The sequence below is a fragment of the Pseudomonas sp. UBA7500 genome, from assembly GCF_002478435.1.
Taxonomy (GTDB): Bacteria; Pseudomonadota; Gammaproteobacteria; order Pseudomonadales; family Pseudomonadaceae; genus Aquipseudomonas; species Aquipseudomonas palmensis.
Genome location: NZ_DLNW01000028.1, coordinates 223,179 through 309,804 on the forward strand (window position 1 = coordinate 223,179; position 86,626 = coordinate 309,804).

Below are 86,626 nucleotides of genomic sequence, written 5' to 3' on the forward strand. Positions count from 1 at the left end.
GCTCAGGTAACTGAACAGCGCCACTTCGATGAGCGAAGCCACCAGCCCCACCACCAGCAGTGCGGCAAAGCTGGGCCACACCTGGCGCAGGTAGTAGAAATAGAACGGCAGGACCTTGCCCGGCGGCGATGCGGTCGGTGCTTCTCGAAAGATATCGATCAGCTTTTCGAAATAGCGATACAACCTCAAAACTCTAACTCCTGTCTGACTCGACCGGGCCGGTCGTGGTTCACGTCCCTGTGAACACGGGCTCAGTCAATGCGTTTGGCGGACTTGATCAGCACGGGATCGACCGGTACATCGGCCATGCCGTTCTTGCGCGTGGTCGGCGAGTTGACGATCTGGTCGACAACGTCCATACCCTTGACCACCTTGGCGAACACGGCGTAGCCGGCATCGCGGCCCGGATCGAGGAAGGCGTTGTCGGCCACGTTGATGAAGAACTGGCTGGTGGCCGAGTTCGGGTTGGATGTGCGGGCCATCGACAGGGTGCCGCGGGTGTTGTGCAGGCCGTTGCTGGCCTCGTTGCGGATCGGGTCCTTGGTCGACTTCTGTTGCATCTGCGCGGTGAAGCCGCCGCCCTGGACCATGAAGCCCGGGATCACGCGGTGGAAGATGGTGTTGGTGTAGAAGCCGCTGTCGACATACTCGAGGAAGTTCTTGGTCGAGATGGGCGCCTTGACCGGGTCCAGTTCCACTTCGATCTGGCCGAAGCTGGTGTCGAGCAGTACGTGCGGGGCTTTTTCGGCAGCCATCAGGCTGGTGGCGAAGACGACCGAGCAGGCGCCAAGCAGAAGTTTTTTCAGCATGAACTCAATGATCCTTGAGAAGTGGTTGAAGCCGTTGCCAGAAACTGCAGCAGGGTCTGGTTGAACAGCCGGGGTTGATCCAGCGGTGTAGCGTGCCGTGAATCTTCGATGACCGCCAGTCGTGCTTGAGGAATAAGCGCGACGTAGCGCTGCTTGAGCTGTATCGGGGTGTAATCGTGGTCGGCGCTGATGACCAGCGTAGGACAGCGGATCTGGCCCAGGCGTTCCTGTACCCCCCAGCCGACGATGGCATCGAAGCTGGCCAGGTACGCACGCTTGTCGTTGCGCGCCCAGCGCTCGGCCATCTTGCGTCGCAACTCGGCCTGCTCCGGCTTGGGAAACAGGCGTGCGGCCAGGCCTTTGCCGATGGTCTCCAGGCTTAGCAGGCGGGCCAGGCTCCAGCGCTTGAACCATTGCCAGTAATCGTCGCGGCTGCGCAGCTTGACCTCGGGTGCGCTGTTGACGATGCACAGGCTGCGCAACCGGTGGGGATGGTCGACGGCAAACTGGAAGCCGATCATGCCGCCCATCGACAGGCCAGCCAGGTGCACCGGGCCGGTGTTCAGGTGCTCCAGCAGGGCCAGCAGGTCGGCGCTGAAGCCGGCGATGCTGTAGCGCTCGCGAGGCTTGTCGGAGCGCCCGTGGCCGCGCACATCGAGCAGGATCACGCGGTACTGACGGGCCAGCTCCGGTACCTGGTATTCCCAGTCCTGGCAGCTCGAGCCCAGGCCGTGCAGCAGTACCAGGGGCTCGCCCTGGCCATATTCCTCGTAATGCAGGGTGCAACCTTCATGTTCGAAATAGGCCATGGGCGTTACCTGTCAGGCTTGGGCGGGGGCGGCGAAGGGCGCGTCCAGCGGCGCAGTGTCGAAGTTGCGCAGCAACTCGATGAGGATCTGCGTGGCCGGGCCCAGGGGTTTGTCCTTGTTCGAGTAAAGGTAGAACAGCGGGTGACGGCTGCCACCCTGGTCCAGCGGCAGTGGCTTGAGCACGCCTTCGCGCAGTTCGCGCTCGATCAGGTGGCGTGGCAGCCAGGCAAAGCCCAGGCCGCTGCTGACGAAGGTGGCGGCGGTGGCCAGGCTGCCGACCGTCCAGCGCTGTTCGGCGCCCAGCCAGCCCACATCCCGCGGTTGTGCCCGGCCAGAGTCGCGGATCACCACCTGCAACTGGCTCTCCAGGTCCTGGAAACTGAGCTCGCGGCCCAGGCGGTGCAGGCTGTGCTCGGGGTGTGCAACGGCCACGAACTCCACCGCGCTCAATTCGGTGCCCAGGTAGCCGGGGATGCTGAAGCCGCTGATGGCAAGGTCCGCCACCCCTTCATGCAGCACTTCCTCGACCCCTGACAGCACCTCCTCGCGCAGGCGCACCCGGCAGCCGCGACTTTGCGGCATGAACGCACTCAGGGCACGTACCAGTCGGGCATTGGGGTAGGCGGCATCGACCACCAGGCGCACCTCGGCTTCCCAACCCTGCTCCATGTGATGGGCGAGGTCTTCGAGTTGGCTGGCCTGCTTGACCAACTGGCGCGAGCGGCGCAGCAGCACGCTGCCGGCATCGGTGAGCACCGCCTTGCGCCCGTCGATGCGCAGCAACGGCACGCCGAGCTGGTCCTGCATGCGGGCCACGGTATAGCTCACCGACGATTGGGAGCGGTGCAGGGCTTCGGCGGCCTGGGCAAAGCCGCCGTGGTCGACCACCGCCTGCAGAGTCCGCCACTGATCCAGGGTAACGCGCGGCGCTTTCATCTTCGGCTCCTGTTGTCCTAAGCTGGCGCACTTTCATGGAGAGCGCCGTTATGAAGAAAATCTGTGTTGCACTGCTGGCCCTGCTGCCGCTGACGGCCCTGGCCTACCCCATCGACGTGACCAAGAACACCGACGGGGTGAAGCTTGACTACACCACCTACGACACCGACCGTGACATCGGCTCGATCAGCCTGAACAACTACGGCGATGTGGCAGCGACGTGCAAGGTCACCTTCCGCAACGGCCCGGAGGCCCCCAGGGTACGGCGCATACAGGTACCGGCGAAAAAGAGCGTCGACGTGACGGCCAAATTCAACCGCGAAATCCTCAAGCTGCGCATTGCGCTGGACTGCAAACCGCAATAAAACAGGTTAACTGATAGATTTAACCCAGTTTTTACGCTTTTTTATCGATAGGTCAATCTCTAATCTTGCCTCCATCGACTTAGCGAACTTGCCGATGGAGGCAACCCATGTCCCGCGTACTGATCATCGAAAGCAGCGCCCGCCTGCAGGACTCCGTGTCTCGTCAGCTGACCCGTGATTTCATCAGCCAGTGGCAGGCGGCCAAGCCGGCCGACCAGATCAGCGTGCGCGACCTGGCATTGAACCCGGTACCCCACCTGGACAGCCATCTGCTGGGTGGCTGGATGAAGCCCGAAGCCCAGCGCAGCGCCGAAGAAGTGCAGGCACTGGCACGTTCCAACGAACTGACCGACGAAGTGCTGGCCGCCGATGTACTGGTGCTGGCGGCGCCGATGTACAACTTCACCATCCCCAGTACGCTGAAGGCCTGGCTCGACCATGTGCTGCGTGCCGGCGTCACCTTCAAATACACCCCCACCGGCCCGCAGGGCTTGCTGACCGGCAAGCGCGCCTATGTGCTGACGGCCCGCGGCGGTATCCACGCCGGGGCCGGTAGCGACCATCAGGAGCCCTACCTGCGCCAGGTGATGGCCTTCATCGGCATTCACGAGGTGACGTTCATTCACGCCGAGGGCCTGAACATGGGCGGCGACTTCCACGAAAAAGGCCTGAACCAGGCCAAGGCGCTGCTGGCTGCGGTAGCTTGAGCCGTACCGATTTTCCCCCCGCCTGACACCTTTGCTCCTTTGGGTGTACCTGCCCGGTCAGACACTGGTTTGACCGGGCTTTTTTGTGGGTGGTTATAAAACTTGTCATTGCCAGGTTGATTGTTTATAGAGAACTGACAGTTTTGTCAGGTGCGCGCTTGAATGCCTATCTGTTTATATACAGGTGACGGACAGACTTTCCGCAGTGAAAGTTTGTAACTTGCCTCGCGGATATAAGGATGCGTACCTATGCCTGCTAAAATTGAGTCCAAGCTATATGCTTGGGATGCCCCGACGATCGACTGTTCGATTGAACATCCCGAATACCCCCAAGACCCGTCGAGAAGGTATTTCCTGATAAGGGGGATCTACAACTGCGGCAGCAATACGGATTTTTTGTCAGTCAGGACGCTCATATCAGCCGGTATGTACGCCGGTGACAGGGTCAGGGTAAGAATTGTCGAACCTTCCGGTATCATCTTCGATTTGCCCGTGCAAGTCATCAAAAACCCGCCGCAAGCGCTGTACTCTTCTTGTCCAAAAGCGCTGATGTACAGCAGTTCCGGTCAAACGGCACAGGTAAATTTCGCGCTGAGCAGGAATGGCGGAGCATGGGTGGTTTCGCAGAGTCGTTACTATACGGTGCAAGTCCAAAGTTTCGATCCATTGGACCGGCCAAAACTTGACCGCGGTTCTCGCGTGGCCACGGTTACATATCCCAAATGGCACCGTTCACACAAGGTTCGTCTAAGAGGTTTCACCATGACAGGGCATGAGGACCTGGGGTGGAAATCCATGGAGGGTGGTAAAGCCCAGTTTGAAATTCCACTGAGCTGGTTTCAGCAGAACAGAGGCCAGCCAGTGTGGCTCAATTATGCGCTTGAAGCGGTTACGGGCTCGGACTGGCAATTTTCCAGGCTGCTTTATATCCCGAGCCTGGAGGTGCCCCCGGCATCTGAGGAGGCGCCTGAGGTCCCTGCGAAAGTGCCGGTGAAAAAACCTGCGAAGGCGTCAGAAGCACCTGCGAAAGTGCCTGGCAAACCTGCGAAACGCCCGCCAAGCAAGGCGTGACCCGCAAGCAAGGGTTCAAAGCCGGCGCGAGCGCAGGGAGGCACCATGTTGAACACGTTCACACTGTTGCTGTTGATCAGCCTGATGACAGCCTGCGCCAGCCGGGCGCCGGTGCAGCCTGCCAGTGACGAGTTTGCGCAGGCAAGCTCGGTGCCGCCAACGGTCCAGGCCGCTGCATTGCAGTCCCGTGCAGGTACGGCGGCTGTTTCCGGAGCCACGGTTGCACGCCACCTGCAGGAACGTTACCGCGACACCCGGCAGAACTGTGACGCCTCCAGCGCGCCGGCCTTTCTGTGCAGCGGCATCCTCATGCGCGCTACGCAGAACAGCCCGGCGTTTCATTCGTGGAACCCGAACCCTACCGCCTCGGGCGTGTCGTTCTCCTACCTGCGTGCCGACTCTGCGTTCAGTCGGTTGGCCTATGGGTACACTAACGGCTTCATCTTCGTGCCTATCTTGTACGCCAACAATCAATACAAGCCGCGTGTGTTGTGCTCGTTTCCTGTGGACGCCGATTCCAACAGGCGAGAATCGCAGGGGTGCGGGCAGAATGTCGGTTATCCCACGGTGAGTCGCGAGTGCAGGGCGCAGGGCATCGGTACAGCCGAACAATGGCTGGCGCATTACAACGCCAACCGGATCAATGCACGCCAGTGCGGCTTCAATGTTCGCGATGAACTCAACAAAGAAGGCGCCATCGCGTTCTATCAGAGCCTGCGTGCCAGAAACCTGCCCGGCGCCAACCTTGGTGGCATCCAGAACGAAGTGCGCATGGCCCTGTGGCCGCAGAACATCGGTCGGCAATTGCCGATGGAAGCCTTCTTCTATATTGGCGGGAGCGCGAGCGGAAGGGCGGGGGCGCAGGCGGATCAGCGGGACTTCTTCAGCCAGACGGGCATCCTGGTGCCGATCATCGCGGTGACCTTGCCCTCTGGCGCCACCCCCGCACGCTTCCAGTTCATCACGGCCGATCAGACCCGTTGAGCCTGCTGGCACCTTGAGTGCAGGCCTTTCAAAAGCGGTTGCCGGCCCGTTGGTCAACCGCTAAGGTCGCCGCCTGCATATCAGGGGGCATACATGGGCTACTTATTGATCGTCGCGCTGATCCAGGCGTTTTCCTTCAGCCTGATCGGCGAATACCTGGCCGGGCATGTCGACAGCTACTTCGCGGTGCTGGCGCGGGTACTGCTGGCCGGCCTGGTGTTTTTGCCGTTGACCCGCTGGCGCAAGGTCGAGCCGCGCTTCATGCGGGCCATGCTGCTGATCGGCGCGTTGCAGTTCGGCATCACCTATGTGTGCCTGTATTTGAGCTTTCGTGTGCTGAGCGTGCCCGAAGTGCTGCTGTTCACCATTCTTACACCCTTGCACGTGACCCTGATCGAGGATGCCCTGAACCGGCGCTTCAACCCGTGGGCACTGGTGGCCGCACTGGTGGCGGTGGGGGGCGCAGCGGTGATTCGCTTCGACCGCATCAGCCCGGACTTCTTCATGGGCTTTGTGCTGCTGCAACTGGCCAACTTCACCTATGCCGCCGGTCAGGTGCTGTACAAGCACCTGGTTGCCCGTTACCCCAGTGACCTGCCGCACTACCGACGCTTCGGCTACTTCTACCTGGGCGCCCTGCTGGTGGTGCTGCCGGCCTTCCTGCTGTTCGGCAACGCGCAGCATCTGCCCAGCACCGACGTGCAGTGGCTGGTGCTGCTGTTTCTGGGATTGTGCCCGACGGCGCTGGGGCTGTACTGGTGGAACAAGGGCGCCTGCCTGGTTTCAGGCGGCACCCTGGCGGTGATGAACAACCTGCATGTGCCGGTCGGGCTGATGCTCAACCTGCTGATCTGGAACCAGCACGAGCCGCTGGGCCGGCTGTTCATCGGTGGTGCGGTGATACTGGCCTCGCTATGGCTCAGCCGACTCGGTGCTCAACGCCCGCTGCTCGCGAACGGCACCGGCCGGTAGCAGCCCGGCGCGCAGGTCGCTGCCGCTGGGTTGCTGGTACAGGCCCAGACCGAACTCGGGCATCACGGCCAGCAGGTAGTCGAAGATATCGCCCTGGATACGTTCATAATCGGCCCAGGCGGTGGTGCGGGTGAAGCAGTAGATTTCCAGGGGCACGCCCTGGGCGGTGGTCTGCATCTGACGCACCATGCAGGTCATGTTCGGCTGGATGTCCGGGTGGCTTTTCAGGTACGCCAGGGCATAGGCGCGGAAGGTGCCGATGTTGGTCATGCGCCGGCGGTTGGCCGACAGCGCTGCCACAGGGCCCTGGGCTTCGTTCCAGGCCTGCAGTTCGCTGCGCTTGCGGGTCATGTAGTCGGTGAGCAGGCGCACCTTGCCCAGGCGTTGCTCTTCTTCATCGGTCAGAAAGCGCACGCCGCCAGCATCGATGAACAGGCTGCGCTTGATGCGCCGACCGCCGGCCTGCTGCATGCCACGCCAGTTCTTGAACGATTCGGACATCAAGCGCCAGGTGGGGATCGAGACAATGGTCTTGTCGAAGTTCTGCACCTTGACCGTGTGCAGGGTGATGTCCACCACGTCGCCGTCGGCGCCCACCTGGGGCATCTCGATCCAGTCGCCGACGCGCAGCATGTCGTTGCTGGTCAGTTGCACGCTGGCCACGAACGACAGCAGGGTGTCCTTGTACACCAGCAGGATCACCGCCGACATCGCACCCAGGCCCGACAGCAGCAACAACGGCGAGCGGTCGATCAGGGTGGCGACGATGATGATCGCGCCGAACACGAACAGCACCATCTTGGCCAGTTGCACATAGCCCTTGATCGAACGGGTACGCGCATGTTCGGTGCGGGCATAGATATCGAGCAGGGCATCGAGCAGTGCACTGATGGCCAGCACCAGGAACAGGATGGTGAACGCCAGCGCCACGTTGCCCAGAAAATGCTGGCTGGTGGCACTGAGCTCCGGCACCAGCTTGAGGCCGAACTGCACCACCAGCGAGGGCACCATCTGCGCCAGGCGCTGGAATACCTTGTTGTGCAGAAGGTCGTTGAGCCAGTGCAGGGCCGGCTGGCGGCTCAGCAGCCGGACGGCGTGCAGGATCATGAAGCGTGCCACACGCCCCAGTACCAGGGCGGCCAGCAGCAGTACCGCCAGGCCCAGGCCGGCGTGCAGCAGCGGGTGCTGATCGAGGGTGCCCCACAGATCCAGGGCGTTTTGCCAGAACAATTGAATATCCATGCCTTAGTAAAGGTGTCCGCAAAAAGAGTGGAAGTGCAATTAGAACGCGGAAAGTCGTGACAATGCCAAAAGAAATTCGGCGTGAGCGCCGGAAAACGTTACCCTATATGGCTGAATTTCTGCACTTGCCCGAGGTACACCCGTGTTTTCCCAATTCGCCCTGCACGAACGCCTGCTCAAAGCCGTGGCCGCACTGAACTTTGTCGAGCCCACGCCTGTGCAGGCGGCGGCCATCCCCCTGGCGCTGCAAGGGCGTGACCTGCGGGTGACGGCGAAAACCGGTAGCGGCAAGACCGCCGCCTTCATGCTGCCCGTGCTCAACCGCCTGGTGGACCTGAAGCAGAGCCGTGTCGAGATCCGTGCCCTGGTGCTGCTGCCGACCCGCGAGCTGGCCCAGCAGACCCTCAAGGAAATCGAGCGTTTCGCCCAGTTCACCTACATCAAGGCCGGCATGATCACCGGTGGTGAAGACTTCAAGGAACAGGCCGCCATGCTGCGCAAGGTGCCGGACATCCTGGTCGGCACCCCGGGGCGCATGCTCGAGCACCTCAATGCCGGCAACCTGCACCTTGAACATGTGCAGGCGGTGGTGCTGGACGAAGCCGACCGCATGCTCGACATGGGCTTTTCCGAAGACGTCGAGCGTCTGTGCAACGAGTGCGCGAACCGCGAGCAGACCCTGCTGTTCTCGGCTACCACTGGCGGTGCCGGCCTGCGCGACATGATCGGCAAGGTACTCAAAGACCCCGAGCACCTGATGCTCAACACCGTCAGCCAGCTCAACGACGGCACCCGCCAGCAGATCATCACCGCCGACCACAACCAGCACAAAGAACAGATCGTGCAGTGGCTGCTGGCCAACGAGACCTACCAGAAGGCAATCATCTTCACCAATACCCGGGTGATGGCCGACCGTATCTACGGGCACCTGGTGGCCAAGGACATCAAGGCATTCGTGCTGCACGGCGACAAGGACCAGAAGGACCGCAAGCTGGCCATCGAGCGCCTCAAGCAGGGCGGCGCCAAGGTGCTGGTGGCGACCGACGTCGCGGCCCGTGGCCTGGACGTGGACGGCCTGGACCTGGTGATCAACTTCGACATGCCGCGCAGCGGCGACGAATATGTACACCGTATCGGTCGTACCGGGCGCGCCGGCAACGAAGGCCTGGCAGTGTCGCTGATCTGCCATGGTGACTGGAACCTGATGTCGAGCATCGAGCGCTACCTCAAGCAGAGCTTCGAGCGCCGCACCATCAAGGAAGTCAAAGGCACCTATACCGGGCCGAAGAAGGTCAAGGCGTCGGGCAAGGCCGCCGGGGTCAAGAAGAAAAAGACCGACAAGAAGACCGACAAGAAGGTGGTGGCCAAACGCAAGCCGACCGCCAAGCCCAAGCCCAATGCTCCCTCCCTGGTGAGCCAGGACGGCATGGCACCGCTGAAGAAGCGCAAGCCGGCACCGGCTGCCGAGTAAGGTTGCAGGGCCTATTCGCCGGCAAGGCCGGCTCCTACAGGAGCTGTCTTGCCAGCGAACGCGTCATCCTCGATTCAGACTTTCTTCTCTGCCGCCTTCAGTTCCTGCATGCGCTTGTCGATCAGCTGGCATTTGTCCGGCAGGTCCTTGCTCTCGGTTCCCAGCTTCATCCCCTGCAATTCTTCATTGATCTCCTTGGCCTTCTGCGGGTTCTGCTCCGTCAGTTTGCTGACCTCCTTGGCCAGCTCCTCGCGCTTCTGCGTGGCCTCTTCCAGCGTGCAGGCCCAGGTGGGCACGGCAAATAGAAGGGCAGCGGCAGCGGTGATGCTCATCAGCGTTTTCATGGTCGGACCTCGTGTTCCATTACGGGCGAAGGTGTTCGGTGGAGGGCTGTGCCGGCCGGAAAGTTCAGTCGAACCGCTGCCGCGCGCGCCTGTCACACCCTTACATCCCCTTGCTGGAGGTTGGACCGATGAGCACTACCTATGACTGGGACCTGATGGAGCGCCTGCTGCACGAAGTGCAGAACGGCGCCGGCCACAGCTTTACCCCGCGCCCGTATGCCGAGCAGCATGCTGCCGGCCTGGCTGCCAAAGGCGATGCAGTGCCGGAGCTTGATCATCTGAAGACCAAGGCCTGCGAATACGAGAAGCTGCTGTTCGAGCGCGGCTTTATCGAGACGCGCCCTGAAGAGGAAGGGGGCAATGGCGAGAACTTCGTCCTTACCCAACGAGGCTCGCGCCTGCTCAGCCTTATCGACAGCGCAATCCCGGGCAATGATCATCCGCGCCAGGTGTTGAACGAGCAGGCTGATGCACTGGATGAGGCGACCTTCGACGAAGTGGCGTCAAAGGCACAAATCGCCTGATCGGGCTGGTAATCGCTGGCAGCAGGCCCTGATAATCGGCGCTGGATCCACTATTGCCGAGAGCCTGCCATGCCGTGCCGCGATAATGGGGGTCGCCCTTGAGCGCCCTTCGTAAGAATACCGACACCTTCGCTCTGCAAGTCATGCTGGGCCTGTGCCTGATCTGGGGCATCCAGCAGGTCATGATCAAGTGGGCCGCGCCGGACATCGCACCGGTGATGCAGGCCGCCGCGCGCTCGGGCATCTCGGCACTGATGGTCGCGTTGCTGATGTGCTGGCGGGGTGGCTGGGAACAGCTGGGCACCACCTGGAAGGGCGGTCTGCTGGCCGGTTCGCTGTTCGGCCTGGAGTTTCTGCTGATAGCCGAAGGGCTGCAACTGACGTCCGCGGCGCACATGTCGGTGTTCCTCTACACCGCGCCGGTGTTCACTGCGCTGGGGCTGCACTTCATGCTGCCCAGCGAGCGCCTTCGCCCGCTGCAGTGGCTCGGCATCCTGCTGGCGTTCGCCGGTATTGCCGTGGCCTTTGCCGGCGGACTGTCGCTGGACAACCTCGATGGGCGCATGCTGCTGGGCGATGCGATGGGCGTGATGGCCGGCATGGCCTGGGGCGCGACCACCGTCGTGGTGCGGGCTTCGCGCCTGTCGGAGGCACCGGCTACCCTGACCCTGTTCTACCAACTGATGGTCGGCTTCGTCGGCCTGCTGCTGATCGCGGTGCTGACCGGGCAGGTCGGCCATGTGACGCTGACCGCCACATCGATCAGCAGTGTGCTGTTCCAGGCGGTGGTGGTGTCGTTCTTCAGCTACCTGACCTGGTTCTGGCTGCTGCGTCGGTACCTGGCGTCCAACCTGGCGGTGTTCTCGTTCATCACCCCGTTGTTCGGGGTGACGTTCGGCGTGTTGCTGCTGGGCGAGCCGTTGAGCCTGAACTTCATCCTGGGCGCCGTCTGCGTGTTGCTGGGCATTACCCTGGTCAGTGCCGAGCAGTGGGTACGCAGGCGTCTGCGGCGCCTGCTCGGCCAGTAGCCGGGCGCAACAGCAGGGCCCCGGCGATGATCAGGCCGCTGGCGGCCACTACCAGCGCCGGTTGCAGGCTGGCGCTGAACTGATTGCTCAACGCCGCCAGCAGCGGGCCGCTGAGCTGGCCGAGGGCGAAGCAGGTGGTCAGCAGGCCGGCATTGCGGTGGGTGGCGTGGGGGGCCAGTTCGCGCGAGCGCTGCATCACCAACTGCATGCAGGCCAGAAACGGCGTGCCGCACAGCAGTACACCCAGCGCCAGGCCGGCGCCGCTGCCCAGCAGGCAGGCCAGTACCCCGGCGGCCTGCAGCCACAACGTTGCCATCAGCCAGCGCGCCGTGCTGCCGTGGTGCGGGCGGCGCAGGCTGACCAGCACCACACCCATGGCGGCAGCCAGGCCGAAGGCCGGCCAGAACAGGTCGGCCAGCCACTGGCCGTGAAAACGTGCGCTGGCCATCTGTGACATGAAAGTGGCCGGAATGATGTATCCCACCCCGTACAGTGCATAGATCAGCCCCAGCCGCCCGATGCCGGGTGTCGCACCCTGCGCGGTGGCCTTGTGCGCGGGCACTGGTTGCGGGTGTGGTAGCGCGGGCTGGATCACCAGCAGCATCAGCAGCGCCACGGTGGCGTAGATCAGCCACAGCGGTGCCGAACCCAGGCCCTGCAGATTGGCGCCCAGTGCCAGCATCCCCGTGAGCAGGATACCCATGCCAGGGCCGGCGAACACCAGTGCGCCAAGGCGCGGTTGCCGGCTTTGAGCGGCCAGGTGCTGAGTCATGCCGGTGAGCGTCACCACCACCCACGCACTGGCGATGCCGGTGCCCAGGCGCAGCGCCATATGCGGCCAGAACCCGTGGGCCCAGAACGAGGCCAGGGTCACCAGCACACACAGCCACAACCCGGCCAGCAGGCGCCTGCGCACCTGGGCGGGGCGGTGCGCGAACATCGCGTCGAGGGCGCCGAGCAGGTAGCCCAGGTAATTGGCGGCAGCTACCAGCCCGGCGGCGGTCAGGCTGATCTGGCCTTCGCTGATCAGGTGCGGCAGTTGCGGGGTGAGGGCGAATCGGCCGATGCCCATGGCCATCATCAGGGCAACGAAGCTGGCCAGCAGGCGCATTGTCGAGGACATGGTGGGGTTCCTGTGCGATGAGCGTTGACCGTCAGGCTACTGCGGGTTGACTTTCATAAAAATTGAATAATGATGAGGAACTTGTTCTGCTTTGGAGAATTGCCGTGGAGCTGAGTCAACTGCGCATCTTTCAGGCGGTCGCCGAAGAGGGGTCGATCACCCGCGCGGCCGAGCGCCTGCACCGCGTGCCCTCCAACCTGTCCACGCGCCTGCGCCAGCTGGAAGAGCAACTGGGTGTGGAGCTGTTTCGGCGCGAGCGCCAGCGCCTGCAGCTGTCGCCGGCTGGCAAGGTGCTGCTGGACTACAGCGCACGCATGCTGGCGTTGCATGACGAAGCCTTTGCGGCGGTTCAGGGGGGCGAGCCGGCGGGGAATTTCGTGCTGGGCAGCATGTACAGTTCAGCGGCCATTCATCTGCCTGAGCTGCTGGCGCGCTATCACCGAGCTTACCCGGCGGTGAACCTGCAGGTGCAGACCGCCCCCAGCGGCGAATTGCTCGAAGGGCTGCTCAGCGGGCGTCTCGACGCGGCGCTGGTGGATGGACCGCTGGCCCTGGCCGGGCTCGACGGGGTGCCCTTGTGCGAGGAGACCCTGGTGCTGCTCACCGAGGCCGACCACCCGCCGGTGCACAGTGCCCGGGACGTGGCTGGGCGTGCGGTGTTCACGTTTCGCCAGGGATGCTCGTACCGCATGCGGCTGGAGGCCTGGTACGCCCATGATCGTGCGGCGATGGGGCGGGTGATGGAAATCGAATCGTATCCCAGCATGCTTGCCTGCGTGATCGCCGGGGCGGGTGTGGCGTTGATGGCGACCTCGATGCTTGAAAGCCTGCCGGGCCGTGAACGGGTCACGGTGCACCCGTTGCAGTCGCCGTTCGACCAGACCACCACCTGGCTGATGTGGCGCAAGGGCATGTGCGGGGCCAACCTGAGTGCCTGGATAGCGGTGCAGGAAGCGGTGAAGGGGCAGGTGAGCGATGATGCCGAGGTGGCCCTGCGTGCCTGACTGAAATCAATAGAGAAGTTTTTACCCGGGCGTGATGCTGCACATGGGGCTATGATGAGTTTGTAGCGCCGCCGCCGTACTTCGCGCGCAGATGACCCGTGAGGGGGAGTTATGAGAAACGATCTGTTCAACTGGCTCCACGACCTGGCTGTGGCATTGGGGCTTGTCCCGCCACCCATGCAGCCTGTACCGATCCCTACCGATGAGGAGCAACGCAAACGCCAACCTCGGCGCTAGCGTGCTGCTGAAACCGACGCATTGCGCAATGCGTCGGTATTCTTTTGCGATTTTTCAGCCGTCCCCATTCCCACAAAATCCCTGAAAAGCTTTGGCTTTGGCTTTTGATCTTGATCTTCCCGTCCCCCAGGAGGCCGAATGGAACCTGCGCGTAGTGGCGTGGAGGGCCATGGATGGCCCGTAAAGCGCCGATGGGCAGGGATGCCCGTTCGGCGTGGCCCCACGGAGCGTGGGTGGAATGAGGGGACCCGTAGCGAAGCGTAGGGCCGGATGATGGACGGGAGCGGTTTTGCTTACTTTTTCCAAGAAAAAAGTAAGCCGCTGTAAGAGCGGAAGGGGCCCTTGCTGGCTGCATCCATGCTGGATAAGCCTGCGCTTTCCGATGTTACAGAGCCTATTGCTGACCCAGGCGCGTTGCTGCCTTCGCGGGGCAAGGCCCGCTCCTACAGGTCGTCCATGACCCTCCGCCCCGCTACCCGGGCGGGGCGTCCTATGCCAGATTCACCGCGCCCATCGGCCGACGCGACATCAAACTCACCACCACAAAACTCACCAACCCGATCGCCAGGCTGTAGTAGATCGGCGTATTGGCATCCATCCCATCCTTGAACATGAACACCAGCGCCGTCACGAACCCCAGCCCCATGCTGGTGATTGCCCCGGCCGTGGTTGCACGCTTCCAGTAGATCGCCCCGATCAGCGGCACCAGCATGCCGCCCACCAGCAGGTTGTACGCCAGGGTCAATGCACTGATCACATCCACTACCACCAGCGCGATCCCCAGCACCGCAATACCCGTAAGCAAGGTAAACAACCGGTTGATGCCAAGGCTCGACTGCTTGCCGCCACGCAGCTTGGGCAGCAGGTCTTCGGTCAGCACCGTGGAGGCAGCCAGCAAGCCGGCACTGGCGGTGGACATCATTGCCGCCAGGGCCGCGGCAATCACCAGCCCACGGATGCCGTCGGGCAACGCTGACTTCACGATCGCCGCAAACGCATTGTTGGCATTGCCCAGGTCAGGCAGCAGCACATGCGCACACATGCCGATCAGGGCACACACCAGGCCGTAGATCACGCAGTACACACCGGCCGTGGTACCGGCCCGCTGGGCGACTTTTTCGTCACGGGCAGTGAACACGCGCTGCCAGATGTCCTGGCCGATCAGGATGCCGAAGAAGTAGATCAGGAAGTAGGTGATGATGGTGTCCCAACCAATGGTGGTCAGGTTGAAGCTGGCAGCCGGCAGCTTGGCCACCAGTTCGTCCCAGCCGCCCACCCGGTACAGGCAGATCGGCAGCAGGATGAACATCAGGCCCACGGTCTTGATCACGAACTGCACAATGTCGGTCAGGGTCAGCGACCACATGCCGCCAATGGTCGAGTAGACCACCACCACGCCACCACCGAGCAGGATGGCGCCCCAGAACGGCAGGTCGAACAGCACCTGCAGCACGGTGCCGATGGCCAGGGTAGAGGTCACGGCGATCATCAGGGCGTAGGCCAGCATGATCACGGCGCTGGCCTGGCGGGCCATGGGGTTGTAGCGCTTTTCCAGCACCTGGGTCACGGTGAAGATGCGCAGGCGCAGCAGCGGCTTGGCCAGGAACAGGTTCAGGGCAATGATGCCCAGGCCCAGCGCGGCGCACAGCCAGAAGCCGGAAATGCCGTGCACATAGCCCAGCTTCACGGTGCCGACGGTAGAGGCGCCGCCCAGCACGGTGGCGGCCATGGTGCCCATATACAGGCTTGGGCCCAGGTTGCGCCCGGCCACCAGGTAGTCTTCGTGGGTCTTCGCGCGGCGCATGCCGAACCAGCCCAGTACCAGCATGCCGGCGGCGTATATCAGTACAACGAATATGTCCAAGGCCATGGGGTGTCTCCGATTATCTTTATTATGGTGAGATCGATCGCCGGTGGCGTGCGCCAGGCGTCATTCATCCGCAAGCGGGCCGCGTGTACGGCCCGCCGAAAGGCTCCATCCGGGGGTGAAACTCCAGGCCGATGGCCGTTAGCGATGCGCTACGCCAGGCAGAACACACAGCATTTCGTACAACAGGTTGGCGCCGAGCAACGAGGTGTTGCCGGTGGTGTCGTAGGGCGGCGAGACCTCCACCAGATCGCAACCGATCAGGTCCAGCCCCTGGCAGCCACGGATGATCTCCATCGCCTGGATGGTGGTCAGGCCACCGATTTCCGGGGTGCCGGTGCCCGGTGCCCAGGCCGGATCGATGCCGTCGATGTCGAAGCTCAGGTAAACCGGACCACCACCGACCTTTTCACGCACTTCGGCCATCAGTGGCTCCAGCGACTTGTGCCAGCACTCCTCGGCCTGCACCACGCGAAAGCCCTGCTTGCGGCTCCAGTTGAAGTCTTCGGCGGTGTAGCCCTGGGCGCGCAGGCCGATCTGCACCACGCGGTCGCAGTCCAGCAGGCCTTCTTCGACGGCGCGACGGAAGGTGGTGCCGTGGGCGATCTTCTCGCCGAACATGTGATCGTTGACATCGGCATGGGCATCGATGTGCACCAGCCCGACCTTGCCGTGCTTCTTGTGGATCGCGCGCAGGATCGGCAGGGTGATGGTGTGGTCGCCGCCCAGGGTCATGGGGATCACGTCGTGCTCGAGGATCTCGTCGTAGGCCTCTTCGATGATGCGCACCGCGTCCAGCAGGTTGAAGGTGTTGATTGCCACGTCGCCGATGTCGGCGACCGACAGCGAGTCGAACGGGGCGGCGCCGGTGGCCATGTTGTACGGGCGGATCATCACGGATTCGGCACGGATCTGGCGCGGGCCGAAGCGGGTGCCGGAACGCAGCGAGGTGCCGATGTCCAGCGGGATGCCGATGAAGGCAGCGTCCAGGCCGGCGGCGCTGGGCAGGTGGGGAAGACGCAGCATGGTGGCGATGCCGCCGAAACGCGGCATTTCGTTGCCGCCCAGTGGTTGGTGAAGAATCTTGTCCACGGTCGGGCCTCACGGTTTGGATTGTTCTAGTTGTTGGAACCTGTCCGGCCACCCTGCGAACAGGTGCAGCAATGCGCGAGGACAGGTGCATTGGCGCAGAGTCTGCAAAAGGTAGTGCGCCAAGAGAATCGCTACAGGCAAATACTTACTTCAGGTTTTCATGAACTAATGGCGATCAGCGGGTAGACTGGCGCGTATTCGTTGCCCTGTTGGAGCCCTTGCCATGGCCTCGGCCCTGCCTGATCTGAAATTGCTGCGCATCTTCGTCAGCGTGGTACGCCACCAGGGCTTCGCCAATGCCCAGCGCGAGCTGAACCTGTCCACGTCCGCCATCAGTACCTACATGAGCCAGCTGGAGTCGGCGCTGGGTATCGTGCTGTGCCACCGTGGGCGCGGCGGCTTCAGCCTCACCAGCAAGGGCGAACTGTTCCATCAGGAGACCCTGCGCCTGCTGGCCGAAATGGACGGTTTCGAGCAGTACGCGGCGGCGCTCAAGGGCGAGCTGCGCGGCACCCTGAACCTGGGGGTGATCGACTCCACGGTCGGCGATCGCGCATTGCCGCTGGCCGACGCCATCGGTGCCTATAGCCTCGAACACCCGGCCGTGCACCTGCACCTGTCGGTGTCCAGCCCCTACGAACTGCAACTGGGGGTGCAGGACAACCGCCTGGACCTGGCCATCGGCGCTTTCTCCACGCGCATGAGCGGGCTGGTGTATCAGCCGTTGTACCGCGAGCAGCATTGGCTGTACTGCAGCAACCGGCATTCGCTGTTCACCGAGCGGCGCATTCCCGAACAGGTGATCACCCAGCAGCGCATGGTCGGTCGCGGCTACTGGAGCCAGGCCGAACTGGCCCGCCACGGCTTCAAGCACAGCGCCGCCACGGTCGAGAGCATGGAGGCACAGCTGATCCTGGTACTGTCGGGGGCCTACATCGGCTACCTGCCTGAACACTATGCCCAGGCCTGGGTGGACAAGGGCGACCTGCGGGTGCTGTCGCCGGCGACCTTCGGCTATCAGGCGCCGTTCTCGCTGATCATTCGCCGGGGCCGCAGCCGCGAACCCTTGATCCAGACCTTTCGCGACCGCCTCAAGGCGCAGCTCACGCCAGCCTGATCGGATGCGCATGAAAATCTTTTGCGCAAATAGAAGAAAAATCCTTCAGACAAGCCCTACAAGCCCGTAAATGCTCTGCTAAACCTGTTCTTGCTTGTTGAAAATTCCCAACATCTTCCAAGCAGGGATCGCCGAGATGCGTACGAATCTGCCCGTCACTGAGCATGAAAGAACCTTCCCGAGCGATCAGCGCCTGATATCCACCACCGACCTCAACAGCCGCATCACCTACTGCAACGACGCCTTCGTCAGCATCAGCGGTTTTACCTACGACGAACTGGTGGGCCAGCCCCATAACCTTGTACGCCACCCGGACATGCCGCCCGCGGTGTTCGGGCACATGTGGGACACCCTCAAGCAAGGCAAGCCCTGGATGGGGGTGGTCAAGAACCGCGCGAAGAACGGCGATTTCTACTGGGTCAGTGCTTACGTGACGGCCATCTACGAGGATGGCCGTATCAGTGGCTACGAGTCGGTGCGCTCGGTGCCCACCCCGGACCAGATCCGTCGAGCCACGGCGTTGTATGCACGCTTGCGCCAGGGCCGGGGCGCCATGTCCTGGGCCGCGCGTGCAGCGGTGCAACTGGAGCTGGGCTGGCCGCTGGTAGGGGCGGCGCTGCTGTCGGCCGCCGGCTACCTGTGGCTGCCCCAGTACGCGGCGCTGGGCGTGTTGATGGCCAGCCTGCTCAGTGCCTGGTACCTGATCGAGGCCCATCACGACCGGATGATCCGGCGTACCCTGGCCGAGCACCCCAGGGCCTTCACCAGCCCGCTGGTAGCGCTGACCTACAGTGACAACCGGGGCCTGCAGGGGCAGTTGGACCTGGCGATCATCAGCGAGGAAGCGCGCCTGCAGACCGCGCTCACGCGGCTGGTGGACGCCGGCGTCGGGGTCAAGGCACGGGCCACGCAATCGAGCGACCTGTCCGGGGCCCAGGCGCAGATGCTCGACCGCCAGCGCTGCGAGACCGACCAGTCGGCGGCCGCCATTGCGCAGATGGCGGCGACCATCCAGCAGGTCACCCACAACGTGCAGGACACCGCCACGGCGGCGTCCGATGCCGACCAGTTGGCCCGCCAGGGCAGCGACCTGGCACAACGAAGCCTGCAGGCAATGGGCAGCATGGCCGATGCGGTGACCGAGATCGGCCAGGCGGTGAACGAACTGGCCGGGCAAACCCAGTCCATCGGCAGCGTGGTGGATGTGATCACCTCGATCGCCGAGCAGACCAACCTGCTGGCGCTCAATGCCGCCATCGAGGCGGCGCGGGCCGGCGAGCAGGGCCGCGGTTTTGCCGTGGTGGCCGACGAGGTGCGGTCGCTGGCGCAGCGCACGCGGGTCTCGACCGAGGAAATCCACCAGATCATCGCCAGCCTGCGTGCCGGGGCCGAGCGGGCGGTGAGCAGTGCCAGCCGCGGCGAGCAGATCTCGCGTGACAGCGTGCACAGTGTCGAGGCCGTGCAGACCGCGCTGGTGGGCATCAGCCAGGCGGTCAGCCGCATCACCGGCATGAGCCAGCAGATGGCCACGGCGTCGGAACAGCAGAGCCATGTGGCCGAAGACATCAACCAGCAGATCACGCGCATCGCCCAGCTGTGCGACCACAGCGCCGGGCAGGCCAAGCAGGGCGCCGAGATCAGCCAGGACCTGCAGCGCATGGCCGACTACCTGTACAGCCTGGCCGAACGCTTCAATCGCTGAATCCGCGCGTTTGACCCAGGGCGGTGCGGTATTTCGCGGGCCTGCTGTGGCACACTTCGCGCCCCAGGAGAACCCGATGTCCAGAATTCACTGCGAGCGCTGCCTGCGCCCACAAACCCATTGCCTTTGCGCGTTGATCCCCCGCCTGGATAGCCGCACCCGTGTACTGCTGCTGCAGCATCCCAGCGAAGTGAACCATGCCTTGAACACCGCCAGGCTGGCGGCGCTTGGCCTGCGCAATGCCGAGTTGCGGGTGGGCGAGGTGTTCGAGGATCTCGAGCAGTGGCTGACGCAGCCGGGGTATCGCACCGGCCTGTTGTTCCCGGGTGAGGGCGCGCAGGCGCTGCAGGCTTATGCTGGCGATGAGCGACCGTGGTTGCTGGTGGTGCCCGACGGCACCTGGCGCAAGGCGCGCAAGTTGCTGCATGTGAACCCTTTGCTGGCAACGTTGCCACGGGTCACGCTGGGGGCGTTGCAGCCGTCGCGCTACCGGTTGCGCAAGGCACCCGGGGAGGGCGCCTTGTCGACCATCGAGGCAGTGACGCAGGCGTTGAACGTGCTGGAGGCGCCGGCGCTGTTCGATGCGCTGCTGCGGCCGTTCGATGCCCTGATCGAGGGGCAGATTGCGGCGATGGGGCAACAGACCTACGAGCGCAACCACCTGCGTTGATGGGCGCTAGCGCTCGCGCAACGCCTCGGTGCGTGCCTTGAGCACCGGCTTGAGCAGGTAATCCAGCACGCTCTTGTGCCCGGTGATGATGTCCACCGTGGCGGTCATGCCCGGGATGATCAGCAACGGTTTGTTGTCCCCGCCCAGGTGGTTCTTGTCGGTGCGCACCTGGATCAGGTAAAACGCGTTGCCCTTGTCGTCCGTCACCGTGTCGGCGCCGATCAGCTCCAGCTTGGCCTTCAGGCCACCATAGATCGTGTAGTCGTACGCACTGAACTTGACCATCGCGGTCTGCCCGGGGTGTAGAAAGGCCACATCCTGTGGGCGCACCTTGGCCTCGATCAGCAGGTTGTCTTCCAGCGGCACGATCTCCAGCAGGTCGCTGCCCGGCTGCACCACACCGCCAATGGTGTTGACCTTGAGCAGCTTGATGATGCCGTGCACCGGCGACACCACGGTGGTGCGGGTGACGCGGTCGTCGATGGCGATGCTGGTGGCGGTGATCTTCGAAAGCTCGGTGCGCTTGTCGTTGAGTTCCTTGGCCGCCTCCGAGCGAAAGCCTGCCTCGGATTCCTCGATCTTGCTGCGGATCTCCGCCGCCGCCGCTTCGGCCCGCGGAATCGCCAGGCTGGTGGCGTTCAGCGAGCCGCGAGCCTCCACCGCGCTACGCTTGAGGCGCAGGATCTCCACCGGCGAAATCGCGCCGGTGCCCACCAGCGGCGTGGACATGTTCAGCTCTTGCTGCAGCAATGCCAGGCCCGAGCGGTACTGCTCCAGTTTGGAGCGAAACTCGGCCAGCTCCTGGGTTTTCTGCCGCAGTTGCTCGTTGAGCGTCTGTTTCTCGCTGGTGAGGCGGCGCTGGCGCGACTGGTACAGCGACAGTTCGTCCTCGGCCACCTGCGGGGCCTTGCTGCGTACCACCTCCGAAAGCTGGAAGGGGCGACCCTCGGCCTCGGCGGACAGGCGCTCGACCTGCGCGGTCAGGGCATAGCGGTCGGCTTCGCTTTCGCCCTTGTTCGACAGAAAGCGCGTGTCGTCCAGGCGCAGCAGGGTGTCGCCCTTGTTTACCATCTGCCCCTCGCGCACGAAGATCTCGGTGACGATGCCGCCCTCCAGGTTCTGGATCACCTGCACCTTGCTCGACGGGATGGCCTTGCCTTCGCCCATGGTGACTTCATCGAGCACCGCGAATTTGGCCCACACCAGTGCCACCAGCAGCAAGCCTGCCGCCAGCCACACGGTGATGCGCGACAGGCGGGGCGAGTCCTGCAGCGTCGCGCCGGCCAGGTCCGGCATGTACTCGCGTTCGGCAGTCTTGCCGAAGCTGCGGATGTAATCGCCCAGGCCGGACAATGCAGACATGCTGATACCCCTCAGAGTGCAGAGCCGACACGGCCCTTGCGCAGTGCGTCGATGACCGCGTCCTTGGGCCCGTCGGCCACCACCTTGCCGTTGTCCAGCACCACCAGGCGGTCGACCAGGCTGAGCATCGAGGTGCGGTGGGTGACCAGCAGCAGGGTCTTGCCCTGCACCCAGCCGTGCAGGCGCTGGCGCAGCTGGTCTTCGCTGCTGTTGTCCATATGGCTGGTGGGTTCGTCGAGGATCAGGATCGGCGGTTCCAGCAGCATCGCGCGGGCCAGCAGCACGGTCTGGCGCTGGCCGCCGGAGAGCAGCATGCCGCGCTCGCCCACCGGCCGCTCGAAGCCTTGCGGGTGCTGGCGGGCCAGTTCGCTCACGCCGGTCATCTCGGCCACTTCGAGCATGCGCGCATCGCTGACGTAGCGTGCGCCCAGGGTCAGGTTGTCGCGCAGGCTGCCGGCTAGCAGCGGCAGGTCATGGGCCACGTAGCCGAGCTGCTGGCGCAGGTCGGCGATGTCGAGCTGGCGCAGGTCGAGGTTGTCGAGCAGGATCTGCCCCTCTTCGGGTTCGTAGAAGCCCATCAGCAGGCGTGCCAGGGTGCTCTTGCCCGAGCCGCTGCGACCGATGATGCCGATGCGCTCGCCCGGCTTGACCGTGAAGCTCACGTTGTCCAGCGCTGCGGCGTTCTGCCCGTTGTAGCGGAAGGTCACCTGGCTGACCTGCAGCGCGCCGTGCAACTGGGTGCGCTCCAGGGTCTGCTGGCCGGCAGGGCGTTCCTGGGGCAGGGCCATCAGCGCGTCGGTGCTGTGCATGGTCAGCTGGGCCTGCTGGTAGCGGGTGATCAGCCCGGCGATCTGGCCCAATGGTGCGAGCACGCGGCTGCCGAGCATGTAGCTGGCCACCAGGGCACCCACGCTGAGGTTGCCGGCAATGATGCTGTACACCCCGGCGACGATGGTGGCCATGCCGCACAGCTGCTGGATGAACAGGGTGCCGTTGGTGGCCAGTGCCGAAAGGTTGCGCGCCTGTACGTCGAGGCGGGTGAGTGCGCCGTGGGTGCTTTCCCACTGGTGCTGGCGCTCGCTTTCGGCCCCGCAGGCCTTGAGGGTTTCCAGGCCACCCAGGGTCTCGATCAGCAGCGCCTGGCGCAGCGCGCCCAGGCTCAGGCTTTTTTCCACGGTATCGCGCAGGCGTGCCTGGATGAACAGCGCAAAGGCGATGGTGATCGGAAAGGCCACCAGCGGAATCACCACCAGCCAGCCGCCCAGCAGGCCGATCACCAGCAGCATCAGCACCACGAAGGGCAGGTCGATGACGCTGGTCAGGGTCACCGCCGTGAGGAATTCGCGCAGGCCCTGGAAGTCGTGGATGCTCTGGGCGAAGCCGCCGATGGTGGCCGGGCGGGCCTTCATCGACATGCCCGTGATGCGCTCGAACAGGGTGGCCGACAGGATCAGGTCGGTCTTCTTGCCGGCCTGGTCCAGCAGGTGCGCACGCACCACGCGCAGCACCAGCTCGAACAGGGTGCCGAGCATCAGGCCGATGACCAGCACCCACAGGGTGGAGGTGGCCTGGTTGGGCACCACCCGGTCGTAGGTCTGCATCACGAACAGCGGCACCATCAGGCCCAGCAGGTTGATCAGCAGGCTGGCCAGCAAGGCGTCGCTGTAGAGCCAGCGCGACTGCTTGAGGGTGTCACGGAACCAGGCGTTGACCCTGGGCAGCAGCGGTGTGCGCAGGTCTTCGACCTCGTGGCGCGGGCGTGCGAACAGGGCCTGACCGCTGTAGACGTCGGCCAGCTCCTGGCGGCTGACCCACTGCTCGCCGCCTTCGGCTTCACTGGGCAGTATCAGGGCCTGGTCGTTCTCCCCCCAGCGCCGCAGCACGGCGCTGCGGCCATCGGCAAGCAACAGCAGTACCGGCAGGTTGAGCGCCGAGATCGAGCCCAGCTCGCGGCGCAGTACCCGTGCCTGCAGGCCGGCCCGGGCCGCTGCGCGCGGCAGCAGGTCGAGGCTCATGCGCTGTTCGGCCAGCGGCAGGCCGGCACACAGGCTGCTGCGACTGACCGCAGCGCCGTGCAGCTTGCACAGTATCAGCAGCCCGTCGAGCAACGGGTCATCGAAGCTCTGGCGCGGGTCGGCGGTGCCGGCCGGCTGCATGCTGGTCATGGGCGGCTCCTCGGGCGGTCGAACGTGTTCAACGCAGGTCCGGCAGCGTGGCGTCGCTTCTGACTTCGCTGCGTGCAATGGCCTCCGGTGGCAGCGAGATCTTCTGTTTGCTCAGCAACTCGCCCATGTTGGCCAGCACCCGGTACATCGAGAACTCCTCGGTGTAGCGCACTTCGGTGTAGCGACGGTTGGCGTTGTACAGCTCGTTCTCGCTGTCGAGCAGGTCGAGCAGGGTGCGTTGGCCCAGGCCGAACTGATCCTGGTAGGCGGCGCGCACACGGGTGGTGGTGTCGGCGTATTCGCGTGCGGTCGGGGTTTGCAGGCGCGCGTTGGTCATGGCGTTCCACGACAGCGCGAGGTTTTCGTTGAGGGTGCGCAAGGCGTTGTTGCGGATGTCCATGGCCTGGTTGATCTTGTGCGCATCCGACTGCAGGCGGGCCTTGTCGCTGCCGCCCTTGAACAGGTTGTAGCTCATCACCACGCCGGCTCGCCAATCGCTGTTGGCATGCCCGGGTTCACCGGCGATGTTGTTGTTGGCGCCGGTGGCGAGCTCTGCATCCAGGCGCGGGTAGAACGGCGACTTGGCCACTTCGTACTGTTGCTCGGCGGCCTGGATGTCGGCCTGGGCCGACTTGAGGTAGGGGTTGTTCTGCAGCATGGCCTGGCGCGCCTGGGTCAGGTCGCCGGGCATCTCGCCCTTGATCGACACCGGGGTTTCCAGCTCGTCGGGGGCACGCCCGACCACGCTGATGAAGTTGGCTTCGGCATCGGCCAGGTCGACCTGGGCGGTGTACAGGTTGTTGTCGGCCAGCGCCCGGCGTGCGGTGGACTGGTCGAGGTCGGCATTGCTGCCCACGCCGCGCTCGCTGCGCAAGCCGATCTGGTCGTTGACGCGCAGGTGTGCCTGCAGGTTGTTCTTGGCCAGGGTCACCAGCTCGCGGCGCTTGAGCACTTCCAGGTACACCTCGATGGCGCGCAGGGCGATGGTCTCGGAGGTGGCCTGCACGTAGTAGGCGCGTGAATTGACCACGGCCTCGGTGCGGCCCACTTCATTGGCGGTGTTGAAGCCGTCGAACAGCATCTGGCGCAGGCGCAGTTCGGACTGGGTGTAGTTCAGGGTTTCCTTGTTGTGATTGCGGCTGCCGTCGGCGTTGAAGCCGCGGGTGTTGGTGTTGTCTGAACGTTCGCGTCCGTAGCCGGCCACCAGGTCGACGGTGGGAAAGTAGCCCCCTCTGGCCACCTTCACATCCTCGTCGGCGGACAGCCGGCTATTGATCCCGGCCTTGTTCTCCGGGTGGTAGTCCACGGCGCTCTGCACGGCTTGTGACAAGGACATGGCCTGCGCGTTGGCACAGATCATGGCGAACAGAATCGCGCTGCTGATGGGGGTCAAAACGCGCATGGATGACATCTCCCTGATTTCTTGTGGTCTCTCGATCGCCAAAAAAATGACGAAAAATGGAGGTCAAACCGTTTCAGGCTTGTAACAACAGAGCTAAGAACATTTAACGGCCAACCTAAGAAGTATTTCTCATAACCGATATGCGAAAAAAAACTTATGCGCTGTGCTCAAAGCAAGACATTGTTCTCTTCAGATAGCTCGAAAACAGGCGCAGATGTTGGCCTGTCAGGGCGTCCGATAAAGTTCCTCGTTTTTTGCAGCATTGGGTTTGGAGTGAGCGGAGGAGAGGTCAACGCGGCGAAATATGGCGACAAAATTTTGGCTCATGGCCGATTGCCAGATCGCAGCGTGGCTTAACCGGAGCATGGGCAGGCCGAATGCATTGATTTCGTTGAGATCGGTGCGTGCGGTCGCAAGGTTGTTCTCCGAGTCGGCCGGGCATTGCCCGCGCCAGGTTTCGCGATACCCCGGCACGTGTTTGCGAAAACCTTCGGCAATGGAGGCATGCTCATGGCTAATTTAATCGGTGTGGTCAGCAAGGTTGTCGGCCAGGTATTCGCGGTAGCGGCCGATGGCGGTCGACGTGCCCTGGTGGAAGGCGACCGCCTTTATGCCGGGGAACAACTGGAAACCGGCGCGGCCGGGGCAGTGGCGGTGCACCTGGAAAACGGTGCCGAGCTGACCCTGGGCCGTGACAGCAGCCTGCAGCTGTCTCCCGACCTGCTGGCCAACCATGCCTCGCACGTGAACGCGCCCGAGACGGTGACGCCCAGCCAGGCACAACTGACCGATGTGGAGAAACTGCAGCAGGCCATTGCGGCGGGCGCCGACCCCAGCCAGGAGGGCGAAGCTCCGGCGGCGGGCCCCGGCAACGGCGGTTCGCCAAGCGCATTGGGCGGCGGCCATTCGTTCGTGCAGCTCACCGAGGTGGGAGGGCACCTGGACCCGGTGATCGGCTTTCCGACGGCGGGTTTCAACAGCATCCCCGAGATTCCCGAACCCTGGATTGGCGCGCGGGGTGATGACCAGGGCCCTGGCGGTTTCGTGCCGCCGGTGATCCCGCCGGTTGAGCCGCCCATCGACCACCCGGTGACACTGGACGGGCTGGAGGTGAATGGCGGTGAACTGACCGTGTACGAGAAGAACCTGGCCGATGGCTCAAGCCCCGATAATGGCGCGCTGACCCAGAGCGGCAGCTTTACCGTGCATGCCCCCGATGGCCTGCACACGCTTACCGTCGGGGGCATCAACGTGGTGATCGGCGGGGTGGTCAGTGGTTTTCCGCAATCGATCACCACGGGGCTGGGCAATACCCTCACCATCACCGGCTACAACCCCGCCACAGGCGTGGTGAGCTACAGCTACACCTTGCTCGACAACGAAGCTCATCCCGCTGGCCAGGGCATCAACAACATCGGTGAGAGCTTCAGCGTGGTGGCCATCGACAGCGATGGCAGCAAGGCCACCGGCAGCCTGGACGTGAACATTGTCGATGACGTGCCGCAGGCCAGGCCCGACAGCGCCTCGGTAGTCGAAGGCGGTACCGTCACCGGCAACGTGCTGCACAATGACAGCCTGGGCGCCGATCGCCCGCCGGTCGAGCACACGGTGGTCGGTGTGCGGGCCGGCTCCGATACCTCGACATCGGCCATCGGCTCGCTGGGCGTGAACATTGCGGGTACCTACGGCACGCTGGTGCTCAACGCCAACGGCGAGGCGGTGTACAAGGCCGACCCCAACGCCGTGCCGCCAGCGGGCGCGACCGATGTGTTCACCTACACCATCCGCGATGCGGACGGTGACGAAAGCACCACGACCATCACCATCAACGTCACCGACAGCAAGCTCGTCGCCTGCCCGGACAGCGTCACGGTGTATGAAAAGGCCCTGGACCTGGTCCAGGACCCGCAAGACCTTGCGCCGGGCACAGTGGTGGGCAGCAACCCGGGCTCGGCGGGCGAGACCGCGACCGGAACGCTGGCCGGCTCGGTCGGTGGTGGCTCCGGCGCGCTGACCTTCACGCTGGTGGGCAGCAGCACCGGCGCCTACGGGCAGATCCAGATCAATGCCGACGGCAGCTACAAGTACACCCTGACGTCCGCGCCGCAGGTGGGCGGCGGCAACGACGGGGCCAATGTGGTCACCTCCGAAACCTTCACCTACAAGGCTACCGACGCGCTGGGCAACAGCGTCACCAGCACCATCGTGATCAAGATCGTGGACGATGTGCCACGGGCAGAGTCGGACAGCACCACGGTGGTGGAGGGCGGTACGGTCACCGGCAACGTATTGGACAACGACACGCTGGGTGCAGACGGCGCAGCCCAGGGCGGTGCGGTGGTGGGTGTACGGGCAGGCTCCGATACCTCGACCTCGGCCATTGGCTCGCTGGGCGTGAGCATCGCCGGCACCTACGGCACGTTGATCCTGAATGCCAATGGCGAGGCGATCTACAAGGCCGACCCCAGCTCGGTAGCGCCAACCGGCGCCAAGGACGTGTTCACCTACACCATCCGCGACGCGGACGGCGATGAAAGCACCACGACCATCACCATCAATGTCACCGACAGCAAGCTCGTCGCCTGCCCGGACGATGACATCAAGGTGTACGAGCGCGGGCTGGACCTGGTGCAGGACGCCTGGGACCTGGCGCCTGGCACGGTAGAAGGCAGCGCGCCGACCAGGGCCACGGAAACCTCGGTCGGCAACCTTCAAGGCCGGGTGGGCGGTGGCTCCGGTGCCCTGACCTACAGCCTGGAAGGCAGCGCCATCGGTAACTACGGGCAGATTCAGATCAACGCCGACGGCAGCTACAAGTACACCCTGACCTCGGCGCCGCACATCGGCAACGGCAACGACGGCGCCAACGTCGTGAGCACCGAGACCTTCACCTACAAGGCCACCGATGCGCTGGGCAACAGCGTTACCAGCACCATCGTGATCCATATCGTCGACGACATGCCCATCGCCGAATCGGACAGCGCCACGGTGATGGAAGGCGGAACGGTCACCGGCAACGTGCTGCTCAACGACATCCTGGGTGCAGACGGTGCAGCCCAGGGTGGTGCGGTGGTGGGTGTGCGGGCGGGCGCCGACACCTCGACCTCGGCCATTGGCTCGCTGGGCGTGAGCATTGCCGGTACCTACGGCACGTTGATCCTGAACGCCAATGGCGATGCGATCTACAAGGCCGACCCCAACTCGGTAGCGCCAACCGGCGCCAAGGATGTATTCACCTACACCATCCGCGATGCGGACGGTGACGAAAGCACCACGACCATCACCATCAATGTCACCGACAGCAAGCTGGTGGCCTGCGCCGATACCGAGGTGAAAGTCTACGAAAAAGCGCTGGACCTGACCCAGGACCCGCAGGACCTGGCCCCGGGCACGGTGGTGGGCAGCAACCCTACCTCGCCTGGCGAGACGGGTATCGGCACCTTGGTCGGCTCGGTCACGGGCGGTTCCGGCGCGCTCACCTACACGCTGGTGGGTAGCACTACAGGTGCCTATGGGCAGATTCAGCTCAATGCCGACGGCAGCTACAAGTACACCCTGACCTCGGCGCCGCACATCGGCAACGGCGACGACGGGGCGAATATCGTCACGTCCGAGACCTTTACCTACAAGGCGACCGACCAACTGGGCAACAGCGTCACCAGCACCATCGTGATCAAGATCGTGGATGACGTGCCAAGGGCGGAGTCCGACAGCACCACGGTGGTGGAGGGCGGTACGGTCACCGGCAATGTGCTGGATAACGACACATTGGGGGCAGACGGCCCGGCCCAGGGCGGGGCGGTGGTGGGCGTGCGGTTCGGCGCCGACACCTCGACCTCGGCCATCGGCTCGCTGGGCGTGGGCATCGCCGGCACCTATGGCACCCTCATCCTGCATGCCAACGGCGAGGCCGAGTACAAGGCCAACCCCAATGCGGTGACGCAGGACGGTGCCCAGGACACCTTCACCTACACCATTCGTGACGCGGACGGCGACGAAAGCACCACCACCATCACCATCAATGTCACCGACAGCAAGATCGTCGCCTGCCCCAACAACGAGGTCACGGTGTACGAGAAGGCCCTGGAACTTAGCCAGGACCCGAACGACCTCGCCCCCGGCACCGTGACCGGCAGCGACCCCGGCTCAGCGGGTGAAACCGCGACCGGCAGCCTGGTGGGCTCGGTCAGCGGAGCCAGCGGCGCGATCACCTATACGCTGGTGGGCAGCAGCACGGGCGCCTATGGGCAGATTCAGCTCAACGCCGACGGCAGCTTCAAGTACACCCTCACGTCCGCACCCAAAACCGCAGGCGGGCTCAACGACGGCCCCAACGTGGTCACCAGCGAGACCTTCGTCTACAAGGCCACCGATGCGGCCGGCAATTCGACCACCAGCAACATCGTGATCAATATCGTCGATGACGTGCCCACAACGGCTGACGCCGTGCGCTCGACCACGCCGGGGCAGGTGGACACCAACGTCATGCTGATCATCGATGTGTCCGGCAGCATGGCCGACAATTCCGGGGTGCGCGGCCTGTCGCGCCTGGAGCTGGCCAAGGAGGCCATCGGCGCACTGCTGGACAAGTACGACGACATGGGCGATGTGAAGGTGCAGGTCGTCACGTTCTCCACCGGTGCCAGTGATCGCACCGACGTGTGGGTGACGGTGGCCGAGGCCAAGGCCCTGATCAAGGACCTGACCCCGGGTGGCTCGACCTATTACGACTCGGCAGTCAACGTGGCGCAGACGGCCTACCAGACGCCGGGCAAGCTGGAGGGGGCGCAGAGCGTCAGCTACTTCTTCTCGGACGGTGCGCCGACCTCGGGGCATGCCCTGACCGAAACGCGCACCGGCAACTGGGAGAACTTCCTGGGCGACAACGGCATCAAGTCGTATGCGATCGGGCTGGGCAGCGGCGTCAACACCGGCAATCTCAACCCGGCTGCCTATGACGGCAGTACCCACACCAATACCAACTCGGTGGTGGTCACCGACCTGGCGCAACTGGACAACGTGCTGTCGGGCACCGTGCAAGGCGCGCCGATCACCGGCAGCCTGATGAGCGGTGGCGACTTCGGTGCCGATGGTGGCTTCATCAAGTCTCTGTTGATCGACGGCACCACCTACACCTTCGACCCCAAAGGCAACGCCAACCAGCCCAGTTATGCAGCCAGTGGCGGTGCAGACCGCGGCACCTTCGACGCGAACAGCCACAGCATCACGGTCAAGACCGCGCTGGGCGGGACGCTGGTGGTGGACATGGACAACGGCCAGTTCACCTATACGCCGCCCAAGGACAGCGGCAGCAATCAGGTGGAGACCATCCGCTTCGTGGCCAGCGACAACGACGGCGACCTGAGCGGTGCCAACCTGGTGATCAACGTCAACACCAATGCTGCGCCGGTGGCCGGTGCCGATCATGTCATCACCAATATCCTTGCGCCGAGCATCAGCGTCCCGGCCGCCGCCTTGCTGGCCAACGATAGCGACGCCAACCACGATCGCCTGAGTGCGGCGCCGATCACCTTCAACACCGGCTGGACCAAGGGGGCGGATTTCACGGCCGGCAACGGCAAGACGGTCATCACCTTCACCGGCCAGGACGACACGCTGGCCAATCAGGAGCGGGTTCTGGCGCGCAGTGCCTTTACCGGCGCAGCCGGGTCGATGACCGCGGCGCTGGTGGTCAGTGGCTACCTGGGGGCGGTGAGTGCTGCCAATGGCAATGACGAAGACGTGATCAAGGTAAGCCTGCGCGAGGGCGAAACCCTGACCCTGGACCACAACCGCACCGCTGATCGCAACTTGCTGATGCAGTGGAAGGATGAGGGCGGCACCTACCACACCATCGCCGATGGCGGCAGTTTCACCGCCAGCCATGATGGGGTGTACAGCATCCATCTGGTCAACCAGGTCAATGACGACGGCGGCAAGGGCGCAGAAAGCTACCAGCTGAACATGTCGATCAACTACGCCGGGGCGCATGACTACACGCCCACCTACAACGGCACCTATACCGTCAGCGACGGCCATGGCGGCAGCGCCACGGGGGCGGTGGACATCACCTACCAGGCCGGCAGTACCCTGGAAGGCACCAGCCACGACGACGTGCTGCTGGCCGGGAGCGGTGATGACGTTCTCAATGGCGGTGCAGGCAACGACGTGCTGATTGGCGGCGATGGCAACGACAAGCTCTACGGGGGGGAGGGCAACGACCTGTTGATCGGCGGCAACGGCAACGATCTGCTCGACGGTGGCGCTGGCAACGACACCGCCAGCTACGCCGGGGCGAGCGCTGGGGTGACGGTGAGCCTGGCGCTGACCGGTGAGCAGAACACGATCGGCGCCGGGCTCGACAAGCTGGTGTCGATCGAGAACCTGATCGGTTCCGACCACGACGACAAGCTGACCGGCGACGACAACGCCAACACGCTGATCGGCGGCCTGGGCAACGACATCCTGATCGGGGGCGGCGGTGACGATCTGCTGATCGGCGGGCCGGGCAACAATACCCTGACCGGTGGCGCGGGCAGCGATACCTTCCTGTGGCAACAGGGCAATACTGGCCACGACAAGGTGACCGACTTTACCCCGGGTACCGATCGGCTGGACCTCTCGCAATTGCTGCAGGGCGAGAACGCGACGTCGGCGTCGCTGGACGATTACCTGCACTTCACGGTGACGGGCACGGGCAACGGCGTGATATCGACCATCCAGGTGAGTGCGGTGGCCGGCGCGGCGCCGACCCAGACCATCGAACTGGCTGGCGTGGACCTTGCCCATCACTATGGGGTGACGGCGGGCGCGGGTGGGGTCATCTCGGCGGGGGCGGATACAGCCACGGTGATCAACGGGATGCTCAATGATCATTCGTTGAAGGTGGATACGGTGTGACATGAGGCGTAGATGGCGCAGCTGACCTGCCGCTGCCATCGCGGGCCAAGCCCGCTCCCACAAGAGCAATGAAGTAGCTGTGGGAGCGGGCTTGGCCCGCGATGGGGTGGGCGCGTGGTTGCGCCTAGGTACGCTTGCGCAAGGTCTTCTGCCGCGCGATGTACACGGTCACCAGTACCGCACTGGTGAGCATGAACCCGCGTGCCCACGGCAAGGGCACCAGGTAGCACGAAAAACCTATGCTTAGCCACATCAGCCCGATGGCGTATACCTTGGCCTTGAGCGGAATGCCCTCACCGCCCAGGTAGTCGCGAATCCACGGCCCAAGCCGCGGGTGATTGACCAGCCATGCGTGAAAGCGGGGCGAGCTGCGCGCAAAGCAGGCTGCCGCCAATAACAGAAAAGGGGTGGTCGGCAGCACCGGGAGGAAGATGCCGATCACCCCCAGCGCGACGCTGAGCCAGCCGATGGCCAGCAGCAGGTAGCGCATGGATGCAGACTCAGTGGTGGCGAGGCTTGAGCAGCGCAGGTTTCTCGTCCGGGGCATGGCACAGCAGGTACAAGGCCGTCAGCGCCTCGGGGATCTGCACGATCATGTCGTCCATCAGGTTGGCGTCGCTGGCGATGTCGGCGAACTCGGCCTCTTCGTCGAACAGGCCGGAACCGACCATGATCGGCAGCAGCATTTCGCTGACCTCTTCCTCGGCGCTTTCGAACCAGGCCGCTTCACGCAGGAACACCCCTTCCATGAAGCCGATGCACCAGCCGCGCAGCTCGGAGTCGTCCGGCTCGTCGCCAAGGTCCAGGTCGCACGGCAGCTCGAACTCCTCATCGCTGGCCAGTTGGCGGGCGATGTGATCCTTGAGCTTGATCAGTGTGCTTTCGATTTCTTCGCGCTGGGCCTCGTCCTTGTAGTGCGGCGGCTCGGCGAACAGGGCGTCGATCCATTCACGCTCGGGAACGGCTTCGGAGCAGATCGACAGCGCGGTCAGGTAGCCGTGTGCGGCAACGTAGTCCAGCGCTTCTTCGTGCAGCTCGTCAGCGTCGAGGAAGGCTTGCAGGCGGGTTAATTGCTCAGCGAAGGACATTACAGGGCTACCTTGGGAATAAACGATGCTGGAATTCTAGCATCTTGCGGCGCCTGCGAGGCAAAGGATGACGCCTATCGCAGAGCCCCCTGCACGGGCGCCGTGTCCGGTATAATGCCCGGCTTTTGCGCCCGGTCACGCCAGCATGCGGCCCCGGCAAAAGCCGCTTACGCAATTTCAGGTGTGGCGGGGAAGCTTTTCATCCAGCCTGTGGCCAGGATGGTTCTGCGATTTATGGAGTTTTTATGCTCGAACAGGCTCAGCGCGTCCTCAAGGACATCTTCGGCTACGACAGCTTTCGCGGGCGCCAGGGGGCGATCATCGAATGCGTGGCCAAAGGCGGCGATGCGCTGGTACTGATGCCCACCGGCGGCGGCAAGTCGCTGTGCTTCCAGGTTCCGGGGCTGCTGCGCGAAGGCCTGGCAGTGGTGGTGTCGCCGCTGATCGCGCTGATGGACGACCAGGTGGCGACCCTCGACGAGCTGGGTGTCGCCGCGGCTTCGCTGAACTCCACGATGAGCGCCGACCAGCAGCGCGAACTGGCCATGCGCATTCGTCGCGGCGAGCTCAAGATGCTGTACCTGGCCCCGGAACGCCTGGTGCAGCCACGCATGCTGGATTTTCTGCGCAGCCTGGACATCGCGCTGTTCGCCATCGACGAGGCGCACTGCGTGTCGCAATGGGGCCATGACTTCCGCCCTGAATACCTGCAACTGGGGCAACTGGCCGAACTCTTCCCCAACGTGCCGCGCATTGCCCTGACCGCCACCGCGGACATGCGTACCCGCGAAGAGATCGTCACCCGCCTGCACCTGCAGAACGCCGAGCGCTTTCTGTCGAGTTTCGACCGGCCGAACATCTTCTATCGCATCGTGCCCAAGGAACAGCCGCGCAAACAGTTGCTGGCGTTCCTCAACGAGCGGCGCGGCAACGCCGGCATCGTCTATTGCCTGTCGCGCAAGAAGGTCGACGATGTGGCCGCGTTTTTGTGCGAGCAGGGGTTCCCGGCGCTGCCCTATCACGCCGGCCTGCCTGCCGAGACCCGCGCCAGCAATCAGCGCCGCTTCCTCAACGAGGAAGGCCTGATCATGGTCGCGACCATCGCCTTCGGCATGGGCATCGACAAGCCCAACGTGCGTTTCGTGGCCCACCTGGACCTGCCCAAGTCGCTGGAAGCCTACTACCAGGAAACCGGTCGCGCCGGCCGTGACGGCCTGCCCGCCGATGCCTGGATGGCCTACGGCCTGCAGGACATGGTGATGCTCAAGCAGATGCTGCAGAACTCCGAAGGTGACGAGCGTCACAAACGGGTCGAGCAGCACAAGCTCGATGCCATGCTGGCACTGTGCGAAGAGACCCGCTGCCGTCGCCAGACCCTGCTCAACTATTTCGATGAAGAACTTCCCCAGCCCTGCGGGCACTGCGACAACTGCGTCGACGGCGTGCAGACCTGGGACGCCACCGAGCCTGCGCGCCAGGCGCTGTCGGCCATCTACCGTACTGGCCAGCGCTACGGCGTGGGCCATCTGGTGGACGTGCTGCTGGGCAAGGACAACGAGAAGATCCGCAGCTTCGGGCACGAGAAGCTTGCCGTGTATGGCGTGGGCAAGGCTCGCGCAGAAGGCGAGTGGCGTTCGCTGTTCCGCCAGCTGGTGGCGCGTGGCCTGGCCGATATCGACCTGGAAGGCTATGGCGGGCTGCGCCTGTCCGATACGTGCCGGCCCTTGCTGCGTGGCGAAGTCACCCTTGAGCTGCGCCGCGACCTCAAGCCGCAGACCAGCAGCAAGAGCAGCAGCTCGGGCAGCCCGGCCAGCCAGCTGGTGCGCGGCGAGGAACGCGAACAGTGGGACGCCTTGCGCGCCCTGCGGCGCAAGCTGGCCGAGGAGCATGGCGTGCCGCCGTATGTCATCTTCCCCGACTCGACCCTGCTGGAGATGCTGCGCAGTCAGCCCGGCAGCCTCAGCGAGATGGCCCAGGTCAGTGGCGTGGGGGCACGCAAGCTGGAGCGCTACGGCCAGGCCTTCCTCGAGGTGCTGGGCGGCGCTGCAGAGGCCCCGGCCCCGGTCGCCGACCTGCGCCACGAGCTGATCAGCCTGGCCCGCGCGGGCATGACTCCGCTGCAGATCGCCGGCCAGCTGCAATGCAGTGAAAAGAACGTTTACAGCCTGCTGGCCGAGGCCATCGGTCGCCAACAGCTGTCACTGGAACAGGCGCTGGACCTGCCCGAGGACCTGATGGGCGAGATCCAGGACGCGCTCCTCGACGGCGAAGGCGAGTTGCCGCCGGTGTCGGCGATCATCGAGCAGTTTGGCGGACGCGTGCCTGAGGGCGTGCTGTATTGCGTGCGCGCCGCACTGGCGGCCGAGTTCGAGATGTAGAAAGGTTGTTTGTCATCATTTATGACGATTATGCAGCGCCTGCCGACGGCATGAGCCTTGCCTAAGGCCCAAGGGCATGATTAGCTGCCTATTAATTAGTTCTGATGATGAGTTTCCTATGCCGTTGACCGATCACCACCGTTTCGGGATGCAGTTGGCCCATATGTCCCGGGGTTGGCGCGCCGAGCTGGACCGCCGCCTGGCCGGGCTCAACCTGTCGCAGGCGCGCTGGCTGGTGCTGCTGCACCTGGCGCGCTTCGACGAGGCCCCCACCCAGCGTGAACTGGCGCAGAGCGTGGGGGTTGAAGGGCCGACCCTGGCCCGTCTGCTCGACAGCCTCGAGGCCCAGGGCCTGGTCAAGCGCCAGGCCGTGCTGGAGGACCGGCGCGCCAAGAAGATCGTGTTGTGCCCGCCCGCCAAGCCGTTGATCGACCAGATCGAGACCATTGCCAACGCCTTGCGCGTCGAGCTGTTCGAAGGCATCGACGAAGAAGAGCTGCGCGTGTGCATGCGGGTGCACGCGCGCATCCTGGGCAACCTGGAGAAGTCCTAGAAGGTCTGCCCCAGGTTGAGGTAGAACGCCTTCTGGTTCTCGGTGTTCATGCCGTAGCTGAAGTTCAGCGGCCCCAGCGGCGTTTCGAAGCCCAGGAAGATGCTCGCGGCGTTGATGTAGCCGCTGTCGAACTCGTTGTCGTTGTTCCAGGCGCGGCCGCGTTCCAGCGAGCCGCCCAGATACAGCGGGAAGTCCAGCGGCAGGTAGGAGCGCGGGGTCAGGCGCCGGTAGTAGACCATGCGCATCAGGCTCAGGTTCTGGCCTGACACCGAGTCCTGGCGAAAGCCCGACAGCTGCCGGGCGCCGCCCATCACGAAGCTCGAGGTGACCACCTCGGCATCATCCAGAGTCCGCGCATAGCGACCGCCGAATACCCAGGTGTTCGGCCCGCTGCTCAGGGCCTTGTCCAGTTTCATGTCCCATTGGCGATAGCGCTGGTCGGAGCCCAGGCCCGGCTCGAACTGGCGCAGGGTCAGGCTGACGTCTTCGCCGCTGTGGGGGAAGTAGACATTGTCCAGGGTGTCGAACGAATACTTGAGGTCATAGAAGCCTTCGTTGAAGTTCACCTTGGGCAGGCCCTGTTCGCCGATGCGTACCTCGGCCTGCCCCCAGGCCTGGCCCACCCCCAGGCGCACTTCGCCGTTGTTGCCGATCTGGCGGCCCAGGTTGAGCCCGAAGCCATAGCGTTCGAGGCGGTACTCGGCGATGGGGTCGTTGTCCAGGGTGGCCTCGATGTTCTGCGAGCCGATGTCCAGGTAGGGCGCCACGAAGTAGCGCGACCCGGTATCCAGCGGCTGGTAGAACTCGCTGTAGAGCTCCTGCTTGTCGCCGATCTGGGCTCGGGTGAGCCACTCGGCGCCCAGGCGGTTGATGCCGTTGACGCGGTAGCTGGCGCCCAGGTTGAAGGCGCTGTCGCCACGCAGGTCATCGGACAGGTTCAGCCCCAGCCGCAGATAGTCGGTGCCGCCACGTCGGCCCCGGGCGTTGATCACCAGGGTGTTCTCGTCGCCCTTGTGCACCACGCGGTACTGCACCCGGTCGAAGTAGTCCAGGCCGTACAGGGTGCCCATGTCGGTGCGCAGGCGGTCGAGCTCCAGCGGTTCGCCGATGGGCTGGCGAATGTAGTAGCGGATCACGTCGTCACTGACCTTGGAGTCGTTCTCGACCTTGATGGCGGTGATCACCGGGGTGCGTTGCCCGGCCGAGCGCGCCTCGGCCAGTTGCACCGCCGTGTCGTTGACCCGGCGCAGGCTGGCCAGGCGCGGGTCGAGCAGGCGGGTGGCGCGGTAGCCGGCGTCGATCATGTCCTGGGCCCGGCCGAAGTCGGTGACGCCAAAGCTCGACAGCGGCGGCTGTACCAGGATGTCGTCGCGGTGCAGCGAGGCCAGTTGCTCTTCGGAGTTGCGCCGGGTCATCAGGGTGATCGACTGGTTGAGCACATCGACCACCGTGGCCAACTGCTTGCGATTGCGCAGCGGCGTGCCGATATCGACGACGATCGCCATGTCCACACCCATCTCACGCACGATATCCAGCGGGATGTTATCGACCATGCCGCCGTCGACCAGCAGGCGGCCGTCCAGCTCGACCGGGGCGAACACCGCCGGGATCGACATGCTGGCGCGGATCACCTGGGGCAGGTGGCCCTTGCGAAACACCACTTTCTCGCCGCTGGCGATATCGGTGGCCACTGCGCGGAACGGGATCGGCAGCTTGTCGAAGTCACGGGTGTCACTGGCGTGGGCCAGCAGGCTTTCGAGCAGCAGCGCGAGGTTCTGCCCCTGGATCACCCCCAACGGCAGGCCCAGGCTGCCGTCGTCGCGAAAGCTCAGGCGCTGTTTGACCAGGAAGTCGCGGTCGTCCTGCTTGCGCCTGAAGGGGATGTCCTTGCGCGGCGGTGCATCGGACAACGCCTGCTGCCAGTCGATGGCCAGGGCCAGCTTCTCCAGCTCGTCGATCTTGTAGCCCGAGGCGTACAACCCGCCGATCACCGCGCCCATGCTGGTGCCGGCGATGGCGTCGATCTTCACCCCCTGTTCTTCCAGCGCCTTGAGCACACCGATGTGGGCCAGGCCGCGCGCCGCGCCGCCGGACAGCACCAGGCCGACCTTGGGCCGGGCGGCCTCGGCGGCGCAGAGGGCAAGGGAGGTAAGGGACAGCAACAGGCACAACAGCAGACGACGCATCGCGGCTCTCGGAGCAAAGGCTAAAGGTGGCTAGTATAAGCGCGACCACCTATCAGGAGACCGTTACCCCATGTCCGTATCCAAACCCGAAATTGTCATCACCTATTGCACGCAGTGCCAATGGCTGCTGCGCGCCGCCTGGCTGGCCCAGGAACTGCTGAGCACCTTCAGTGACGACCTGGCCCGGGTGGCCCTGGAACCGGCCACGGGCGGCAACTTTCGCATCACCTGCGATGGCGTGCAGATCTGGGAACGCAAGGCCGATGGCGGTTTCCCCGAGGCCAAGGTGCTCAAGCAGCGGGTCCGCGACCAGATCGACCCGCAGCGCGACCTGGGCCACAACGACCGCGCCTGACTCAGCCGCCGGAGGTGGCGGGTGCGGTGTGTGGTGCGCCGGCGGCCAGACGGCTTGAAATCACGATGGCCAGAATGATCAGCACCCCGCCCATCAGCATGCGCAAGGTGGGCTGCTCGGCGAAGATCACCCAGGCCATGGCGATGCCGTAGACCGGCTCCATGGCAAACACCACGGCGGCGGTACGGGCCTTGATCACCGCCAGGCTGGCCACGAACAGGCTGTGTGCCACGCCGGTGCAGAACACCCCCAGCAGCCCCAGCCACAGCCAGTCCAGCGCGCTCACCGAAGGCAGCAGCGGGCCCGCCACCGGCAGCAGACACAGTGCCACCACGGCGTTCTGGCACAGCGCCGCCTGTACCGCCGGAATGTGCCGCGAGCCTGCACGGTTGAGCAGTGACAGCAGGGCGAACAGCAACCCCGAGAACAACGCCCACAGCAGCCCGCTGGTGGCCTGGCTGGCGAGGTCGAAGTCGGGCGTCACCAGCACCAGGCCGATGCTCACCAGCACTACCAGCAAGGCTTCGTTGCGACGGATGCGCTCACGGAACAACAGCCCTTCGAGAATGACCGTGAACGCCGGGAAGCTGGCAAAGCCCAGGGTCGCGATGGCCACGCCGGCCACCTTGACCGCGACGAAGAAGCTGACCCAATGGCCGGCCAGCAACATCCCGGCCAATGTCAGTCCGCGCCAGTCCCGTGCCTTCAGGGGTTGCCAGTGTTGTCGGGCAACGCCGACGAAGATGGCCAGGGCCAGCACGGCGAAGGCCGCACGGCCGAACACGATGACCGACGGGCCGGCACTGGCCAGCTTGCCGAACACGCCGGTCAGGCCGAACAACAGCGCGCCTGCATGCAGGGCGCCCAGGGCAGTACGAGGGGTCATGGCGGGCGGTTGCCTTGGATCGGGAGCACAGGCCACGCAGTGTACATGCCCCGACGGCCTGTCACAGGACTGCCGCACAACGGTCATGGTCGATTCACTGCCCACAGGCAAGCTCGCACAAACTCTCCCGGAGCCTGCCCATGACCCATGCCGAGCTTGGCAAACCTTCGCGCAAGCAGCGCGTGCGCACGCTGTGGATCTCGGACGTGCACCTTGGCACCCGCGACTGCCAGGCCGAGCATCTGTCGCAGTTTCTCAAGGGCTACCAGGCCGATCGCATCTACCTGGTGGGCGACATCATCGACGGCTGGAAGCTGCGGGGTGGCATGTACTGGCCCCAGGCCCATACCAACGTGATCCGGCGCCTGCTGACCATGAGCAAGCGCGGCACCGAGGTGATCTATGTGACCGGCAACCACGACGAGTTCCTGCGTCGCTACTCCAAGCTGGTGCTGGGCAATATCCAGCTGGTGGACCAGGCCGAGCACCTCACCGTCGACGGCAGGCGGCTACTGGTGATCCATGGCGACCAGTTCGACGTGATAACCCGTTATCACCGCTGGCTGGCCTTCCTGGGTGACTGGGCCTATGAACTGACCCTCACCCTCAACCGCTGGCTCAACCACTGGCGCGCGCGGTATGGCTATGGCTACTGGTCGCTGTCGGCCTACCTCAAGCACAAGGTCAAGACGGCGGTGAGCTTTATCAGCGACTTCGAGGAGGCGATTGCACGCGAATGCGTCAAGCGAGGGTTTCACGGGGTGGTGTGCGGGCACATCCACCACGCAGAAATCCGCAAGGTGGGGGAGGTGGACTACCTCAATTGCGGCGACTGGGTGGAGTCGTGCACTGCCTTGATCGAGCACTGGGACGGCACGATCGAGTTGTACCGCCTGGCCGACGCCCAGGCCCGGGAGGCCCTGCGCCAGGCCCGGGCGGTGGGTGAGCCCAGCCTCTAGGCCACGCGCAGGGGGCGGGCGATGCTCAGAACTGCACCTTGCCGCGCAGCATGTCGCGGTACAGGACAAAATCGCCCAGCAGGCTGTAGAAGGGGTAGGTGAAGGTGGCGGGGCGGTTCTTCTCGAAAAAGAAGTGGCCTGCCCAGGCAAAGCCGTAGCCGGCCACCGGGACCGCCAGCAGCAGCCAGCCGTTGGCACTGGCCAGGGCGTAGGCCAGCAGGGCGATCACCAGGCTGGTGCCGACGAAGTGCAGGCGGCGGCAGACAGGATTGCTATGCTCACCCAGATAATACGGATAGAACTCGGCAAAGCTGTTGAAGCGTGGGGGGCTGTTCACTGCGTCGCTCCCGTATCGGTCGAAGGTGGCGAAACATGCACGGCGTGGAGCCTGAACCGAGTCTAGAATTGTGTCGCAGTATCAGTCAGTGACAATAAGCGCCACTTTAGTATCCTTTGCGTTCACCGCAGGAGCGGTCTTACCCAAAAGAAGCCAGCCATGAGCGAAAGAACCACGTCAGCAAGCTGGGCCTCGGGGATCGTCAAGGCACTTGAATTCGAAGGGCTCGATTGCCCTGCGCTGTTCAAGCAGCTCGGCCTGGACTTCGCCGCGCTGGACGACCCCGACGCACGTTTCACCCAGGACTCCATGACCCGCTTGTGGCAACTGGCCGAAGAGTTGTCGGGCAACCGTGCCATCGGCCTGAACATGGCGCGGGTGGTGCGCCCGGCATCGTTTCACGTGGTCGGCTATGCCTTGATGTCCAGCCGCACCCTGGCCGAGGGGTTCGAGCGCCTGGTGCGTTACCAGCGCATTATCGCGGAGAGTTCCGACCTGAGCTTTCGCCTGGGGCCGGAAGGCTACTCGCTGGTGCTGACCGTGCATGGCGATCACCTGCCGCCCACCCGGCACAGTGCCGAGGCCTCGCTGGCCTGCGCCCTGGCGCTGTGCTGCTGGTTGAGCGGACGCACCATCCAGCTGCGCCGCGTGCTGGTACAAGGCCCGCAGCCTCAGGATATAGAACCCTACAAGCAGGCGTTTCGTGCCCCGCTGGTGTTTGGTGCGCCCCACGATGCGCTGGTGTTCGAGCGCGCCGACATGGAGGCGCCGTTGCCCACGGCCAACGAGGCCATGGCGATTCTGCACGACCGTTTTGCCGGCGAGTACCTGGCGCGTTTTTCCGAAAGCCGGGTGACCCACCGTGCACGTCAGGTGCTGTGCCGCATGCTGCCCCAGGGCGAACCCAAGCGCGAAATGGTCGCCCAGGCCCTGCACCTGTCGCAGCGCACGCTGCAGCGGCGCCTGCAGGAGGAGGGCACCAGCTTTCAGACCCTGCTCGACGATACCCGTCGCGAACTTGCCGAGCAGTACCTTGCGCAGCCGAATATGACATTGCTGGAGGCTGCCTACCTGCTGGGTTTTGCCGACCCGAGCAACTTCTTCCGGGCCTTCCGGCGCTGGTTCGACCTCACCCCCGGGGAATACCGCACCCGTATGGAGCTGGCGCGCAGTGCCGGCCCCGAGGCGTCGGCCCAGGGCGTCAGTGCCGCCAGAACGCCGGCATGCACAGAACCAGCACCGTAATGATCTCCAGGCGGCCCAGCAGCATGCCGCCGGCCAGGATCCACTTGGCGGCGTCGGGCAGGGTGGCGAAGTTGCCCGCCGGGCCGATGGTTTCGCCCAGGCCCGGGCCCACGCCGGATACGGTGCTGGCCGCGCCGGTCAGGGCAGTCATCCAGTCCACGCCCAGCAGCGAAAGCAGCAGCGCGATGATGCAGATGGTGATGGCGAAGAAGAACGAGAAGGTCAGGATCGATCGCACGATCTCTTCGTCGAGGCGGTGACCGTTGTATTTCTGCTTGATCACCGCGCGCGGGTGAATAAGCTGGTTGAGGCTGGCCTTGAGCAGGATGTAGGCCACCTGGAAGCGGAAGATCTTGATCCCGCCCGCGGTCGAGCCCGAACAGCCGCCGATGAAACCCAGGTAGAAGAACAGCATCAGCGAAAAGTTGCCCCACAGGCTGTAGTCGCCCAGGGCGAAGCCGGTGGTGGTGACCACCGACGTCACGTTCAGCGCCACGTGGCGCAAGGCATCGAACCACGGCAGGCTGGTGGTGGCCCAGTACCAGGTACCCAGCACCACCCAGGTGGCCACCAGCAGGCCGAGCAGGCCCTGTACCTGCTGGTCCTTGATCAGTGCCTTGCGATTGCCACGCATCGTGGCCACGTAGAGGGTGAACGGCACACTGCCCAGGATCATCACCACCACCGCCACCCAGTGCACGGCCGGCTGGTCCCACTTGGCCAGCGACTGGTCGGAGGTGGAGAAACCGCCGGTGGAAATCGCCGACATGGCGTGGTTGATGGCATCGAACGGGCTCATGCCGGCCAGCCAGAACCCCAGCCCGCCGATGGTGGTGATGCCCACGTACACCGCCACGATCGACTTGGCGACCATGTGCGAGCGGGGCATGACCTTTTCGGAGCGGTCCGAGGACTCGGTCTGGAACAGGCGCATGCCGCCAATGCGCAGCAGCGGCAGGATCGCCACCGCCATGCCGATGAAGCCGATGCCGCCCAGCCAGTGCAGCAGCGAGCGCCATATCAGGATGCCCGGCGACATGCTGTCCAGGCCACTGAGCACGGTGGCGCCGGTGGCGGTGATGCCCGACATGCTCTCGAAGAAGGCATCGGTGTAGCTGATGTGCTGGGTCAGCAGGAACGGCAGGGCGGCGAAGATGCACACCACCAGCCAGCTGCTCACGGTGAGCAGGTACATGTCGCGCGGACGCAGGTGCACGTGCTCGGGGCGCCCGGGTATGACCAGGGCCAGGCCGGCAATGAAGGTGATCAGGCTGGCCCACAGAAACGACGGCAGGTCGCCGGTGCGCTCGTAGATGACCAGGGTGGCCATGGGCACGGTCATGCTGATCGCCAGGGTAATCAGGAAGATGCCGATAATGAAACCGATGATCCTTAAGGTCGGCAACGCCATGTGATCTGCTCTGGGTTGAAACGGAGGGGCGCCATTCTACCTATGGGCCTCTTTAAGTAAACGGTAGAATAGCCGCACATTTCTCGACAGGGGGTAGCCGATGGAGGCTCTCGACGCATTGCTCAACCGTGTTTCCGTTCCTCGCCTGGTAGAGCCGGCACCTGATGCTGCGCAGCGCGAGTTGCTGTTTCGGGCGGCCTCGCGTGCGCCGGACCATGGCCAATTGCGGCCCTGGCGGTTCCTGACCATCGAAGGCGCGGCCCGCGAGCAATTGGGGGCGCTGCTGGCCGAGGCGGTGCAGGCGCAGGGCGAAGCCACCGAGGCAGCGCTGGAAAAGGCCCATGCCATGCCGCTGCGGGCGCCGTTGCTGATTGTGGTGATCGCGAACGTGCAGGATCACGTCAAGGTGCCCAAGTCCGAGCAGCGGCTGGCGGCCGCGTGTGCGGCGCATGCCATTCTGCTGGCGGCATATGCCCAGGGGATCGGCGCGGTGTGGCGTACCGGCGAGCTGTCCTACAGCCCGCAGGTGGCCAAGGGCCTCGGGTTGGCGGATACCGAAGAGCTGATCGGCTTCCTGTATGTGGGCACGCCGCTTAACCCGCCGCGTACGGCGCCGGTGGTGTCTGTCGAGGCGTTTGTCAGCGCCTGGGAGCAGCCCCGCTAAGCTATACAGGCATCAGATGGCCCTTTCGCTGGCAAAGCCAGCTCCCACAGGTACGCAGCTGCCCCTGAGGACGGTGACAAGCCTGTGGGGGCCGGTTTGCCAGCGAAGAAGCCAACACCCGTCTTTATTCAGGCGCTAGCCGGCCCCGCCACCGGCAACTCCAGCGTCGCCACGAACCCGCCCTGCGCATGGTTGCCCAGCACCAGGCTGCCACCATGACGTTCCGCCGCCTTGCGCGCGATCGCAAGGCCCAGGCCATGCCCGGCCGTGGTCTGCCCCGGGGCGCGGAAAAACGGCTCGCCCAACTGCGCCAGGTGCTCGTCGGCCACCCCCGGCCCGTGGTCGCGCACCGTCAGCACGATACGCTCGCCTTCACGCTGTGCACTCATCTCGATCGGTTGCCCCGGCGGATTGAAGCGCACGGCATTGCGCAGCAGGTTGTCCAGCGCACGTTCGATCAGTGTCGGCCAGCCCTGCAGGCTCAGCCCAGGCGTGTCGTGCAGCTGGATGTCCTGTTCCGGCGCTGCGAGCTGAGCATCCTTGCGCACGCTGGCCAGCAGCGCATTGAGGTCGACCGGTTCTGCGCTGGCGCTTTCGGCATCCACCCGCGCCAACACCAGGATTTCGCTGATCAACGCCTCGAGGCGGTCGCACTCGCGGGTCAGGCGCGGCCAGTAGGCCTGCTGCTGTGCAGGCTCTGCCCGCTCGGCCAGGGCCAGGGCGATCCGCAGGCGTGCCAGGGGTGAGCGCAGTTCATGGGACACGTCACGCAGCAGTTGGCGCTGGCTGGCAATCAGGCTCTGCAGGCGCGCGCCCATGCGGTTGAAGTCATTGGCCAGCACACCGAACTCGTCGCGCCGGTTGGCCAGGCGTGCCAGGCTGTTCTGCTGGTAGGTGGTCTGCCCCAGGTCATGTACCGCGCCACGCAGGCGACTGAGGGGGCGGGTGATCGACAGGGTCACCAGCAGGCTGAACAGGGTCAGTACCACCAGGGCAATGCCCAATGCACTCAGCGGCCACAGCAGGCTGTCGCGGTGCCAGGCGTCGAGTTCGGGGTGAGGGATGCGGTAGATCAGCAGGTAGGTGTCGCCCGTGCCAGGGCTGGTGTACTCCTCGGTGAGGCGTCGCCAGGGCAGCGGCTCGCCGTTGTGCCGGCGCGCCTCGAAGGCTGCTGCGCGGCGCGGGAACGTGCCTGGCACCACGGCCTCGCCGCTTTCGTTGAGCACCTGCACGTCGATGTTGTAGCGTCGCTTGCGCAGCTCCAGATAACGCTGCGCGGCCTCGGGCCCTTGCTGTTCGTAGCGCGCCGACCAGTTCATGGCCAGGGTATTGAGCCCCGGGTGGCGGCTGAGGATCCAGGCGTCCTGATTGAGCATGTGGCCGAGCAGGATCGACAGCCCGGCAACCAGGGTGATGGCCAGCCAGAAACTGGCCAGGATGCGCCAGAACAGTGAACGCAAGGGCATTACCTCAAACGAAAGAAGCCCGACCTGCGGGGGCAGGTCGGGCGGGGTGTGGACAGCTTACTGGGCCTTGCTGGCTTTTTCAGCTTTCCAGGCTTTGAACTCGGCCCACTCGGCCTTGCGCTCTGCCTGCTTCTTCTTCATTTCATCGAACTGCTTCTGCTGCTCTGGCTTGAGCATGCCGCGGATCTGGGTGTCGACCTTGTCGTGGCTTGCCTTGAGTTCGTCCTTGAGTGCCTTCTGGTCGGCTGCCGGCAGCTTGGCCAGGTAGCGCTGGGTGATTTCGTGGCGGCTCTTCATCTGCTCGCCCATCAGTTGACGGATCTGCTGGCGCTGCTCGCGGGTCAGGTCCAGCTGGGCGAAAGGCGCTCCACCGCGTTGGTGCTCGGCGCCGTGACGGGGGCCGCCATCGGGCATGGCCATGGCTACGGTTGGCAGGGCGGCAGCGAACATCAGGGCGATAAGGGTCTTGCGCATGGTGACTCTCCTTGTTGAGGCCGGTCGTTACCGGATGTGCCCAGTCTAGGGAGATCAAGGTCAGCGGCGGTCAGGCAAGGGTAAAGCTTGGGTAAAGACGGTGGGCGAGGGTGTTTACACGGTGGGGCGTTGGCGTGCGCCCCTTCGCCAGCAAGGCTGGCGCCTACAGGCTGTAGTAATAGCCGCGGCTGCGCAGGGCGACGATGCGCGGCCTGCCATCGGGATGCGGGCCGATCTTCTTGCGCAGGTTGCTGACGTGCATGTCCAGGCTACGGTCGTACAGGGTCAGCTTGCGGCCCAGGGCGAGCTGCGCCAGTTCCTGTTTGTCCAGCGGCTCACCCGGCTGGCCCAGCAGGGCTTCGAGAATGCGGCTTTCGGAAAGGGTCAGGGTCAGCTCGCGTTCGTCGATGTCGACCACGCCACGGGCGGGGCTGAAGCGCAGGTCGCCCACTTCCATCTGGGTGGGTGTGGCGGCCGGGTGGCTGCGGCGCAGCACGGCGCGCAGCCGCGCGGTGAGCTCGCGGGGGTCGCAGGGCTTGGCCAGGTAGTCGTCGGCGCCCAGTTCCAGGCCCAGGATACGGTCCAGCGGCTCGCCGCGAGCAGACAGCATCAGCACTGGCAGTTCGGCGTGGTCGCTGCGCAATTGCTTGAGCAGTTCCAGGCCGCTGCCGTCGGGCAACATCACATCCAGCACCACCGCTGCCGGGGCGTGCTCGGCCAGGGCCTTGCGGGCGCTCTGGCCATCATGGCAGGCACGCACCTGAAAGCCTTCCTGGGTCAGCCAGCTGCTCAGCAGCTCGCACAGTTCCTGGTCATCATCAATCAGTAGCAGCTCGCTCATGTCTCACTCAATTCAACCATTGCCGGCGCCGTCTGTGGCTGCCACTGGCAAAGATACCGCAGAGCACGGCCAACAGGGCAACTCCGGCACCAATCACGAACCATTGCTGCTGATCGGTGAGCAGCTTGGGCAGCGGGTTGGCCTGGTGTTGCTCGAGCTGCTGCTTCAGGCGCTGGTTCTCCTGGCGCAGGCGGGTCAACTGGGCGCTTTCGCGCTCGTTCTCGGCATTTTTCAGCTGCTGCTTGAGCGCTTCGTGCTGGCGCTCACTTTCCTTGAGGCGTTGCTGCAGCTCGGAGATCTGGCTACCCGCACTCAACGACAAAGGGGTGCTGGCGGAGGCTTCGGCGGCCTTGGCGAGCGGGGTCAGCAGCAACAGGCACAGCAGCATGGACAACGGACCTTGACGCATCGGAACTCCTTGATTCCAATCGGGTGTTGCGTAGGTTGTCGGCAGGTGGACGAGAATGATGAACATTCGAGTGGATTTTAAGGCGTAGCACTACAGGCCCGCTGTAGTGGGCAAAGCCAGGAAGGGGAGCAGCGAGTGTGTGCGAAGGTGCGCAGAAGGTGAGGCGAACCGGCGCGACGATGGGCTCGTCGCGCCGATCAGGTTACGGCAGGACCTGCTTGAATGGCTTCACCAGCACTTCGGCATATACACCCGCCGCAATGTAAGGATCCGCATCTGCCCAGGCCTTGGCAGCCTCGAGCGAGTCGAACTCGGCGACGATCAGGCTGCCACTGAACCCGGCCGCGCCAGGGTCGTTGCTGTCGATCGCCGGGTGCGGGCCGGCCAGTACGATGCGGCCTTCGGCCTTGAGCTGCTGCAGGCGCTCAAGGTGCGCCGGGCGTGCAGCCAGGCGGGCTTGCAGCGAATCGGCAACGTCTGTGGCGATGATGGCGTAGAGCATGTCAGTCCTCGGTCTTGGGGGTAGTAGGGTCGCTGTCGTGCAGGTGACGGGACAGGTAGACACCCTGGCCCACCAGGAACAGTACGGTCATGCCCAGGCTGCCGAATACCTTGAAGTCCACCCAGATGTCCTGGAAGGTGAAGGCAACGAACAGGTTGGCCGCGCCGCAGAACAGGAAGAACGCGATCCACGCCAGGTTCAGGCGCGTCCACACCGGCTCGGGCAAGGTCAGCGCATGGCCCATGATGCGCTTGATCAATACACGGTCACCAATGAAGTGACTGCCCGCAAAAGCGGTGGCGAACAGCCAGTTCACAGCCGGGGCCTTCCACTTGAGGAAGGTCTCGCTGTGGAAGGCCAGGGTCAGGCCGCCAAATACCAGGCATGCCACCAGGGTCAGCCACTGGCCCTTCTCCAGCTTGCGCTGGCGGATCAGCAATGCGCCATACACCACCAGCGAACTGATGATCAGCACCGCCGTGGCGCTGTAGATGCCGCCCAGCTCGAACGACTGGCCGGCAACGTCGACCGTGCGCGGGTCGAGCTTGTAGACGATGAAAAACAGGAACAACGGGATGAAATCGATGAATTGTTTCACAGTGGCAGCCAGAAGCAGGATGTGACGGCATAATAACAAACATCAATGAGAGCGTATGCGCCACCTATGAATGTTGATCTGCACTGCCACAGCACCGCTTCCGATGGCGCCCTGTCGCCCACGGCGCTGGTCGCTCGCGCCCACGAACACGGCGTGCGGATGCTTTCGCTGACCGACCACGACACCCTCGAAGGCCAGCTCGAAGCCCAGGCTGCCACCCAGGCGCTGGACATGCAGTGGGTCAGCGGGGTCGAGCTGTCCTGCACCTGGGGCGGGGCAACGATTCACATCCTGGGCTACAACTTCCCGCTCGATGCCGAACCGCTGCAGCGCGCCGTCGAGTCGCTGCACCGTGGACGCTGGCTGCGCTCCGAGGAAATCGACCGGCGGCTGGCGCTCAAGGGCATGCCCGGCGCGCTGGACGGCGCCCGTGCCATCCAGCAGGAGCTGGGCGACAGCGGCAATGCGCCGGCCCGTCCGCACTTTGCCGAGTACCTGGTGCGTGCCGGCCACGTCAAGGACCGCGGCGAAGCCTTTCGCAAGTGGCTGGGCGCCGGCAAGCTGGGGGATGTGAAGCTGCACTGGCCAAGCCTGGAAGACACCGTGCAGACCCTGCGCCAGTCCCACGCATGGGTCAGCCTTGCCCACCCGATGCACTACGAATTAACCCGCAGCAAGCGTCGACGCCTGATTGCCGACTATATTCAAGCAGGTGGCCAGGCGCTGGAAGTGGTGAACGGGATGATGCCCGCCGAACAGGTGGGCACGATGTCGATCCTGGCCCGTGAGTTCGGTCTGCTGGCCAGCGCCGGCAGCGATTTCCATGGCCCGGGCGCCTGGTCTGAGATCGGTGTCTACCGGCCGTTGCCGGAGGACCTGCCACCCCTGTGGCGTCGATTCAAACATGAGCAGCCCACTGCACCCGTCTGAACAGGTAGAAAACGTGAGTCAATTTTTCCAGATTCATGCGGAAAACCCGCAACCGCGCCTGATCAAGCAGGCCGTCGAGATCATCCGCAAGGGTGGGGTGGTGGTCTACCCTACCGATTCGTCCTACGCCATGGGTTGCCAGATCGGCGACAAGTCTGCCGTGGAGCGCGTGCGCCGCTTGCGCGGGCTGGACAAGAGCCACAACTTCACGCTGATCTGCTGCGACCTGTCGCAGATGGGCCTGTTCGCCAAGATCGACACCGCCACGTTCCGCCTGCTCAAGGCGCATGTGCCGGGGCCCTATACCTTCATCCTCAATGGCACCCGCGAAGTACCGCGCCTGCTGTTGCACGAGAAGCGCCGCACCATCGGCCTGCGCGTGCCGCAAAACCCCATTCTGCTGGCCTTGCTCGAAGAGCTGGGCGAGCCGTTGATGAGCGTCAGCCTGATCCTGCCAGGCGACGACGAACCCATGACCGACCCGTACGAGATCCGTCAGCGCCTGGAAAAACAGGTCGACCTGATCATCGACGGCGGTTACGGCGACCTCAAGGCCTCCACCATCATCGACCTGACCGGGGAGGAGGCGGTGCTGGTGCGTGAAGGCTGCGGCGACCCGGCGCCCTTCATGGCCGAAGCGTGAACCAGGTCGCTGCGGTCGAGCCGGCCCTGGACCCACAGGCCGGCGCCCAGCAGGAGCTGCCACTGGTGATGGTGTATGGCGAAGCCATGACCGAGATGCCGGTGGACCTGTACATCCCGCCCGATGCGCTGGAAGTGTTCCTCGAAGCCTTCGAGGGCCCGCTCGACCTGCTGCTGTACCTGATTCGCAAGCAGAACGTGGATATTCTCGACATCCCGGTGGCGGAGATCACGCGCCAGTACATGGGCTATGTCGAGCTGATGAAGACCGTACGCCTGGAACTGGCCGCCGAGTACCTGGTGATGGCCGCGATGCTGGCCGAGATCAAGTCGCGCATGCTGCTGCCGCGCTCGGCCGAAGTGGAGCAGGAAGAGGACGATCCGCGTGCCGAACTGATTCGCCGGTTGCAGGAGTACGAACGTTTCAAGGCCGCCGCCGAAGGCATCGACGGCCTGAGCCGGGTTGGCCGCGAGGTGATCGTACCGCGCCTGGAGGCACCCCAGGCCAAGGCGCGCAAGCTGTTGCCCGACGTTGCGCTGGAAGAGGTGCTGATGTCGATGGCCGAGGTGCTGCGCCGCGGTGACATGTTCGAGAGCCATCAGGTCAGCCGCGAGGCGCTGTCGACCCGCGAGCGCATGAGCGATGTGCTCGAGCGCCTCAAGGGCGGCGGCTTCGTGCCCTTCGTCGAGCTGTTCACGGCCGAGGAGGGCAAGCTGGGGGTGGTGGTGACCTTCATGGCCATCCTCGAACTGGTCAAGGAATCTCTCGTCGAACTGGTGCAGAATGAGCCCTTCGCTCCCATCCATGTCCGCGCCCGGGCCGAATAACCGTACACGAGCACCCCAATGAACCTGACCGACCCCCGTGACCTGGCGCCGCTGCTGGAAGCCTTCCTGCTCGCCTCTGGCAAGGCGCAATCGTTGGAGCGCCTGTACGAGCTGTTCGAAGAGGCCGAGCGCCCTGAGCCCGGCGTGTTCAAGAAGGCCCTCGAGGTGCTGCGCAAGTCCTGTGCCGGGCGCGCGTTCGAGCTCAAGGAGGTGGCCTCGGGCTACCGCCTGCAGATCCGCGAGGACTACGCGCCCTGGGTCGGGCGGCTGTGGGAAGAACGGCCGCAGCGCTATTCGCGTGCGTTGCTCGAAACCATTGCGCTGATCGCCTATCGCCAGCCGATCACCCGTGGCGAGATCGAGGATGTGCGGGGCGTGGCGGTGAACACCAATATCATCAAGACCCTGCTCGAGCGCGAGTGGGTGCGCATCGTGGGCTACCGCGAAGTGCCCGGTAAACCGGCGATGTTCGCCACCACCAAGGCCTTTCTCGACCACTTCAACCTGAAGAACCTCGACGAGCTGCCCTCGCTGGCCGAGTTGCGCGAGATGGAGCCCGAGCCATTGCTGGAAGTGGATGACGCACCAGTGCCGGCCCACCTGCAGGCCCTGGCCGACGAGAGCGCCGAGCCCGAAGCCCCGGTCGAGGAGACCAGCTTTCACAGCCTGTTGCTGGAGCTGGACTCGATGGAGCAGGGGCTCAAGACCGACTTCGACGACCTGCTCGAGCAAGCCGATGAACCCGATGAGGGCCAGGCAGCGCCCGGTTCGCCGCAGGGCTGAGCGGCCTTCGAGCGGAAAACAGCGTCCTGGGGTGCAATATCGGCTAGTCTGTGGTGCGTTTGTCGTCGGTTCGGCGTATGATTCGCGACCTTTTTTGGCGCTTGTTTGGCCAATTCAATGATTTTCAGCAGCACTACACCGGGAGGTGCCCAGATGAGTGAACAGGATCTGCACGATAGCCCGCCGCGTCCAGCCGGCGAAAAACTGCAAAAGGTACTCGCGCGCATTGGCGTGGGTTCGCGCCGCGACGTCGAGGCCTGGATCAGCCAGGGTCGCATCAAGGTCAATGGCGTGGACGCCACCCTTGGCCAGCGCGTCGACATGCACGACGCGATTTCGGTCGACGGCCGCCTGATCAAGCGTGAAGAAGCCGCCGAGACCGTGCGCCGCGTCATCATGTACAACAAGCCCGACGGCGAGATCTGCACCCGTGACGACCCGGAAGGTCGCCCGACCGTGTTCGATCGCCTGCCGCGCCCGAAAGAGGGCCGCTGGATCAACGTCGGTCGCCTGGACATCAACACCACCGGCCTGCTGATGTTCACCACCGATGGTGAGCTGGCCAACCGCCTGATGCACCCGTCGTCCGAAATGGACCGTGAATACGCAGTGCGTGTACGCGGCGAAGTGGACGAAGACATGATCGCGCGCCTGAAGGCGGGCGTGGTGCTCGAAGACGGTCCGGCGCGTTTCACCGACATCCAGGAAGCCCCGGGCGGTGAAGGTTTCAACCACTGGTACCACTGCGTGGTGATGGAAGGCCGCAACCGTGAGGTGCGTCGCCTGTGGGAATCCCAGGGCCTGGTGGTCAGCCGCCTGAAGCGTGTGCGCTTTGGCCCGGTGTTCCTCAACAGCGACCTGCCGATGGGCCGCTGGCGCGAAATGAGCCAGGGCGAAGTGGACATCCTGGCTGCCGAAGTGGGGCTCAAGCCGGTGGCGATGCCAGCGATGAAGGCCAAGGTCAAGGACAAGCTCGAGCGCATGCAGCGCAAGTCGTCCAAGCCGGTGGGCCGTGGCGAGCGCGTGCGCACCCTGCGCCCGGCCAAGGAAGGTGGCGCGCCCACCGAGCGCGCAGCGCGCCAGCCGCGTGACGACTCGCCACGCAAGGGCCGCAGCACCGTGGCCGAGCGTCCGAGCGACATGAACAAGCGCAAGCCGGCCGGCTCCGCACCCAAGCGGCCGGGCAGCAGCCGTGGCAAGCCGCCGCGGGCTGAGTAAGCGCTCACACAAGCCAACCTTCGGGTTGGCTTTTTTGTGCCTGTGGTGTTTTCACGTGCCCTTCGCCGGCAAGGCCGGTTCCTACAGGCATTGCACTCGCAGTGTAGGAGTCGGCGTTGCCGGCGGAGGGCCGGCGCAGACACTCCAAGGCAACCAGTGGAAACTTTTTGAACCACGTCGTAAATAATTCGTTACGACTTGTGGCGTACTGATTGGGCAAGCCAGCCCATCCTTCAGGCTGTAAACAAACCTTGCCGAAAACGTCGGCGACGCTCACCTTCCGTCCACGTCAACCTCTTGCCCAACCCCCGCAACCACGGTGTGATAGCCGCCATTGCCAAGTGCAAAAGCCCCGCCGCAGAGCTGGGCAAGCCATAACAAGAAATGGAGGCGCCATGCACGCCGTACACTCCCCCAGGCTTCAGAACCCCCGCCGGACCGCTGCGTCTTGTCATCCGACAGTCACGCAACGTGTTGACCCCTGCGCCAAAGCAAGGGTATACAATGCGCCGCGTTTTAACTGTGACCCAACTGCGTACCGCGCAACCTTGCTGACTCCGGGCTGATTCGCCTCGGGCTGACGCCCGTACCGAAGGCTCTGGTCCAAGACTCCTCAAGGTATACCACCTTGTTAATTCCGCTGCGCCACGAGCGCGGTGGGTCCGATTCCGTCACAGATAAAAACAAACAGGTGACTCCGTTCATGAGTGGACAAAACTCGCATTCAGGTGAGCTCAAGCGTGGCCTGAAAAACCGCCACATCCAGCTGATCGCCCTCGGTGGCGCCATCGGCACCGGCCTGTTCCTGGGTTCGGCCGGGGTGATGCAATCGGCCGGCCCGTCGATGATCCTGGGCTATGCGATCTGCGGCTTCATTGCCTTCCTGATCATGCGCCAGCTGGGCGAGATGATCGTCGAAGAGCCGGTGGCCGGCTCCTTCGCCCACTTCGCCCACAAGTACTGGGGCGGTTTCGCCGGCTTCCTGTCGGGCTGGAACTGCTGGGTGCTGTACATCCTGGTGGGGATGTCGGAGCTGACCGCGGTCGGCAAGTATGTCCACTACTGGTGGCCGGAGATCCCCACCTGGGCCTCGGCAGCCGCATTCTTCATCCTCATCAACGCGATCAACCTGGCCAACGTGAAGGTGTTCGGCGAGGCGGAGTTCTGGTTCGCGATCATCAAGGTGCTGGCCATCGTCGGCATGATCGGCCTGGGCAGCTACCTGCTGGTCAGTGGCAGCGGCGGCCCTGAAGCCTCGGTCACCAACCTGTGGGCCCACGGCGGTTTCTTCCCGCACGGCGTCGGCGGCCTGGTGATGGCCATGGCGATCATCATGTTCTCCTTCGGCGGCCTGGAAATGCTCGGGTTCACCGCAGCCGAGGCCGACAAGCCGAAGACCGTGATCCCCAAGGCGATCAACCAGGTCATCTACCGCATCCTGATCTTCTACATCGGTGCCCTGGTGGTACTGCTGTCGCTGACCCCGTGGGACAGCCTGGTCAGCAGCCTGACCAGCTCGGGCGATGCCTACAGCGCCAGCCCGTTCGTGCAGGTGTTCTCGCTGCTGGGCAGCAACACCGCAGCGCATATCCTCAACTTCGTGGTGCTGACCGCGGCGCTGTCGGTGTACAACAGCGGCACCTACTGCAACGCGCGCATGCTCTACGGCATGGCCGAGCAGGGTGATGCGCCGGCCAGCCTGGCCAAGATCGACAAGCGTGGCGTGCCGGTACGCTCGATTCTGGCGTCGGCAGCCGTTACCGTGGTGGCGGTGCTGCTCAACTACCTGATGCCGCACAGCGCCCTGGAGCTGCTGATGTCGCTGGTGGTGGCGACCCTGGTGATCAACTGGGCGATGATCAGCTACTCGCACCTCAAGTTCCGCCAGCACATGGACCGTACCGGTCAGAAGTCGCTGTTCCGCGCGCTGATCTACCCCTACGGCAACTACCTCTGCCTGGCGTTCGTGGTGTTCATCCTGGGCATCATGCTGCTGATGCCGGGCATCCGTGTATCGGTGTACGCGATTCCGGTATGGCTGGTGGTGATGTGGGGCTTCTACTGGCTCAAGAGCAAGCGCAGCGCCAACGGCGCCCCTGCAGTGCCGAGCGCCGCCCTCAAGTAAGCGCAGGATGCTGCAATGAAAGCCCGGCCTTGTGCCGGGCTTTTTGGTTTTGTGCACCAGGGCGGGTATCCTGAAGGCCAATTCGCGCAAAGCCAGGCCCATGCTGATCATTTCCAACGCCGTGCACATTCCCGATGACGAGATCGAATTGAACGCCATTCGCGCCCAGGGCGCCGGTGGGCAGAACGTCAACAAGGTCTCCAGCGCCGTGCACCTGCGCTTTGACATCAATGCCTCGTCACTGCCGCCGTTTCACAAGGAACGGTTGCTGGGCCTGCGTGACAGCCGGATCACCAGCGACGGGGTGATCGTGCTCAAGGCCCAGCAATACCGTACCCAGGAGCAGAACCGGGCCGACGCCCTGGAGCGCTTGCGCGAACTGATTCTGGCGGCGGTGAAGGTCGAGAAGGCGCGGCGGCCTACGCGCCCGACCCTGGGCTCCAAGACCCGTCGCCTGGAGTCAAAGAGCAAGCGCGGTGCGATCAAGGCCGGGCGCGGCAAGATCGACTACTGAAGCGTGTGGCGTACCGGGTTCAGTCGTGCCTGGCGGTACAGGTAAAGGCTGAGCAGCAGGCCGCACAAGGCGGCGATTGCCGCAAACAGAAAGATCGAGGCAAAGCCGAAACCTGCCGCCACGGCCCCCGCCAGTGGGCCAGTGATACCCAGCGACAGGTCGATGAACAGTGAGTAGGCCCCCACCGCGGCACCGCGGTTGGCTGCCGGCACCAGATTGACCGCCTCTACCCCCAGCGCCGGGAATACCAGCGAAAAGCCGAAGCCGCTCAGTGCCGCACCGGCCAGTGCCAGTTCGGCGCTGGGGGCCAGCCACAGCAGCAACAGGCCGATCGTCTCCACGCTCAGGCAGGCAATGGCGACACGGTAGCCGCCCAGACGGTTGATCAGGTTGCCGAACAGCAGGCGTGCGCTGATGAAGCTGGCGCCGAACAGGCTCAGGCACAGCGCGGCGTTGTGCCAGGACTGGCTGGCGTAGTACAGGGTAATGAAGGTGGCGATGGTGCCAAAGCCGATCGAGCCCAGCGCCAGCCCCGAGCCATGCCCGAACACCCGCCCCAGCACGTGCAGAAACGGCATGCGCACGCCACTGACGATCGGCGCCGCCTGCTTGGGCCAGGCCAGCGCCAGGCCTGCCGCGCACAGCAGCAGGATGCTCACGCCCATGCTCCACAGCCCCAGCTGCTGTACCAGCACCACCCCCAGCGGTGCGCCGATGGCCAGCGCGCCGTAGCTGGCGATGCCGTTCCAGGAGATCACCTTGGCGGTGTGCTGCGCGCCCACCCGGCCGATGCCCCAGCCGATGGCGCCCGAACCCACCAGGCTTTCGGCGCTGCCCAGGACCAGGCGCCCCACCAGCAGGCTGGTCAGGCTCATCCAGGGCGTGGCCTGCAGCCAGGCGGCCAGCAACATGAACACGCCGCTCAGGCCGCAGCCGGCCAGGCCGTACATCACCGCACGCTTGCAGCCCTGATTGTCGATGAGGCGGCTGGCATAGGGGCGGCTGAGCAGGGTGGCGAGGTATTGCACGCTGATCACCAGGCCGGCGACCACGGCGCCGAACCCCAGGGTGTCGTGCACGAAGCCGGGCAGCACGGCCAGGGGAATGCCGATGTTGAGGTAGCCGATGAAGGTGAACAGCACGATGGAGACGACTTGCAGGGTGACCGCCAGGGGGCGCGGTGTGACAGGCATGGAAGGTCCGGGAGGTGACGGGCTGGAGTGCCTATCATAGACCTGTGGAGCGCGGGGAGGGTTCTTGGCGGTGTGAAAACCCGTTGCCGGGGTCGTCCCCTGTCGTAGTGGTTTTCACACGCCGGGTAGTGCGCGGTTTATTCCTGTTCGGCGCTCGGGGTTTCGTCGCCATCGGAATCTGCCACGTGGGCAGGTTCGGCGCTGAGAGGAGCAGCAGGCTGCTCGGCTTGGTTCAGGCTTGGGAAGGGAAGATTCGGGATTTCATGCATCTCGTCGTTCCTCGCAAGTTTATAAGGTGGAAAGGCTGCGCAAGGCGCGCTTGGCTTCGATAAAGCCTGGGCAGGATACAGGAGTCTGGATGACAGTATGAATTTTCCTGCTGATTGGTGGCCTTCAGCGGCTTCGCCGGCACGGCCAGCGCCTACACGGATCGACGTCGTCCCTGTAGGAGCCGGCCTTGCCGACGAAGGCTTCAGCGACAGACGTCCGCGATGGCCGCCGCCAGCACCTGCAGCCTGGCCGCATCCGCCCCGGCGATGTTCGCCCGCCCGGTACCGACCATGTACACACTGTGCTTCTCGCGCAGTTGCGTCACTTGCTGCGGTGAGAGGCCGGTGTAGGAGAACATTCCGCGTTGCGCGGCGATATGCGCGAACCGCTCGCTCAGCCCATGGGGCTGCAGCGCCTCGACCAGGCCGACCCGCAGCATGGCGATGCGCTGGCGCATGGCGTCGACTTCGTCGGCCCACAGGCGCTTGAGCGCCGGATCGCCAAGAATCGTCGCCACCACCGCCGCGCCATGGTCTGGCGGCGTCGACCACAGGTTGCGTGCAATCGATGCCAGCTGACTGCGCACATCCTGCAGCTTTTCGGCGCTGTCGGCGCATACCAGCAGCGCACCGGTGCGCTCGCGGTACAGGCCGAAGTTCTTCGAGCACGAACTGGTCACCAGCAGCTCCGGCAGGGCCTGGGCAAACAGCCTCACGGCCCAGGCATCCTGCTCCAGCCCGTCACCGAAGCCCTGGTAGGCGAAGTCGATCAGCGGCAGCAGTTCGCGGCGCTTGACCACTTCCAGCACCGCCTGCCAGTCCTGCTGCGACAGGTCGAAGCCGGTGGGGTTGTGGCAGCAGGCGTGCAGCAGCACCACGTCGCCCGTGGGCACCGATTCCAGTGCCGCGAGCATGCCGGTCACGTTCAGGCGGTTGTCTGCGCCCACATAGGGGTAGTGGCTGACCTTCAGGCCGGCACTGGCGAACAGCGTTTCGTGGATCGGCCAGGTCGGGTCGCTCAGCCAGATGCCACGCCCTGGCAGGCACTGGCGGATGAACTCCGCCGCCAGTCGCAGTGCGCCGGTGCCGCCCGGGGTTTGCGTGGCGCCTGCGCGCCGGGCTGCGAGCAGTGGCGCGTCGTCACCGAGTACCAGTTGCGCGATCAGTTGTCCGAAGGCTGCATCCCCGTGACCGCCTACGTAGCTTTTGCTGGTCTGGGCGTCGAGCAGGCGCTGTTCGGCCAGCTTGACCGCCTTGGGCACCGGGGTAAGGCCCTGGGCGTCCTTGAACACGCCAACCCCCAGGTCGAACCTGTCGGGGTTGGTGTCCCTGGCGTACGCCTCCATCAGCCCCAGAATCGGGTCGCCTGGCACGCGCGCGATGGCGCCGAAGTGCATTACTTGCGACCTTCTGCGGTGCTGGCGACCTCATCGGTGCGCGCGGCCATGATGAAGTCGTTGCGGTGCAGGCCCTTGATCGAGTGGCTCCACCAGGTCACGGTGACCTTGCCCCACTCGGTCAGCAGGCCAGGGTGATGGCCTTCGGCTTCGGAGATTTCGCCCACTGCGTTGGTGAACGCCAGGGCATGTTTGAAATTCTTGAACAGGAACACTTTTTCCAGCTGCATGATGCCGTCGCGCACTTCGATGTTCCAATCCGGGATCTGCTTGATCAGTACCGGCAGTTCTTCGTCGCTGACCTGTGGGGCGTCGGCACGGCAGGCTTCGCAATGGGCTTGGTTCAAGGCGTTCATAGGTGATTCTTCCGCAAGTGGTTGTTATAGGTGTACAGGGTGGCTCAAGCGGCCACCTTGGGGGGGAATTTGGGGGCGTGCAGGCCCAGCTGCATGGCGCGTTGAACCATGCCCATGATGTCTTCGTGGGCCAGGTCGAACAAGCGCTTGAGCTGCGGCAGGGCGAAGTACACCGGCTGCAGGATATCGATGCGATACGGCGTGCGCATGGCCTCGAGCGGATCGAAGGCCTGGTGTTCCGGTTCGTCGGACAGGCTGTAGACGGTTTCCTTGGGCGAGGAGAGGATGCCGCCGCCGTAGATCCTGCGGCCCTGCGGGGTGTCCACCAGACCGAACTCGATGGTCATCCAGTACAGGCGGGCCAGGTAGACGCGCTGTTCCTTGGTCGCGGCCAGGCCGAGTTTGCCGTAGGTGTGGGTGAATTCGGCAAACCAGGGGTTGGTCAGCAGCGGGCAGTGGCCGAAGATCTCGTGAAAGATGTCGGGCTCTTGCAGATAGTCGAGTTCTTCTTCGGTGCGAATGAAGGTGGCCACCGGAAAGCGCTTGCTGGCCAGCAGTTCGAAGAAGGTCTGGAAGGGGATCAGGGCCGGCACGCGGGCAACTTGCCAGCCGGTGGTGGCGCCCAGTACCTGGTTTATCTCGCTCAGTTGCGGAATGCGGTCATGAGGCAGGTTCAGTTGTTCGATGCCGTCCAGGTACTCCTGGCACGCGCGCCCCTCGATCACCTTCAGCTGGCGGGTGATCAGGGTATTCCACACCGCATGTTCCTGCGGCGGGTAATCGATAAAACCCTGCGCATCGGGCTCGCGGGCCACGTAGTGCGTCTGTTTCATGCTGCTCTCCTGATGAGGGCCTTTATTGTTATAGGGTGGCTTTCGCCATGCCCTAGGAATACCCCCTCACCCTGGTGTTTGCATCCCGTTGCCTCGTGCCCGGCGGGCGGTTCAACCGTATTTTTGTAACGCAGATTTTACGGTGGTGCCGAAGTGCCGAAAAAACGCAGGTGCTGGTAGCTGTGAATCCGCCTTTTTGTAACGTATTCTTTACGAGAATTCATGCCGTTGTGCAGATAGTTGGCCTCGTCTTCTTGTTTGTAGGACCTTTCATGCGTATCAAAGTGCACTGCCAGAACCGCATCGGTATCTTGCGCGACATGCTCAACCTGCTGGTCGAGTACGGGATCAACGTGGCCCGCGGCGAGGTGGGGGGCGAGCATGGCAATGCCATCTACCTGCACTGCCCGAACCTGATCAACCTGCAGTTCCAGGCGCTGCGCCCCAAGTTCGAAGCCATTACCGGCGTGTTCGGGGTCAAGCGGGTGGGCCTGATGCCCAGCGAGCGCCGGCACATGGAGCTCAATGCCTTGCTGGGTGCGCTGGATTTTCCCGTGCTGTCGATCGACATGGGGGGCTCGATCGTCGCGGCCAACCGTTCGGCGGCGCAGTTGCTCGGGGTGCGGGTGGACGAAGTGCCGGGCATTGCATTGTCGCGGTATGCCGAGGATTTCGACCTGCCGGAGTTGGTGCGGGCCAACAAGTCACGCATCAACGGCTTGCGGGTGAAGATCAAAGGCGATGTGTTCCTGGCCGATATCGCACCGCTGCAGTCCGAGCACGATGACAGCGAGGCGCTGGCAGGGGCCGTGCTGACCCTGCACCGGGCTGACCGAATCGGCGAACGCATCTACAACGTGCGCAAGCAGGAGCTGCGTGGGTTCGACAGCATTTTCCAGAGCTCCAGGGTGATGGCGGCGGTGGTGCGCGAGGCACGTCGCATGGCGCCGCTGGATGCGCCACTGCTGATCGAGGGCGAGACCGGTACCGGCAAGGAGCTGCTGGCCCGTGCCTGCCACCTGGCCAGTCCGCGTGGGCAGGCGCCGCTGATGGCGCTCAACTGTGCCGGGCTGCCCGAGTCGATGGCCGAGACCGAGCTGTTCGGCTACGGGCCGGGGGCGTTCGAAGGCGCCCGCGCCGAGGGCAAGCTTGGCCTGCTGGAACTGACCGCGGGCGGCACGCTGTTTCTCGACGGCGTGGGTGAGATGAGCCCGCGCCTGCAGGTGAAGCTGTTGCGCTTTCTGCAGGACGGTTGCTTTCGCCGGGTGGGCAGTGACGAGGAGGTGTACCTGGATGTGCGGGTGATCTGCGCGACCCAGGTGGACTTGTCGGAGTTGTGCGCCCGCGGCGAGTTTCGCCAGGACCTGTATCACCGCCTCAACGTGCTGTCGCTGCACATTCCACCGCTGCGCGAGTGCCTGGACGGCCTGGCGCCGCTGGTGGAGCATTTTCTCGACCAGGCCAGCCGCCAGATCAGCTGCCCGTTGCCGAGCCTGGCACCGGCGGCGATGGAGCGCCTGAGCCAATACCATTGGCCGGGCAACGTGCGGCAACTGGAGAACGTACTGTTCCAGGCGGTTTCATTGTGCGACGGCGGGGTGGTCAAGGCCGAGCATATTCGCCTGCCCGATTATGGCGCGCGCCAACCTTTGGGCGAGTTTTCCCTGGAAGGTGACCTGTCGCAAATAGTCGGTCGTTTCGAAAAAGCCGTACTTGAAAGTTTGCAGGGTGAATTCCCCAGTAGCAGAGCACTGGGTAAACGCCTGGGCGTTTCGCATACCACCATTGCCAACAAGTTGCGTGATTACGCAATCGGCAAAGTTGTGGAGTGACTTTAAAGGCGGGGAAGTTACTGTTTGCAGCGAGGGTGCGCCTCGTCGACACAAGGCCCGAGGCGCAACTACCGTCAGTGTGCTCTATCAGCCGTTGGAGCACCCGTTACCCATGACGCGGTATTCGAGAATGTGCTTCTGGCCTTGGGAGTCCTCGTAGGTCATGCGGGCCGGAACCACTTCGCAGACGTTCGGGACTTCGGTCATGGAAATGACTTTGGCGATGTCCAGATGTTGCGAGTAACTGTATTGTTCAACCGGAATCTGCTCGGCGGAAACATCTGCAACTTCAGCCGCCATGGCCGATGCGCAAAAACTACCGAGTGCCAATACCAGTAAAGCTTTCATCTTCAAGTTACCTGTCTAAGGTCGTAAGGGGTCACGCTGCGCTTGTGGCGCGGCGTGTGCAGCAAGTTGAAACTTTCAGGGTTATCGCGGGATTAACATGCCTTCGTGGGGGCTGTTACCAGTTAATTCGCGTTGCCGTTGCTGGCGAGGTGAATTCTAGGAGTGTGGCGGGCCCCGAAACAGAGCCCGTTTTGATAAACACTGTTGGCGGAAACTGTAACAATCAGTTGAAATTTCACCTCGGGATTTATTTTTCTATCTGTTGCCGCGCTGGAACGCCCGTGCCAGAGCGGTCGGCGCGCAGTGTTGGACCAAATGCAGGTCCCGTTACTACCAACGTCGAATGGCCCTTGGCGCTCTGGTACAGTTAAAACGAGGTCATACAAAAACAACTATTACACCGAGGTAACAAAGATGAGTGCGGCTCCCCTGTATCCCGTGCGTCCCGAGGTTGCGGCCAACACGCTGACCGACGAGGCGACCTACAAGGCCATGTACCAGCAGTCGGTGATCAACCCTGACGGCTTCTGGCGCGAGCAAGCTCAGCGCCTCGAGTGGATCAAGCCCTTCACCAAGGTCAAGCAGACCTCGTTCGACGACCACCATGTCGACATCAAGTGGTTTGCCGACGGCACTCTGAACGTTTCCTACAACTGCCTGGACCGTCACCTGGCCGAGCGTGGCGATCAGCTGGCGATCATCTGGGAAGGCGACGACCCTTCCGAGCACCGCAACATCACCTATCGCGAACTGCACGAGCAGGTCTGCAAGTTCGCCAACGCCCTGCGTGGCCAGGACGTGCACCGCGGCGACGTGGTGACCATCTACATGCCGATGATTCCCGAAGCCGTGGTCGCCATGCTGGCGTGCGCGCGTATCGGCGCGATCCACTCGGTGGTGTTCGGCGGCTTCTCGCCCGAGGCGCTGGCCGGGCGCATCATCGACTGCAAGTCCAAGGTCGTGATCACCGCCGACGAAGGGCTGCGTGGCGGGCGTCGTACCGCACTCAAGGCCAACGTTGACCTGGCGCTGACCAACCCGGAAACCGCCAGCGTGCAGAAGATCATCGTGTGCAAGCGCACCGGTGGCGACATTGCCTGGCACCAGCACCGCGACATCTGGTACGAAGACCTGATGAAAGTGGCTTCTGCCCACTGCGCGCCGAAAGAGATGGGCGCCGAAGAAGCGCTGTTCATCCTCTATACCTCCGGCTCCACCGGCAAGCCCAAGGGCGTGCTGCACACCACTGGCGGCTACCTGGTGTACGCCTCGCTGACCCATGAGCGCGTGTTCGACTATCGCCCTGGTGACGTGTACTGGTGCACCGCCGACGTGGGCTGGGTAACCGGTCACAGCTACATCGTCTATGGCCCGCTGGCCAACGGCGCCACCACCCTGCTGTTCGAAGGCGTGCCGAACTACCCGGACATCACCCGTGTGGCGAAGATCGTCGACAAGCACAAGGTCAACATCCTCTACACCGCGCCCACCGCCATTCGCGCGATGATGGCCGAAGGTCAGGCGGCCATGAAGGATGCCGACGGTTCGAGCCTGCGCCTGCTGGGCTCGGTGGGCGAGCCGATCAACCCTGAAGCCTGGAGCTGGTACCACACCACCGTGGGCAAGGAGCGTTGCCCGATCGTCGACACCTGGTGGCAGACCGAGACCGGCGGCATCCTGATCAGCCCGCTGCCGGGCGCCACTGCGCTCAAGCCGGGCTCGGCCACCCGTCCGTTCTTCGGCGTGGTGCCGGCGCTGGTGGACAACCTGGGCAACCTGATCGACGGCGCCGCCGAGGGCAACCTGGTGATCCTCGATTCGTGGCCGGGCCAGTCGCGTTCGCTGTACGGCGATCACGACCGTTTCGTCGACACCTACTTCAAGACCTTCCGCGGCATGTACTTCACCGGTGACGGCGCGCGCCGCGACGAAGACGGCTACTACTGGATCACCGGCCGGGTCGACGACGTACTCAACGTCTCGGGCCACCGCATGGGGACCGCCGAGATCGAGAGCGCCATGGTTGCGCACCCGAAGGTCGCCGAGGCGGCGGTCGTCGGTGTGCCGCATGATCTGAAGGGGCAGGGCATCTATGTCTACGTCACGCTCAACGGTGGCGAGGAGCCGAGCGAAGCATTGCGTCTGGAGCTGAAGAACTGGGTGCGCAAGGAGATCGGGCCGATCGCCTCGCCAGACGTGATCCAGTGGGCGCCAGGGCTGCCTAAAACCCGCTCGGGCAAGATCATGCGCCGTATCCTGCGCAAGATCGCCACGGCCGAGTACGACGGCCTGGGCGACATCTCGACGCTGGCCGACCCGGGTGTGGTGCAGCACCTGATCGACACGCACAAGTCGATGAACCTGGCGTCGGCCTGAGTCATCGCCGGCAGGCCGGCCCTTGTAGGGGTCGGCCTGCCGGCGATAGGGCCGGTTGGCTGTCAGCACAAAGCCCCGCACTGCGGGGCTTTTTCATGCCTGTTACGCCGACTTTCATCGGTAACCTTTTCTGTCACCGGTTTCGCACACAAACGGGGCATTGGGAAACGCCGCCGCCCGATCCGGGCGCATCCACCACGCCAATTTTGCATGGCTGCCACGCTGCACTTGCCGGATTACAAGGCTTTGCCAATAATGGGCGCGGTTATTGCTTGATTGATAGGTTATTTGTCTCTCGCTTTTGCATATTCCGCGAAAGCTGTCAATATCTCCGGCCCTGACTTCCGGCGCTTCTGTAACTAGTTGTCGCATTGAAGAAATATCGGGTTCGGAGCTGTCGCTAAAATGCCAATCACTCGCTCGTGATGCCTCGACCCTGTTTCGTCGAGCCCTGCGCAGCTCGCGTTGTACCCATTCGCAACGTCGACGGCCAATCGGCCTGTCACGTATTGCCCTTTACCGATGGAGTTCCCAGATGAAGAAACTCGCACTGCTTGGCGCCCTGGCGCTGTCCGTGTTTTCCCTGGCATCGCTGGCTGATGAAAAACCACTGAAGATCGGCATCGAGGCCGCCTACCCACCGTTCGCTTCCAAGGCGCCGGACGGCAGCATCGTGGGCTTCGACTACGACATCGGCAACGCGCTGTGTGCAGAGATGAAGGTCAAGTGCGTTTGGGTCGAGCAGGAGTTCGACGGCCTGATCCCGGCGCTCAAGGTGCGCAAGATCGACGCCATCCTGTCGTCCATGTCGATCACCGATGATCGCAAGAAGTCCGTGGACTTCACCAAGCGCTACTACCTCACGCCGGCCCGCCTGGTGATGAAGGACGGTACCACCGTCAGCGACAGCCTGGACGAACTCAAGGGCAAGAAGATCGGCGTTCAGCGTGGCTCGATCCACGACCGTTTCGCCAAGGAAGTGCTGGCCCCCAAAGGCGCCACCATCGTTCCCTACGGCACCCAGAACGAAATCTACCTGGACGTTGCCGCCGGTCGTCTGGATGGCACCGTGGCCGATGCGACCCTGCTCGAAGACGGCTTCCTCAAGACCGACGCCGGCAAGGGCTATGCATTCGTAGGCCCGTCCTTCACCGACGCCAAGTACTTCGGTGACGGTATCGGTATCGCCGTGCGCAAGGGCGACGCCCTGAAGGACAAGATCAACACCGCCATCGACGGCATCCGTGCCAATGGCGAGTACAAGAAGATCCAGGACAAGTACTTCAACTTCGACATCTACGGCCCTGACGCGCAGTAATCCGTCGACGTTTCACCTGTTCAATGGTGCAAGCAGCAGAAGCGCTGAGGTTTGCACCATTTTTTCATCCCTAAGGTCGAGGACCTCAACATGTTGAAAGGCTACGGGGCAGTCATCCTCGATGGAGCATGGCTGACGCTACAGCTCGCCTTGTCGTCCATGGCCCTGGCCATCGTACTGGGCCTGATCGGCGTGGCGCTGCGGCTGTCGCCGGTGCGCTGGCTGGCCTGGCTGGGCGACCTGTACGCCACGGTGATCCGCGGGATCCCCGACCTGGTGCTGATCCTGCTGATCTTCTACGGCGGTCAGGACCTGCTCAACCGCGTCGCACCCTTGCTCGGTTTCGACGATTACATCGACCTCAATCCGCTGATGGCGGGTATCGGTACCCTGGGCTTCATCTTTGGTGCATACCTGTCCGAAACCTTCCGCGGCGCTTTCATGGCCATCCCCAAGGGGCAGGCCGAAGCCGGCATGGCCTATGGCATGAGCGGCCTGCAGATCTTCTTCCGGGTGCTGGTGCCGCAGATGATTCGCCTGGCGATCCCTGGCTTCACCAACAACTGGCTGGTACTGACCAAGGCCACCGCACTGATTTCGGTGGTGGGCCTGCAAGACATGATGTTCAAGGCCAAGCAGGCGGCGGACGCGACCCGCGAGCCGTTCACGTTCTTCCTGGCGGTCGCGGCGTTGTACCTGGTGATCACCAGCGTCTCGTTGCTGGCCCTGCGTTACCTCGAGAAACGCTACTCGGTTGGCGTAAAGGCGGCTGATCTATGATTTTCGATTACAACGTCATCTGGGAAGCCATGCCGCTGTACCTGAGCGGCATGCTGACCACGCTCAAGCTGCTGGCGCTGTCGTTGCTGTTCGGCCTGCTGGTGGCAGTGCCGCTGGGCCTGATGCGGGTGTCCAAGCAGCCGCTGGTGAACATGAGCGCCTGGCTCTACACCTACGTGATTCGTGGCACGCCGATGCTGGTACAGCTGTTTCTGATCTATTACGGGCTGGCCCAGTTCGAGGCGGTGCGCGAGAGCTTCCTGTGGCCGTGGCTGTCCAGTGCGACCTTCTGTGCGTGCCTGGCCTTTGCCATCAATACCAGTGCCTACACCGCCGAGATCATCGCCGGCAGCCTCAAGGCCACGCCCCACGGCGAGATCGAGGCGGCCAAGGCGATGGGCATGTCGCGGGTCAAGATGTACCGCCGCATCCTGCTGCCCTCGGCCCTGCGCCGGGCACTGCCGCAATACAGCAATGAAGTGATCATGATGCTGCAGACCACCAGCCTGGCGTCGATCGTGACCCTGATCGACATCACCGGTGCGGCGCGCACGGTCAATGCCCAGTACTACCTGCCGTTCGAGGCGTACATCACCGCCGGTGTGTTCTACCTGTGCCTGACCTTCATTCTGGTGCGCCTGTTCAAGCTGGCTGAACGCCGCTGGCTCGGCTACCTGGCGCCGCGCAAGGGCTGAGCCCGGCGGCAACTTTTTCGCCCCGGGCGCAGGCCCGGGACTGACGCTTTGTGAGAACCGACAGCATGTACAAACTCGAAGTCCAAGACCTGCACAAACGCTATGGCAGTCACGAAGTGCTCAAGGGTGTGTCCCTGGCGGCCAAGGCGGGCGATGTGATCAGCATCATCGGCTCCAGCGGCTCGGGCAAGAGCACCTTCCTGCGCTGCATCAACCTGCTCGAGCAGCCGCATGCCGGCAAGATCCTGCTCAACAACGAAGAGTTGAAGCTGGTGGCGAACAAGGACGGCGCGCTGAAGGCGGCCGACCCCAAGCAGTTGCAGCGCATGCGCTCGCGCCTGTCGATGGTGTTCCAGCACTTCAACCTGTGGTCGCACATGACTGCGCTGGAGAACATCATCGAGGCACCGGTTCACGTGCTGGGCATGAGCCGTAAGGACGCGCTGGAAAAGGCCGAGCACTACCTGGCCAAGGTCGGTGTGTCCCATCGCAAGGATGCCTACCCGGGCCATATGTCCGGTGGTGAGCAGCAGCGTGTGGCGATTGCCCGTGCACTGGCGATGGAGCCTGAAGTGATGCTGTTCGACGAGCCGACCTCGGCGCTGGACCCGGAGCTGGTGGGCGATGTGCTCAAGGTGATGCAGGCGCTGGCCCAGGAAGGCCGCACCATGGTGGTGGTGACCCACGAGATGGGCTTCGCCCGCGAGGTGTCCAACCAGCTGGTGTTCCTGCACAAGGGTGTGGTCGAAGAGAGCGGCAACCCGCGTGAAGTGCTGGTCAATCCGCAGTCCGAGCGGTTGCAGCAGTTCCTGTCCGGCAGCCTGAAATAATCGACCGTGCTACAGTTCGAGGCTGCCGCTTTGCACCAGAATAGGGCATGCTGCGCCTCGATCGAGGCTTTTCTCCCAGACTCCTCTCAGGTTTCGGACCTTACCCAATGACCACCCAGCGAATCGGTTTTCTCCTCTGGCCCAGCACCAAGGCCTTGACCCTGGCGCTGGCCGAAGAAGTTTTGCGGGTGGCCCAGAAGGTGCACCCCGAAGTGGTCTACGAGTTGCTGTTCCTGCAGGCCGAACCTGCGCCGGAGGGCGCCTGGCGCTTGCCTGGCGAAGCCTGGGTGGGGCGGCTGGAAGGTTGCCAGAAGCTGTTTCTGCTGGCCGATGAGCCGCCGCAGGCGGTAGGCGCGGCGCTGGGCAGCGCGCTCAAGCAACTGGTGCGCTCGGGGTGCGTGGTGGGTGGTCTTTCGGCAGGTGTGTATCCGCTGGCCCAGCTGGGCCTGCTGGATGGTTATCGCGCCGCGGTGCACTGGCGCTGGCAGGATGACTTCGCCGAGCGCTTCCCCAAGGTCATCGCCACCAGCCACCTGTTCGACTGGGATCGCGATCGGCTGACCGCGTGTGGTGGCATGTCGGTACTGGACCTGCTGCTGGCCGTGCTGGCCCGTGACCATGGCGCCGAGCTTGCCGGTGCGGTTTCCGAAGAGCTGGTGGTCGAGCGCATTCGCGAGGGGGGCGAGCGTCAGCGCATCCCGCTGCAGAATCGCCTGGGCTCCAGCCATCCGAAGCTGACCCAGGCGGTGCTGCTGATGGAGGCCAATATCGAAGAGCCGTTGACCACCGACGAGATTGCCCAGCATGTGTGCGTATCGCGCCGGCAGCTGGAGCGGATCTTCAAGCAGTACCTCAATCGGGTGCCCAGCCAGTATTACCTGGAGCTGCGCTTGAACAAGGCGCGCCAGATGCTGATGCAGACCAGCAAGTCGATCATCCAGATCGGCCTGTCGTGCGGGTTCTCGTCGGGGCCGCATTTTTCCAGCGCGTACCGCAACTTCTTTGGCGCAACGCCACGCGAAGACCGCAACCAGCGCCGCAGCAACAGCCCGTTCGAGTTGTCGTCGGCGCCTGCCGAGCGCGGCTGATTCGGTAGCGCAGCGCGACCTTCGGCGGCAAACCAGCGCCCGCAGCGTCGAAGGGGGCTGCACCGGCCCGAGGGCGCTGGCTTGCCAGCGAAGAAGCCCCCGCAAATCCGTGCGTGACACAATCTCCCCGCCAGCACCGCGCACCGTTTAAACTGCGCCTTTGCGACCCTATTTGTCGCATTGCCGAAAGCCTTGGCAAAACAGGGTTTGGCGCTATAAGAAGTTGTCGCTTGGCGGCAAGGCCGGGCGTTCATCAGTCCTTACAATCCCCCCATCGCTCGCCAGTTCCAGGCAGGCGTTCCTCTTCAGGAGACTCCGATGTCCGTTGAGCAAGCTCCGGTGCAACGCGCCGATTTCGACCAGGTAATGGTCCCCAACTATGCGCCGGCCGCTTTCATCCCCGTGCGTGGCCAGGGCTCCCGTGTATGGGACCAGGCGGGGCGCGAGCTGATCGATTTCGCTGGCGGCATCGCCGTAAACGTCCTGGGGCACGCCCACCCGGCGCTGGTCGGTGCGCTGACCGAGCAGGCCAACAAGCTGTGGCACGTGTCCAACGTGTTCACCAACGAGCCAGCCCTGCGTCTGGCCCACAAGCTGGTCGACGCCACCTTTGCCGAGCGTGCGTTCTTCTGCAACTCCGGCGCCGAGGCCAACGAGGCCGCCTTCAAGCTGGCCCGTCGTGTCGCCCACGACCGCTTCGGCCCTGAAAAGCACGAGATAATCGCTACCGTGAACAGCTTCCACGGTCGCACCCTGTTCACCGTGAGCGTCGGTGGCCAGCCCAAGTACTCCGACGGCTTCGGCCCTAAGATCACCGGCATCAGCCATGTGCCGTACAACGACCTCGAAGCGCTCAAGGCGCAGATCAGCGACAAGACCTGCGCGGTGGTGATCGAGCCGATCCAGGGCGAGAGCGGCGTGGTGCCGGCCGACAAGGCCTATCTGCAAGGCGCGCGCGAGCTGTGCGACAAGCACAACGCACTGCTGATCTTCGACGAAGTGCAGACCGGCGTCGGCCGTACCGGCGAGCTGTTCGCCTACATGCACTACGGTGTGACCCCCGACATCCTGACCAGCGCCAAGAGCCTGGGCGGCGGTTTCCCGATTGCCGCGATGCTGACCACCGAAGCGCTGGCCAAGCACCTGGCCGTGGGCACCCACGGCACCACCTATGGCGGCAACCCGTTGGGCTGCGCCGTGGCCTCTGCGGTGCTGGATGTGGTCAATACCCCTGAAGTGCTGGCGGGCGTCAAGGCCAAGCACGAGCGCTTCAAGGCGCGCCTGGAGAAGATCGGCCAGCAGTACGGCCTGTTCACCCAGGTCCGCGGCCTGGGCCTGCTGATCGGTTGCGTGTTGTCCGATGCCTGGAAGGGCAAGGCCAAGGACGTGTTCAACGCTGCCGAGAAAGAAGGCCTGATGGTTTTGCAGGCCGGCCCGGACGTGGTGCGTTTCGCCCCCAGCCTGGTGGTGGAAGATGCCGACATCGATGAAGGCCTGGACCGCTTCGAACGCGCTGCCGCTGCACTGACCAAGGCCTGATACCGGCCTGCGGTCCTTCGCTGGCCCCGGTGGCCAGCGAACCGATTCTGGTGGCCCGTGCCCGTGGCACGTGCCGCTTCTTCTTCGCCGGCAGCTGTCGGCCCGATTTTCCCTAAAGGAGTGACACCATGCTGGTGATGCGCCCCGCGCAAATGGCTGACCTGGGTGAAGTGCAGCGTCTGGCCGCGGACAGTCCCATCGGTGTCACGTCCCTGCCGGATGATGCCGGTCGCCTGGGCGACAAGATCGCCGCGTCCGAAACCTCCTTTGCCGCCGAAGTCAGCTTCAATGGCGAGGAGAGCTACTTCTTCGTGCTCGAAGACAGCGAGACCGGCAAGCTGGTCGGCTGTTCGGCCATCGTGGCCTCGGCCGGCTATTCCGAGCCGTTCTACAGTTTTCGCAACGAGACCTTCGTGCACGCCTCGCGCGAGCTGAAGATCCACAACAAGATCCATGTGCTGTCGCAGTGTCACGACCTGACCGGCAACAGCCTGCTGACCAGCTTCTACGTGCTGCCCGAACTGGTGGGCACCGGCTGGGCCGAGCTCAATTCCCGCGGCCGGCTGCTGTTCATGGCAGCGCACCCGGAGCGGTTTGCCGATTCGGTGGTGACCGAGATCGTCGGCTACAGCGACGAGCACGGCGACTCGCCGTTCTGGGATGCCATCGGGCGCAACTTCTTCGACCTCAACTACGCTGCCGCCGAGCGCCTGTGCGGGCTCAAGAGCCGTACATTCCTTGCCGAGCTGATGCCGCATTACCCCATCTATGTGCCCCTGCTGCCGGATGCCGCGCAGGAGGCCATGGGCCAGGTGCACCCGCGCGCGCAGATCACCTTCGACATCCTGATGCGCGAAGGCTTCGAGACCGATCACTACATCGACATCTTCGACGGTGGGCCGACCCTGCATGCGCGGGTGTCCGGCATCCGCTCCATCGCCCAGAGCCGGCTGGTGCCGGTCAAGCTGCAGGAGCAGGCCGTCAAGGGTGGGCGCCCGTACCTGGTATCCAACGGCCAGTTGCAGGATTACCGCGCCGTGATGCTGGAGCTGGACTGGGCCCCTGGCAAGCCAGTGCAGCTGGACCTGGCCGCCGCCGAGGCGCTGGGAGTGGGTGAGGGCGCCAGCGTGCGCCTGGTCGCGGTCTGATTGCCTGGCTACCCCAGGTCGAGTTTCGCAGGGGCCAGCAGGCACCTGCCCGAGGAGATAGCATGATTGTTCGTCCCGTACGCAGCAGCGACCTACCGGCGCTGATCGAGCTGGCGCGCAGCACCGGCACCACCGGCCTGACCACTCTGCCGGCCAACGAAGAGCGCCTGGCCCACCGGGTGGGCTGGGCCGAGAAGACCTTCCGCGGCGAAGCCGAGCGTGGCGATGCCGACTACCTGTTCGTGCTCGAGAACGACGAAGGCGAAGTGGTGGGCATTTCGGCCATCGCCGGTGCCGTTGGGCTGCGTGAACCTTGGTACAACTACCGGGTGGGCCTGACCGTCAGCGCGTCCCAGGAACTGGACATCTACCGCGAGATCCCCACGCTGTTTCTGGCCAACGACCTGACCGGCAACTCCGAGTTGTGCTCCCTGTTTCTGCGCAGCGACTACCGCAGTGGCCTCAATGGTCGTCTGCTGGCCAAGGCTCGCCTGCTGTTCATTGCCGAATTCAGCGAACTGTTCGGCAACAAGATCATTGCCGAAATGCGCGGCATGTCCGACGAGCAGGGCCGTTCGCCCTTCTGGGAGAGCCTGGGCCGACACTTCTTCAAGATGGAGTTCAGCCAGGCCGACTACCTGACCGGGGTCGGCAACAAGGCGTTCATCGCCGAGCTGATGCCCAAGTTCCCGCTGTACACCTGCTTTCTGTCCGAGGCGGCGCGCAATGTGATCGGGCGCGTGCACACCGATACCGAACCGGCGCTGGCCATGCTGCAGAGCGAAGGCTTCAGCTATCAGGGCTACGTCGACATCTTCGACGCGGGCCCGGCGGTCGAGTGCCAGACCGGCAAGATTCGCGCGGTGCACGACAGCCAGGCCCTGGTGCTGGCGATCGGCACGCCGGGCGACGATGCCACCCCTTTCATCATCCACAACCGCAAGCGCGAGGACTGCCGTATCACCGCAGCGCCCGCGCGCTTGGCTGCGGGCACCCTGGTGGTCGACCCGCTGACGGCCAAGCGCCTGCGCCTGAGCGCCGGTGACCAGGTACGTGCGGTGCCACTGTCCGCAGCACGGGAGGCCAAATAATGACCACGCACTACATTGCCGGTACATGGCAGGCCGGCCAGGGCGAGGCCCTGCAGTCGCTGAACCCGGTCAGCCAACAGGTGATCTGGCAGGGCCAGGGCGCCGACGCGGGGCAGGTCGAGGCCGCGGTACAGGCTGCGCGTCAAGCCTTTGCTGGCTGGGCTCGCCAGCCGCTGGAGGCGCGTATCAGCGTGCTCGAAGCCTTTGCCGCGAGCCTCAAGGCCCACGCCGATGAACTGGCCCGCTGCATCGGCGAAGAAACCGGCAAGCCGCTGTGGGAGGCCACCACCGAAGTGACCAGCATGGTCAACAAGGTGGCCATTTCGGTGCAGAGCTACCGCGAACGTACCGGCGAGAAGAGCGGCCCGCTGGCTGACGCCACGGCGGTACTGCGGCACAAGCCCCACGGTGTGGTGGCGGTGTTCGGCCCGTACAACTTCCCGGGCCACCTGCCCAACGGGCATATCGTGCCGGCGCTGCTGGCCGGTAACAGCGTGGTGTTCAAGCCCAGCGAGCTCACGCCGAAAGTGGCCGAGCTGACGCTCAGGTGCTGGATCGAGGCCGGGCTGCCGGCTGGCGTGCTCAACCTGGTGCAGGGGGCGCGGGAAACCGGGGTGGCCCTGGCGGCCAACCCCGGCATCGACGGCCTGTTCTTCACCGGCTCCAGCCGCACCGGCAACCTGCTGCACCAGCAGTTTTCGGGGCGCCCGGACAAGATCCTGGCCCTGGAGATGGGGGGCAACAACCCCCTGGTGGTCGATCAGGTGCAGGACCTGGACGCTGCGGTATACACCATCATCCAGTCGGCCTTCATTTCCGCCGGCCAGCGCTGCACCTGTGCACGCCGCCTGCTGGTACCCCAAGGCGAATGGGGCGACACCCTGCTGGCGCGGCTGGTGGCCGTCAGCCGGAACATTTCGGTGGGCGCGTTCGATCAGCAGCCGGCGCCGTTCATGGGCTCGGTGATCTCCCTGGGGGCAGCCCGCGCGCTGCTCGATGCCCAGGCCCAGTTGCTGGCCAGCGGCGCACAGTCGCTGCTGCCGATGACCCAGCCACAGGCCGATGCGGCGTTGCTGACCCCGGGCATCATCGACGTGACCTCGGTGGCCGAGCGCCCGGACGAGGAGTTCTTCGGGCCGCTGCTGCAGGTTATCCGCTACAGCGATTTCGATGCCGCGATCCGCGAAGCCAACAACACCCAGTACGGCCTGGCCGCAGGGCTGTTGTCCGATTCCGAGGCGCGCTACCAGCAGTTCTGGCTGGAAAGCCGCGCCGGTATCGTCAACTGGAACAAGCAACTGACCGGTGCCGCCAGCAGCGCACCGTTCGGTGGTGTCGGGGCCAGTGGCAATCATCGGGCGAGCGCCTATTACGCGGCCGACTACTGCGCCTACCCGGTGGCGTCGCTGGAGGCATCCAGCCTTGTGCTGCCCGCCACGCTGACGCCCGGCGTCACCCTATAACAACAGCTTCACGGAGCCTTAGCCGATGAAATCATTTGAAGTGAATTTTGATGGCCTGGTGGGGCCGACGCACAACTACGGCGGGCTGTCCTACGGCAACGTTGCTTCGCAGAGCAACAGCCAGCAGGCATCCAACCCGCGTGAAGCGGCGCGCCAGGGCCTGGCGAAGATGAAGGCGCTGATGGAGATGGGCTTTGTGCAGGGCGTACTGGCCCCGCAGGAGCGTCCGGATGTGGCTGCGCTGCGTCGCCTGGGCTTTGGCGGCAGCGATGCGCAGGTCATCGAGCGGGCGGCCAGGGAGGCGATGCCGTTGCTGGTCGCCAGTTGCTCTGCGTCCAGCATGTGGGTGGCCAACGCCGCCACGGTCAGTCCGAGCGCCGATACGGCCGATGGACGCGTGCATTTCACGGCGGCCAACCTGAACTGCAAGTACCACCGCAGTATCGAGCACCCGACCACCAGTCGTGTGCTGGGCGCGATGTTCGCCAATACGCAGCACTTTGCCCACCATGCCGCGTTGCCGGCGGTGGCGCAGTTCGGTGACGAAGGTGCTGCCAACCACACGCGCTTCTGCCGTGCCTATGGCGAACCGGGCGTGGAGTTCTTCGTGTTCGGGCGCAGTGCATTCGATGCGCGCTACCCGGCGCCGCACAAATACCCGGCCCGCCAGACCCTGGAGGCTTCCCAGGCGGTTGCCCGGCTGCATGGCCTGAGTGCCGACGGCGTGGTCTATGCTCAGCAGAACCCTGCCGTGATCGACCAGGGCGTGTTTCACAACGATGTGATCGCGGTGGGCAACGGCGAGGTGCTGTTCTATCACGAGGATGCCTTCCTCGACACCGAAGCGGTGCTGGCCGAGCTGCAGGCTAAACTGGCCGGATGTGGCGGCAAGTTCAAGGCCATCTGCGTGCCGCGGGCCCAGGTGACGGTCGAGGACGCCGTGCGTTCGTATCTGTTCAACAGTCAGTTGCTGTCCCGTGAAGACGGTTCGATGCTGCTGATCGTGCCGGAGGAATGCCGCAACAACGAGCGGGTCTGGGCCTATCTGTCGGCCTTGACCGGCCAGGGCGGGCCGGTGACCGAGGTCAAGGTCTTCGACCTCAAGCAGAGCATGCAGAATGGCGGCGGCCCCGCGTGCCTGCGTTTGCGCGTGGCGCTCAACGAAACGGAACTGGCGGCCGTCAACCCAGGGGTTATCATGACCGCGCCGCTGTACGACACCCTGACCCAATGGGTCGACAGGCACTACCGCGACAGCCTGAGCGAACGCGACCTGGCTGACCCGCAGCTGTTGCTGGAATGTCGCACGGCACTGGATGAGCTGACCCAGATCCTCAAGCTGGGTTCGGTGTATCCGTTCCAACTCCAACCTTGAAAGAGAACTCGATTATGTCCGACGCCCTGCAGCTGATCCTCGAAGATGAAGATGGCACCCAGCTGGAAACTTCCTGCACCCGTTTTGCCGTGCTGTGGCAAGGCAAGGAAGTGTGGATTCAGCAGGATGGCCGCGGCCAGCTGCTGATCGGTGTCGATGTTGAAGAAGGCGACGCCGAGTATGCCAACCTGCTGCTGCGCCCGCTGGCCACCAACCTGGTGAGCCTGCAGCTGGAAATGGAGCCGGCCGATGCTGGCGAAGATGACGACCACGTCCACGGCCCCGATTGCGGGCATCACCACTAAGGAACACCGCCCATGCTCGCCCTCGGCAAACTGCTTGAACTGACCCTTGCCGGTCGTGAACCGGCAGAGAAGACCCAGCTGACTGTCGAAGGCGTGCGCATGCGCTGGCTCGACGAGGGGGCGCTTGAAGTGACCCCGCCCGAGGGGCGTGACAATGGCATGGACCTGCTGCTGTCTGCGGGTATTCATGGCAACGAGACTGCACCGATCGAGTTGCTCGACGAACTCCTGCATGGCATTGCCAGGGGGGAGATCAAGCCGCGGGCGCGTGTGCTGTTCCTGTTCGGCAACCCCGAGGCGATGCGCACGGGCGCGCGGTATATCGAGCACGACGTCAACCGTCTGTTCAACCGGCGTCATGAGCAGTCCAGTGGTGTCGAGGCATTGCGTGCCTGTGCGCTGGAGCGTCTGGCAACGGCCTTTTTTTTCTATAAAGAGGGCCGTACCCGCCTGCACTATGACCTGCACACCGCCATTCGCGGCTCCAAGATCGAGCAGTTTGCGCTGTATCCCTACAAGGAAGGCCGTCAGCACTCGCGTCGGGAACTGGCTCGCTTGCGCGCCGCCGGCATGCAGGCTGTGCTGCTGCAGAGCAAGCCTTCGATCACCTTTACCGCATTCACCTACGAAACCCTGGGGGCCGAAGCGTTCACCCTCGAGCTGGGCAAGGCGCGGCCGTTCGGCCAGAACGGCGAGATCAAACTCGGCAAGCTCGAAGCGCGGCTCAGGGCGATCATCGAGGGTAACGAGCCGGCTGAAGATGAAGGGATCGGCGGGCTGCAACTGTTCAGCGTCGCGCGCGAGATCATCAAGCACAGCGACAGCTTCCACCTGCACCTGCCGGCGGATATCGAGAACTTTTCCGAGCTTTCCAGAGGGTATCTGCTGGCCGAGGACCTGGCCGAGACGCGCTGGGTTGTCGAGGAGGAGGGCGCGCGGATCATTTTCCCGAACCCCAAGGTGAAGAACGGGCTGCGTGCGGGGATGCTGATCGTGCCTGCGTCGGATGAGCAGTTGGTCTGAAGATGAAACACCTTCGCCGGCGAGGCCGGCTGCTACAGGTGTCGTGCATCCCGTAGCAGCCGGCCCTGCCGGCGAAAGGGGCAGTGCAATCAGCCGGCCATCTTCTGCGGTACTTCATTGCGGCGCAGCGAGCGCAGCTTGAGCAGGGTGTCGGCGCAGGTCACTGCCGCTTCGGCGCCCTTGTGCACGAAGTGATCGAAGAAGAACTTCTGGTGCTCGTCGCCGGCATGGAAGTGATGCGGGGTCAGTACCACCGAGAACACCGGCACTTCGGTTTCCAGCTGCACCTGCATCAGGCCGCTGATCACCGACTGGGCGACGAACTCATGGCGGTACAGGCCGCCGTCCACCACCAGGCCTGCAGCCACGATGCCGGCGTAACGGCCGCTGCGGGCCAGCAGCTTGGCGTGCAGCGGGATTTCGAAGGCACCGCCGACTTCATAGAAGTCGATATCGCTCAGATGATAGCCTTGCTTGGCCATCTCTTCGACGAAACCCTTGCGGCTCTGGTCAACAATATCCTTGTGCCAGCAGGCCTGGACGAAGGCGATGCGATCGTTGTGATGGCCTTTGCTGTCGATTGGGGTAGCTTGCATTGAAACGAACTCCTGTTTGTATGAGAAACAGGGCAGTGGATCGAAGGGGATTGTCGTTGCGCAGATGTGCAGACGCAGGCACTCGCGTGCCTATCCCGCTCTCTCTTTATCCGGACTATGACCGTCGGCCCCGGAATCACACCGGGTCTGCTGACCTTGCAGGGTTGCCTGCAAGCGCTCGCGGGCTATGCGCAATGGGCGCAATTACCGCCGGTGGGGAATTGCACCCCGCCCTGAGAACGTGCCGCCAGTGGCTGGCGACGCACACGTTGTAGCATAGATGTCGGCAGAACGTATAGCCTGCTAAGCAAACCGCGCCGGATGAAGGTCATTTCATCCTCAAATGGCGGTTGGCGATGTATAAACTCACTGCACCTCGTGTTAAGGCTCGATATAATGCGGCCCTTTGCCGTCGTTTCGTCAATTTGACGCAGGCCGCCGTTTCCGTGGAAGAACCTATGAAAAGCGCAGAAATCCGTGAAGCCTTCCTTCGCTTCTTCGAAGAGCAGGGCCATACCCGAGTTGCCTCCAGCTCCTTGATCCCGGGCAACGACCCGACCCTGCTGTTCACCAACGCGGGGATGAACCAGTTCAAGGACTGCTTCCTTGGCCAGGAAAAGCGCGCGTACACCCGCGCCACCAGCAGCCAGAAGTGCGTGCGCGCCGGCGGCAAGAACAGCGACCTGGAAAACGTCGGGTATACCGCGCGTCACCATACGTTCTTCGAAATGCTGGGCAACTTCAGTTTCGGCGACTATTTCAAGCGTGATGCCATCACCTACGCCTGGACCTTCCTCACCGGCGTGCTGCAACTGCCCAAGGAAAAGCTCTGGGTCACCGTGTATGCCACCGATGACGAGGCCTACGACATCTGGACCCAGCACATCGGTGTGCCGGCCGAGCGCATGGTGCGCATTGGCGACAACAAGGGCGCGCCCTACGCCTCGGACAACTTCTGGACCATGGGCGATACCGGCCCGTGCGGCCCCTGCACCGAGATCTTCTATGACCACGGCGCCGACATCTGGGGTGGCCCGCCAGGCTCGCCGGAAGAAGACGGTGACCGTTACATCGAGATCTGGAACAACGTCTTCATGCAGTTCAACCGCACTGCCGACGGCGTGCTGCACCCGCTGCCTGCACCGTCGGTGGACACCGGCATGGGCCTGGAGCGCATCAGTGCGGTGATGCAGCATGTGCATTCGAACTATGAAATCGACCTGTTCAAGAACCTGCTGAGCGCGTCGGCTGCCGCCATCGGCTGCAGCAACGAAGACCAGTCGTCGCTCAAGGTAGTGTCGGACCACATTCGTTCGTGCAGCTTCCTGATTGCTGATGGCGTGCTGCCTTCCAACGAAGGCCGTGGCTACGTGCTGCGTCGCATCATTCGTCGCGCCTGCCGTCACGGCAACAAGCTCGGTGCCACCGGCAGCTTCTTCTACAAGATCGTTGCGGCGCTGGTTGCCGAGATGGGCGAGGCGTTCCCAGAACTCAAGCTGCAGCAGGCCAACATCGAGCGCGTGCTCAAGGCCGAGGAAGAGCAGTTTGCCAAGACCCTGGAGCAGGGCCTGAAGATCCTCGAGCAGGACCTGGCCGAACTCAAGGGCAGCGTGGTGCCCGGTGACGTGGTGTTCAAACTGTATGACACCTACGGTTTCCCGATGGACCTGACGGCCGACATCGCCCGTGAGCGCAGCCTGACCATCGACGAAGTCGGTTTCGAGCGCGAGATGGAGGCGCAGCGTGAGCGCGCGCGTTCGGCCAGCGCCTTCGGCCTGGACTACAACACCCTGGTCAAGGTCGATGTGGCCACCGAATTCACCGGTTATGCCACCACCGAAGGCGCTGCCAGCGTCGTTGCACTGTACAAGGACGGCAAGGCCGTCGAGCAGCTGGGTGAAGGCGAGGAGGGTGTGGTGATCCTCGACCGCACGCCGTTCTACGCCGAGTCCGGCGGCCAGGTGGGTGACTGCGGGTACCTGCAGGCCGGTGCCGTCCGCTTCGATGTCCGTGACACCACCAAGACCGGCGGTGCCTTCCTGCACCACGGTGTGGTTGCCAGCGGCAAGCTGAGCGTCGGTGCCCAGGTTGAAACCCGGGTCGATGCGCAGGTTCGTCATGCCACCTCGCTCAATCACTCGGCCACCCACCTGCTGCACGCGGCATTGCGTCAGGTGCTGGGCGAGCACGTACAACAGAAAGGCTCGCTGGTCGACAGCCAGCGCCTGCGTTTTGACTTCAGCCATTTCGAGGCGGTCAAGCCAGAGCAGCTCAAGGCGCTGGAAGACATCGTCAACCGCGAAGTGCGCAACAACACCGAGGTCATGACCGAAGAGACCGACATCGAGACTGCCAAGCAGAAGGGCGCCATGGCGCTGTTCGGCGAGAAGTATGGCGACAGCGTGCGCGTGCTGAGCATGGGCGGTGATTTCTCCGTCGAGCTGTGCGGCGGCATCCATGCCAAGCGCACCGGCGATATCGGTCTGCTCAAGATCATCAGCGAAGGCGGTGTGGCCTCCGGGGTGCGTCGTATCGAAGCGGTCACTGGCGCCGCCGCACTGGCCTACCTGAACGCTGCCGAAGAGCAGCTCAAGGAAGCTGCCCAGCTGGTCAAGGGCAGCCGCGAGAACCTGGTCGACAAGCTGTCGGCGGTGCTCGAGCGCAACCGTCAGCTGGAAAAGCAACTGGAGCAACTGCAGGCCAAGGCCGCCAGTGCTGCCGGCGATGACCTGTCTGCCAGCGCAGTCGACGTCAAGGGCGTCAAGGTGCTGGCCGCGCGTCTGGACGGACAGGACGGCAAAGCCTTGCTGGCCCTGGTCGATCAGTTGAAGAACAAACTCGGCCGCGCAGTGATCCTGCTCGGCAGTGTCCACGAAGAAAAGGTCGTACTGGTCGCAGGCGTGACCAAGGACCTGACCGGCCAACTCAAAGCCGGTGATCTGATGAAGCAAGCCGCTGCAGCGGTGGGCGGCAAAGGCGGTGGTCGTCCGGACATGGCGCAAGGCGGTGGCGTGGATGCCGCAGCGCTGGACGGTGCACTGGCTCTGACCGTGCCATTCGTAGAACAGGGTGTCTGAAGCGCCCGGTGGCCCGCCTTCCGATGGCGGGCCCTGGCGTTGGGTAATTGTGTTTATTGGGTGCCCTTCACGGGCTGAGGCGGCTTTGAAATGGCGTTGATCGTACAGAAATTTGGCGGCACCTCGGTGGGCACGGTCGAGCGCATCGAACAGGTTGCCGACAAGGTGAAGAAGTTCCGCGAGGCTGGCGACGACCTGGTGGTCGTGCTGTCGGCAATGAGCGGGGAAACCAATCGTCTGATCGAGCTGGCGAGGCAAATCAGCGATCAGCCGGTTCCGCGCGAGCTGGACGTGATCGTGTCCACCGGCGAGCAGGTGACCATCGCGTTGCTGGCCATGGCGCTGATCAAGCGGGGTGTGCCTGCGGTGTCCTACACCGGCAACCAGGTGCGTATTCTCACCGACAGTGCGCACAACAAGGCGCGCATCCTGCAGATTGATGATCAGAAGATTCGTGCCGACCTCAAGGCAGGTCGCGTGGTCGTGGTAGCCGGTTTCCAGGGCGTTGACGAGCACGGCAGCATCACCACGCTGGGGCGTGGCGGTTCCGATACCACCGGCGTGGCCTTGGCGGCTGCATTGAAGGCTGACGAGTGCCAGATCTACACCGACGTCGATGGTGTCTATACCACCGACCCGCGCGTGGTGTCCCAGGCGCAGCGGCTGGACAAGATCACTTTCGAAGAGATGCTGGAAATGGCCAGCCTCGGGTCCAAGGTGCTGCAGATTCGGGCCGTGGAGTTTGCCGGCAAGTACAACGTACCGCTGCGTGTACTGCACAGTTTTCAGGAGGGTCCGGGTACCCTCATTACTATTGATGAAGAGGAATCCATGGAACAGCCGATCATTTCCGGCATCGCCTTCAATCGCGATGAAGCCAAGCTGACCATTCGCGGTGTGCCGGATACCCCGGGCGTGGCATTCGGGATTCTGGGCCCCATCAGTGCAGCCAATATCGAAGTCGACATGATCGTGCAGAACGTTTCGCACGATAACACTACCGACTTCACCTTCACCGTACACCGCAACGATTACGAAAAGGCCCAGAAGGTACTGGGTGAAACCGCCCTGAAGCTCAATGCCCGCGAAGTGGTGGGTGATACCAAGATCGCCAAGGTATCGATCGTGGGTGTGGGCATGCGCTCGCATGCGGGCGTTGCCAGCCGCATGTTCGAATCGCTGGCCAAGGAGAGCATCAACATCCAGATGATCTCCACTTCGGAAATCAAGGTGTCGGTGGTTATCGAAGAGAAGTACCTGGAACTGGCTGTGCGTGCCTTGCACACCGCTTTCGAACTCGACGCGCCTTCCCGTCAGGGCGAGTAAGCGTTGTGCTCACTGGGGCGCGGCCTGGCCGCGCCCTTCGTGTTTTTGAACGGCACAAGAAACCTGTGGGTTGTCGGGTGTCGGTCAACGTTCAGGCGTAGGTCCGCCGCTGTTCTGGCGGCGGGTTGAAGCCCTTTTTTGCAGACTGTTATCCCTGAACTGAATTGCGTGAGGAGAAAGGTATGTTGATTCTGACTCGTCGGTGCGCAGAGAGCCTGATAATTGGCGACGGCGAAATCACCGTGACCGTGCTCGGCGTCAAAGGAAACCAGGTACGGATTGGGGTGAACGCGCCCAAGGAAGTGGCCGTGCACCGTGAGGAAATCTACCTGCGGATCAAGAAAGAGAAGGACGAAGAACCAACCCATTAATTTTTATCGATATTTTTTCAAAAAAGGGTTTGCAAACGGGGAAGGCTCTGGTTATTATACGCCCCGTGTTGCGGAGAGGTGGCCGAGTGGCCGAAGGCGCTCCCCTGCTAAGGGAGTATACCTCACAAGGGTATCGGGGGTTCGAATCCCCCCTTCTCCGCCATTATTCATGTAGGGCGCTGTAATCTTGCTTGAATCGCTAAGTAGTTGAAATTAAACGAAAAAGTGGTTGGCAAATCGATTAAGCGGTCTATAATGCGCGGCAACAAATGCACTCGTAGCTCAGCTGGATAGAGTACTCGGCTACGAACCGAGCGGTCACAGGTTCGAATCCTGTCGAGTGCACCATACGACGAAGTAGTTTCCAGTCTGGAAGTTGCCTCAGTTTCAACCAGAGGTGATCTGGTCCATCAAGTACCAACCCTGCACTCGTAGCTCAGCTGGATAGAGTACTCGGCTACGAACCGAGCGGTCACAGGTTCGAATCCTGTCGAGTGCACCATACGACGAAGCAGTTTCCAGTCTGGAAGTTGTTTCAGCTTCAACCAGAGGTGATCTGGTCTATCAAGCGCCAACCCTGCACTCGTAGCTCAGCTGGATAGAGTACTCGGCTACGAACCGAGCGGTCACAGGTTCGAATCCTGTCGAGTGCACCATACAACAGAAGGCCCGCTTTTTGAGCGGGCCTTCTGCTTTTCGGCTTTTCACTTTTCCGTAAGGCGCGATGAATAAACTGTCATCGATGCGTTTACCGGCCTCTGCTAACTTTTGCGTCTTCAATGTGTTCTTTGGGGTGTGCCAGCCGTCGCACTGTCAGAGCTGGACGTTGTCACAGCTTTATCTCGCAAGCGATTGTTCTGGCCAATATTTTCAGCCCGAGCAGCCCAAGCCGTGTATGATTGCGCCCGTCAGCTCCGCCGGGGCTTGTGGAATACCACCATGGACTTACCCAGTAGTTACTCAATAGCTTGTTTTGCCAATCACGATCTGACTGATTGATTCTCCTGGCGTGCTCCGCTGCTGGGAGTGGAGTACGCGTATGACCGAAAGTGAAGTAAAAAAATCGCAAGAAAGCCTGCAGGATCGCCTGGCCCAGGTGGTCGAATTGCTGCAGCGCCAACGAGTGGTCGAAGACCTGACACATCGTCAGGAAGGGCACCATAACGATCGGGTCGAAAATCTCGTACACCGCCAGAATCTGGTCGAGCTGCAACGCAAGCTCGATGATCTGCACTCCGCTGACGTTGCCTACATTCTCGAAGCCCTGCCGCTGGATGATCGTCTGACGGTCTGGCAACTGGTCAAGGCCGAGCGTGATGGTGACATCCTGCTCGAGGTATCCGATTCGGTTCGGGAAACCCTGATCGCCGACATGGACGATCACGAGCTGCTTGCCGCTGCCAAGGAGATGGACGCCGACGAGCTGGCCGACCTTGCGCCGGAGCTGCCGCGCGACGTCGTGCATGAGCTGATGGAAACCCTCGATGCCCAGCAGCGTGAGCGCGTACGCTCCGCGTTGAGCTATGACGAGGACCAGGTCGGTGCCTTGATGGACTTCGAGATGGTGACCATCCGCGAGGACGTCAGCCTTGAGGTGGTGTTGCGTTACCTGCGCCGGCTCAAGGAACTGCCAAGCCATACCGACAAACTGTTCGTGGTCGATTACGACGGCAAGCTCAAGGGTGTGCTGCCCATCAAGCGGCTGCTGGTGAACGACCCCGACAAGCAGGTTGCCGAGGTCATGGCCAGTGACCCGGTGAGTTTTCATCCCGATGAAGACGCCTACGATGCGGCACAGGCCTTTGAGCGCTATGACCTGATTTCGGCACCGGTGGTGGACAAGAGCGATCGCCTGATCGGCCGTTTGACCATCGACGAAATGGTCGACCTGATCCGTGAGGAAAGCGAGAACGAAGTCCTCAACATGGCGGGTCTGCGTGAGGAGGAAGACATCTTCGCCTCGGTCTGGCGTTCGCTTCGCAACCGTTGGGCATGGCTGGCAATCAACCTGATCACGGCCTTTGTCGCTTCGCGAGTGATCGGCCTGTTCGAGGGGTCGATCGAGAAGCTGGTGGCGTTGGCTGCACTGATGCCCATCGTGGCCGGTATCGGGGGCAACTCCGGCAACCAGACCATTACCATGATCGTACGTGCCATGGCGCTCGATCAGGTCAGCCCGGGCAATACTGCGCGATTGATGCGCAAGGAGCTTGCGGTGGCCTTGATCAATGGCCTGGTGTGGGGGGGGCGTGATCGGCGTTGTGGCCTACCTGCTCTATGGCAGCTGGTCGCTGGGGGTAGTGATGACTGCGGCGATGACCCTGAACCTGCTGTTGGCGGCCCTGATGGGCGTTCTTATCCCGATGACGCTTGCTCGAATGGGGCGCGATCCTGCGATGGGCGCAAGTGTGATGATCACTGCCATGACCGACAGTGGCGGGTTCTTCATCTTCCTGGGCCTTGCTACGATCTTCTTGCTGTAAAAAGGCAAGGCATAAAAAAAGCCAGCGAAAGCTGGCTTTTTTGTGCGTGGGTGGAATCAGGAAGCGTCTGCGGCCATCTCGACGTCATGGGCGATCAGTGCGACCAGAGCATTTTGCTGGCGATGGGACAGCTGGCGGAAGCGTTGCAGCAGTTCACGTTCGTGCAGTGACAGCTCTGGGCTGTCCAGGCGCATGCTCAGCTCGTCGCCCAGTGCACCTTCCTGAATAAGGCTCTGCTCCAGGCGTGCAATGATCTCGGAGTTCATGCTGCGGTGGTGGTTACGCGCAACCTCGGCAATGCGCTCACGCATTCCGTCTGGCAGGCGGACGACAAATTTGTCAGCGGTGCGGCTTGAGTAGATAGCCTGTTTCATTGGGCGCATATAATTGACCGGTTTAGTTCAGGGGGAAGCGGTTCTCGAAATCGGCCGCACGATGAGTGTTACGACCATCGTTAAGACAAAATGTTCAACCTGGAGTACGAATGAGGTCTTCATCATGCCTCAGTGTCGCCAGTTCCTTGGCGTCAATTCTGTGACAAATATTGAACTGGGTAAAGGCGTTATGCCAGTACCAATTATCAGAAATGCGCACTGGTTTGAAAAGTTTTCATTTGGCGCTCGGCCTGGCCACCTCGGCGGCTCGACTTTTCATCACCGGCAAAGGCGCAAAGACCGTGCAATGCGCCTAAAATGCGCGAGCTTTCCTTTCTCTGAGCATAGTGGCTATGCAGTATGACGCAAGCGACGTTCCCTTGGCGGGGGCGGGCAGGGTGATCTATTTGATGGGGCCGTCCGGTGCCGGCAAGGACAGTCTTCTGGATGCGGCGCGTGAGCTTTTGCTGGCAAGCCATGTGCGCATTCCTAAGCGTGTCATCACTCGCTCCGCCGAGGCGGTGGGGGAGGACGCAGTCGCCGTATCGGTCCAGCAGTTCGAGCAGATGGCTGACCGTGGCGAATTTGCCCTGCAGTGGCGCGCCAATGGGTTGGCTTATGGGGTTCCTGCTTATATAGATGCGTGGCTTGCCGAAGGCTGGCACGTGATGGTCAACGGGTCGCGCGCGCACCTGCCGGTGGCGCAGGCGAAGTACCCGGACCTGTTGCCCATATTGCTTTGTGTGAATCCGCAGGTATTGCGCGGGCGATTGCTTCAACGGGGCAGGGAGGGGCAGCACGAGATCGAGCAGCGAATGGCGCGCAACCAGCAGTCCATGACGCAGGTTGATGATCGGGTCCGGCGGGTGGACAACTCGACCAGTCTTGACGATGCAGTGCGCCGCCTGCTGATGGTTTTGCAAGAGGCAGGCGTACGTGCCTGAGGCTGGAAACCACCTACTGGTAAAAAGCGCAGAGACGACATGACAAATCCTGGCTCGCTGGGTAACATGCTCGCCGTTCCGTATGGCGGGCCATGTACGCCAGACGCACGTCTCAGTAGCTCAATTGGATAGAGCATCCCCCTCCTAAGGGGAAGGTTGCAGGTTCGAACCCTGCCTGGGACACCATCCTTCGTTCGAGGGCTGGCTGCTTCCTGCGCTTTACCTTCTCTTCTTCTGCTCCATCCATCCCTCCTCGTTTCTGCGCATGATTCGCTACCTTGGCTGACGTTCGTGCTGCCCCCTGGCGAGCCTCCTTCTACCTGTGAACCCGAATTCCGATTTAACATCCGGTGCGAGCCGGCGCCTGCAGGCTCGCAGCGTACTCATGTAGTCCAATGCCGCACAGGAGAGCTTATGACAGATGCCCCTTACCGATTCACCCTGGGCGCTGACGCCGATGCCATGGCAGTGGTGCGTGAAGGGCTGCGCCGCTTCAACATCGAACAGATCGGCCCTTACACCTATGAAGATTTCCAGCTGTATGCCCGCGATGGCGGGGGCCAGGTGAGAGGTGGGCTGTTCGGTCATTTCGCAATGGGCTGGCTCTATATCGACTACTTCTGGTTGAGCGATGCCGCACGCGGTCATGGGTTGGGCAGCGAACTGCTGATGCGAGCCGAAGAGGAGGCGCAGGCGCGGGGCTGCACCGGTTTGTTTCTTTATACCTATAGCTTCCAGGCCCCTGACTTCTACCAGAAGCAGGGATACCACATCATGGGGATGCTGGAGGATTGCCCGCCTGGTTATCAGCGCTACTACCTGAAAAAGACGCTTCAGTCTTGAAATGCTCATGCTGACCTATGTGTCGAGGTTATTTTGAAATTAGCCCTTGACGCACGAT

The 86,626-nt window shown here is 63.5% G+C and carries 79 protein-coding genes, 5 tRNA genes, 3 pseudogenes and 1 riboswitch (1 of these 88 running past the window's edge); of the genes and pseudogenes, 53 read left to right on the plus strand and 34 right to left on the minus strand.

The features are described 5' to 3' along the window. The 4 genes from B4I46_RS14220 to B4I46_RS14235 form a co-directional block, all read right to left on the minus strand. Window positions 1-183: the 5' end (the start) of an ABC transporter ATP-binding protein gene (locus B4I46_RS14220; protein WP_058541540.1), read on the minus strand. It extends 1,647 nt beyond the left edge of the window; 183 of the gene's 1,830 nt are visible here — the first part of the coding sequence; it begins with the start codon at window positions 181-183; its stop codon lies off the left edge, out of view. A gap of 68 nt (window positions 184-251) precedes the next feature. Then, the gene (locus tag B4I46_RS14225; RefSeq protein WP_043864152.1) at window positions 252-809 is read right to left on the minus strand and encodes a peptidylprolyl isomerase; all 558 of its coding nucleotides are present in this window, start codon (window positions 807-809) and stop codon (window positions 252-254) included. Then, a complete protein-coding gene (locus tag B4I46_RS14230; protein WP_043864151.1) occupies window positions 803-1,618 on the minus strand; it encodes an alpha/beta fold hydrolase in 816 nt (271 codons plus the stop codon). Before B4I46_RS14230 ends, B4I46_RS14225 begins: the two co-directional genes overlap by 7 nt. Window positions 1,619-1,630: 12 nt before the next feature. Next, window positions 1,631-2,554 (minus strand): LysR family transcriptional regulator, encoded by a 924-nt coding sequence (locus B4I46_RS14235; protein WP_123753012.1) that lies wholly within the window; start codon window positions 2,552-2,554, stop codon window positions 1,631-1,633. 50 nt (window positions 2,555-2,604) lie between these two features. Between B4I46_RS14235 and B4I46_RS14240 the strand changes: the two genes are divergently transcribed. The 5 genes from B4I46_RS14240 to B4I46_RS14260 all read left to right on the plus strand — a co-directional run bounded on the left by B4I46_RS14240 (window position 2,605) and on the right by B4I46_RS14260 (window position 6,653). Further along, window positions 2,605-2,919: a hypothetical protein gene (locus tag B4I46_RS14240; RefSeq protein ID WP_043864149.1), complete on the plus strand. Its 315-nt coding sequence runs from the start codon at window positions 2,605-2,607 to the stop codon at window positions 2,917-2,919. Window positions 2,920-3,026: 107 nt separating this feature from the next. Then, window positions 3,027-3,626, plus strand: a complete 600-nt coding sequence (locus tag B4I46_RS14245; protein ID WP_286900686.1) for an FMN-dependent NADH-azoreductase — start codon at window positions 3,027-3,029, stop codon at window positions 3,624-3,626. Between the two features lie 249 nt (window positions 3,627-3,875). Beyond that, window positions 3,876-4,697, plus strand: coding sequence for a hypothetical protein (locus B4I46_RS14250; protein ID WP_286900687.1), 822 nt, complete (start codon window positions 3,876-3,878; stop codon window positions 4,695-4,697). Between the two features lie 45 nt (window positions 4,698-4,742). Further along, entirely contained in the window at window positions 4,743-5,681 is a 939-nt protein-coding gene (locus B4I46_RS14255; RefSeq protein ID WP_244988698.1) for a hypothetical protein, read from the plus strand. A 93-nt stretch (window positions 5,682-5,774) separates the two neighbouring features. Next, complete coding sequence (locus tag B4I46_RS14260; RefSeq protein ID WP_104572196.1) at window positions 5,775-6,653, plus strand: carboxylate/amino acid/amine transporter; 879 nt, start codon at window positions 5,775-5,777, stop codon at window positions 6,651-6,653. Here the strand turns inward: B4I46_RS14260 and B4I46_RS14265 are convergent. Continuing rightward, entirely contained in the window at window positions 6,594-7,895 is a 1,302-nt protein-coding gene (locus tag B4I46_RS14265; protein ID WP_043864145.1) for a mechanosensitive ion channel family protein, read from the minus strand. The two genes, B4I46_RS14260 and B4I46_RS14265, sit on opposite strands and share 60 nt — an antisense overlap. Before the next feature lie 142 nt (window positions 7,896-8,037). Between B4I46_RS14265 and B4I46_RS14270 the strand changes: the two genes are divergently transcribed. Continuing rightward, window positions 8,038-9,366, plus strand: coding sequence for a DEAD/DEAH box helicase (locus tag B4I46_RS14270; RefSeq protein ID WP_043864144.1), 1,329 nt, complete (start codon window positions 8,038-8,040; stop codon window positions 9,364-9,366). Between the two features lie 74 nt (window positions 9,367-9,440). On the opposite strand, the gene B4I46_RS14275 is transcribed toward B4I46_RS14270, so the two are convergent. Further along, on the minus strand, window positions 9,441-9,710 hold the full coding sequence (locus B4I46_RS14275) for a hypothetical protein (protein ID WP_043864143.1): 270 nt from the start codon (window positions 9,708-9,710) through the stop codon (window positions 9,441-9,443). 128 nt (window positions 9,711-9,838) lie between these two features. Here B4I46_RS14275 and B4I46_RS14280 point away from each other — a divergent pair, with 128 nt between their 5' ends. Both B4I46_RS14280 and B4I46_RS14285 read left to right on the plus strand, forming a co-directional pair. Continuing rightward, on the plus strand, window positions 9,839-10,234 hold the full coding sequence (locus B4I46_RS14280; protein WP_043864142.1) for a hypothetical protein: 396 nt from the start codon (window positions 9,839-9,841) through the stop codon (window positions 10,232-10,234). A 143-nt stretch (window positions 10,235-10,377) separates the two neighbouring features. Next, window positions 10,378-11,262 carry a DMT family transporter gene (locus tag B4I46_RS14285; protein WP_370409175.1) on the plus strand — a complete coding sequence of 295 codons (885 nt, stop codon included), beginning with the start codon at window positions 10,378-10,380 and terminating at the stop codon, window positions 11,260-11,262. Here the strand turns inward: B4I46_RS14285 and B4I46_RS14290 are convergent. After that, on the minus strand, window positions 11,210-12,385 hold the full coding sequence (locus tag B4I46_RS14290; RefSeq protein WP_286900690.1) for an MFS transporter: 1,176 nt from the start codon (window positions 12,383-12,385) through the stop codon (window positions 11,210-11,212). The genes B4I46_RS14285 and B4I46_RS14290 overlap by 53 nt on opposite strands. Before the next feature lie 104 nt (window positions 12,386-12,489). Between B4I46_RS14290 and ptrR the strand changes: the two genes are divergently transcribed. Beyond that, window positions 12,490-13,389 (plus strand): putrescine utilization regulator PtrR, encoded by a 900-nt coding sequence (gene ptrR / locus B4I46_RS14295; RefSeq protein WP_088514513.1) that lies wholly within the window; start codon window positions 12,490-12,492, stop codon window positions 13,387-13,389. A 111-nt stretch (window positions 13,390-13,500) separates the two neighbouring features. Continuing rightward, complete coding sequence (locus tag B4I46_RS14300; RefSeq protein ID WP_286900691.1) at window positions 13,501-13,626, plus strand: PA1414 family protein; 126 nt, start codon at window positions 13,501-13,503, stop codon at window positions 13,624-13,626. 490 nt (window positions 13,627-14,116) lie between these two features. Here the strand turns inward: B4I46_RS14300 and B4I46_RS14305 are convergent, their stop codons facing one another. Beyond that, on the minus strand, window positions 14,117-15,496 hold the full coding sequence (locus B4I46_RS14305; protein ID WP_054914933.1) for a sodium:solute symporter: 1,380 nt from the start codon (window positions 15,494-15,496) through the stop codon (window positions 14,117-14,119). Window positions 15,497-15,634: 138 nt separating this feature from the next. Beyond that, window positions 15,635-16,585 (minus strand): agmatinase, encoded by a 951-nt coding sequence (gene speB / locus B4I46_RS14310; protein WP_043864136.1) that lies wholly within the window; start codon window positions 16,583-16,585, stop codon window positions 15,635-15,637. 223 nt (window positions 16,586-16,808) lie between these two features. On the opposite strand from speB, the gene B4I46_RS14315 reads away from it, so the two are divergent. The 4 genes and pseudogenes from B4I46_RS14315 to B4I46_RS14325 all read left to right on the plus strand — a co-directional run bounded on the left by B4I46_RS14315 (window position 16,809) and on the right by B4I46_RS14325 (window position 20,074). Next, window positions 16,809-17,702 carry a LysR family transcriptional regulator gene (locus tag B4I46_RS14315; RefSeq protein WP_043864135.1) on the plus strand — a complete coding sequence of 298 codons (894 nt, stop codon included), beginning with the start codon at window positions 16,809-16,811 and terminating at the stop codon, window positions 17,700-17,702. 136 nt (window positions 17,703-17,838) lie between these two features. Continuing rightward, window positions 17,839-18,120, plus strand: a pseudogene (locus B4I46_RS25655) (PAS domain-containing protein); the annotation flags it as partial. 786 nt (window positions 18,121-18,906) lie between these two features. Continuing rightward, window positions 18,907-19,404: pseudogene (locus B4I46_RS25660) on the plus strand (methyl-accepting chemotaxis protein); the annotation flags it as partial. A gap of 76 nt (window positions 19,405-19,480) precedes the next feature. Continuing rightward, window positions 19,481-20,074 carry a tRNA-uridine aminocarboxypropyltransferase gene (locus tag B4I46_RS14325; RefSeq protein WP_058541545.1) on the plus strand — a complete coding sequence of 198 codons (594 nt, stop codon included), beginning with the start codon at window positions 19,481-19,483 and terminating at the stop codon, window positions 20,072-20,074. 6 nt (window positions 20,075-20,080) lie between these two features. On the opposite strand, the gene B4I46_RS14330 is transcribed toward B4I46_RS14325, so the two are convergent. The 4 genes from B4I46_RS14330 to B4I46_RS14345 all read right to left on the minus strand — a co-directional run bounded on the left by B4I46_RS14330 (window position 20,081) and on the right by B4I46_RS14345 (window position 25,477). After that, entirely contained in the window at window positions 20,081-21,436 is a 1,356-nt protein-coding gene (locus B4I46_RS14330) for an HlyD family type I secretion periplasmic adaptor subunit (RefSeq protein WP_043864132.1), read from the minus strand. A gap of 11 nt (window positions 21,437-21,447) precedes the next feature. After that, window positions 21,448-23,601, minus strand: a complete 2,154-nt coding sequence (locus B4I46_RS14335) for a type I secretion system permease/ATPase (RefSeq protein ID WP_253087452.1) — start codon at window positions 23,599-23,601, stop codon at window positions 21,448-21,450. Window positions 23,602-23,629: 28 nt separating this feature from the next. Next, the gene (locus tag B4I46_RS14340; protein ID WP_043864130.1) at window positions 23,630-25,003 is read right to left on the minus strand and encodes a TolC family outer membrane protein; all 1,374 of its coding nucleotides are present in this window, start codon (window positions 25,001-25,003) and stop codon (window positions 23,630-23,632) included. Between the two features lie 225 nt (window positions 25,004-25,228). After that, a complete protein-coding gene (locus B4I46_RS14345) occupies window positions 25,229-25,477 on the minus strand; it encodes a hypothetical protein (RefSeq protein ID WP_153046109.1) in 249 nt (82 codons plus the stop codon). A 36-nt stretch (window positions 25,478-25,513) separates the two neighbouring features. On the opposite strand from B4I46_RS14345, the gene B4I46_RS14350 reads away from it, so the two are divergent. Beyond that, window positions 25,514-31,903: a retention module-containing protein gene (locus tag B4I46_RS14350; RefSeq protein WP_286900694.1), complete on the plus strand. Its 6,390-nt coding sequence runs from the start codon at window positions 25,514-25,516 to the stop codon at window positions 31,901-31,903. A gap of 124 nt (window positions 31,904-32,027) precedes the next feature. On the opposite strand, the gene B4I46_RS14355 is transcribed toward B4I46_RS14350, so the two are convergent. Next, the gene (locus B4I46_RS14355; protein WP_370409172.1) at window positions 32,028-32,450 is read right to left on the minus strand and encodes a YbaN family protein; all 423 of its coding nucleotides are present in this window, start codon (window positions 32,448-32,450) and stop codon (window positions 32,028-32,030) included. Continuing rightward, a complete protein-coding gene (locus tag B4I46_RS14360) occupies window positions 32,404-32,991 on the minus strand; it encodes a YecA family protein (protein WP_054916593.1) in 588 nt (195 codons plus the stop codon). The genes B4I46_RS14355 and B4I46_RS14360 overlap by 47 nt, the downstream gene beginning before the upstream one ends. Before the next feature lie 245 nt (window positions 32,992-33,236). Here B4I46_RS14360 and recQ point away from each other — a divergent pair, with 245 nt between their 5' ends. Both recQ and B4I46_RS14370 read left to right on the plus strand, forming a co-directional pair. Then, on the plus strand, window positions 33,237-35,369 hold the full coding sequence (gene recQ, locus B4I46_RS14365; RefSeq protein WP_275731257.1) for a DNA helicase RecQ: 2,133 nt from the start codon (window positions 33,237-33,239) through the stop codon (window positions 35,367-35,369). A 118-nt stretch (window positions 35,370-35,487) separates the two neighbouring features. After that, on the plus strand, window positions 35,488-35,922 hold the full coding sequence (locus B4I46_RS14370) for a MarR family transcriptional regulator (protein ID WP_043864125.1): 435 nt from the start codon (window positions 35,488-35,490) through the stop codon (window positions 35,920-35,922). Here the strand turns inward: B4I46_RS14370 and B4I46_RS14375 are convergent. Further along, complete coding sequence (locus tag B4I46_RS14375; RefSeq protein WP_043864124.1) at window positions 35,919-38,108, minus strand: patatin-like phospholipase family protein; 2,190 nt, start codon at window positions 38,106-38,108, stop codon at window positions 35,919-35,921. The genes B4I46_RS14370 and B4I46_RS14375 overlap by 4 nt on opposite strands. A 70-nt stretch (window positions 38,109-38,178) precedes the next feature. Between B4I46_RS14375 and B4I46_RS14380 the strand changes: the two genes are divergently transcribed. Continuing rightward, window positions 38,179-38,463 (plus strand): SelT/SelW/SelH family protein, encoded by a 285-nt coding sequence (locus tag B4I46_RS14380; protein WP_054916592.1) that lies wholly within the window; start codon window positions 38,179-38,181, stop codon window positions 38,461-38,463. Between the two features lies 1 nt (window position 38,464). On the opposite strand, the gene B4I46_RS14385 is transcribed toward B4I46_RS14380, so the two are convergent. Further along, entirely contained in the window at window positions 38,465-39,349 is an 885-nt protein-coding gene (locus tag B4I46_RS14385; protein WP_054916591.1) for a DMT family transporter, read from the minus strand. A 140-nt stretch (window positions 39,350-39,489) separates the two neighbouring features. Here B4I46_RS14385 and B4I46_RS14390 point away from each other — a divergent pair, with 140 nt between their 5' ends. Beyond that, on the plus strand, window positions 39,490-40,308 hold the full coding sequence (locus B4I46_RS14390) for a UDP-2,3-diacylglucosamine diphosphatase (protein WP_054916590.1): 819 nt from the start codon (window positions 39,490-39,492) through the stop codon (window positions 40,306-40,308). A 25-nt stretch (window positions 40,309-40,333) separates the two neighbouring features. Here B4I46_RS14390 and B4I46_RS14395 read toward each other — a convergent pair whose 3' ends face one another. Further along, window positions 40,334-40,645: a DUF962 domain-containing protein gene (locus B4I46_RS14395; protein ID WP_043864120.1), complete on the minus strand. Its 312-nt coding sequence runs from the start codon at window positions 40,643-40,645 to the stop codon at window positions 40,334-40,336. A gap of 159 nt (window positions 40,646-40,804) precedes the next feature. On the opposite strand from B4I46_RS14395, the gene B4I46_RS14400 reads away from it, so the two are divergent. Further along, on the plus strand, window positions 40,805-41,890 hold the full coding sequence (locus B4I46_RS14400; RefSeq protein WP_043864119.1) for an AraC family transcriptional regulator: 1,086 nt from the start codon (window positions 40,805-40,807) through the stop codon (window positions 41,888-41,890). Here B4I46_RS14400 and B4I46_RS14405 read toward each other — a convergent pair. After that, window positions 41,847-43,301, minus strand: coding sequence for a TrkH family potassium uptake protein (locus tag B4I46_RS14405; RefSeq protein WP_043864118.1), 1,455 nt, complete (start codon window positions 43,299-43,301; stop codon window positions 41,847-41,849). The genes B4I46_RS14400 and B4I46_RS14405 overlap by 44 nt on opposite strands. Before the next feature lie 100 nt (window positions 43,302-43,401). Between B4I46_RS14405 and B4I46_RS14410 the strand changes: the two genes are divergently transcribed. Continuing rightward, window positions 43,402-43,965: a nitroreductase family protein gene (locus B4I46_RS14410; protein WP_043864117.1), complete on the plus strand. Its 564-nt coding sequence runs from the start codon at window positions 43,402-43,404 to the stop codon at window positions 43,963-43,965. Window positions 43,966-44,093: 128 nt separating this feature from the next. Here the strand turns inward: B4I46_RS14410 and B4I46_RS14415 are convergent, their stop codons facing one another. The 6 genes from B4I46_RS14415 to B4I46_RS14440 form a co-directional block, all read right to left on the minus strand. Then, complete coding sequence (locus B4I46_RS14415) at window positions 44,094-45,431, minus strand: sensor histidine kinase (RefSeq protein WP_043864116.1); 1,338 nt, start codon at window positions 45,429-45,431, stop codon at window positions 44,094-44,096. A 57-nt stretch (window positions 45,432-45,488) separates the two neighbouring features. Then, window positions 45,489-45,905, minus strand: coding sequence for a Spy/CpxP family protein refolding chaperone (locus tag B4I46_RS14420; protein ID WP_043864115.1), 417 nt, complete (start codon window positions 45,903-45,905; stop codon window positions 45,489-45,491). 163 nt (window positions 45,906-46,068) lie between these two features. After that, complete coding sequence (locus tag B4I46_RS14425) at window positions 46,069-46,746, minus strand: response regulator transcription factor (RefSeq protein ID WP_043864114.1); 678 nt, start codon at window positions 46,744-46,746, stop codon at window positions 46,069-46,071. Between the two features lie 7 nt (window positions 46,747-46,753). Further along, window positions 46,754-47,155 carry a translation initiation factor 2 gene (locus B4I46_RS14430; protein ID WP_043864113.1) on the minus strand — a complete coding sequence of 134 codons (402 nt, stop codon included), beginning with the start codon at window positions 47,153-47,155 and terminating at the stop codon, window positions 46,754-46,756. Between the two features lie 202 nt (window positions 47,156-47,357). Beyond that, complete coding sequence (locus B4I46_RS14435; protein ID WP_043864112.1) at window positions 47,358-47,657, minus strand: YciI family protein; 300 nt, start codon at window positions 47,655-47,657, stop codon at window positions 47,358-47,360. Window position 47,658: 1 nt separating this feature from the next. Beyond that, a complete protein-coding gene (locus B4I46_RS14440) occupies window positions 47,659-48,255 on the minus strand; it encodes a septation protein A (RefSeq protein WP_043864111.1) in 597 nt (198 codons plus the stop codon). 66 nt (window positions 48,256-48,321) lie between these two features. Between B4I46_RS14440 and B4I46_RS14445 the strand changes: the two genes are divergently transcribed. The 5 genes from B4I46_RS14445 to rluB all read left to right on the plus strand — a co-directional run bounded on the left by B4I46_RS14445 (window position 48,322) and on the right by rluB (window position 52,656). Next, window positions 48,322-49,185 (plus strand): PHP domain-containing protein, encoded by an 864-nt coding sequence (locus B4I46_RS14445; RefSeq protein WP_043864110.1) that lies wholly within the window; start codon window positions 48,322-48,324, stop codon window positions 49,183-49,185. Between the two features lie 13 nt (window positions 49,186-49,198). Then, complete coding sequence (locus B4I46_RS14450; protein WP_043864297.1) at window positions 49,199-49,828, plus strand: L-threonylcarbamoyladenylate synthase; 630 nt, start codon at window positions 49,199-49,201, stop codon at window positions 49,826-49,828. 128 nt (window positions 49,829-49,956) lie between these two features. Beyond that, window positions 49,957-50,655, plus strand: a complete 699-nt coding sequence (locus B4I46_RS14455) for a segregation and condensation protein A (protein WP_162484885.1) — start codon at window positions 49,957-49,959, stop codon at window positions 50,653-50,655. Window positions 50,656-50,673: 18 nt separating this feature from the next. Next, complete coding sequence (gene scpB, locus B4I46_RS14460; RefSeq protein ID WP_043864108.1) at window positions 50,674-51,438, plus strand: SMC-Scp complex subunit ScpB; 765 nt, start codon at window positions 50,674-50,676, stop codon at window positions 51,436-51,438. A 153-nt stretch (window positions 51,439-51,591) separates the two neighbouring features. After that, window positions 51,592-52,656, plus strand: a complete 1,065-nt coding sequence (gene rluB / locus B4I46_RS14465) for a 23S rRNA pseudouridine(2605) synthase RluB (protein WP_043864107.1) — start codon at window positions 51,592-51,594, stop codon at window positions 52,654-52,656. A 4-nt stretch (window positions 52,657-52,660) separates the two neighbouring features. On the opposite strand, the gene B4I46_RS14470 is transcribed toward rluB, so the two are convergent. Next, a complete protein-coding gene (locus B4I46_RS14470; protein ID WP_152644145.1) occupies window positions 52,661-52,933 on the minus strand; it encodes a hypothetical protein in 273 nt (90 codons plus the stop codon). A gap of 426 nt (window positions 52,934-53,359) precedes the next feature. On the opposite strand from B4I46_RS14470, the gene B4I46_RS14475 reads away from it, so the two are divergent. Both B4I46_RS14475 and arfB read left to right on the plus strand, forming a co-directional pair. Further along, window positions 53,360-54,781: an amino acid permease gene (locus tag B4I46_RS14475; RefSeq protein WP_043864106.1), complete on the plus strand. Its 1,422-nt coding sequence runs from the start codon at window positions 53,360-53,362 to the stop codon at window positions 54,779-54,781. Window positions 54,782-54,881: 100 nt separating this feature from the next. Then, window positions 54,882-55,295, plus strand: coding sequence for an alternative ribosome rescue aminoacyl-tRNA hydrolase ArfB (gene arfB / locus B4I46_RS14480; RefSeq protein WP_043864296.1), 414 nt, complete (start codon window positions 54,882-54,884; stop codon window positions 55,293-55,295). Here arfB and B4I46_RS14485 read toward each other — a convergent pair. The 5 genes from B4I46_RS14485 to phhA form a co-directional block, all read right to left on the minus strand. Further along, window positions 55,289-56,488, minus strand: a complete 1,200-nt coding sequence (locus B4I46_RS14485; RefSeq protein WP_058540765.1) for an MFS transporter — start codon at window positions 56,486-56,488, stop codon at window positions 55,289-55,291. The two genes, arfB and B4I46_RS14485, sit on opposite strands and share 7 nt — an antisense overlap. Before the next feature lie 137 nt (window positions 56,489-56,625). Continuing rightward, entirely contained in the window at window positions 56,626-56,757 is a 132-nt protein-coding gene (locus B4I46_RS14490; protein ID WP_255002693.1) for a hypothetical protein, read from the minus strand. 203 nt (window positions 56,758-56,960) lie between these two features. Further along, complete coding sequence (locus B4I46_RS14495; RefSeq protein ID WP_210014469.1) at window positions 56,961-58,154, minus strand: amino acid aminotransferase; 1,194 nt, start codon at window positions 58,152-58,154, stop codon at window positions 56,961-56,963. Next, the gene (locus B4I46_RS14500) at window positions 58,154-58,510 is read right to left on the minus strand and encodes a 4a-hydroxytetrahydrobiopterin dehydratase (protein ID WP_036994257.1); all 357 of its coding nucleotides are present in this window, start codon (window positions 58,508-58,510) and stop codon (window positions 58,154-58,156) included. Before B4I46_RS14500 ends, B4I46_RS14495 begins: the two co-directional genes overlap by 1 nt. 44 nt (window positions 58,511-58,554) lie before the next feature. Further along, a complete protein-coding gene (phhA, locus tag B4I46_RS14505) occupies window positions 58,555-59,343 on the minus strand; it encodes a phenylalanine 4-monooxygenase (RefSeq protein ID WP_043860279.1) in 789 nt (262 codons plus the stop codon). 272 nt (window positions 59,344-59,615) lie between these two features. On the opposite strand from phhA, the gene B4I46_RS14510 reads away from it, so the two are divergent. Next, a complete protein-coding gene (locus B4I46_RS14510; RefSeq protein ID WP_286900706.1) occupies window positions 59,616-61,175 on the plus strand; it encodes a sigma-54-dependent transcriptional regulator in 1,560 nt (519 codons plus the stop codon). A gap of 87 nt (window positions 61,176-61,262) precedes the next feature. On the opposite strand, the gene B4I46_RS14515 is transcribed toward B4I46_RS14510, so the two are convergent. Further along, window positions 61,263-61,523 carry a DUF2790 domain-containing protein gene (locus tag B4I46_RS14515; protein ID WP_043860281.1) on the minus strand — a complete coding sequence of 87 codons (261 nt, stop codon included), beginning with the start codon at window positions 61,521-61,523 and terminating at the stop codon, window positions 61,263-61,265. A gap of 414 nt (window positions 61,524-61,937) precedes the next feature. Between B4I46_RS14515 and acs the strand changes: the two genes are divergently transcribed. The 13 genes from acs (at window position 61,938) to astE (ending at window position 76,554) form a co-directional block, all read left to right on the plus strand. Next, on the plus strand, window positions 61,938-63,899 hold the full coding sequence (gene acs / locus B4I46_RS14520; protein WP_258662373.1) for an acetate--CoA ligase: 1,962 nt from the start codon (window positions 61,938-61,940) through the stop codon (window positions 63,897-63,899). Between the two features lie 535 nt (window positions 63,900-64,434). After that, the gene (locus tag B4I46_RS14525; protein ID WP_043860283.1) at window positions 64,435-65,217 is read left to right on the plus strand and encodes an ABC transporter substrate-binding protein; all 783 of its coding nucleotides are present in this window, start codon (window positions 64,435-64,437) and stop codon (window positions 65,215-65,217) included. A 90-nt stretch (window positions 65,218-65,307) separates the two neighbouring features. Continuing rightward, entirely contained in the window at window positions 65,308-65,997 is a 690-nt protein-coding gene (locus B4I46_RS14530) for an ABC transporter permease (RefSeq protein WP_054916585.1), read from the plus strand. Further along, the gene (locus B4I46_RS14535) at window positions 65,994-66,692 is read left to right on the plus strand and encodes an ABC transporter permease (protein ID WP_054916584.1); all 699 of its coding nucleotides are present in this window, start codon (window positions 65,994-65,996) and stop codon (window positions 66,690-66,692) included. Before B4I46_RS14530 ends, B4I46_RS14535 begins: the two co-directional genes overlap by 4 nt. A gap of 65 nt (window positions 66,693-66,757) precedes the next feature. Continuing rightward, complete coding sequence (locus tag B4I46_RS14540; protein WP_043860285.1) at window positions 66,758-67,522, plus strand: ABC transporter ATP-binding protein; 765 nt, start codon at window positions 66,758-66,760, stop codon at window positions 67,520-67,522. 107 nt (window positions 67,523-67,629) lie between these two features. Then, window positions 67,630-68,610 carry a transcriptional regulator ArgR gene (gene argR, locus B4I46_RS14545; RefSeq protein WP_043860286.1) on the plus strand — a complete coding sequence of 327 codons (981 nt, stop codon included), beginning with the start codon at window positions 67,630-67,632 and terminating at the stop codon, window positions 68,608-68,610. Between the two features lie 318 nt (window positions 68,611-68,928). After that, a complete protein-coding gene (locus tag B4I46_RS14550) occupies window positions 68,929-70,149 on the plus strand; it encodes an aspartate aminotransferase family protein (protein WP_043860287.1) in 1,221 nt (406 codons plus the stop codon). A 128-nt stretch (window positions 70,150-70,277) separates the two neighbouring features. After that, the gene (gene aruF / locus B4I46_RS14555) at window positions 70,278-71,297 is read left to right on the plus strand and encodes an arginine/ornithine succinyltransferase subunit alpha (protein WP_043860288.1); all 1,020 of its coding nucleotides are present in this window, start codon (window positions 70,278-70,280) and stop codon (window positions 71,295-71,297) included. Between the two features lie 62 nt (window positions 71,298-71,359). After that, window positions 71,360-72,388, plus strand: coding sequence for an arginine N-succinyltransferase (gene astA, locus B4I46_RS14560; RefSeq protein ID WP_088514526.1), 1,029 nt, complete (start codon window positions 71,360-71,362; stop codon window positions 72,386-72,388). Next, entirely contained in the window at window positions 72,385-73,851 is a 1,467-nt protein-coding gene (astD, locus tag B4I46_RS14565) for a succinylglutamate-semialdehyde dehydrogenase (RefSeq protein WP_173925083.1), read from the plus strand. Before astA ends, astD begins: the two co-directional genes overlap by 4 nt. A 25-nt stretch (window positions 73,852-73,876) precedes the next feature. After that, on the plus strand, window positions 73,877-75,226 hold the full coding sequence (gene astB / locus B4I46_RS14570) for an N-succinylarginine dihydrolase (protein WP_043860291.1): 1,350 nt from the start codon (window positions 73,877-73,879) through the stop codon (window positions 75,224-75,226). Between the two features lie 14 nt (window positions 75,227-75,240). Continuing rightward, window positions 75,241-75,531, plus strand: coding sequence for a hypothetical protein (locus tag B4I46_RS14575; RefSeq protein WP_043860292.1), 291 nt, complete (start codon window positions 75,241-75,243; stop codon window positions 75,529-75,531). 12 nt (window positions 75,532-75,543) lie between these two features. Beyond that, complete coding sequence (gene astE / locus B4I46_RS14580) at window positions 75,544-76,554, plus strand: succinylglutamate desuccinylase (RefSeq protein ID WP_043860293.1); 1,011 nt, start codon at window positions 75,544-75,546, stop codon at window positions 76,552-76,554. An 89-nt stretch (window positions 76,555-76,643) separates the two neighbouring features. Here the strand turns inward: astE and B4I46_RS14585 are convergent, their stop codons facing one another. Beyond that, complete coding sequence (locus B4I46_RS14585) at window positions 76,644-77,150, minus strand: 6,7-dimethyl-8-ribityllumazine synthase (protein ID WP_286900707.1); 507 nt, start codon at window positions 77,148-77,150, stop codon at window positions 76,644-76,646. Between the two features lie 93 nt (window positions 77,151-77,243). Further along, window positions 77,244-77,395: riboswitch (FMN riboswitch) on the minus strand. A 213-nt stretch (window positions 77,396-77,608) separates the two neighbouring features. On the opposite strand from B4I46_RS14585, the gene alaS reads away from it, so the two are divergent. The 8 genes and pseudogenes from alaS to mgtE all read left to right on the plus strand — a co-directional run bounded on the left by alaS (window position 77,609) and on the right by mgtE (window position 84,407). Further along, on the plus strand, window positions 77,609-80,227 hold the full coding sequence (gene alaS / locus B4I46_RS14590) for an alanine--tRNA ligase (RefSeq protein ID WP_236177393.1): 2,619 nt from the start codon (window positions 77,609-77,611) through the stop codon (window positions 80,225-80,227). Between the two features lie 90 nt (window positions 80,228-80,317). Beyond that, complete coding sequence (locus B4I46_RS14595; protein WP_043860296.1) at window positions 80,318-81,553, plus strand: aspartate kinase; 1,236 nt, start codon at window positions 80,318-80,320, stop codon at window positions 81,551-81,553. A 182-nt stretch (window positions 81,554-81,735) separates the two neighbouring features. Then, the gene (gene csrA, locus B4I46_RS14600) at window positions 81,736-81,924 is read left to right on the plus strand and encodes a carbon storage regulator CsrA (RefSeq protein WP_010226667.1); all 189 of its coding nucleotides are present in this window, start codon (window positions 81,736-81,738) and stop codon (window positions 81,922-81,924) included. 72 nt (window positions 81,925-81,996) lie between these two features. Next, window positions 81,997-82,087 (plus strand) — tRNA-Ser (locus B4I46_RS14605). Between the two features lie 108 nt (window positions 82,088-82,195). Further along, window positions 82,196-82,272, plus strand: a tRNA-Arg gene (locus tag B4I46_RS14610). Window positions 82,273-82,349: 77 nt separating this feature from the next. Further along, window positions 82,350-82,426: transfer RNA gene (locus B4I46_RS14615), tRNA-Arg, on the plus strand. 77 nt (window positions 82,427-82,503) lie between these two features. Beyond that, a tRNA-Arg gene (locus tag B4I46_RS14620) sits at window positions 82,504-82,580 on the plus strand. A 383-nt stretch (window positions 82,581-82,963) separates the two neighbouring features. Further along, window positions 82,964-84,407: pseudogene (gene mgtE, locus B4I46_RS14625) on the plus strand (magnesium transporter). Window positions 84,408-84,463: 56 nt separating this feature from the next. Here mgtE and B4I46_RS14630 read toward each other — a convergent pair. Then, entirely contained in the window at window positions 84,464-84,790 is a 327-nt protein-coding gene (locus B4I46_RS14630) for an Arc family DNA-binding protein (protein WP_003254499.1), read from the minus strand. Between the two features lie 344 nt (window positions 84,791-85,134). On the opposite strand from B4I46_RS14630, the gene phnN reads away from it, so the two are divergent. From phnN to B4I46_RS14645, 3 genes are all read left to right on the plus strand, one after another. Then, entirely contained in the window at window positions 85,135-85,725 is a 591-nt protein-coding gene (phnN, locus tag B4I46_RS14635) for a phosphonate metabolism protein/1,5-bisphosphokinase (PRPP-forming) PhnN (protein WP_054916582.1), read from the plus strand. Window positions 85,726-85,834: 109 nt separating this feature from the next. Further along, a tRNA-Arg gene (locus B4I46_RS14640) sits at window positions 85,835-85,911 on the plus strand. Window positions 85,912-86,139: 228 nt separating this feature from the next. Next, window positions 86,140-86,568, plus strand: a complete 429-nt coding sequence (locus tag B4I46_RS14645) for a GNAT family N-acetyltransferase (protein WP_286900710.1) — start codon at window positions 86,140-86,142, stop codon at window positions 86,566-86,568. The last annotated feature ends 58 nt before the right edge of the window (window positions 86,569-86,626 follow it).

Coding starts and splice junctions, on each gene's coding strand:
- B4I46_RS14410 (WP_043864117.1), top strand. CDS start 43,402: ATGGAGGCTCTCGACGCATTGCTCAACCGTGTTTCCGTTCCTCGCCTG.
- B4I46_RS14230 (WP_043864151.1), bottom strand. CDS start 1,618: ATGGCCTATTTCGAACATGAAGGTTGCACCCTGCATTACGAGGAATAT.
- B4I46_RS14475 (WP_043864106.1), top strand. CDS start 53,360: ATGAGTGGACAAAACTCGCATTCAGGTGAGCTCAAGCGTGGCCTGAAA.
- B4I46_RS14350 (WP_286900694.1), top strand. CDS start 25,514: ATGGCTAATTTAATCGGTGTGGTCAGCAAGGTTGTCGGCCAGGTATTC.
- astB (WP_043860291.1), top strand. CDS start 73,877: ATGAAATCATTTGAAGTGAATTTTGATGGCCTGGTGGGGCCGACGCAC.
- B4I46_RS14530 (WP_054916585.1), top strand. CDS start 65,308: ATGTTGAAAGGCTACGGGGCAGTCATCCTCGATGGAGCATGGCTGACG.
- B4I46_RS14315 (WP_043864135.1), top strand. CDS start 16,809: ATGGCCTCGGCCCTGCCTGATCTGAAATTGCTGCGCATCTTCGTCAGC.
- B4I46_RS14235 (WP_123753012.1), bottom strand. CDS start 2,554: ATGAAAGCGCCGCGCGTTACCCTGGATCAGTGGCGGACTCTGCAGGCG.
- B4I46_RS14340 (WP_043864130.1), bottom strand. CDS start 25,003: ATGCGCGTTTTGACCCCCATCAGCAGCGCGATTCTGTTCGCCATGATC.
- rluB (WP_043864107.1), top strand. CDS start 51,592: ATGAGTGAACAGGATCTGCACGATAGCCCGCCGCGTCCAGCCGGCGAA.
- B4I46_RS14495 (WP_210014469.1), bottom strand. CDS start 58,154: ATGCACTTCGGCGCCATCGCGCGCGTGCCAGGCGACCCGATTCTGGGG.
- B4I46_RS14525 (WP_043860283.1), top strand. CDS start 64,435: ATGAAGAAACTCGCACTGCTTGGCGCCCTGGCGCTGTCCGTGTTTTCC.
- astA (WP_088514526.1), top strand. CDS start 71,360: ATGATTGTTCGTCCCGTACGCAGCAGCGACCTACCGGCGCTGATCGAG.
- B4I46_RS14540 (WP_043860285.1), top strand. CDS start 66,758: ATGTACAAACTCGAAGTCCAAGACCTGCACAAACGCTATGGCAGTCAC.
- csrA (WP_010226667.1), top strand. CDS start 81,736: ATGTTGATTCTGACTCGTCGGTGCGCAGAGAGCCTGATAATTGGCGAC.
- argR (WP_043860286.1), top strand. CDS start 67,630: ATGACCACCCAGCGAATCGGTTTTCTCCTCTGGCCCAGCACCAAGGCC.
- phhA (WP_043860279.1), bottom strand. CDS start 59,343: ATGAAACAGACGCACTACGTGGCCCGCGAGCCCGATGCGCAGGGTTTT.
- B4I46_RS14380 (WP_054916592.1), top strand. CDS start 38,179: ATGTCCGTATCCAAACCCGAAATTGTCATCACCTATTGCACGCAGTGC.
- B4I46_RS14275 (WP_043864143.1), bottom strand. CDS start 9,710: ATGAAAACGCTGATGAGCATCACCGCTGCCGCTGCCCTTCTATTTGCC.
- recQ (WP_275731257.1), top strand. CDS start 33,237: ATGCTCGAACAGGCTCAGCGCGTCCTCAAGGACATCTTCGGCTACGAC.
- B4I46_RS14355 (WP_370409172.1), bottom strand. CDS start 32,450: ATGCCCCGGACGAGAAACCTGCGCTGCTCAAGCCTCGCCACCACTGAG.
- B4I46_RS14490 (WP_255002693.1), bottom strand. CDS start 56,757: ATGCATGAAATCCCGAATCTTCCCTTCCCAAGCCTGAACCAAGCCGAG.
- B4I46_RS14300 (WP_286900691.1), top strand. CDS start 13,501: ATGAGAAACGATCTGTTCAACTGGCTCCACGACCTGGCTGTGGCATTG.
- B4I46_RS14265 (WP_043864145.1), bottom strand. CDS start 7,895: ATGGATATTCAATTGTTCTGGCAAAACGCCCTGGATCTGTGGGGCACC.
- acs (WP_258662373.1), top strand. CDS start 61,938: ATGAGTGCGGCTCCCCTGTATCCCGTGCGTCCCGAGGTTGCGGCCAAC.
- arfB (WP_043864296.1), top strand. CDS start 54,882: ATGCTGATCATTTCCAACGCCGTGCACATTCCCGATGACGAGATCGAA.
- B4I46_RS14500 (WP_036994257.1), bottom strand. CDS start 58,510: ATGAACGCCTTGAACCAAGCCCATTGCGAAGCCTGCCGTGCCGACGCC.
- B4I46_RS14390 (WP_054916590.1), top strand. CDS start 39,490: ATGACCCATGCCGAGCTTGGCAAACCTTCGCGCAAGCAGCGCGTGCGC.
- B4I46_RS14370 (WP_043864125.1), top strand. CDS start 35,488: ATGCCGTTGACCGATCACCACCGTTTCGGGATGCAGTTGGCCCATATG.
- B4I46_RS14510 (WP_286900706.1), top strand. CDS start 59,616: ATGCGTATCAAAGTGCACTGCCAGAACCGCATCGGTATCTTGCGCGAC.
- B4I46_RS14255 (WP_244988698.1), top strand. CDS start 4,743: ATGTTGAACACGTTCACACTGTTGCTGTTGATCAGCCTGATGACAGCC.
- B4I46_RS14585 (WP_286900707.1), bottom strand. CDS start 77,150: ATGCAAGCTACCCCAATCGACAGCAAAGGCCATCACAACGATCGCATC.
- B4I46_RS14240 (WP_043864149.1), top strand. CDS start 2,605: ATGAAGAAAATCTGTGTTGCACTGCTGGCCCTGCTGCCGCTGACGGCC.
- B4I46_RS14415 (WP_043864116.1), bottom strand. CDS start 45,431: ATGCCCTTGCGTTCACTGTTCTGGCGCATCCTGGCCAGTTTCTGGCTG.
- B4I46_RS14225 (WP_043864152.1), bottom strand. CDS start 809: ATGCTGAAAAAACTTCTGCTTGGCGCCTGCTCGGTCGTCTTCGCCACC.
- B4I46_RS14445 (WP_043864110.1), top strand. CDS start 48,322: ATGAATGTTGATCTGCACTGCCACAGCACCGCTTCCGATGGCGCCCTG.
- phnN (WP_054916582.1), top strand. CDS start 85,135: ATGCAGTATGACGCAAGCGACGTTCCCTTGGCGGGGGCGGGCAGGGTG.
- B4I46_RS14485 (WP_058540765.1), bottom strand. CDS start 56,488: ATGCCTGTCACACCGCGCCCCCTGGCGGTCACCCTGCAAGTCGTCTCC.
- B4I46_RS14550 (WP_043860287.1), top strand. CDS start 68,929: ATGTCCGTTGAGCAAGCTCCGGTGCAACGCGCCGATTTCGACCAGGTA.
- alaS (WP_236177393.1), top strand. CDS start 77,609: ATGAAAAGCGCAGAAATCCGTGAAGCCTTCCTTCGCTTCTTCGAAGAG.
- B4I46_RS14515 (WP_043860281.1), bottom strand. CDS start 61,523: ATGAAAGCTTTACTGGTATTGGCACTCGGTAGTTTTTGCGCATCGGCC.
- B4I46_RS14385 (WP_054916591.1), bottom strand. CDS start 39,349: ATGACCCCTCGTACTGCCCTGGGCGCCCTGCATGCAGGCGCGCTGTTG.
- B4I46_RS14575 (WP_043860292.1), top strand. CDS start 75,241: ATGTCCGACGCCCTGCAGCTGATCCTCGAAGATGAAGATGGCACCCAG.
- astE (WP_043860293.1), top strand. CDS start 75,544: ATGCTCGCCCTCGGCAAACTGCTTGAACTGACCCTTGCCGGTCGTGAA.
- B4I46_RS14250 (WP_286900687.1), top strand. CDS start 3,876: ATGCCTGCTAAAATTGAGTCCAAGCTATATGCTTGGGATGCCCCGACG.
- B4I46_RS14305 (WP_054914933.1), bottom strand. CDS start 15,496: ATGGCCTTGGACATATTCGTTGTACTGATATACGCCGCCGGCATGCTG.
- B4I46_RS14325 (WP_058541545.1), top strand. CDS start 19,481: ATGTCCAGAATTCACTGCGAGCGCTGCCTGCGCCCACAAACCCATTGC.
- B4I46_RS14290 (WP_286900690.1), bottom strand. CDS start 12,385: ATGTCCTCGACAATGCGCCTGCTGGCCAGCTTCGTTGCCCTGATGATG.
- B4I46_RS14335 (WP_253087452.1), bottom strand. CDS start 23,601: ATGACCAGCATGCAGCCGGCCGGCACCGCCGACCCGCGCCAGAGCTTC.
- B4I46_RS14360 (WP_054916593.1), bottom strand. CDS start 32,991: ATGTCCTTCGCTGAGCAATTAACCCGCCTGCAAGCCTTCCTCGACGCT.
- scpB (WP_043864108.1), top strand. CDS start 50,674: ATGAACCTGACCGACCCCCGTGACCTGGCGCCGCTGCTGGAAGCCTTC.
- aruF (WP_043860288.1), top strand. CDS start 70,278: ATGCTGGTGATGCGCCCCGCGCAAATGGCTGACCTGGGTGAAGTGCAG.
- B4I46_RS14245 (WP_286900686.1), top strand. CDS start 3,027: ATGTCCCGCGTACTGATCATCGAAAGCAGCGCCCGCCTGCAGGACTCC.
- B4I46_RS14285 (WP_370409175.1), top strand. CDS start 10,378: ATGCTGGGCCTGTGCCTGATCTGGGGCATCCAGCAGGTCATGATCAAG.
- B4I46_RS14630 (WP_003254499.1), bottom strand. CDS start 84,790: ATGCGCCCAATGAAACAGGCTATCTACTCAAGCCGCACCGCTGACAAA.
- B4I46_RS14405 (WP_043864118.1), bottom strand. CDS start 43,301: ATGGCGTTGCCGACCTTAAGGATCATCGGTTTCATTATCGGCATCTTC.
- B4I46_RS14645 (WP_286900710.1), top strand. CDS start 86,140: ATGACAGATGCCCCTTACCGATTCACCCTGGGCGCTGACGCCGATGCC.
- B4I46_RS14420 (WP_043864115.1), bottom strand. CDS start 45,905: ATGCGCAAGACCCTTATCGCCCTGATGTTCGCTGCCGCCCTGCCAACC.
- B4I46_RS14375 (WP_043864124.1), bottom strand. CDS start 38,108: ATGCGTCGTCTGCTGTTGTGCCTGTTGCTGTCCCTTACCTCCCTTGCC.
- B4I46_RS14595 (WP_043860296.1), top strand. CDS start 80,318: ATGGCGTTGATCGTACAGAAATTTGGCGGCACCTCGGTGGGCACGGTC.
- B4I46_RS14425 (WP_043864114.1), bottom strand. CDS start 46,746: ATGAGCGAGCTGCTACTGATTGATGATGACCAGGAACTGTGCGAGCTG.
- B4I46_RS14535 (WP_054916584.1), top strand. CDS start 65,994: ATGATTTTCGATTACAACGTCATCTGGGAAGCCATGCCGCTGTACCTG.
- B4I46_RS14435 (WP_043864112.1), bottom strand. CDS start 47,657: ATGCTCTACGCCATCATCGCCACAGACGTTGCCGATTCGCTGCAAGCC.
- B4I46_RS14280 (WP_043864142.1), top strand. CDS start 9,839: ATGAGCACTACCTATGACTGGGACCTGATGGAGCGCCTGCTGCACGAA.
- B4I46_RS14260 (WP_104572196.1), top strand. CDS start 5,775: ATGGGCTACTTATTGATCGTCGCGCTGATCCAGGCGTTTTCCTTCAGC.
- B4I46_RS14400 (WP_043864119.1), top strand. CDS start 40,805: ATGAGCGAAAGAACCACGTCAGCAAGCTGGGCCTCGGGGATCGTCAAG.
- B4I46_RS14330 (WP_043864132.1), bottom strand. CDS start 21,436: ATGTCTGCATTGTCCGGCCTGGGCGATTACATCCGCAGCTTCGGCAAG.
- B4I46_RS14430 (WP_043864113.1), bottom strand. CDS start 47,155: ATGCGTCAAGGTCCGTTGTCCATGCTGCTGTGCCTGTTGCTGCTGACC.